Origin of the sequence: Bifidobacterium magnum (assembly GCF_000741255.1) — a bacterium.
Taxonomy (GTDB): Bacteria; Actinomycetota; Actinomycetes; order Actinomycetales; family Bifidobacteriaceae; genus Bifidobacterium; species Bifidobacterium magnum.
Genome location: NZ_JGZB01000003.1, coordinates 1 through 115343 on the forward strand (window position 1 = coordinate 1; position 115343 = coordinate 115343).

Genomic DNA, 115343 nt, shown 5'->3' on the forward strand with positions numbered 1-115343 from the left:
GACGCCACGCGCCGCCCTCGGCCCGACGGCCGCAGCTATGCCGAGACTGTGTGCGCGTTGCACGACGACGGCACGCTCGTCATGGCCGACTGTGGCAGCCTCGCCGACGCCGAGCAGGCCGTCGAGGCCGGCTCCGACCTCATCTCCACGACGCTGGCGGGCTACACGGGTGAGCGTGCGAAAACCGACGGACCCGATCTAGAGCTGCTGTACGCCATGCTTGAACGGTTTCCGGACGTGCCGGTGATTTGCGAGGGTCGCATTCACACGCCTACCCAGCTGCGCGAGGTGATGGATGCTGGCGCGTGGGCTGCTGTTGTGGGCACCGCCATCACGCACCCCACCTCGATCACCGGCTGGTTCACGGCCGCGTTGCCCGCCTGAGGAGGTCGCGATGCGCATCCTGCATGTTCCGCTGGAGTCACTGGACGGTACGGCCGCTGAGCTTGAGTGTCTACTGCTCGACAACACCCCCGAAATCGATGCCGACCGCGTGCGCCCGTGCGTCGTGGTGGTGCCGGGCGGCGGCTACCTAGAGAACTCAGCGCGCGAAGCTGAACCGATCGCCGTCCGCATGCTCTCATATGGATTCCAAGCATGCGTGCTGCATTACTCGACCGCGCCCTCATGCCACCCGGTTGCGCTGGCCGAGCTTGCGCAGGCGGTGGCGCTCGTCCGCGCGCGGGCCGGCGATTGGCACATCGACCCGCGCGCAGTGTTCGTGGCTGGTTTTTCTGCTGGCGGTCACCTAGCCGCGAACTTGGGCGCTGCATGGGACGGCCCGATGTTGGCGTCTTTCGGATTCGACGCCCAAACCATCCGCCCCGATGGCCTCATGCTGGGCTACCCGGTGATTAGTGCTGGATCCTTCGCACATACTCCGAGCTTCAAGCGGCTGCTCGGCGAGCGCGCGGATGACGACGCTGCACGTGCCGCTGTGTCCATCGAGCGGCTCGTAACGGATGCCTTCCCGCCCACGTTCCTGTTTCACACGATGACCGATGCGACGGTGCCCGTGGAGAACTCGATCCTGCTGCTGCAGGCACTGCGCTGCGCCGGCGTGCCGGTTGAAGCGCATTTCTTCCCTACTGGGCGGCACGGCGTGAGCTTGGGCACCGAGGAGTCGCGCTATGCGGACGGCACGGGCGTGGAACCCTGCGTACAGGTGTGGCCCAACCTGTTCCGCGACTGGGTGAGGCGCCGTCTCACCACGCCCTGTATCCCATAAACATAAGATGTCTGATAACATAAGGCGAAAGGCGATGAAGAAATAGTGACACCCGCGCGTGTCCCGAGCCTTCCACTGACCACTAGAAGGAGGATCCCATGCGATCCCGCACGTTCGACGATATCCAGACGCTCATCGCGTCGCTCGCGGCCGTGCAGCCGTCCAACGAGCCGAGCCTCGTCCTGAGCGGCGCCAACCGCTGCGACGCGGCCATGGACGCCATCAAGTCCTACATCATCCGCTCGGGGCTGGGTTCCGGCGACCCGTTGCCCAACGAGGCGACGCTGTGCGAGGAACTGGGGGTGTCGCGCTCCTCAGTGCGTGAGGCCGTGCGCAAACTCGAGGCCCTCGATATCGTGCGCGTGGAACATGGCAAGGGCATGTTTGTGGGCAACCTCTCGCTCGAGCCAATGGTCGAGACGCTGAGCTTCCGGGCTATGGTCGGCGGCGTATCCGACATGTCGGAGTTGCGCGACGTCATCCAAGTGCGCAAGATCTTGGACTTGGGCGTGGCCGAACAGGTCTTGGACACCATGGAAGGTACCGTCCAACCGCGCCTGCTTGACCTGTCCGACGAGATGGTCGCGTCTGCTCGTAACCACGAGACCTTCCTCAAAGCGGATATCGAGTTCCATTCGATCATGCACCGTGCCTCGCACAACATGGTCCTTTCCCAGCTTGCTGACAGCCTATGGCTGGTACACATGGCCATCCTGCCGCAAATCGGCCTTGAGGTCAGCGAGGACCTAGAGCGCAGCGCGATGTCCCACCGCTCCATGGTGGAGGCGGCCGTTGCTGGCGATCTCGAGGGCTACCGTGAGGCTGTCATCGACCACTACCGTCCCATCGAGGCGATCGTGGACCAGTACCTAGCCGCTAACCGCTAGACGAGCCTTCCTTCACCGTCACCGCCAATCCCTGCCGAAGTCACCAATCCCGGATTTTATAGTTCAACACAACAGGTCGCCTCTTTCTAGCCGCGTACTTATGCTGGCCGACCATGCGCGTAACGTACAGTAAGGAATATAGACGCACGCCGAAAGAGGGGAACGATGGTAGACATTCATGATGATCTGACCTATTCAGCTAAGCAGTCGCGGCTTATCTGGATCGACTGCGAAATGACGGGACTCGACATTTTCCACGACGAACTGTGCGAAGTGTCCGTGGTGCCGACCGATTTCGAACTCAACGTACTGGACGAAGGCATCGATTTCGTAATCAAGCCGAGCCAGGCCGCCGTCGACCACATGAACGATTTCGTACGCGCCATGCACACGCGCTCGGGACTGATCAACGAATGGGAAAACGGCCTGTCCGTGGAGGAAGCGGAACGCAAGGTTATCGAGTACGTCAAGCAGTTCACTCCCGAAGGCGTTAAGCCCTTGCTCGCCGGCAACTCCATCGGATCGGACAAGAAGTTCCTCGACCGCTTCATGCCGGGCCTCATGGAACACCTGCACTACCGCGTCATCGACGTGAGCACGCTCAAGGAACTCGCGCGCCGCTGGTACCCGGCCGTATATGAGAACCGTCCGGCCAAGAACGGCGGCCACCGCGCACTCGCCGACATTATCGAGTCGCTGGACGAGCTGCGCTACTACCGCGCCGCGTTCATGGCGCCGGAACCCGGACCGGACGCCGCCGAATCCGCGCGCCTCGCCGAACAAATCGAGCGCACGAGCATCATGAACCGCGACTAATACGCACCCGCAACAGACAACGAAGAGGAACCTATCTATGGCACAGGAATGGACGCAGATCACCGAACCGCAAGACATCCGTCTCGTGGTAGCCGATATGGACGGCACGCTGCTTGACGGCGAAAGCAAGCTTCCCGCAAGCTTCTGGGACATGCTCAAGAAACTTGACGAACGCGGCATCCCGTTCGTGCCGGCCTCCGGCAGGCAGTTCCAGACGCTGGAAGACATGTTCGGCGACCATAGCGAAACCATGAGCTTCATCGCGGAAAACGGCAATGTGGTCAGCTACAAGGGCGACATCATCGAGGTGCACGGCGTGGGCAAAGACATCACACGCACTACGATCGACGCCGTGGAACATGCCGTGGAACAAGGCAAGTACAATATCGGCCTCGTCATCTGCGGACTGCATAGCGCCTACATTCAGCGCATTGACCAGCCGTTCGTCGACGAATGCAAGAAGTACTACCACAGCTTGACCGAAGTGGAAGACCTGCACGACGTGCTCGCGCTCGAGGACGAGACGTTCCTCAAGCTCGCCATTTTCGACTTCAGCGACGCCGAAGCGATGGCGCGCGACCTGCTCGTCCCGATCGTCCATTCCCCGTACACCTACACCGTCTCGGGTGCGCACTGGGTGGACATCATGAATGAGAAAACCGACAAGGCCCAAGGCGTGGTCGCGCTGCAAAAGGCGTTGCACGTCACTCCAGAGCAGACAGCCGTGTTCGGCGACTACCTCAACGACGCCGGCATGCTCAAGGAAGCCAAGTTCTCGTTCGCCATGGCCAACGGCCACGACGGCGTGAAGGAAGCGGCCAACTACATTGCGCCGGCCAACACCGAAGAAGGCGTCATGAAGGTGATCGACGCGATCGTGGCATAATAGCCAGTCGACCGCCCGACGCCGCCACATAGCGCGCCGGGCATTCGCCGCAGCCGTGGCATACCGAGGATAAGGAGACCCATGCAGCAATCGGAGGCGCTCGCCATTGTCAACGCCGGAGCCAACGTGTTTTTGACGGGCGCCGCCGGCGCGGGCAAAACCTATGTGCTCAACCAATGCATAGAAGAGGCGCGCGCCGCCGGCAAGTCCGTGGCCGTCACGGCTTCCACGGGCATCGCGGCCACGCATGTGGACGGCCAGACGATCCACTCATGGAGCGGCGTGGGCGTGGCCAATGTGATCACCGACAAGCTGCTCAAGCAGATCCGTACGCGCCGGCGCAAGAAAATCCAGGCCGCCGACGTGCTCGTGATCGACGAAGTCTCCATGATCCACGCATGGCTGTTCGACATGGTAGACCAGGTATGCCGCGCCATCCGCAGGGACGAGCGCCCGTTCGGCGGATTGCAGGTGATCATATCGGGAGACTTCTTCCAGCTGCCGCCCGTAAGCACCTCGAACCGCAACCGTGACCTGTTGCCGCCTTCGCCCGAATTTGTGGCGTCGCGCGAGCTGTATGCGGAGGCGGGCAAGAATCCTGAAGGGTTCATTACCGAGTCGCTGGTCTGGGACGAGTTGGATCCCGTCATCTGCTACCTGACCGAACAGCACCGCCAGGACGACGGCAAGCTGCTTGGTGTGCTCGACCATATTCGCGGGGGAGCGGTAACCGACGACGACCGCAATATTCTCGTGACGCGCCTGGGACTCGAGCCCGAAGAAGGCAAGCAGTCCGTGCATTTATTCCCCGTCAACCGCGCCGCCGACAGCCTCAACGACAGCATGCTCGCCCAGCTTGAGGGCGAGGAGCATGTGTTCGAGGCTACGAGCGGCGGCCAGGCCAAACTTGTGCAGCGATTGCTGCGCAACATGCTCGCACCCGAAGAGCTCGTGCTCAAGGAAGGCGCCGTGGTCATGGCGTTGCGCAACGACAGCGAACACCAGTATGTCAACGGCTCGTTGGGCACCGTGGTGGGCTTTGCGAAGAAGTCCAAGGGCGGCTGGCCCATTGTGGAATTCGAGAACGGCAATACGGTGACGATGAAGCGCGCCGACTGGGACATGATGGACGGAGAGGAAGTGTTGGCTTACGTTTCGCAGGTTCCGTTGCGTTGCGCGTGGGCCATTACGATCCACAAATCGCAAGGCATGACGTTGGATTCGGCCGTCATGGACTTGCGCCGCACCTTCGGCCCGGGCATGGGATATGTAGCTTTGAGCCGTGTGGAGAGTCTTGACGGCCTGTATTTGCAGGGCGTCAACAACCGCATGTTCGCAGTCTCTCCCGACGCCATTGCGTTGGATGGACTGTTGCGTGCGAAATCCGAGGAGGCCGTGGAACGGTTGAAGACGGAAGGTGCGGAGTCCTTCGGTCCGGGAGGCGCCGGAAACGGTGCCAGCGACGTTTCACTGGAAGATGAGTTTTCCTTGGGCGCGCTGTTCTAAAGTGAACTGTTCTACTCTGAACTAAGTGACACGGAACGCGGCGACGCCGTGTATGGAACGTATTTGGAACTTGCATAGAAAGAGAATGACATGGCAAGCAAGAAGTCCCTTGTGGTTTCGACCATAGGCATTTTGGTACTGTTTATTGGATTTTTGTTGTATGGATCCGCCCAGAACGTGCACTGGGGTTCGCTCAAGCTTTCCGATGTGCTCACGATTATCGGCGGCCTGCTGTTCATTGTGCCGTTCTATGCGGTGTCCGTGGCGATGAAGAAGCGCAATCATGTGCCGAACAACTGGATTTGGGAAGGCCTGCCCGTGGTCGGCATGATCCTCGTGGTTGTAGGCATCCTGATCCCCAACAGCGTGGGTCTGTTCCCGCTGCTGAGCCTGCCGGACATCATGTATTTGATCGGCTGCATCCTTATGCTGCTGATTTTCGTGTACCCTCCGCAGACCGTCAACGAGGAGATCCTCGAGGAAGACGCCAAGGAGATGGCCGACAACGACAAGTGACGGATTCGGCATATGGAGACGGCCCGGACAGTGCGGCAATGCGCGCGTCCGGGCCGCCTTTATAAGTTGTCCCACAAGATGAATAATTTTGAGCGTATGAGTAAAGCACTTCGCATGTCTTCCATGTTTCTTCGTACGCTGCGTGAGGATCCGGCCGACGCAGACGTCGATTCCGACAAATTGCTTCAGCGCGCCGGATATTTGCGCAAAACCGCTCCGGGCATCTGGACGTGGCTGCCGCTGGGCCTGACCGTATTGAACAAGATCGAAGCCGTGATCCGTGAAGAGATCAACGGCATCGGCGCCCAGGAAGTCCACTTCTCCGGCCTGCAGCCGCGCGAGCCGTATGAGGCCACGCACCGCTGGGAAGAGTACGGCGAGGGAATGTTCAAGCTCAAGGACCGCCACCAGAACGACTTCCTGCTCGCTCCGACGCACGAAGAGATGTTCACGCTGCTGGTCAAGGACATGTACTCTTCGTACAAGGACCTGCCAGTAACGCTCTACCAGATCCAGACCAAGTACCGCGACGAGGCCCGTCCGCGCGCCGGCCTGATCCGCGGCCGCGAGTTCATCATGAAGGACGCCTACTCGTTCACGGTGGACGAAGAAGGCATGAAGCGCTGCTATATGGAAGAGCGCGCCGCCTACGAGCGCATCTTCAAGCGCCTGAACCTCGACTACATTCCGGTATTCGCCATGTCCGGCCCCATGGGCGGATCCGCTTCCGAAGAGTTCCTGGCACCGATGGCCATTGGTGAGGACACCTTCGCACTCGCGCCTTCCGGCAAAGCCTGGAACGTCGAGGCCCTGACCACGCCGAAGGCCGAGGAAATCGACTGCAGCACCACGCCGGCCGCCGAAAAGCGCGAAACGCCGGACGCCGAATCCATCGCCAACATGGTGGAGCGCGCCAACGGCATGTACCCGCGCGAGGACGGCCGCATGTGGGAAGCCGAGGACATCCTCAAGAACGTAGTGATCGCCATCAAGCACCCTGAAGACGACGACCATGACGAACCATGGCGCGAACTCATTGTGGTGGGCGTGCCCGGCGACCGTGAAGTGGACATGAAGCGCCTCGAAGCGCAGTTCGCCCCGGCCGAGCTCGACGAAGCCACCGAAGAGGAACTCGCCAGCCATCCCGAACTCGTGCGCGGCTACATCGGCCCGATGGCGCTCGGTCCGCAGGCCCGCGTGGAAAGCTCCACCATTGAAGAGCCGCTGCGTTACTTCGTGGACGCCCACATTCCGGTCGGCTCCGCATGGTTCACGGGCGCCGACGAAGCTGGCGTGGACTACTACAACCTCGTGTATGGCCGTGATTTCGAGGCCGACGCCGTGGTGGAAGCCGTGGCCGTGCGCGACGGCGACATGAGCCCCGACGGTTCCGGCCCGCTGAGCTTCGAGCGCGGCGTGGAAATCGGCCAGGTGTTCCAGCTTGGCTTGAAGTACTCCAAGGCCCTCGACCTCAAGGTTCTCAACCAGAACGGCAAGACCGTCCCCGTGTGGATGGGCTGCTACGGCATCGGCGTCAGCCGCGTGCTGGCGTGCATCGCCGAAACGCACCACGACGAGCGCGGCCTGGCTTGGCCGGCCCTGATCGCTCCGGCCAGCGTGCACGTGATCGCCACGGGCAAGAACGAGGAAGTCTTCGAGAAGGCCGAGAAGCTTGTCGCCGAACTTGAGGCGCGCGGCCTCGAGGTCATTTACGACGACCGCAAGAAGGTGTCCCCGGGCGTGAAGTTCAAGGACGCCGAGCTCATCGGCGTGCCGCTTGTGGCCGTGGTCGGCCGCGACACGATGAACGACGGCACGATCGAAGTGCGCGACCGCGACGGCTCCAACTCCGAGGCCGTGCCGGAGGAAGGCGCCGCACAGGTGATTGCCGACCGCTTCAACGCGATGCTGTGATCAGTGATGTGCGGTCTTGTGACCGCCTCACCGGCATATAACGCAAAAGGGCTCGCATCCGTATGGGTGCGAGCCCTTTGCTATAGGTGCCATGGCGATTGGCGCCGGAATTCAGACTCCCAGCGTTTCCGTGTCGAACAGGATCGTGACGGGGCCGTCATTGACGAGCGACACCTTCATGTTGGAGCCGAACCGGCCTTCCTTGACCGTGATGCCGTAGGTGCGCAGCCGTTCGTTGAACGCGAGCCACAGCGCCTTCGCATGGTCGGGGGCGCCCGCTTCCACGAAACTTGGGCGGTTGCCGCGCTTGACGTTGCCGTAGAGCGTGAACTGGGAGATTGACAGGATCGATCCGTCCACGTCGGCCAGCGAACGGTTCATTTTGCCCTGTTCGTCCTCGAATACGCGCAAGTTGGCGATTTTGTGGGCGAGCCAGTCGACCTGCTTGTCGGTGTCCGTGTCGGCCACGCCCACAAGCAGCATGTATCCCGTGCCGATGGACTGCGGGACGAAATCCGGTTCGTCGGGAATCGTGACGCCGGCCTTGCTGACCTTTTGCAGTACGATGCGCATCGTTACTCCTCGGTGACGGCGAACAGCGCGCGACGGTCGCCATGCTGGGCGTTGCCCAAGTACTGGCTGACGTAGCGCAGGCGTTCCCCGGTGGTGGCGGCCAGCGGGGAGGGGAGTTCGGTCGGGTCGAACCAGCCTACGCTCAGGCTTTCGTCGTCGCCGACAAACGGTTCGCCGTTGCCGCCGGGGGCGACCTGGCATAGGAACAGGTGGTCCATGTACATCGTCTGGTCACCGTTGGCATAGGTGAGCATCTGGTCGGAAGACTTGACGCACACGAGGTCGGTGGCGATGGCGTCCACACCCGTCTCTTCCTTGACTTCGCGAATGACGGTGTCCGCCGGCTCCTCGCCAGGCTCGTTAATGCCGTAGACCATGGCCCACTGGCCCGTGTCCGCGCGTCGGCCGAGCAGCAGCTTGCCTTCGTCATTGATCACGCATCCCGTCACGCCCATAAGCCACAGCGGGTCATGCCCGATTTTCTCGCGTAGGGCGAGGATGAACTCCGGTGTCGCCATGTCAGTTCTCCTTGGCGCCTTCGGCGGCCATGCGGGCCATCCAGTCTTCCACGTCGGCAACCTGCTTCGGAATGTCGATGGAGATCCATTCCGGGCCGTTTTCGGTCATGAGCGCGTCGTCTTCAATACGGATGCCGATGCCGCGGAACTCCGGCGGGACGAGCAGATCGTCCTCACGGAAGTACAGGCCCGGTTCGATCGTGAACGTCATGCCCGGGCGGATTTCCGCGCCCTGGTAGGACTCGTAGCGGGCCTGCGCGCAATCGTGCACGTCAAGGCCCAGATGGTGTGCGCAGCCGCAAGCGTGCCAACGGCGGTGCTGCTGGCCTTGCGGGGAGAGCGCCTCCTCCACGTCCACAGGCAGGATGCCCCATTCGTGCAGGCGTTCGGCCAGCACGCGCATGCACGCGTGGTGGATGTCCGCATAGGTGGCGCCCGGCTGGGCCGCTTTAAAACCGGCCTGCTGGGAGTCGAGCACGGTCTGGTAGATCATCTTCTGGAAGTCGGTGAACTTGCCGTTGACGGGGAACGTACGCGTGATATCCGCCGTGTACAGGGAATCCACTTCGATGCCCGCGTCAATAAGCAGCAGGTCGCCGGATTCCACGGTACCCGTGTTGCGCATCCAGTGCAGAATCGGCGCATGGGGGCCCGAAGCGATAATCGTGTCGTAACCGACGGCGTTGCCCTCTTCACGCGAAATGGCGTTGAACGCGCCTTCCAGCTTGCGCTCGGAACGCTCCTGACCGATCACGCTCGGAAGCTTGCGCAAAATGTTGTCGAAGCCCTTCTTCGTGGCGGCCACAGCCTTGCGCAGCTCGCCAACCTCGTAGGAGTCCTTGATCATGCGGGCCGTGGACGCGTATTCCTGCAGCTCATCGTCGGCCGCATGGTTGGCGTCCGCATCATCGAAGCCGTGGGATTCACGCACATCGTCCACGAGCTGCGTAAGCGCCTGGTCCGTGTCGCGCAGCACGCGCAGCTGCACGGCGCCTTCGCCCGCGTCCTTGCCCAGCACGTCGGCGAGCAGCGCCAGATCGGCCGTCTCAATGCCCGTCATGGCCTGCATTTCCTTAAGGCCGGCGCGCGGACCGACCCAGTATTCGCCGTAGTGGGCGTCCTTGAAGAAGTCCTGCGTGTAGTGGTTGGCGCGCGGAGCCACGAACAGCTGCGCCGTATGCGTGGCGCCGCTCTTGGCCTCGTCGCTTTGCGGATCCAACGGGTTGAGCACGAGCACGGAACCGGCCTCGAAGTCCTGGCCAAGGCCCGTGTAGTAGCTGAACGCGGAATCGGGACGGAACGGGTAGTCGCAATCGTTGTTGCGCACCTTCGGCTGACCGGCCGGAATTACAATGCGCTCACCCGGGAAACGCTTGCCGAGTGCCTCGAGACGCGCCGGCGTGAACTTGGAAGATTCCAACGCTTCGACTTCCGGCTCGTTGTCGTCCCAGCCCGTGCTCATGAACTGCACGAAGGCTTCGGAACGCGGGCTCAGCGTACGGTTGTTGCCGCGGTCGGCCATGGCCTGGTCAGCGCCGGGGGCATGCGCGGCCTCGTACTCTTCGTATTCCTTGTCTTCCTGCGTAACGACTTCGCTCATTACTCTCTGCTTTCGAAATTGGGGAACAGGTATGGCACCATCCTAATAACGGGCGCGGTCCGCGGCCCGATCCGCGCGCTCGACCGGCGATTCTTAGGGCGAGGCGGCACAGGCGGCCCACACCGCAACAGGCCCGAGGAATACGGCTCCGGCAGCGCCGGTAGGTAACTTAGGTAACAAAGGCCGACGGATTACAATAGGCAACGAACTGACAGCCGGCATTCGCGTACGGTAAGGAACTGCATTTTATGTCTTTAGAACAACCCAATCTTTCCACTCCCATGGCGCAAGTAGAACGCGCCATCATGGCGCGCCCCTCGGAACGCAACACTACAAATCTCGATCTGCGCAGGATGAAGCTTATCCTCGACCTGTTCGGACACCCGGAACACTCGTTCCGCGTGATCCATGTGACGGGCACAAACGGCAAAGGCTCCACGGCGCGCATGGCGGAAGCCATCTGCCGCGCCTACGGCATGCGCACGGGACTGTTCACGTCGCCGCACCTCGAACATATCAACGAGCGCATCGCCATTGACGGCCAGCAGATCAGCGACGACGATTTCGTGGACCTGTGGAACCAGGTCAAGGATCTTGTGGCCATTGTGGACAAGAAGATGGATGAGCTCAATGCGCCGCACATGAGCTTCTTCGAAGTGCTCACGGCCATGGCCATCTGGAAGTTCGCGGACGCTCCCGTGGACGTGGCAGTGGTGGAAGTCGGCATGGGCGGCCGCTGGGACGCGACGAACGTGCTTGACGCGGACGCCGCCGTCATCGGCCCTGTCGACATGGACCACATGCAGTGGCTCGGCAACACGGTCGAACAGATCGCCAACGAAAAGGTCGGCATTATCAAGCCGAACTGCACGGTAGTGGTCGAGCCCCAGCCGCATGAGGAAGCCGTCATGCCGATTATTGAAGAGGCCGCGGCCGAACAGCAGGCCACGCTGGTACGTGACGGCGAGGAAAGCGAAGTGGAAACGCGCATGCCGGCCGTCGGCGGCCAGATTTGCACGTTCCGCACACCCAACGGCACCTACGAGGACATCCCTGTCGCCAAATTCGGTGAACACCAGGCGCACAACGCGCTTGCGGCGCTGTGCGCGGCGGAAGTCGTGATCCCCGTCAACGGCGCGCTCGACGCGGATCTCGTGTCCGAAGCGTTGAGCGGCGTGAAGATTCCGGGACGTATCGAGCAGATCCGCACCTCGCCGACGATTATCATCGACGGCGGCCACAACGTGAACGCGGCGCAGTCGCTGCGCGCGGCCATTGAGGAAAACTACGATTTCACGCAGCTTGTAGGCGTGGTGGCCATGATGAAGGACAAGCAGGTGGAGGAGTATCTCGGCGTGCTTGAACCGATCCTTTCGCAGATCGTGGTGACGCAGAATTCGTGGATGGCCCGTTGCATGCCGGCCGAGCAGCTCGAACAGATCGCGCTCAAGGTGTTTGGCGAGGGCCGTGTCATTTGCGTGCCCGACCTGCCCGACGCGATTCAGACGGCCGTGGACATGGTGGACAGCGAAGACGAACTGGGCGTGGGCTACGGCCATGGCGTGCTCATTTGTGGCAGCTTCATTACGGCCGGCGACGCGCGCATCCTGCTCAAAGAGTCGGTGCACCCGGACCTAAAGCTTACAAAGGAACAGCGTATTCACCAGGCGGCCGTGGACCCGGCCACGCGCGCCGAAGTCAACGGCATCATGGACGAAGCGGAAATCGATTATGAAACGGACGCCGATCCGGACTTTTCCGAAGCCGACGTCTTTACCATGAAATTCGACGATGGCGACGCCGATGGCCCTGAAGAGCCCGGCGCCGCCACCGAAGATGAAGATTTGGACGGATTGGAGTAATCACTCCGCAGTGTTCTGCTGCTTCTTTTCCTTTTCGGAAACGGCGGAACCCCAGTTCTTGTTCGTATGGCCGTCATGCTCGTCCTGCTTGACGGCCTGCTTCTTATGCAGCTTGCCGCGCACGTCCTTCATGAGCACGAGCGTCTTGTACAGGACCTTCTTGATCGGGAAGTCGTAGGCGGCCGCGATCACCTTCGTGTCCTTGGCGAACTTCGTCTTGAAACCGTTCAGGGACTTGAGCGAGGGGGCGAAATCGTTGCCGATGCCCATCAGGTCGAGCTTCGTGCAACCGTCGTGGGCCAGCGCGCAAGCCGCCGTGTACAGCAGCTTGTCGGGCACCATCATGCGGCGCACTTCGGAAAGCATGGACGCGTAGTAGTACACGGCCGTGTTGCCGTTGCGCGTGAACATGGCCCACGAGACGACCTTGCCGTCCACACGGGCGGCGAATACGCGGCAATGGTCCGGTCCGAGCGCGTGAATCATGTCCGAATAGTCGCTCATCGGAGCAGGGTTGAAGCCGTCGCGCTGCGCGGTTTCCACCATAACCGCGTAATATTCGCTAAAGTCCTTGGACGCCTGCTCGGTTTCGTCGGCGATCTCGGCCGGAGACTCGCGCAGCGACTTGCGCACGTCGCGCCGTCCGCGTGACTTCATGCGCGAAAGAATGTCCTCGTCGCTGCCCGTCAGATCAAGCACCACGGTTTCGTTGTAAGGCACCGTGGACAGCACTCGGTACTGGTCGGCGTGGTCGTGGTACCACACGTCAATGCGCAGGAACGCCACATGCTTGTCATGGGAATGCACGAAATTGATGAGCGCCGTGAGCATTTCCTGTTCCTGCTCGTCGGTCGGCTGTTCCTTCCAGACCGGACCGTGCACGGAACGCAGGTAATGGTAGCCGTGCGTTTCCATGTCGATCAGCGACATCACGGCCACCACATTGTCATGGTCGCGCACCAGCAGCATGCCCCACGGCTTGCGTCCCGGAATGCCGGACTGGAAGTCCGCCCACACGCCCGTCTGCTCGATCGGCAGCTCAATGCCCTCGGCCTTGGCGTTCTCTTCCATTGTTGCGGGACTTACCCGCTCAATTACCATCATGTTGTCTCCCACATGTTCTCGTACTGACGTTCAGTGTAATCGCTTGCGCAGCTCGGATCGCATCACACTAGGCGAACAGGCGCTCGATAATACGGTCGTCACCCTCGTAGGGCACATGCTTGTTGTGCGCCTTGATCCAGCGTTCGTTGCCTTTGCCGATCACGAGGATCACCTGCATGCCGTCACGTTCGCGCGCCTCCCGTACTGCCGTTTCAATGGCTTGCGTGCGGTCAAGAATGATGCGCGCGTCGAGTTGCGGGTTCGTGACAAAGCCGAGCATGGCCCGGCAAATATCCTCCACCGATTCCGTATCCGTGTCCTCGTACGTCAAGATCAGGTGGTCGACACGGTTTTGCGCGGCCTCCACGATCTCTTTGCGCCGGTCGACGGCCTTGTTGCCGGCCGATCCCGTCACGAGCGTGATATTGGGGTGGCGCTCGCCGTACCGCTGGTCGATAAAGTCGATAAGCGCGCTTGTGGAAGCGAAATTGTGCGCATAATCCACGATCGCGAGCATGTCGCCGCTGCGGAACTCCTCCATGCGTCCGGCGATACGGACCGTGCTCATGGCGTCGAGAATCGGTTGCGTGACGGGTACGCCGACGGCCTGCGTCAGCGCGACAGCCGCCGCCGCGTTCGCATAATTGAAGTCGCCGTCCAGTGCCAGCGAGCAGGTGCCCAGCGTGACGCCATGCTGCATCAGCGTGAATTCGGTATGCGTATCATTGGCGCACACCGCCGTAATGTCGGCGCCGTCACCGTCCACGGCGAAAGTCGTGACGGGCACGTGGTTGAGCTGCGCGTCCTGTTCAATGAGATCGGCGTGCGCGCAATCCTTGCCAAGCACCAGCGTGTTCGTGTGCTGGACGATCTGGCGCTTGCAATAGAAATAGTCCTCAAAAGTGGGGTGCTCGATGGGGCTGATGTGGTCGGGAGAGATGTTGAGGAATCCGGCCGCGTCGAACTGCAATCCGTAGACGCGGTTGACCTTGTATGCCTGGCTCGACACTTCCATGATGAGATATTGCATGCCGTTGTCGGCCGCCTCACGCATCATGCGGAACGCGTCCAAGGATTCGGGAGTGGTCAGGTCGGACTCGTCATAGGTGACACCGTCTAGGCAGTTGTCCACGGAGGAGAACAGCGCCGCCTTGTTGCCACTGGCGGCATTGAGCATGGCATGGGCCAAATATGCCGTGGTCGTCTTGCCTTTCGTGCCCGTGATGCCGATTACCGTCAGCTCATCCTGCGGATACTCGTAATACGCCGCGGACAGCAGGCTCATGGCCTGCGACGCGTTCGTCACAATAAGGCCCGGAGCCGCCGTATACTGCGAGAAATCCTCGGTCGCCACATACGCCGCCAGTCCCAGCTCGTCGGCGTGCGCCAAATATTCGGGCTTGAACCGGCCCTTGCAAAACAGCAGCGAACCCTGCGTAATTTGCAGGGAATTGTACGTCATATCGGAAAACTCCTCGTCACAGTTGGCGATGGAAGCCGGATTCAACGTCCACGAGTCGCGCGTAATGATCTCGCGCAACAAATGGTGCTCATAGAGAATGGTGGCTGCTGTTTGCAAAGTAAGCGACATGAAAGCTCTCCTTGGCTCGGTAATCTGAAACGGCATTCTACAGTATGCGCATACCGCTGGTAGCTAGTTGCCGTACCGTTCACGCACGGAAAATGTAGAATGGGGAAACGTGACCGATATGCAAACTATGACTACCGACCGGCCTGTGGAATCGCCCGTCAACGAAACGATGGACGAAAAGCGCGCCCGTTTTGAGCAACTGGCGTTGCCAGCAGTAGACGCGCTGTATAGACAGGCCATGAAATTCACGAACAATCCGGAAGACGCCCAGGATTTGGTGCAGGACTTTGAACGCGGGTTCAAGGCGTTCGACTCGTTCCGCATCGGATCCAATTTCGAGGCATGGATGACGACCATCGAAAAGAACGCGTTCTTCAACCAGTACGCCAAAGCGAAACGCCGCCCGCAGCGGGCCAACGGGTCCACGGGGGAATACGACGACTGGGACATTTACGCCGCTTCCGGCCACACTCCCGACGGACTCAAATCCGCAGAACAGGAGTATCTCGAACAATTCGCGCCCGACGAGATCGTCAAGGCGCTCGCCAACTTGTCCGAGGAGCGCAGGCAAGTGTTCATCGACGCCGCCATCGACGGCAAACCCTACAAGCAGATCGCCGAGGAACAGGGCGTGCCGATCGGCACGGTGATGAGCCGGCTGAGCCGCGCACGTACACAATTGAAGAAGGAACTGCGCCAGTTCGCAGCGGAACGCGGCTATGGAAAGGCGGCCACGAAATGATCGACCCTACCAACAACGCCACGGAACAGCCTGACCGTTTCGACCCCAATACCAGCTGCGACGAAATGGAACGCATGATGATTGCGATGATGCGTTCCTACTTGCGCCCAGAATGCGCACCCGAATGCATGTATGAGCGCATCCGCAAAACGCTCGACCAGTGTTGCCACGGCGGACAGAACTGTACGGACACGTCCTCTTCGGACGAATCCCCGCAGAATAACGCCCAGCAGACGGCCGATGCACAGTCGGGGGAGTCCAATCCTTCCGCACGCGCGCAGGTGAGGGCTTACCAGGTGACCACGAACGCGACCTTGTCGGGCAACACGCTTGTCTCGAAAACCACTATCGTGACGCGCCGCACGCAGATCTGAGCTGCGCCGGCCCAACTGGAGCACCCGGCACGGCAATACCGGAACATATAAGAAAAACCCCACGAAAATTCGTGGGGTTTCTATGTATCAATCGGATGAATGAGATACTCGAATTCATCCAGTCGGATCAGGCGTTTGGACGCTTGCCGTGGTTGGCTGCCTTCTTACGACGATCCTTGCGCTTACGTCCGCGCATACCCATGATGGACTCCTTTGCTGTAACTATAGTTAGCGTAAGGGATTATTCCACGTGCACCAGACGAACGTGAGCGCAATGCGGCTCAAATCAACGCACCACGCCGATCATGAGCTCAGTCGTGCTGTGCTCGCCAGGCTCGATCACAATAAGGTCCTTGCCCGTCTTGAAGGTGTTGGCGTACGCGGTCTGCGGTTCCACAGCCACGCCTGCCGGATGAACCTCGGCGGGGAAGCCCGTGGCGTCGCACACCTGGAAGGACGTGATCGTCTCGTCGCCCGTGATGTGAATCATCATGCCGTCGGGACGCGTGAAGAACGCGTGCGCCAAACCGTTTTCATCATGGTGCACGTCGGTGAGCGCGTCGTCGTACGGCTGCTCGTCGAGCTTGCGGCCCTTGCGGAAGTCGAACTTGGTGCCTTCCACAGGTTCGGTGCCCACCGGGATGAGGTTTTCGTTCGGCACCACATGCGTGTCCGCGTCGATCAGCAGCGTGCACAGCGCGTTGTCCGCATCGATGGCGTCGCCATACGCGTTGCGGCCGTTGGCCAGCCACGGGTGGATGGCCAGAGCCCACGGGGCGGCCTTTGTGTCGTTGTTGAACGCGTCGATCGTGATGTGCACGCCTTCGTCGTCGAGGCGGTAGGTGGCCGTCGCGATCACGTCGAACGGGTAGCCCGCCATGTCCGGGACGCGCCAGCTCAAGGAGACGGAATCCTCGGTCAGGGACTCGAGCTTCCAGTAGGAGCGATAGCCGTAGCCGTGAATGGCGTTGTTGCGCTCATGCTCGTCGATCGGCAGCGTGTAGTCGTGGCCTTCGAACGTGTAGGTGCCGGCTTCGAGGCGGTTCGGGAACGGGATGAGGATCTCGCCGCCGCAGCACTTGACGAGGTCGTCGGCGCCGTAGCTGGCCAGAATGTCTTCGCCCTTGTAGGTCAGACGGCGCAAAATGGCGCCAAGTTCCGTGACGACGGCCGTGTAGTCGCCATGGGTGATGGTGTATTGCTCGCCGGTGCGCGGCGTATGTACTGCTGTCATATTCACTCCATCGTGTGTAGGTTCGGTTTCCCTATCAGTCTAGGTCCGCTTACTTCGCCGTAAGCGCAGGGCGTTGATAACGTTCACAGTATAGGCACGTTTGCATTCGCGCCACCATCGCGACTCGCGTGCATGTACTATGGGCGTCATGGCTCAACGTATTATTTTGGCGGATCCGCGCGGTTTTTGCGCAGGTGTAGACCGTGCCATCCAATCGGTACAAACCATTTTGCAGGCTTCCTCGCGCGATATTCCCGAAGGGCTCGCGCCCGTGTATGTGCGCCGCCAGATTGTGCACAACAAGCATGTGGTGGACGATTTGCACGCGCAAGGCGCCGAGTTTGTACAGGAACTGTCCGATGTTCCCGACGCGGCCGCCGAAGCCCATATTCCCGTGGTGTTCTCCGCACACGGCGTTTCCCCGGCCGTACAAAAGGAAGCGGACGAGCGTGGGCTGTGGATTGTGGACGCCACCTGCCCGCTCGTGGCCAAGGTGCACCGGGAAGTGGTGCGCTTCGTAAACAACGGATATGAAGTGGTGTATATCGGCCATCGCGGCCACGACGAGGCGGTAGGCGTGGTGGGTGAAGCGCCCGAACACGTCCATCTTATTGAAAGCGAAGCGGATGTGCCGTCACTGCATTTCGAAGAAGGCTCCAAGCTCGCATTATTGACGCAAACCACCTTGAGCGTGGACGAGACGGCGGGCACGATTCAGGCGCTTCAACAGGCGTTCCCGTGGATTGAAATGCCGCCAAAAGCGGATATCTGCTACGCCACGAGCAACCGTCAGGGAGCGGTGAAAGAGCTTGCGCGCCAGTGCGACTGCGTCATTATTATCGGCTCGGCCAATTCTTCGAATTCCGTGCGCCTGATGGAAGTGGCGCGCGAAGCGTTAGGAGACCGAGGCCGCGCCTACCGTATCGACGATGCGGGCGAATTGCAGGATGAATGGTTCGAAGGCGTGGAAACGGTAGGCATTTCGTCGGGAGCCTCCGTGCCCGACGAACTCGTGCAGCAGCTCGTTGAAGCGCTGCGCTCGCGCGGATACGGCGATGTGGAAACGCTGGATGGCGTGCGTGAAAACATGCATTTCGTGCTGCCGCCCCAGCTTAAGGAATTCCGCAAGGCGCGTGCTTAGGCGACAGCGGCCTTGCCGGCCAAGGTGCCGAGCATGACGCCGAGTACACACAGCACCACGCTGGCCACAATGTAGAGCAATGCGAACGGCCAGCGGTTCGATTCAAGCAGCGTGAAGGTTTCCAGGCTGAAAGTGGAGAAGGTGGTGAAGCCGCCGCAGAAGCCCGTTTTCAATACCAGGTTCAACCGCGGATCCATGCCGCGGTTGAGCGCGATGGCCGCCACGAAGCCGATAATGAACGAGCCGAGCACGTTGACGAACAGTGTGAGCAATGAGAAGTCGCCGATCTTGCCGAAATTCATGCCGCAAATCAGGTAACGCGCGATCGAACCGGCGCAACCGCCCAGTCCCACAAAAATGCAATTGATGAGTAAAGCCATGTCCACCAAATATATTCATTAGCTGAGAAAATGCGCAATTCGTTGCCTTAAGTCAAGCAAATCCATTAGAGTGGAACCGTTGGTTAACCACAGGTTTCCCCTCCTCGCGGCGCGCAAGCGCCTTGTGGCGGCGGAAATCTACCCTCAAGGGAGAACTACATGACAGTTAAGATTGGTATCAACGGCTTTGGCCGCATTGGTCGTCTGGCTTTCCGTCGTATCTTCGAGCTCCAGGCTCGTGGCGGCGAGGCTGCCGGCATCGAAGTCGCAGCTATCAATGATCTGACCACTCCGGCGACGCTGGCCTACCTGCTGAAGTACGACAGCACGCACGGCACCTTCCGTCACGACGATGGCACCCCGGTCGACGTCAAGTCCACCGAGAACTCCATCATCGTTGATGGCAAGGAATACAAGGTCTACGCCGAGATGGACGCCAACAACATCCCGTGGGTTGCGAACGACGGTGTTGAGTACGTGCTCGAGTGCACCGGCTTCTACACCTCCGCCGAGAAGTCCCAGGCTCACATCAACGCTGGCGCCAAGAAGGTCCTGATCTCCGCTCCTGCCAAGGACGAGACCACCCCGACCGTCGTGTTCGGCGTGAACCACGAGATCCTCAAGGCTTCCGACATCATCGTGTCCGCTGGCTCCTGCACCACCAACTCGATGGCTGCAATGGTCAAGCTGCTCGACGAGAAGTGGGGCATCAAGGCTGGCTTCATGACCACGATCCACGCTTACACGGGAACCCAGATGCTTCTGGACGGCCCGCGTGGCAACAAGACCGGCCGCAACCTGCGCGCAGCCGCCATCAACACGATCGCCCACTCCACCGGTGCCGCCAAGGCTATCGGCAAGGTTGTGCCGTCCGTGAATGGCAAGCTGCAGGGCCACGCCCAGCGCGTCCAGGTGCCGGACGGATCCGTCACCGAGCTGACGACCGTGCTGAACACCAAGACCACCGCTGATGAGATCAACGCAGCCTTCAAGGACGCATTCGAGAACTGCGACTTCTACGGCTACAACGACGAGGGCATCGTGTCCTCCGACATCATCGGCGACACCCACGGCGGCGTGTTCGACCCGACCCAGACCGACGTGAACGAAGTGGACGGCCTGACCATGGCTCGCACCGTCTCCTTCTACGACAACGAGTACGGCTTCACCTCCAACATGATCCGTACGCTGCTGTACTTCGCCGAGATCTCCGAGTGAGCTTTCGCCAAGTAATCAGCCGTTGAAACGGTTCTGAAAAAGGCCTTCCGGCTTATGCTGGGAGGCCTTTTGCTGTAAGTGGAGGCTTCGAAGTTACGCACGTCCCTAAGATGGGCCGTATGAGCAAGAAGAAGCATGCAAAAGGAACCGCATCCACTCCGGCGACTGTGGAACTCGACAAGGCCGGCATCACGTTCACGCTATATGAATACGAACATTCCAATGATTCCGAGGAAGGCTTTGGCTTGGAAGGCGCCCACAAACTCGGCATCGATCCGCACAAGGTCTACAAGACGCTGATGGCCGACACGGGCAGCGAGCGCGTCATTGGCGTGGTGCCCGTGGCAGGCCATATGGATTTGAAAAAATTGGCGGCCGCAGTGGGCGCCAAAAAGGCGCAAATGGCCGATCCGAAAGTGGCCATGCGTGAGAGCGGTTACGTGGTGGGCGGCATTTCGCCGCTTGGCCAGCGCACGAGGCACACCACCGTACTTGACGAATCGGTGCTGGAATTCGACGAGGTGCTCGTTTCGGGCGGCAAGCGCGGCATGAGCGTGGGAGTCAAGCCCGAGGACCTGATCGCCGTGCTGCACGCGAGCGTGGCGCCTATTGCCGCGGACTGACCAGCGCGCTGGACACGGCCGTGCTCAGCGGCCCCAAATCTCCGGAAAACTCGTGAAAAAGCGTGCGCGAGGGCGTGGGTGTGCCGGCGGGGAATGTGACGAGCAGCGTGCCGTGCTCCACACTGATCGAGGCCTCGGATCCGCTGATGAGCTCATTGCTTACGCCGTTGACATGCGTGTTGTCCATCGTCGCGTCGACAAGCTCGTATTTCAGACCATGTTCATTGACGCCGCGCGCCGTGTCATTATGGGCGAAGGCCGACACGTATTTGGGTCCGTCGGTGAAGGTTTGCGCGGCGAAATGCAGCGCGCCGTCACATACGGCCGTTACCGTCAGTCCGTCCCCGTATACGTAAGCGGCGCCGCCATGCTCGCACACCAGCGCCGTAAGCTGCAGCGTTGCTATCGTATGGTCGATGCGTCCGCCTAGCGCGCCATAAATATGGAACTCGCGCGCGCCGTGCGCCCAACCAAGTTTCAGCGCACTTAATAAATCGGGATCGTCCTTTTCAGGCGGCAGCACGATCGTACGGTCGCTATGGTGCGGATGACGCGCGGCGGAATCGAAATCCCCCACAATATAGTCGGGAGTGATTCCCGCTTCCGCGGCATGGTCGAGGCCGCCGTCCGCCGCAATAATGAGCGCGCGATCGTCTGGAAGAAGGGGAGCCGCGTAATACTCGCCGGCCGCAAAAATGACGCATCGATTGTTTTCCATGATTTCCAGCGTACCGGCGCGCGTTCCGTTATGCGTCTCGCTCACGGAATCCGGAAACCATGCGCGACACGCGGACGATGGACAGTCCCCGAATGTCAATGGCGCAAGTATAGTAGTGATTTGGCTTGAGAATATCAAGAAAGCGGGAAACCCACCTGGAAGCCTGTTATGGTTTCGGGTCCACAGCATTACGCTGCATCTCCGTACGATTATGGATGGCGGAGACCGGTGCGAGTCACCAGATGAATGTGTGCAATATGTGCGCGGATAGTCGCGTGCCGTTGTTGTGGATCGACTATGAGACTTTCGGTGCCTGCTGCAGAACCATTTTAGGATTGGAGTCATCATTAGCGACGAACCACGCATTAATGACGAGATTCGCGTCTCCCAAGTACGCCTTATTGGACCGAACGGTGAACAGGTGGGAGTCATTGCGACTTCCGTTGCATTGAACCTGGCTAAGGAAGCGAACCTTGATCTCGTCGAGGTAGCGCCTAATGCCAAGCCTCCGGTTGCCAAGCTTATTGACTATGGCAAGTTCAAGTACAACGAAAAGATCAAGCAGCGCGAAGCTCGCCGTAACCAGAACACGGCCGAGATCAAGGAGATCCGCTTCCGCCTGAAGATCGACGAACACGACTTCGAAGTGAAGAAGGGCCATGTGGTCCGCTTCCTCGAGGGTGGCGACAAGGTCAAGGTCACGATTATGCTTCGCGGCCGTGAACAGTCCCGTCCGATCGGCGGTGTCGAACTCCTGCAGCGTCTGGCTGACGAAGTTTCCGAGTACGGTTCCGTTGAGTTCGCTCCAAAGCAGGAGGGACGCAACATCATCATGACGTTGGCGCCAAAGGGCAAGAAGGTGCACACGCAGTCGGAACAGCGCCGTCGCGGCGCCGAGTCCCGCGCGGAACGCCAGGCCCGCCAGGCTGCCCGCTTGGCCGCCAAGCAGGAAGCGAAGGCTAAGGCCGCTGAAGAAGCCAAGTCCACGGTAGCCACCGCGTAACAGACTTCCGAAAAGAAGAATTAATAAGGAGGGCAGCAATGCCGAAGATGAAGACAAATTCCGCCGCCAAGAAGCGCGTTCGCGCCACCGGTACCGGCAAGTTGATGCACCAGGGCTGCGGCATGCGCCACAACCTTGAGCACAAGTCCGCTAAGAAGCGTCGTGCACTGAGCCGTGACGAAGTGCTCGCCACGTCGCAGGCCAAGAAGATGAGGGGTCTGCTGGGCCGCTGAGCTGCAGCAAGACAACTAGAGACTGTAATAGAAAGCTGAGGAATTACTATGGCACGTGTCAAGCGCGCAGTGAACGCCCACAAGAAGCGTCGCGTTGTTCTCGAAAGGGCTTCGGGTTACCGCGGCCAGCGTTCCCGCCTGTACCGCAAGGCTAAGGAACAGCTGCTCCACTCCTTTACTTACAACTTCCGCGACCGCAAGGCTCGCAAGGCTGACTTCCGCAAGCTGTGGATCCAGCGCATCAACGCCGCTGTGCGCGCTGAAGGCATGACCTACAACCGCTTCATGCAGGGCCTGCGTCTGGCCGGCATCGAACTGGATCGCCGCGCTCTGGCTGAGCTCGCCGTTTCCGACGCCGAGACCTTCAAGGCTCTCGTCGAGGCCGCCAAGGCCGCTCTGCCGGAAGACGTCAACGCTCCGGTGGCTGCCTGATTCATTCTGAATCGTAGTGTGTAAAAGGCTCCGCATTGATATGCGGGGCCTTTTTTGTATAGGTAAGCGGGTTTGCGCGCATTGCCGTGGAGGATATCTTCGATTCTTGGAATTGGGGATAACTTCTGCATTTTGAGACAGACACGCCGGGGTTTGTGTCTCAAAATGCAGAGGAGAAAGCCAAAATGACTGGTATGAATAGTGGTATGGACGAACTGGTAACGCAATTTTTGGAATATATCGGAGTGGAACGCGGCCTATCTCCGGCCACCGTAAGCGCCTACCAGTCCGACTTGGCGATGTACCGCGAGTGGTTGGAGCGGCACGGCGTGGAAGATGCGGCCGCTATCAGCCAGGATGATGTGGAACAGTTCGTGGCATGGATGCATGAAGACGGGCAAAGCGCCACAAGCATTTCGCGTCGTTTGGCCAGCGTGCACATGTTCCACCGGTTCCTGCTGAACAACGGTGACGTGGTTGCGGACGTGTCCGCGGCGGTAAAACCGCCAAAAAACGCGCAGACCCTGCCCGATGTACTCACCGTGGAACAGGTCTCGGCGCTGTTGGACGCGGCAACTCCCGTAGTGGACGATCCCGTACAGCTGCGCGACAAAGCATTGCTCGAATTCTTGTATGCCACGGGATGCCGCGTTTCTGAGGCGACGGGCGCGGACCTCAATGATGTGGACATGGAAAACCGGCTTGTCAAGCTTACGGGTAAAGGCAACAAGCAGCGTTTGGTGCCATTGGGCAGCTATGCGCTTAAAGCGCTGGAACAATATGTGGCGCAAGGCCGTGAGCGCCTGGAAGCCAAATCTACGGGAGCGCGTGAGCGTCGCGCCATTTTCCTCAACAAGCGCGGCAAACGCTTGAGCCGGCAGTCGGCGTGGGAAGTGATCGCGCAGGCGGGGGAGCGCGCGCATTTGCCCGTGGCGCTCCACCCGCATACGCTGCGCCATTCGTGCGCCACGCATTTGCTGGCCGGAGGCATGGATGTGCGCACGGTGCAGGAGATGCTGGGCCACGCCTCGGTGACCACCACGCAGCGCTATACGCATGTGACGCCCGATGCGCTGATCGAGACGTATATCATGTCGCATCCGCGCGCACGGGGATAACCTATAAAATCCGCAGCTTAAAAAGCCGCATAATATTGCGCTGTTGCGCATAATTTGTGTGATTGACGCGTTACACTAGGAGTTTGGCGAAATAACAGGGGCGTGGAACGTGGCGGTATGAACGTTCCCGTAATGAACTGATAGAGTGTGAAGTATGCCTACGGATTTGCTTGGACGTGAATATGCCACCTTCCCGGTGCCCAAACCATTGCAGCAGCATGGTCCGGCACGTGTTATTGCCATGTGCAACCAGAAGGGCGGGGTGGGCAAAACTACCAGTTCCATTAATATTGCCGGCGCGCTTATGCAATACGGCAGGCGCGTGCTTATTGTGGATTTCGACCCGCAGGGTGCTGCGACGGTCGGGTTGGGCATCAACGCGAACGCCGTGGAGAATACCGTATACACGGCGTTGTTCAATCCGCGTATTGATGTGCACGACGTGATCCAGCACACGAAATTTGACAATCTTGACGTGATGCCGGCCAATATCGACCTTTCCGCGGCCGAATTGCAACTCGTGACGGAAGTGGCCCGCGAGCAGGTGCTGGCCAGTGTGCTGCGTCCCATCCGCAACGAATATGACGTGATCATCATTGACTGCCAGCCGTCGTTGGGCCTGCTGACCGTCAACGCGCTTACGGCGGCCGACGGCGTGATCATTCCTGTGGCCGCAGAATTCTTCGCATTGCGTGGCGTGGCATTGCTCATGCAATCCATTGAGAAGGTGCAGGCGCGCATCAATCCGTCGCTGGAAGTCTATGGCGTGCTTGTCACCATGTTCACGCGCACGTTGCATTGCGATGAAGTGTTGCAGCGCATTTACGAAGCGTTCGGAGACAAGGTCTTCCATACGGTGATCGCGCGTTCGATCAAGCTTCCGGACGCGAATGTGGCGGCCGAGCCGATCACCACGTTCCTGCCGAACCACAAGACGGCCAAGGAGTACCGCGAGGTGGCGCGCGAGCTTGTCGCCCGCGGCATTGTGGCCTGAAATTCCTGTACAGTAGCCGCCGTGGTATGCGCCATGGCGGCGCAAGCATGCCCGCAACACCCCCTGTCGAACAATGTCAGTATCATGGCACTGTTTGTGCGTAAACGCACTGATCATACTTTTGTCACTTTTTCGTACGCAAAGTTTGTAGAACAAGAAAAACAGGAGAGGCTATTTCATGGCTGTTCGCGGCGATATTCGAAATGTTGCAATTGTGGCGCACGTCGACCACGGCAAGACCACTCTGGTCAACGCAATGCTTCAGCAGTCCAACGTGTTCAACGAGCGTGAGGAAGTTCCGGACCGCGTGATGGATTCCAACGATCTGGAACGCGAAAAGGGCATTACGATTCTCGCCAAGAACACCGCTGTGCAGTACACGGGTCCGCTGGCCGAGAAGTACGGCCATCCGGAAGGCATCACGATCAACGTGATCGATACCCCGGGCCACGCCGATTTCGGCGGCGAAGTGGAACGCGGCATTTCCATGGTCGACGGCGTTGTGCTGCTCGTGGACGCCTCCGAAGGCCCGCTGCCTCAGACGCGTTTCGTGCTGCGCAAGGCTCTCGAAGCCAAGCTGCCTGTCATCCTGTGCGTGAACAAGGTGGATCGTCCGGACGCCCGTATTGAAGAGGTTGTGGGCGAAGCTTCCGATCTGCTGCTGGGCTTGGCCCAGGACGTGATCGAGGAAGGTGTCGATCTCGACATCGATTCGCTGCTCGATCTGCCCGTGATCTACTGCGCCGCCAAGGCAGGTTACGCTTCCGACGACATGCCGGCCAACGGTGCTCTGCCGGACAACGACAACCTTGAGCCGCTGTTCGAATCCATCATCGCCAACATTCCGGCTCCGGAATACGAAGAAGGCGCTCCGCTGCAGGCTCACGTGGCCAACATCGACTCCTCCGACTTCCTCGGCCGTCTGGGCCTCGTGCGCATCTACAACGGCGTGCTCGAGAAGGGCAAGACTTACGGCCTGTCGCGTGTGGACGGCTCCATTGAAAACTTCCGCATCTCCGAGCTCATGCGTACGCAGGGCCTCGACCGCGTGCCTGTGGAATCCGCAGGCCCCGGCGACATTGTGGCAGTCGCGGGCGTCAACGACATCATGATCGGCGAAACGATTGTGGATCCTAACGATCCGCGCCCGCTGCCGCTGATCCACGTGGACGACCCGGCCATCTCCATGACCTTCGGCACCAACGATTCCCCGTTGGCCGGCACCGAAGGCAAGGACCACAAGCTGACCGCCCGCATGATCAAGGACCGTCTGGACCGCGAGCTCATCGGCAACGTGTCCATCAAGGTCATCCCGACCGACCGTCCGGATGCTTGGGAAGTCCAGGGCCGTGGCGAACTGGCGCTGGCCGTGCTCGCCGAAGAAATGCGCCGCGAAGGCTACGAACTTACCGTCGGCCGCCCGCAGGTAGTGACGAAGACCATCGACGGCCAGCTGTGCGAGCCGATGGAATCCACCACGATTGACGTGCCGGAAGAGTACATGGGTACCGTCACACAGCTCATGGCCGACCGCAAGGGCCGCATGGAATCGATGAGCAACCACGGTTCCGGCTGGATCCGCCTCGAGTTCACGGTTCCGAGCCGTGGCCTGATCGGCTTCCGTACCGCGCTGCTGTCCGCCACGCGCGGCACGGGTATCGCCGCTTCCATTTCCGCCGGTTACGCCCCGTGGGCTGGCCAGATCGTGACGCGCCAGAACGGCTCCATGGTCTCCGACCGCCAGGGCACCGCGACCCCGTACGCCATGCAGCGCCTGCAGGCCCGCGGCAGCTTCTTCGTTGATCCGCAGTCCCAGGTCTACGAGGGCCAAGTCGTCGGCATCAACAACAAGCCGGACGAGCTGGACGTGAACATCACGCTCGCCAAGCACATGACGAACATGCGTTCCGCCACGGCCGACGTGCTCGAGACGCTGACCCCGCCGATCAAGATGAGCCTCGAAGAGTCGCTCGACTTCGCGAACGAGGACGAGTGCGTCGAAGTGACGCCGGAAGCCATCCGCGTGCGCAAGATCATCCTCAACCGTGAGGATTGGTACAAGTGGCGCGCCAAGCAGCGCCGCGCCAACAACGCCGCCAACAACAAGTGAGCGAAAGACCGCACCCGATCGGTCGTCATTCATTAATTATTAATGAATGAATATGACTGACTGACGGTACCGCCGACAAACCCGGCAATATTGGACACTGTTCCCGTATTGCCGGGATTTTTATATTTCGGAACCATAATTTCGCTACGCACCATTTTCGTACCGTTTCGTACTACACTGAGGCGATATGAGTCAACGCGCGTATCAATCGACATCAGCACCGTCCACCGCCGACGTTCCGATTCCATGGAGCCATCGTCAAGGCGGCGTCGTCAAACTCGTGATCACGGTGCTCGCGGCGTTGGCAAGCACCTTTGTCGGCACGATCGCCCAACGCATGGGCGCGTCCGCCAATATTCCGTATGGGTTGGCACTGGCTTGGCTGCTCGTGGGCATGTCCGCATGGTGCGCGCGCAGCCGCATGGGAGGCGTGGGGTTGGCCATCCATCTGATCGTCTCCTCGATGTTCGCGTATTTCCTGGCCAATTTCTCTCCATTGGGAGATGTGCTGGTACCGCTGTTCGCCACGGGGGATTTGCCGTTCTTTAGCAAATACGCCAGCCTGTTCTGGCTGTTCGGCATGGTCGCCGTGCAAGTCGTGGTCATGATACTTCCCTCGCGGTGCTTCGAGATAACGCCGCGCGATGATTCGCGCACACGCGCATAGGGGAGGGACCATGACGACGCGGCTGTATTATTTGGGTCCACAAGGCACATTTACGCATCAGGCGGCCATAGCGGCGGCAAGCGAGCTGCGTCGACATATGCCAGAAGAATCGTTCGACCTCGTGGCCTGCGCGAATATTGGCGATGTATTCGCCGGGGCGCAGCGCGGCGAATTCGGCGTGGTGGCTTGGGAAAACAACGTGGAAGGCGTAGTGGTTCCCAACCTTGACGCGCTGCTCGACAGCGCGGACATGGCCGGCGTGGCCCGCGTGGACGTGCATGTGACGTTTGACGCGTTCGTCACTACGGATACGGCGCACCGGTACGGGGAGAGTGCCGAACGCATATTGCGCCATTGCTCAAGCGTTACCGCGCATCCGCACGGATTGGCGCAATGCCGTACATTCACCAAACGCTACGGGCTTGAACCCGTACCGGCCACCTCGAACGCGGCGGGATGCCAAAATCTCGCATCCGAAAGTGTCGCGCTCGCGCCGAGCCTGTGCGGCGACCTATATGGCCTGCACACCGTGGCCCGCGCCGTACAGGATTTCGACGGCGCCCGTACCAGTTTTCTCGTATTGACCAACCGTGCGCACGCCGTGCAATTCATGGACGAATACCGGACGCAGGACGCCGGCGGATACGAATCGATCATAGGATTTGTACCGCTGGCCACGGGACCTGGCGTATTGGCGGACCTTTTGAACAAGTTCCGCGACGCGGGACTCAACATGGTCAGCCTCATGTCCCGTCCCATCAAGGGCCATGACGGCACCTACAGCTTCATTGCCACCATCGACCAGGCGCCGTGGCAGGTGCAATGCCGCCATGTGCTTGAACGTGTGATGGGACACGGGGACTGGGTCAAGACTCTGGCGGTGTATCCACACCACACCCAGGTGTATCCGCCCGTCACCGACTGGATGTTGCCGCAAGGCGGCATATGTACGCAAATGGAACCGCAGGCTACGCGGCACAACATGCAAGGGGAACTATTATGGTAGCGCAGGACCACATCACTGTTGATGAATGGACGCAGGCGGAGCCTCAAGCCGCAGAAGGCACGGAAGCGCCCGGCCGCGTCGGCATCGTGGGCTTGGGGCTGATTGGCGGTTCCCTGGCGCGCAGGCTCGCCACCACGCATTGCGAGGTATTGGCATGGAACCATCGCGCCGAGCCCTACGCGGATGCACAACGCTACGGCATCCGGTGCATGGAATATTTGGAAGATCTCGTACTCGCCAAGCCCGACGTACTCGTCCTGTGCAATCCGCTGTCCGCCATGCCGGATATTTTGCATCGCATTGCGCCCGTTATCGATCCGGACGCCACCACGCTTACCGACGTGGGCTCCGTCAAAGGACTCGTGCGCGACCAGGTCAACGAGGCGGGACTTGACCATTGCTATGTGGGCGCGCACCCCATGGCCGGCAACGAACTGTCAGGCTGGCGCGCCGCCGACCCGCAGCTGTTCGACAAGGCGTTGTGGGCGGTGACGTTTGGCGACAACACCGCATACGGGCGCGTACTTCAAGTGGCGTCCATGATCACGCAATTGTGCATGAACCGGCTCATCATAGTGGACGACGCCACGCATGACCGCGCCGCCGCGCAAATCTCCCACATGCCGCACGCCATCGCCACCATGCTCGCCAACATGCTTATCGACAATCCCGACCGCAACATCGCCATGTCGCTGGCCGCGGGCTCCTGGCGCGACATGACGCGCGTAGCCCTGACCGATCCGCACCGCACGCAGGCGATGGTGGAAGAAAACAGCGGCGACGTGGAACAGCTGCTGCGCGAAGTCATCAGGCGCGTCACGCGGCTGGCCGACGCGCTGCGCGACAACGACCAGCAGACCGTAGACAACTTCTTCGCCCACGCCGACCCGTTCCGCTCGGCGCGCGCCAAGGCGCTCGCCGCCATCGAGGAACGCCATACGGAAACCATTTTCGGTTCCCTCGAAGTGCGCGCCGACCATTGGCGCGAGGACCTGCTCGCATCCGCGGCGCGCGGCGAACATATCATTCGTTTTACCGACCCGCACCGCGCCATTATGGAGCAGGGCATCGCGCTGTAATGCTTACTGTTCCGGCTGCACCCGGCGTTTCGGGCGCTCGGGAACAGGCTTGAGCCGCACAATCGTGCGTGCATCGATGGCCACATCCTCGGCGGGACGGCGTCCGTTGGCCGACGCGTCACGCGTCAGCGCGAGCGTAACGCCGTCCCATGAGCGCACATGTCCCACAAAGTCGCGGAATTGCGGACGCCCGCTGTATTCGTCAATACCGTCAGCCACGCGCACCACAAGGCGCGCACCTTCGGGGATATGCGAAGGCAGCGGAATCCGCGGCATTGGTTCTTGTTGTTGTTCTTCTTGCATGATTTACTCGCTTGCCACCGCGTCGAGCACGGGCTGCTTCAAGGCGTGATGGGCTGGCGAAATGCTTGCGACCAATCCCACCACAATGGACAGCACAAGGAACACGCCAAGTTCACCCCATGGAATGGCCAGCTGTGTGAGGCCGTTGTTGGCGTAGGTGGAGCGGATCACCATGCCCGCGCTTATGCCCACAATAATGCCCAGCAGCGTGCCGAATACGGAAATGATCGCGGCCTCGATGCCGAGCATGCCGCGCACTTGGCCGTTGGACGTGCCGATGGCGCGCAAGAGCCCGATTTCCTTCGTACGCTCCGCCACGCTCAACGCCAACGTATTTACAATGCCGAAGATGGCGATCACAATGGACAGCGCCAGCAGCGCGTAGAGGATGATCAAAATGGAATTGATCATCGTGGCCATCGTGGATTTGAATTCGTCGCGGTTCATGATGTTGACGACATAATAGGGTTTGACGGCGTCCTGCAACTTGCGTTGCACACTCGCCACATCGGCGCCCTTGTCGGCGATCATGTACAGGACCATCGTCATATGCGTTTGCGGCGTGCCCAGCTCATCGGCGACCTTGTTGTTGACGAACGCCATGGTGCGATATATGGAATTCGTGATAATCGCGCCAATTTTGAGCTTCTTGGTCACCGTGTCCGTACGCGTTTTGACGAGCGTCATCGGGTCGACATGCTTCGCGTCCTCGGCGATTTTCTGCGCTTCCTCGGCCTTGGCTTGCGCCTGCTGCAAGTCGCCTTGCGCGGCCAAGCGCTGCGCTTCCTGCTGTACCTGCATGATCTGGTCCTGCACATGCTGCTGGTATTGCGCCTGGGCTTGGCGCGTGGCCTGCTCGTCAACCGTGACCTGCTTGGCGCGTACCGTGACGGTTTGGCCGAGCTTCCAGTCCTGGTTTTTGGCGACTTGCGCGCCAATGACGAGATCGCCGTCACGCAACGCCGCCACAGGATCGCCCTGCTGTTCGTCGTCCCCAGTATCGGGACTGAAAATCTTGGTAAACAGCGACGGGTCGCTGGCCATGACAAGGCTTGGATCGCTGTCGTTGTAGGTCACGCCCATTACGGCGCTGACGGGAACGGCCGTATCGATGCCTTTGACGTCCTCCATGGCCTTGACCTGTTCATCGGTCAATTGGCCGTTTGCGGCGTTCATCGCCACAAAATCGCCCTTGAACCCCGTGTCCACCAACGAGTTGACGGACGCTTTGGCACTTGAAGCGACCACGGCGAGACACCCCACAATGGCGACACCTACGAACAAGGCCGTGGCCGTGTTCGCGGTACGGCGCTTGGCACGTGAAATATTGCGCGTGGCAAGGCGTCCCGTTACCGGGAATAAATGGGACGGAATCCAACCGAGCACGGCCTGGGCGGGGGAGACAAGGGCCGGCGCCATAACAATGACACCGAGCACCACAAGCGCGGCGCCCACGCCAAGCGGCCAGCCGACAGTCATATCGTTGACGGCCTTCCATGGGGTGGGGTCGTCCACATTGACCAAGCGCCAGGTGAACGCCCAGCAGCAGGCGCCGAGCACCGTCATCACCGCGCCGATAATGGCGCGGGCACGCACGGGCTTTTCGGGATTCACCGTGGCGTTCATCGCCTGGATCGGGGGAGCGAGCGCCGCCGTGCGGGCGGGCCATGCCGCGCCCACAATAGTGACGACCAGGCCAACAACCAATCCCACAATCATGTCCGTAAGGGACGGGTCCACGGCTCCTGTCAGCGGCATGCCGGCGGCATTGAGTCCGGCGACAATCAAACGCACCATGCCCCAGCCCAACGCGATGCCGAGTACGGATCCCACGAGGCCGAGCACCAGCGCCTGGATAATCACCGTCATGAAAATCTGTAGCGGTGAGGCGCCCACGGAACGCAGCAGCGCGTACCCGCGCATGGAATCATGCACGATCATCGAGAATGTGTTCGCAATAATGAACGAACCCACGAACAGCGCGATAATCGCGAAAATCAGGATCAAGGGTTGTACGAATCCCATTTGGTCCTGAACGGATTTGGTGGTTTCGTCGCGTACTGAATCGCCCGTAACGGCGTGCGCGTCGGCGGATTTGGGAAGATCCCGGTTGATGCGGTCGGCGAGCTGCTGCTGTTGCTGCTCGTCCAGCGGCGTCGTTTTCGAGCCGTAGACGCCGATTTGGGACACTTCGTTGCTTTTGCCCGTGGACTGTTCGCTTAACGATTTGGCGAGCGCCGGATCAATGGCGATGATCGTGGCGCCGGCCTGCGAGGATGCCGTGTTGAACGCGCCGACCACTTTGACTTTGTGCGGACCGTCGCCAAATACCACGGTGGTTTCGTCGCCGACCGTGAGCCCGGATTTGTCCAGCGCCTCGTTCGTAAGCGCGATCTGGTTGTCGGCTTCGGCCCAGTGTCCTTTGGTAAGCGTGGAGGAGCGCCATTCATTGCCTGGTCCCACGCCAATGCCGAGTGTGGGCGCGCCCATCGAGCTACGGGCGTTGCCGTTGGCGCCCACGAGCACGAGCCCGCTGACCATGTAGGAGGGCGAGGCCGCGGCCACGCCCGGAATTTTGCTCAGCGTCTGCGCAAGATTCGGATTGATGCTGTTGTATGTGGTGCTCGTATTCCCGGTAAGCGAGGAGGATGCGCCTGAATCACTTGAGGATGAGGAATCGGTGCCGATGCTCTTGTCGTTATGTTGTTCGGTGGCGCCGCGCACATAGACGTCGGCGTCGGCGTTGGTGGCCATCATCTGGCTCACCTGGTTGTTGAGCATGTCCCTGAAACAGAATGATCCCACCACGAACGAGACGCCGAGCATGATGGCGATGATCGACATGATGAACCGGCCCATATGGGCGCGCGCATCGCGCAGTCCTATGCGAATCACAGCGCCACCTCGCCGTTGGCGGTTGCGGTGTCGAACTGGTCGTCGTCGGGATTGGCGAACACTTCGAGAATGTCGTCGTAGGACGGATGGTCCATGTCCATCGTGATCGAGCCGTCGGCGAGCACAAGCACACGGTCCGCGAAACTGGCGGCGCGCGGATCGTGCGTCACCATGACGATCGACTGCCCGAACTCTTCCACGGACTGGCGCAGGAATCCGAGCACTTCGCGGCTGGAACGCGAGTCGAGGTTGCCTGTGGGTTCGTCGGCGAAAATGACGCTGGGACGTTCCATCATGGCGCGCGCGCACGCCACTCGCTGCTGCTGGCCGCCTGAGAGCTGGCTTGGGCGGTGACGCAAACGCTGTTCGAGTCCTACGACACGCACGACGGTATTGAACCAGTCCTTGTCGATGGGGCGGTGGGCGATCTGTAGCGGCAGCACAATATTTTCTTCGGCGTTGAGTGTGGGCACCAGATTGAACGACTGGAAAATGAAACCGATCTCCTTGCGCCGCAATTGCGTCAGTTGGCGCTGGTTCATGGAGCTCACCTCAAGACCTTCCACGAACACTTGGCCGCCGGTGGGCTGGTCGAGTCCCGCCATGCAGTGCATGAGCGTCGATTTTCCCGAGCCCGACGGTCCCATGATCGCGGTCATATGGCCACGCTGGAACTCGACATTGATATGGTCGAGCGCCACGACGCGGCTGTCGCCTTGCCCGTACGTTTTGCACAGGTCGACAGCGCGCGCCACGATCTGGTCGTCCGGAATGGTGCGCGTGGGCGATGCCGTTGACGCGGATATAGGTGTAGCCATATGCTCTTCTCTTTCTGCTGCCGGGTGTCTCTTATCAAGCATTGTAATGAATCTGGGCGGCGTATGGGCGGTATTATGCGCGCGGGAACGCCTGTTCGTAGCGCTGCCTGAGTTGTTCGATGGATACGTGCGTATAGCGTTGCGTGGTCGCGAGCGATTCGTGGCCCAGCATTTCCTGCACCTCGCGCAAGTCGGCGCCGCCGTTGAGCATATGCGTGGCCGCGCTGTGGCGCAAGGCATGCGGGCTGATGTCGGGAACTTGGGCGTCGCGCGCATGCTCGTGCACGGCGGAGCGTACGATGCGCTGGTCCACGCGGCCGCCGCGCGCGCCGAGAAACAGCGCATCCCCGCTTGATCCGTTGGCGAGTACGGGGCGTCCTTGTGTTCCCAACCATTGTTCCAGCGCATGTTGCGCGGGAATGCCGAACGGTACCACGCGCTGCTTGTTGCCTTTGCCGGTGACTTTGACGGTGCGGTTGGAAAAATTGAGGTCGCGCTGGTCGAGCGCCGTAAGTTCCGCCACGCGAATGCCTGTGGCGTACAGCAGCTCGATCATCGCGCAATCGCGTAATGCAATGGCTTCCTGACGCGCCTCCTTGCGATCGGCGGGCGCGGGCTGGTCCGTGCACTGCGCTTCCACGGTGCCCATCAGATCGAGCGCCTGATGTTCGTTGAGCACGGCGGGCAACGTCTGCGCCTGTTTGGGCGTGCCCAATCTGGCGGCCGGATTCGCGTCAATAATATGGTGCTGCTGGGCCCAGGAGAAGAAACGACGGATCGCCACGGTTTTGCGGGCCAGCGAGGAACGGACGACCTGTTGGGATTCGCGGGCCATCCAGGAGCGCAAATCGGTGATCGCAACGTCTTGCAAGCGTTGTATGGAACGTTCACGGGCCAAAAAATCGAGGCATTGGCGAATATCGGCGGCGTATGCGCGGCACGTGTGCTCGCTCAAGCCCCGGTTCGAGCGCATGAATCGGACATAGTCGTCAATCAGTTCATCGGTCCACATGCGGTTCCTTCCACGAATGCATCTTCTTACTGTAGCCGGTGGTCGGCGCGGGCACCATAGTCCACGTAGTGATCATAAAAAAGGGGCTATTTTTGTGATCCTCATCACATTACGACATTGCTGAAAGATAGATTTTGCAATAGGTCAAGCGTTTTATCTAATTAATCTGTCCGTATAGTGTCTGCATATTCAACATGAACTATGCAGTATAGGGATTCATGAAAACGTTGAAATTACGCCAATCTTAGAAATTTTTGTGCATAAAAAGTAAATAAATTATGAAAAAATATGGATATTTTGATTTATCTGTGGCTAAAGCAACCGAAGTAATGCACAATAATGCATATTCAATGAGGGGGACAGTCTCAAACAACCTGACTCTCTTATGCGAATAGTGAATCATCTTGATTTCACTAGCACAACATTGAAGGAGACTAACAATGAAGAAGAGAGCAATCGCTCTTGTCGCTGCGGCAGCGGCGCTGGGCATGATGCTCGGCGGCTGTGGCGCCAGTGGCGGCGACAACAACGCGGCCAGCGGCAACATCACCGCTTATGGCTCCGAACCGCAGAATCCGCTCATCCCGGGCAACATCAACGAAACGGGCGGCGGCAAGATCATCGACCTGCTGTTCTCGCGCCTTGTGTCGTTCGACGCTGAAGGCAACCCGGAGAACGAAGTGGCCGACTCGATCACGCCGAACGACGACGCTACCGAATACACGATCAAGCTCAAGGACGGCTGGAAGTTCACGGACGGCACCGACGTCACCGCCGAATCCTTCACGAAGGCTTGGAGCTACGTGGCGAACGTGAAGAACGCCCAGCTCAACTCCTCGTTCATGTCCGGCATCAAGGGCTATGACGAACTGCAGAGCGACAACGCCAAGGAAGGCGACCAGCTTTCCGGCCTGCAGGTGGTCAACGACCACGAATTCAAGGTCGCACTGAACGCCCCGGACTCCGTGTTCCCGATCGAAATCGGTTACTCGGCCTTCTCCCCGCTGCCGGAATCCTTCTACAAGGATCCGAAGGCCTTCGGCGAAGACCCGGTGGGCAACGGCCCGTACAAGTTCGACAAGTGGAGCCACGATTCCGAAATCTCCCTGACGAAGAACGCCGACTACAAGGGCAACAACGCCGCCAAGAACGACGGCATCACGTTCAAGATCTACACCGATCCGGACTCCGCCTACGCGGACGTGCAGGCCGGCAACCTCGACGTGATGGACACCGTGCCGAGTTCCGCCACGAAGACCTTCGAAAAGGACACTTCCATCAAGGCGTACAACAAGGCCGGTTCCTCCTTCCAGTCCTTCACGATCCCGTGCTCGCTTGAGCACTGGGTGTGCGGCACCGAGGAAGGTAACCTGCGTCGCCAGGCCCTGTCCAAGGCCATCGACCGCGAATCCATCGTGAGCAAGGTGCTCAACGGTGTCGGCACTGTCGCCACCGATTTCTCCGCTCCGGTGATCAACGGTTACAGCAAGGACCTCAAGGGCTCCGACGTGCTCAAGTACAACCCGGACGAAGCCAAGGACCTGTGGGCCAAGGCCGACGCCATCAGCAAGTACTCCGGCACGCTCACCTTCTCCTACAACGCCGATGGTGGCGCCAAGCCGGTGTACGACGCCATTGTCAACTCCGTGAACAACACGCTCAACATTGGCGCCAAGGCCAACCCGGTCGCGACCTTCGCACAGTTCCGTTCGGACATCACCGACGGCAAGATGACCGGCGCCTTCCGTACGGGCTGGCAGGCGGATTACCCGTCCATCCAGAACTATCTGTACCCGCTGTACGACTCGGCCGCAGCTGACGGCCACGGCTCCAACGACGGCAACTTCAAGAACGCCCAGTTCGACGAGCTGTGCGCCAAGGCCGCCGCCGCGACCAGCACCGAGGAAGCCAACGACCTGTACCACCAGGCCGAAGAGATCCTGTTCGTGCAGCTGCCGGCAATCCCGCTGTACTACAGCAACGCCGACGGCGTGTGCGCCAAGAACATCGACGGTTTCGCCATGAACTGGCAGAACGTCCCGATCTACACGCAGCTGACGCGTTCCTGATCGGTTCGTGACACGCCTTCGTTCGAGGGCGTGTCGTGACATGTTCTCAACTTGGCGAGGGGCGGAACGATACGTCGTTCCGCCTTTCGCATATCGAAATCCAAATGGCGAAGGGAATGGGCGGTAGTCATGCGTGATGGCGATGCCTAGCGGGGGATTTCATAAATAATTGTAAAATTTTTGTTAAAAACCGGAAAAAGATCGGTTCATAAAAAATCATCGGAAAACTGTTTGCATGGCAAATGCAGTAAAAAACTTGATTTGGAGCCTTGTACGGGGGCATGGTTTACTAGGTTTCCAAATCGTCCCGAATGCGCACCATACGTGAGGATGTTGCAATAATTAGGGAGAATACAGGAAATAGTATGGGGTTAATTCCACCCATGGAGTAGACTGGCGGGGAACTTTACTGATCCCTTTCAAGTATTTCGGTTCTTTTCAATGTAGAGTCGAAAAAAATACTGAAAGACGTGGTCTACAAAGGAAGAATAAGGAGCAACCAATGGGAAAATATCTTCTGCGACGCATTTTGCAGATGATCCCCGTGGTTCTTGGTACGACGCTGTTGGTATACGCGCTCGTATTCGCTTTGCCGGGTGATCCGGTCAAGGCGATGTTCGGCGATAAGCCCGTGAATGAGGCAGTGGCCGCCCAGATCCGCGCAGAATACAATCTGGACAAACCATTTATAATCCAGTATCTGCTGTTCTTGAAGAACGCATTGACACTCAACTTTGGTGAGACTTTCTCCGGTCAGCCGGTGATCAGCGAAATTGCCCGCGCATTCCCGGTGACTATCAAGCTGGCCCTGATGGCGTTCTGCTTCGAAGCTATTTTCGGTGTGGTCTTCGGTGCCATTTCCGGCCTGAAGAAGGGCAAGTGGTACGATTCGGTGATCCTGATCGTCTCGCTGCTGCTCATCTCGGTACCAACGTTCGTTACCGGTTTCGTGGGCCAGTATGTGCTGGGCGTTCAGCTGCGCATCTTCCCGGTGACCGCAGGCTCGAACCCCGGATTCTTTGACTTGTTGATGCCTGCGATGGTGCTGGGCTCGGTATCCATGGCGTATATCATCCGCCTGTCCCGTTCCGAAATTTCCACGAACATCCCGCAGGACTACGTGCGCACCGCCCGTGCAAAGGGTATGAGCAACACGTCGGTCACGTTCCGTCACATCCTGCGCAACTCCATGATTCCTGTGGTCACCTACCTGGGCCAGGATCTGGGCGCGCTTATGGGCGGCGCCATGGTGACCGAACAGATCTTCAACATCCACGGCGTCGGTTACCTGACGTACCAGAGCATCCTGAAGGGCGAAGCCAACATGGTCGTGTCGATCGTGACGCTGCTGACGCTCGTGTTCGTGGTGTGCAACCTTGTTGTCGATATGCTCTACGCGGCGCTCGATCCGCGTATTCGTTACGCGTGAGAGTGAGGAAGAATTTTGGCACAGAATATTGACTCTGTTAGGACTTTGCCGGGCCAGGAGCGTTACGTGGCGTCCATTGAGGAGACGCCGCTGCTGAAAGTCGATTCCGTCGACGAATCCGCTCCGGCCACGAGCATGTGGGCCGACGCGTGGCGTACGCTGCGCCGTAACCCCTTGTTCATCATTTCCGGCATCTTGATCGTCTTTATCGTGTTTGTGGCTCTGTTCCCGGGCGTGTTCACGCGCGAGAACCCGAACTACTGCACGCTGGAAAACTCGTTGGGCGCCGCTTCCTCCGGCCACCCGTTCGGTTTTGATCTCCAGGGCTGCGACGTGTATGCGCGCGTGGTCTACGGTACGCGCACCTCGCTGAGCGTGGGCATCCTTTCCACGTTGATCGTCGTGTTCTTCGGCTCGCTGGTCGGCGCCATCGCAGGTTTCTGCGGCGGCTGGGTCGACGCGGTGCTGAGCCGTATCGTGGATATCTTCATGGCCATCCCTATGCTGCTGGGCGCCATCGTGGTGCTGCAGATGTTCCGTACTTCGGAATCCATTTGGAAGGTCGTGCTCGTGCTGGCGCTGTTCGGCTGGGTCTCCGTGGCCCGTATCGCGCGAAGCGCCGTGCTGAGTACCAAGAACCTTGAGTTCAACACGGCTTCCACCGCATTGGGCTCCACCCCGATGCGCAACCTGTTCCGCCACATCATCCCGAACTCGCTGGCCCCGATCATCGTGATCGCGACCACGTCGCTCGGTTCCTACATCGTGTCCGAAGCTACGCTGAGCTTCCTTGGTATCGGCCTGCCGACCACCACGGTCAGCTGGGGCGGCGACATCTCCAACGCCCAGTCCCTGCTGCGCACCGATCCGATGGTGCTGTTCTACCCGTCGGTGGCCCTGGCCATTACGGTGCTCGCCTTCATCATGATGGGCGACGCCGTCAAGGATGCCCTCGACCCGAAGAGCCGTACGGCGTGAGTGAGGAGTGGCAATGACTGAATCGAACAATGTAAAGGCGTCGGAAGTGTCTAGCGCATCAACTTCTACCAATAGCCGTATCGCGACCGCGGACCAGCTGCACGAACAGCAGCTCGCCCAAGGCCCGCTGCTGGAGGTCAAGGACCTGCAGGTGGACTTTACGTCCGACACGGGCAAGGCCATCCACGCGGTGACCGACTCCTCCTTCAGCGTGTACCCGGGCCAGTGGGTCGCCATCGTGGGCGAATCCGGTTCCGGCAAGTCCACGTCCGCCATGGCGTGCCTCGGCCTGCTGCCGGGCACGGGCCATGTGGTGGGCGGCTCCATCAAGCTGGACGGCGAGGAAATCTCCGGATGGAAGCCGAAGGAGTTCGTCAAGATCCGCGGTTCCAAGATGGGCCTTGTGCCGCAGGACCCGATGAGCAACTTGAACCCGGTGTGGCGTATCGGCACCCAGGTCAAGGAATCGCTTGTCGCCAACAACATGGACGTTTCCCACGAGAAGCGATCCAAGCTCTCCAAGGCGCTGGCCGACACGAGCGTGCAGCTCAAAGATGAAGGCGATGAAACCTTCATCGGTTCCAAGGAACTGCCGCAGCTGCTCGAGGCCGCCGAAAAGGCGCTGGTGGAAACCGGTTGCGAAGGCGCCAAGCTGGAAAAGGCCATGGCCGACTTCCGTACGGACTGGGTTGCCGGTTCCGAGACGCGTTGGCGTGTGGCCGACGACCTGATGCGTTATGGCGTCAAGGACGACGACGCTTGGTATATCGCCAAGAAGTACGTCACGGGCTCCACCATGGAAGACCGTATCGCGGGCCTGCTGTCCGAAGCCGGCCTGCCGGACGCCGCCACGCGCGCCCGCCAGTTCCCGCACGAGTTCTCTGGCGGCATGCGCCAGCGCGCGCTGATCGCCATCGGTCTGGCATGCCGTCCTGAGCTGCTGATCGCCGACGAACCGACGTCCGCACTGGACGTGACCGTGCAGAAGAAGATCCTCGACCACCTGCGCATGCTCACCGATTCTTTGGGCACCGCCGTGCTGTTCATTACGCACGATTTGGGTCTGGCCGCCGAGCGCGCCCAGCACATCGTCGTGATGTACAAGGGCCGTGTCGTGGAATCCGGCCCGTCGCTGGAAGTGCTGCAGCATCCGCAGCACCCGTACACGAAGCGTCTCGTGGCCGCGGCCCCGTCGCTGGCGTCGCAGCGCATCGTGTCCGTCAAGGAACACGGCGGCGACGCTTCCGCGATCATGGAGCACAAGGTCGATACTGCCAAGCTCGAGGCCAACGACACGATCATCGACGTGGAGCACCTGACCAAGGAATTCAAGCTGCCGCGCCGCAAGGAACTGTTCAAGGCAGTGGACGACGTGAGCTTCAAGCTCAAGCGCGGCACCACGCTGGCGATTGTGGGCGAATCCGGTTCGGGCAAGTCCACCGTGGCCAACATGTGCCTGAAGCTGCTGGAGCCCACGAGCGGCAAGGTGCTTTATGACGGCCAGGACATCGCCAACTTCAAGGGCAAGTCCTTGCTTGACTTCCGCCGCCACGTGCAGCCCGTCTTCCAGAACCCGTACGGTTCGCTTGATCCGATGTACTCGATCTTCCGTTCCATCGAGGAGCCGTTGCATATTCACGGCATTGGCGACAAGAAGAGCCGCGCAGCTCGTGTGCGCGAGCTGCTCGACATGGTGGAACTTCCGGAATCCGTGATGGGCCGCTACCCGAACGAGCTTTCCGGCGGCCAGCGCCAGCGTATCGCCATCGCGCGCGCCATGGCGTTGAACCCTGACGTCATCGTGTGCGACGAGGCCGTGTCCGCACTGGACGTGCTCGTCCAGGACCAGGTGTTGCAGCTGCTGAACGACCTGCAGGCGGAACGTGGTCTGAGCTACCTGTTCATTACGCACGATTTGGCCGTAGTTCGCCAGATCGCGGACGATGTGGTGGTTATGCAGCACGGCAAGCTCGTGGAGCACGGCACCACGGACCAGGTGTTCAACAACCCGCAGAAGCAGTACACCCGCGACCTGCTTGACGCCATTCCTGGCGGCAAGCTGGAGCTCGGCGTGGATCTCGCCGACAAGAAGTGAGCGATCCGCTTACGTAGCGCCGTTTCATACGGACGCATTCTTATGGGAGGACGACAAGTCGTCCTCCTTTTTTATATTCTTATATTTTCATTTTTTATATTGCGGACGTCGTCGTCAGCGAATTTTCAGTACTTCTCTATGGAGCGTGCAGATTCTGTCAGAAAAATCACGGCCGATTGCGCGGTTGCGCTGGTAATGTCGGCAACATGACTATGAGTATCGCAACCGTCAATTTGAACGGAATTCGCGCTTCCCAGCGCAAGGGATTTGAACAGTGGCTCGACGAATACACGCCGGATATTGTGGCGTTGCAGGAAACGCGCGCCCCACAGGACGTACTGGACGACCTGTTCGCCACATACGCGAACGACTACGCGTCGGAAGGCAAAATCGCGTCGGCCGACGACCTGGCCCGCATGGACGAGGTATGCCGCATCAAGGGCCGCGCCGGAGTGGGACTGCTCACGGATTACCAAGTGACGGACAAGCGGTACGGACTGGCGACACTGCCGTCCGACGACGACGTGGACACGGGTCGATGGATCGAAATGGATGTCGTGACGCCCGACAACCACAATCTCACGGTCTGCTGCGTGTACAATCACGCGGGCGATGTGAAATCCCCTGAAAAAATGGCGCAGAAATACCGTTTCCTCGACGCGATGATGGTGAGGTTCGACCAACTGTCCAAGATCGCGGCCGAAGGAGGCAACCAGGCCGTGGTAATGGGCGACTTCAATATTGCGCACACCACGCTCGATTTGAAGGACTGGAAGCGCAACGAGACACACAACGGCTTCCTGCCTGAGGAACGCGCATACATCGACCGCATCATCAACGAATACCATTTCGTGGACGTCACGCGCCGCCTGGCCGGAGACGTGCAGGGACCGTACACGTGGTGGAGCCAGCGCGGACGCGCCTTCGACAACAACGCCGGCTGGCGCATCGACTACCAGTTCGCCACCACGGAATTGGCCGCCACGGCGCAAACGTTCTCCGTGGACAAGTCGGGCACCTATAACACGCGTTGGAGCGACCATGCGCCATTGACAATCACCTATGATTTTTGATCCACTCGCGCGCACGCCCGTTTCCTTGCGAAATCTTGACGAGGGGACGCCAGCGTACCGCGCCTGTTGGTGTTAGTCTGGTGAACGACGTGAATTGCGTACCGCGAATATGAAACGAGGAACTGATGGGACTGTTCGGTTTCGGTAAAAAGAAGAAGCAGCAGCAGGATGAGGCCGGCAACGTAGCCGAGGAAACCCTCGAAACTGCGCACGAAGACGCTCAAGAAACCGCCGATGAATCCGTAGAAAATGAAGCGCTGGCCAAGGCCGGCATGGAAACGATGGACAGTGACGAGCCGTCGGTCAGCATGGAATATGTGGGCCGCGGCGAAATGGTCGGTCCGTGGGATGTGGACGACGAAGCCGCCCCGGACTATGACGAGTACCTGTCGCTTGGCTCGTACTATCTGCCGTTCGTGCCGGGCATGTCGCTGCGCATCAAGGCCAACCGCGCCACGCGCGAAGTGCTGGGCAGCACGATGACGCTGGGGGCCAGCAGCGTGGAAGTGGAAGCGTTCGCCGCGCCCAAGACGTTGGGACTGTGGGACGATGTGCGCGCCGACTTACTGGAAGCCAACCCGCAGGCCAGCGAGCAGCAGGGCAAGTTCGGCACCGAAGTGCTGCTGCCTGTAACCGTCAAAAGCGGCAAAACCGTGATGACACGCATTGTGGGCGTGGACGGCCCGCGCTGGATGCTGCGCGGCATTTTCTCCGGCAACGCCGCCACCGACGAGGACAGCGAAGAAGCCAAGACGCTCAACGAGTTCTTCGCCAACATCGTGGTGGAGCGTGGTGACGCGCCGCTCGCTCCGCGCGACCTGATCCCGATGAGCGCGCCGATGACGCCCAACGAGCGTCGCGAAGCGGCCAAGAACGCCCAAGGCGCACAAGACGTCAACGGTTCCAACCCGTTGAACGATAATGATCCGCTTAAGGGACCGCTGAGCTCCGACCACGAGACGGAAGTGAAAACCACGCTGTCGCGCGGTCCGATGTTCTCCGAACTGCGCTAAGGGGCGCGCGTGGCTCAATCAACTTCCCGGACCGGCAAACGAACCGGTCTGGGCGCGTTGGCAAGCGCGGACAGCGACGACTTTTCCATTATCGACGCCATCGGCGGCCCGCGCGGCGTGGTCGAATCCATGCTGCCGGGCGTCGTATTCGTGGTGATGTTCATCATTACGAGCAACTTGCAGCTGACCGTGCTCGTTTCGGCGCTGTTGGCCGTATTGCAGGTCATCGTGCGCCTGATCCAACGCCAGTCGATTATGGGGGCGCTTTCAGGATTGCTCGCCGTGGCCATCTGCCTGATCTGGGCATGGAAAAGCAACGATGCGCGCAACTATTACATGCTCGGTTTCATTACGAACGGCGCCTATATCGTGGTGTTGCTCGTGTCACTGGCCGTGCATGTGCCGGGACTGGGATTCGTCATCGAATTCATCCGTACGCTTCCCACGGAACACTACCGCCAATGGCTCAACGGCTGGCGGTCGGACAAGCCGCTTATGAAGGCATACACCACAATTACCTGGCTATGGATCGCCCTGTTCGCGCTGCGCCTTGCCGTACAAGTGCCGCTTTATGCGACCGACCAGGTGGGATGGCTCGGTGTTTCGCGCCTGATTATGGGCATCCCGTTCTGGGCGCTCGCCATCTGGGTGTCATTCCTTATTGTGGCCAATCCCATGCATGAGCGTAAGATTCGAATGAAGCAACAGGAATCGCTGCGCGCCGAGTCGGAGCATTCCGGGCATTCGGACCATACGGAGCATGAGTAAACGGCGCCGCCCGCATACGGGCGAGGCCGCAAATATAGGGAGAACTAGGGCATGGACGCAACGGTACGCGTGGAACGGTACGCAGACCAAGGCCGATGTGTAGGACATATTGACGGACGAGTGGTATTTATCCGCTTCGCATTGCCGGGAGAACTGGTGACGGTTTCGTTGGACGAACCGCACAATCGTGACGACCGTTTCTGGACGGGCGAAGTGACCGAAGTACTGGAAGCAAGTCCCGAACGCGTCACGCCGCCATGGCCATTGGCCGGCCCTCTCGCCATGGGCGGCGGTGTCGGAGGCGCCGACCTTATCCATGTGTCGCTTCCGGGCCAGCTCGCTTGGAAGGCGAGCATGGTGGCCGAACAGATGCATAGGCTGGGACACGTGGACGTGGAAGTGCCCGTGGAACGTATGCCGGGCGACGAGGCGCTGGGCGGATTGCACTGGCGTACGCGTATTGAAATGATGGCCGGCGAGGACGGCCTACCGTCCATGCACCGCCGTGGCACGCATGTGCGCGTGCCGCTGACCACGATGCCGTTGGCCACGAACGCGCTGTTGGCCGTGGCCGAGCATACGAAGGTGTGGGAAGGCGGATTCAAGCCGGGGGACCAGATCCGTTGCGCCGTTCCCGAACCGCGTTCCGTGGACGTGTCCACACCACAAACAAGCTCTGAAGAAGCATGGCAAGCCGTAGACGGCAATTACGCGGTACTCGTCAACGGCAAGCTGCACGCCGGCCGCAACAAGCTCACCGAACGCATGAGCGTAGACAACAAGGAATTCACGTATACAGTGGATGCCCGCGGCTTCTGGCAAATGCACCGCATGGCGCCCATGGCGCTGCCGCAGCATGTGATGGGACTCGTCCACGAAGTGCTGCAGGGCAAGCCGCAGGCGACCGTATGGGATTTGTACTCGGGCTCGGGCCTGTTCACGTTGCCGCTGGCCACACTTGCGGCGCCGTCCACGCGCGTACTGAGCGTGGAAGGATCCAAACTGGCCGTTTCCAGCGCCCACACGAACATTCGTGAAGCGGGACTGCGCGACGTCATTGACGCACGTTGCGGAGACGTGGCCAAGACGTTGTCGCGTGACGTGCCGCGCGCACTGGGCCGCCCCGACGTGGTGGTGCTCGATCCGCCGCGTGCAGGCGCCAAGGCCAAGGTGTGCCAGCAGATCGCCCAGTCCGGCGCTCCCGCCGTCATCTATATCGCCTGCGACGCCACAAGCCTAGCGCGCGACACGGCCACGCTTACCAAGCTCGGCCATTCGCTCGCCGACATTCGCGCATTCGACATTTACCCGATGACGCACCATGTGGAAACGGTGGCGCTGTTCCGCAAGTAAGCGACGGCGAAAAGATCGTGCACACCGTGGCAAGCGGACGTACAATACGGACATTTGATGAGGGGAGTAGATATGGCCAACCATGAAATCCGTTGTCCGCACTGCGACACGGTGTTCACGATCGACGAAGCCGGATACGAACAGATCGCGCAGCAGGTACGCGGCAAGGAATTTGACCGCGAACTCAAGTCGCGCGAACAGATCCTCAAGGATAACAACCGCAAGGAAATGGAGCTCGCGCAAGCCAAGGCGGACAGCGAATTGCGGCAAATGGAGTCCAATAAGGACGCCCAAATCGCCGAGCTCAAGGCGCAGTTCGAATCCCAATTGCAGCAGGCCAATGCGCAAAAGGATGCCGAAATCGCTCGCCTTACCATGCAACTCGAGACTGCCGACCAGAAGCGCGACCTGGACGTGATCAAGGCCGTCACCGACATTGAACGCGAACGTGACGAACTGAAAAACTCGCTCGACAAGGCGCAGCTGGAAACCGATCTGGAACGCAAGTCGATGAAGGAACGCTACGAACTGCAATTGCGCGACCGTGACGAGACGATCGAACGACTCAAAGACCTCAAAACGCGCCTGTCGACCAAAATGGTGGGCGAGACGCTTGAACAGCATTGCCAGACCCAATTCAACTCGATGCGCATGGGCATGTTCCCGAACGCCTATTTCGAGAAAGACAATGACGCGCGCACGGGCAGCAAAGGCGACTTCATTTTCCGCGACTATGACAAGCCCGCGAACGAAGAGGACCGCACGGAAATCATTTCGATCATGTTCGAAATGAAAAACCAGAACGAAACCACGGCCACCAAGCACAAGAACGAGGACTTCTTCAAGGAACTCGACAAGGACCGCAAAGAGAAGGGCTGCGAATACGCGGTGCTCGTCTCGATGCTCGAAGAAGACAGTGAACTGTACAACTGCGGTATTGTGGACGTTTCCTATCGGTATCCGAAGATGTATGTGATCCGTCCGCAGTTCTTCATCCAAATGATCACACTGCTGCGCAACGCCGCAGTCAACTCGCTACAATACAAGCTCGAGTTGGAACAGATGCGTACGCAGAACATCGACATCACGAATTTTGAAGACAAGCTCAACGAATTCAAGGAAGGGTTCGAACGCAATTACGATCTCGCGTCACGCAAATTCCAAACGGTGATCGACGAAATCGACAAGTCGATCGACCATTTGCAGAAAACAAAACAGGCACTGCTTGGTTCCCAAAACAACCTGCGGCTTGCGAACAACAAAGTGCAGGACGTGACCGTGCGCCGGCTCACCTACAAGAATCCGACGATGCAGGAGAAATTCCGTGAAGCGCGCGAGGCGAAGGCGCAGCTTGAAGCGGATGGTACGCGCGAGCAGGCGACCGGCGAAGCGTCCGCGGAACAGTAAGCCGCGCGCGATGAACAACGGTATGGACGGCAGCATGAAGGGCGGGGGCGCGAACCGTCGCGTGCGGAACAAGATACAGCGGTGCGTGCGGGCGCTCGCCGCCATGCTGTTGGCCGCCGCATATGCAATAGGCGCCGCTGCATGCGCCCCTCATGACGCCGCGGTAGGGGACACGCAGAAAACGGCCGCGGCGATCGCCCATGATTATGTGCAAGGCGACCGCATTACCGTGGGTATTGTGGGATCTTCCCAGGAATCGGCTCCAACCCTGGCCATGCTCAAAGCGCTGGACTCCCATAACATGGTGGGACTATATATGGGAGGCTCCGATTCGGACGACTCCCGAACAGGTGCCGTGGCGGATCTCGTGCATCGGCGCGCACATCTGGTACTGATCGACGGATTTACCAAACAGCAGGCCGCGAGCGCCGCATGGACGGCGGCATTGCAGAACGCGCGCGACGCCGGCGTGGCCGTGGCGTTCATCAATGCCGAAGCGCTGCCCGCCGATCCCGTGCTGTATGCAGCATCCATTACGGTTCCCGGCCACAACATGGACAGCGCGTCTTTCGCGAGCGCGGTGGACGCCATTGTGCGCGATGAACCGCACGCCAAGCACATCACCGTTGCGTCTCATACTTGATCTCAAGCTTATTGAACAATTTTCATATGTGCGCGTCCCGTAGGTTAGGGTGGAAACCATGAATGCTGCCGTAACGCTTCCTGACGTTTCCGAATCCGGGCTCACCGCAGAGCAGGTGCAAGAGCGCGTACACCAGGGACAGACCAACGAGGTGAATGACAAGCCGTCGCGCTCATTGGCGTCCATTATCCGCTCCAACGTCTTCACGCTGTTCAACGGCATCATTATCACGGCCATGATTTTCGTACTGCTGGCCGGTTCGTGGAAAGACGCCGTATTCGGCTTCGTGATCATTATCAACACGGGTATCGGCATCGCCACGGAGTTGAAAGCGAAGCACGCGCTCGACAAACTTTCCATTTTGGTAGCGTCCGACTATGTGGTGCGCCGCGGCGGCAAGAATGTGGATGTGCCCGGCGAACGGATTGTGCTCGGTGACACGTTGTGGCTGGGGTCAGGCGAACAGGTGCCCGCGGACGGCGTTATTGTACAGACTTGGGGGCTCGAGCTTGACGAGTCGATGATTACGGGCGAATCGCGTACCGTGCGCAAAAAGGCCGGTGACACGGTATTTTCAGGTTCCACCGTTACGGCCGGCGTGGCGCTCGTTACGGTAAGCGCGGTGGGGGATCACAGTTATGCGGCCACGTTGACGGCGCAGGCGAAAGTCTATAAAAAGACGGTGTCCGACTTGAACCACGGCATCAACACGATCCTTAAATTCATGACCGTGCTCGTGGTGCCGCTGTGCATTCTGCTGATCTGTACGCAAATGGGTACGGTGGGTGGCTGGTCCGAGGCGATCGCTACCGGTTCGTGGCGCCATGCCGTGGTCTCGTCGGTCGCGGGCGTGGTGGGCATGATTCCCGAAGGTCTCGTGCTGCTCACCTCGCTGAATTTTGCGCTGGCCGCCATCCGTTTGGCGCGCCACAACACGCTTGTGCAGAATCTTGATTCCGTGGAGACGCTGGCGCGCGTGGACGCGTTGAATCTTGACAAGACGGGAACGATTACCGACGGCGGCATCCAGCTGGACCGTGTGGCGCCCGTCGAAGGCGCCCGCGCGAGCGACAGCGATATTCGCCAAGCGCTATTCGACCTGGCCAACGAACAGCAGCCCAACGCCACGGGCCGCGCCGTTCTGGAAGCGTTGGGCGCCGACCATGTGAGCGTGGGCGACGTGCGTACGCGCGTTCCGTTCTCGAGCTCGCGCAAATGGAGCGCCGTGGCATACGACGATTCACGCTGGTATCTGGGTGCTCCCGAAGTGCTGTTGGCCGCGCTTGACGGCGATTACCATGATGTGGCGGCGCAAGTGGAACAGTATGCGGCGCAAGGCAACCGCGTGCTGCTGATGGTGTGCGACGCGCATGCGGCGCCCCAAGATTTCGCCACGAATCCGGGCCTGGACGCGCAAGCGCTGCCCATGGCCGTGGTGTTGTGCAGCGAGCGCATCCGCTCCGACGCCGAATCCACATTGGCATGGTTCCGCGAGCAGGGCGTGCGCTGCCGCGTGATTTCCGGCGACAATCCGGCCACGGTACGCGCCATCGCTTCCAAGGTGCGTTTGACAGGGGATCGGGAGCCGCGCGCCATGGACGCGCGCGAACTGCCGTCCGACATTAACCAGCTCGCGCAAGTGCTTGAGGACGTGGATGTGCTCGGCCGCGTGCTGCCTGAACAGAAAAAGGCCATTGTGCAGGCCTTGCACGCCAAGCATCATGTGGTGGCCATGACGGGCGACGGCGTCAATGACGCGCTTGCCTTGAAAGAGGCGGACCTGGGCATCGCCATGGGCAACGCCGCTCCCGCCACGAAGGCCGTGGCCGAAGTGGTGCTCGTGGATTCCAAATTCTCGCATCTGCCCACCGTGGTGGCCCGCGGACGCCAGGTGATGGCGAACATGGAACGTGTGGCCAGCCTGTTCCTCGTCAAAACCGTATATTCGGCGCTTATTTCCTTCGGCGTGGTGCTGACAGCCATCCCGTACCCGTATTTGCCGCGCCATATTACCTATATCGGCGCGCTGACAATTGGCGCTCCCGCGTTCATTCTGGCGCTCGCGCCCAATACGCGCCGCTATATTCCGGGATTCTTGACGCGCGTGTTCCAGTTCGCGCTGCCGTGCGGCGCGGGTATCGCGCTTGCCGTGCTCATGACCGCATGGTTCATTCCCGCACAAATGCATTGGCATGTGGATTCGTCGGCCGCCGACCTTACGCAGCTGCGGTCCATTTGCGCCATGATGCTGTTCATTTTGAGCATTGTGGTGCTGGCCCGTGTGGCGCGTCCGCTCAATTCGTGGCGCGGCCTGCTCGTGCTCGCGTTCGCCGCCGTCGGCGTGACCGGCGCGTGCATCCCGTTTGTCGCGCATTTCTTCGCGCTCGTCATTCCCACGGGCTCGCTGATGTGGACGGCGCTTATCGCGCTTGGCTATGGCGTGGTGATTTTCACGCTGTGCCTGCTCGTGGTACCGCGCCTGTTCCCCTACGGCATGCGTCTCGTCTCACGATGGCGGTCCGTAAAGAAACGGTAACAAAGAACTTTATACAGTAGCCCCGCACTGGTGCGCTCGTGGAAGGAGCTTTCTGTGTATGATGTGCTTTCCGTTGCAGGAAACGACTACGCGTATGTCAATATCGCAAATCTTGAAGGCATAGACCATCTGCCGTTTTCCTTGCGTATTCTTGTGGAAAATCTGGTCCGCAACATGGACGGCCGCAATATTACGCAAGAGCAGGTGCGTGACTTGCTGAACTGGGATCCGGCGGCCGATCCCAACCATGAGATCCAGTTCACGCCCTCGCGCGTGGTCATGCAGGATTTCACGGGCGTGCCCTGCATCGTCGATTTGGCGACGATGCGCGACGCGGTACGCAATTTGGGAGGAGATCCGGCCGTTATCAATCCGCAAGTCCAGTCGGACATGATTATCGACCATTCCGTACAGATTGATTCGTACGCCGTTCCGGACGCCGTGGAACGCAATATGGAACGCGAATACGAGCGCAACGCGGAACGCTACCAGTTCTTGCGCTGGGGCCAGCAGGCGTTCGAAAACTTCCGTGTGGTGCCGCCCGGAACCGGCATCATCCATCAGGTCAACATTGAATACTTGGCGCAAGTCGTCATGAGCAAGGCTCTGGACGACGGCCGCACGCTCGCATACTTGGACTCGTGCGTGGGCACGGATTCGCACACCACCACAGTCAACGGCCTCGGTGTGCTCGGATGGGGCGTGGGCGGCATCGAGGCGGAAGCCGCCATGCTCGGCCAGCCGATTTCCATGCTTGTGCCGCGCGTGGTGGGATTCAAGCTCACGGGCTCCATCCAGGAAGGCGTGACGGCCACCGATGTGGTGCTCACTATTACTGACATGCTGCGCCGCCACGGCGTGGTAGGAAAGTTCGTGGAATTCTTCGGCGAAGGCATCGCGCAAATCCCGCTGGCCAACCGCGCCACGATCGGCAACATGAGCCCCGAATTCGGTTCCACCTGCGGACTGTTCCCGATCGACGAGATTACGCTCGACTATCTGCGCCTGACAGGACGCAGCGACGAGCATGTGGCGCTCGTGGAAGCCTACGCCAAGGCGAACAAGCTGTGGCATGATCCGGCCGATCCCGATTACTGCGAACCGCAATACTCCGAATATCTCGAACTCGACCTGTCCACCGTCGTGCCGTCCATCGCCGGCCCCAAGAGGCCGCAGGACCGCATTGAACTGGCCGCGTCCAAGCGCACATTCGAACAGACGCTGCCCGAATACTTGGGCGACGACACCACGCTCGACCCCGTAGCCGTATCCACCGATTTCCGCGGCGACTTCGAAATCACGAACGGTGCGGTGGCCATCGCGTCGATCACGTCATGCACGAACACGTCGAACCCGTCGGTCATGATGGCGGCCGGACTTATCGCGCGCAACGCGGTACGCAAGGGACTCGCGCCCAAACAGTGGGTCAAGACGTCGCTGGCGCCGGGCTCCCAGGTCGTGGCCGACTATTTGCGCCGTTCGGGCCTGCAGGAGGATCTCGACGCGCTCGGATTCAACGTGGTGGGATTCGGATGCGCCACCTGCATCGGCAACTCCGGACCGCTGCTGCCGGAAATCTCGCGTGCCATCAACGCCAACGATCTGGCCGTAACGGCCGTACTGTCCGGAAACCGCAATTTTGAAGGACGCATCAGTCCCGACGTCAAAATGAACTATTTGGCGTCGCCGCCGCTCGTGGTCGCCTATGCGCTCGCCGGCACGATGGATTTCGATTTCGCCACCCAGCCCCTGGGCAAGGACCGTGACGGCAACGACGTGTTCCTTGCGAACATTTGGCCGACCAATGAGCAGGTCGCGAACATGGTGGACGAATTCGTGGACCGTGACATGTATGTGGACGATTACGCCTCCGTGTTCCAGGGCGACGCGCATTGGAACGGATTGGATGTGCCGCAGGGCGAACTGTTCGACTGGGACGAGAATTCCACGTATGTGCGCCGCCAGATCTTCTTCGACGGCATGACGCACGAACCGCAGCCCGTCCAGGACATTGAAGGCGCGCGCGTGCTGGCGTTGCTTGGGGACTCGGTGACTACCGACCATATTTCCCCGGCCGGCGCGTTCAAGGCGACCAGCCCCGCGGGCAAGTACCTGACCGATCGCGGCGTGGCCGTCAAGGATTTCAACTCCTACGGTTCGCGCCGAGGCAACCATGAAGTGATGATGCGCGGCACGTTCGGCAACATCCGCCTGCGCAACATGCTGTTCGACTCGGTGGGCGAGGACATGATCCACGGCGGATTCACCTATGATTTCCTGCGCATGGAGCCGAGCACGATTTTTGAGGCCTCCCAAAACTATCAGGCGCACGACGTGCCGCTTGTGGTGTTGGCCGGCAAGGAATACGGCACGGGATCCTCGCGCGACTGGGCCGCCAAAGGCACCATGATGCTGGGCGTACAGGCCGTGATCGCCGAAAGTTTTGAACGCATCCACCGCTCCAACTTGATCGGCATGGGCGTGCTGCCGTTGCAATTCCCCGAGGGGGAAAGCGCCGAGTCGCTTGGCCTGCACGGCACGGAACTGTATTCGATCACGGGTATCACGGCGTTGAACGATGGTGAAACGCCAGCCACCGTACATGTGTCCGCAACCCACCAGGACGGCTCGCGCACGGAATTCGAAGCCGTGGTGCGCATCGATACGCCGGGCGAAGCGGAATACTACCGCAACGGCGGCATCCTGCAATACGTGCTGCGCAATCTGATGCGCAGGCGCTGACCACCTCTGCCAGTGGAATAGGAAAAGGCCTCCTTGCGGAGGCCTTTTCCTATAGATGCGTATGTCCTGGCAAGCGGCGACTAGTCGCGGCTCAGTCCGAACAGCTGAAGAATGTACAGGAACATGTTCACGAAGTCCAGGTACAGGTTCAGCGCGCACAGGATGGAAATCTTCTTGATCATTTCCGGACCCTGCGAAGCGTACTGGGCGAAGATGGCGCGCGTGAACTGCGCGTCATAGATCGTCATGCCCGCGAACAGGATCAGACCGAGCGCCGAGATGACCATAAGTGCCGTCTGGCCCGGGAAGAAGAGCATGATGATGACTTCAGCGATGATCAGCACCACCAGCGCGATAAGCAGGATCGGGCCGGCCTTGAGCATATTGCCCTTCGTGGTCAGGCCGAACATGGTCAGCGCGAAGAAGAATCCCGCGCACAAGGCCAGCGAAATGCCGATCGTCGTCAAATCGAAGGCGCCGAAAATGGTGCTGAGCGTTACGCCCATCAGCGCCGCGTAAATGTAGAACATGGCGCGGGCCGTTCCCGTGGACATCTTCATGACGCGGGCGCCCAACGCAATGGCGAGCACAATCTGGATGATGGCCAGAATCCACATGCCCATGCCGCCCGTAGCCACAAGAAAACGCATGTACAGGCCGCTCATCTGCGTGACAATGGCCACTACGGCCGTAAGCAGCAGACCGATCGTCATCTCGCCATAGGCGCGCGTCATGGAAACGTGCTGGGCGCGTTCATAGCTGTAGGTGGCCTGCGTATTGATGGCGGCGCCGTTGGGACCCATATGGTACTGCGGGTTGTACGGGCTGCCATACGGCTGCTGGTTGTGGTTTTGATAATATCCTTGCGGTTGCTGGCCGTTGCCGGCATTCCCGTTATTGGGGCCTCCCCAAGGTTGCTGACCAAACGACATGGTGTATTCCTTCATACAATCGGCCGGATTTCGGCCTCACTAATACGATTCAACAATCTCTCATGTGGCACTATTCCAAATAAGGCTGGGAATTGGCTTAAGAAGTCCAGATAATGCGTACGGTCCAGCATATGGAAGAGATGCGCCCAAAATTCGTTGTGGGGTATTGATTCCCTTGACAGGCCCAAGATACGCTCAATGCGGACCGTCGGAGTGTGAAGGGTTCTGGCGGTATCGATTTATTCCACCCCGCAAAGGAGCAAGGTAGATGGAACCAATCAAAGCAATCCAGTTTGGCTGCGGCAAGATGGCCAAATACACGATTCGCTACATGCACAGCAAGGGCATTCAGATTGTGGGAGCCATTGATGTGGATCCAGCCATCGTGGGCATGGACGTGGGCGAGTATGCGGGCATTGGTCCGTTGAACGTGCCCATTAGCGCCAACGTGGACGCGGTGCTTGACGAGTGCGACGCCGACATCGCCGTAGTCACGCTGTTTAGCTTCATGGACGACATCGAAGCCATGTGCGAAGCATGCCTAAGCCGCGGCATCAACGTGATCACCACGTGCGAAGAGGCGATTTACCCGTGGACCACGAATCCCGCGGTCACCAACCGTCTCGACCGCATCGCCAAGGAACACGGCGCCACCATGGTCGGCTCGGGAATGCAGGACATTTTCTGGATCAACATGGTCGCGCAGGTGGCCGGCGGCGCCGCGAACATCAACAAGATCACGGGCGCCGTAAGCTACAACGTGGAAGACTACGGACTGGCGCTCGCCAAGGCGCACGGTGTGGGATTGTCCCCGGAGGAATTCGAGGAACAGCTCGCCCATCCGGAGACGGTAGTGCCGAGCTACGTGTGGAATTCCAATGAATCGTTGGCGCAGAAGCTGGGATTGACGATCATGTCCCAGTCCCAGCAATCCGTGCCGTATTTCCTGGACACCGACGTGTACAGCGAAACGATGGGCGCCACGATTCCCGCGGGAACATGCGTGGGCATGTCGGCCGTGGTCACCACAAGGACGCATCAGGGCGTGACGCTCGAAACGGCTTGCATCGGCAAGGTGTACGGACCTGATGACGGCGACATGTGCGACTGGAAGATCGAAGGCGAACCGGACATCGAATTCCACGTGGTCAAGCCGGCCACGGTGGAACTGACTTGCGGCACGATCGTCAACCGCATTCCGGACGTGATCAACGCCCCGGCCGGATACGTGACCGTCGACCAGCTCGGCGAGTGCACCTACGAGGCGTACCCGGCTTCCATGTATGTGGAGTGACGTCTAGCGAACCTGTTCGCGGTATTTCTTCCAAATGGCGCCGAGCGACTCTCCGTCGCTCGTGCGCTTCCATACATTCAGGCCGCCGCTGGCGCCCGTACCGTTGGTTACGGCGCGCGCGGCCGCGGTCGGCGTGGCGACTTCGCGTCCGTCGGGAAGCCGCAATCCTTGCGCCGTCACCGTAATCTCCCAACGCTCGCGCTTGCGCGGGCGTTCCCATACCAGCGTTTCGCCCACGGCCAGCAGCCCGGCGTTCACCACTTCCCGCACGCTCACATGACGCGAATTCGGTCGCGCCTTGTGCGACGTGGACCGGCGCAGCGTCTCGTCGGATACCAGCGTCAGATCCACATGGTGCTCGTCATAGCGCAAGTTCCAAGCCTGGGCGATCAACGTGACGGTTTCCTGCTGTCGGCGTTCCAACGCTTCAGGCGTCAATTGCGCCAAATCTTCAAGCTGCGCGGTCAGCGGGAAGCGCCGCGAAGTGGGATCGGCCAATATTCTGGCGCGCCTCGCCTGGAAATCTTCAAGCGGCTCCACCGTTTTGGCGCCCGCTTGCGTCAGCGTGAGATTGCCGATGCGTTCGCTCCAAAAATCGCAGATGTCCGCGGGCCATGAGGCGAAGGTGGAATGTTTGGAAATATGTTCGGGCAGAATATGTACGGTATTCAGGCTGCGCGGACGCGTAATGGGGCGCCCCGTGAGCTGTTCATTGGCGCGGATAAGCAGCACGCGTTTCATATCGTCGTTCATCGTCAATTCGCCGCGCAGGCGCATCATGGCCACACGCTGGTCGTGCGCGGAAACCAAGAATCCCGTAACACGTTGAACCGCCAGTCCGTTGCGCAAATCGCGCACGGCCTTGCTCATGGCCGTACGCCGCTCCAAGGTACTTACCGAATTGAGCGCAAATACGCCCGTCACACGGTCAAGCGCCGTCAAGATTTCCTCAAGGCGCGGAATATCGTGCACGAGGGGAGCGGTATTGCCGTTCCCCAACAAACTCACATCCGGATCCTTGATATTGGATACGGAATGCACGATCGCCCACATCGCCACGGGGCGCCAGTCATGCACGGGATAGTCGTGGAACTTGGCCAGACCATGCTGGATAGAATCAGGGAATACGGAACGCGACGCATGGTCGATGACGTTCCAAGCTGACGCATACGGGCGCAATATGCGGTCGATGAATTCAGTACCGCGGTCGCCTTGGAAATACGGGGCGAGCACGGACTGGGAAAAGTCGTTGAGCAGCTGCTCGCACACCGGTTTGCCCGTAATGACCAGGTACAGGTCGGTAAAGAAATGCTCGATTTTCGTGGCGTCGTCGCCGAAGGGTTCCATGATGGCGTCCCAGAATTGCGCGTACGCGTCGCGCAACGACGAGGGGATGTGGGCTACGGTTTTCGCCTTGAACACGTCCGAGGCCGTAAGCGGCAGGCCACGCATGTTCATGACGTCGAAAATGCGGTACGCGCCGGCAATATCGTCCGTGATGACAATCACGAGCATGATGTGGTTGACAAGGAATTTCAAGAACTCGTGGCGCTCGTCATTGTTCATCTGTCCCAGCTGATCGTAAGCGTAGCGCGTGTTGCTCACGATATTTTTCTGGGCCTGCGTCTCGCACTCTTGCTCACGCAAGTCGAATAACGATTCCAAATTGCCGCTTTGTACATGCTCGCGGAAAAATTGGGCGTCCTGATCGCGCAGTTTCAGGCGCGGTTCGGGTTCGATGCCGCGCAATTTGTCGCCGGGTTCCATAATGAGTTCGTGCAGTTTGTCGCCATATCCGTGGTCGTTTTCCAAATCGAGCAGTACAGCGAACAAAATGGTGAGCGACACGAGACGCTGCTGTCCGTCGATCACATCGTATTTGGATCCGCCATTGTGCACGAGAATAAGGGAGCCGAGAAAATACGGCTCGCCATTGCGGCACGCGTCGACAATATCGTCGATCAACTGGGCCATCTGTTCACGTTTCCACTGGTACGCCCGCTGGAACGGCGGGACCGTGAACCGGAAATCCGACGTGAACGTTTTCGACAACGCTTGTTCTTTCGCACTGATGGCCATACCAAATCCTTATATATTTATATTGTTCGCGGCGCGCGCCGCATCCCCCTCTATTCCCCGACAATAGCGCTTGGATCGCTCAACGGCTCACATGTTCGTGCGGAGCTTCCACCACTTGCGGAGCGCCGTTGATGTCACGGTGGATCGTCTGCATCTGCGTCTCCACATTTTGCAGGGAGCGCGCACAATCGAGCAGCGTCTGGGCATGCTCGGTGTATTTCGTGTCGGGAAGGTCGGCTTTGTAGCGCAACGCGTGCTCGAGGCTCGCCCAATAGTCCATGGCGATCGTGCGGAACTGTACTTCCACGGGCGTGTAGTGGGCGCCCGAAGACAGGAACACGGGCACGGCGTAAATGACATGCAACGAACGGTAGCCGTTCTGCTTGGGATTCTTGATATAGTCCTTGACCTGCAGCACTTGGATGTCCGATTGCGTGGACAGGTAGTTGGACACCGAATACACGTCGTCACGGTAGTTGCAGATCACGCGGATGCCCGCAATGTCGAACAGGTTGTCGCGGATCGAATTGATCGTCACGGGCAGTCCTCGGCGCTGCAGCTTTTCGAGAATGGAGTCCACGGACTTGAGCCTGCGCTCCATATGGTGAATCGGATTATGGGAAAAGCGCACTTGGAACTCGGAATCGAGAATCTCCAGTTTGGTGCTCAATTCATACATGGCACCCTCGTAGACCTGCATCTGGTTGATGAATTCCGACATTTGGCCCATGGGTGACGAAGGGTCGTCATCCTCCAGCTGTCCAGAGATTTTGCCAAGCCGAGCGCGCAGTTCGGCGCTGTTAATGCGGTTCTGTCGATCGAGTATCACTCTTTCATTGTACGCAAAGCGAGATGAAAAGGATCTGGACACTCGCTGCAAAGATGTCGAACATCTCAACGCGCCGCTACGATGGGCGCTATGGATGAAGAGATGATGACCAGGCAGGAGCGCGCCGTCGCTCCCGAACAGGGCGCTTCCGCCGATCGCGGCAAGGGCCTGTTCTACGTGCATACGCTGGGATGCCAGATGAATGTGCACGATTCCGAACGTATCGCCGGTGTACTGGAAGCCGACGGATATGTGCCCGCCACCGAAGAACAATTCCTTGACAAAGATGTTGACGTGATTGTCATGAATACGTGCGCAGTGCGCGAAAACGCCGCCGAACGCATGTACGGAACCATTGGCTTGTGGGCCAAGATGAAGCGCGAACGCCCGAACCTGCAAATCGCGATCGGCGGCTGCATGGCGCAGCTCGACCGCCAGAAAATCGTGAAGAAGACGCCATGGGTGGACGCCGTATTCGGTACGAAGAATATTGAGGATCTGCCCCAGCTGTTGGATCAGGCGCGCGTCACGGGCACGCCGCAAGTGGAAGTGCACAACGATTTCGGCATGTTCCCGTCCGACCTCCCGGTGGACCGCGGCGCCCGCGTCACGAGCTGGGTCGCCATTTCCATGGGCTGCAACAATACGTGCACGTTCTGCATCGTGCCGACCACGCGCGGCAAAGAGCATGATCGTCGTCCGGGCGACATTCTCGCGGAAATCCAGCGTTGTGTGGAGGGTGGAGCCAAGGAAGTGACATTGCTCGGCCAGAACGTGAACTCGTTCGGCTACGGCATGGGCGACCGTTACGCGTTCTCCAAGCTGCTGCGCGCCTGCGGCACGATTGAAGGGCTGGAACGTGTACGGTTCACGTCGCCCCACCCGGCCGCTTTCACGGACGACGTGATCGCAGCCATGGCGGAAACGCCCAATGTGATGCACCAGCTGCACTTCCCGCTGCAGTCCGGTTCCGACAGGATCCTGCGCGCCATGCGCCGCTCCTACCGTACGGAAAAGTTCATGACGATTCTCGGCAAGATCCGCGAAGCCATGCCCGACGCGCAGATCTCCACCGACATCATTGTCGGCTTCCCGGGGGAGACCGAAGAAGACTTCCAGCAGACGCTTGACATTGTGCGCAAGGCGCGCTTCTCGTCCGCATTCACGTTCATCTATTCGCCGCGTCCCGGAACGCCGGCCGCTGAAATGGAACAGGTGCCCCACGATGTGGCCCAGGACCGTCTCGAGCGTCTCGTCGCGCTGCAGGAACAGATCACGGCCGAGGAATTGCAACGCTTTGAAGGCCGCGATGTGGAGGTGCTGATCACGGGGAGCGCGGGTAAAAAGGACGCCGACACGCACCGTTACACGGGCCGCGAGCGCACGGGACAGCTCGTGCATATCGGCGTTCCCGAGGGATTCGAAGCGCCACAGATCGGTGACGTGGTCACGGCCACGGTCACGCACGCCGGACGCCACAACCTGATCGCCGACCCGAATCCGGCCGAGGGACAAACCTATGAGCTTCGACACTGAAGCCAGGCGCGTGGTCTCCATAGTGGGGCCCACCGCGTCGGGAAAAACAGGACTCGGTATCGCCATCGCGCGTGAGCTGGCCAAACGCGGCGAGCGCGCGGAAATCGTGAATGCCGACGCCTACCAGATGTACCGCGGCATGGATATCGGCACGGCCAAGGCCAACGCCGAGGAGCAGGCCGCGGTTCCTCACCATCTGCTCGACATTATCGAGCCGACCGACACGATGACTGTCGCGCGTTTCCAGACGTTGGCGCGCGACGCCATCGCGCGGTTGCAGGAGCAGGGCATTCGCCCCATTCTGGTGGGCGGATCCGGCCTGTATGCGCGCGCGGCGATTGACGACATTTCGTTCCCGGGAACCGATCCCGCGATTCGCGAACGGTTGGAACAGCGCGCCGAGCGGGAAGGCGGCGACGTGCTGTTCGCCGAACTGCAGGAACGCGACCCCGAGGCCGCATCCCACATGGACCGCCACAATGTGCGCAGAACCGTACGCGCGCTTGAAGTGATCGAGTTGACGGGCCAGCCGTTCTCGTCCACGTTACCGCGCTACCGGTATGTGATTCCGAGCGTGCAAATAGGCCTTGACCTGGCCAGGGAAGACCTCGACGAACGCGTGGCCGAGCGCGCACGGCAAATGTTTGACGACGGTTTTGTGGACGAGGTGCGTGCGGTGCGCCCGCAGTTGGGGTCCACGGCCGCGCGTGCGCTGGGCTATCAGCAGGTGATCGACTATTTGGACGGATTGACGAGCCTCGAGGAGGCGCAGGCGTTGGTCGCGCAGAAAACGCGCCGGCTCGCGCGCAAGCAGATGGGCTGGTTTGGCAGGGATCCGCGCATCCATTGGCTCTCGGCGCTTCATCCGCAGCTCGTGGACAATGCCATGGCCGTGATTGACCATGCCGACCGCGGCGATTATGACGCGATCGATGCGCACGCCGACGAGTATGTGCAGCACCATTTGGGGCAGGTGCACCAGTAAAACCGGGCTGGCTTCGCGCGGCGGATGCAAGAAAGATAAGAAAGATGCGGTACTTTCGTCTGACAAATCGGTAGAATTTAAAACGTTATGGCACGAACAACTTCATCGAAATCCCCTCGTTCCCGCAGCAGTTCCAGCAGTACGCGTTCAACTTCAAGCGGCACGCGTTCCGCGCGAAGCGCACGAAGCGGCAGTTCCTCGTCTTCGGGGGCCACGCGTTCGCAGCGCCAGTCGACGCCTGTGGAACCGTGGTGGAAGCACGCGCTGCTTGTTATTCCGCGCGCGTTCGGCAGCGCCGTGCGCCGCGTGAGCGTGGGGGAGTATGACGAAGCGTACGGGCGGGACGGCCTGTGCTTCGTGCTGCTGATTTTGGCCGTGTTCTTTATCGGCTCCGAATGGTTCCGTGTGACGGGCCCTCTGGGACTCGTATTGCACAATTTCGCATCCGGCGTGCTGGGCGTGATGAGCGTTGTGCTGCCCGTATTGCTGATTATTGTGGCGTTCCGTCTCATGCGCAATTCGGGACAGCATTCGGGCAATCCGCGCGTACTGCTGGGATGGGGCATGCTGCTGTGGTCCGTCTGTTCCATTATCGATGTGGTGATGGCCGCCGACACCAAGGCGTTTGACTGGCAGAATTTGCAGCGTGCCGGCGGCCTCGTGGGATTCATTGTCGGCTCGCCGTTGGCATGGGGACTTTCCCAGACGTTCGCCATTATCGTGTTCGTGATCGCCGCCCTGTTTTCGTTGTTGCTGCTTACGGGTACGCATGTGACGGAAGTTCCCGAAAAGGTCAAAAGCTGGTGCGTCCCGCGCGACGAGGACGTTTCCGAAGCGTCCGTTTCGGGCGGGGAAGTGCGGCTGGACGGCGACAAGCTCCAGTTTGCCGACGGCGCCCCGGCCCATGACGGATCCGACGAGTCGGGTGAACGTCCGGTTCGCGGTATTGGCGCATTCTTCAGCAGACTGTTCTCGCGTCGCCGTGAGGGTGCGCGCAGCGGCGGACTGGACCGGTATGCGGGGGACGAGGCGTTCGTGCGCGCCACGTCGCGCAACGGTCGCACGCCGGATCTCGATACCGACAACCGCAGCCAGTACAGCGACTCGTTCGACGCGTCGGCCACTACGGTCCTCAACCAGGGCCATGACGGCCATACGCGAGCCATGCCTTCAGGTTCCTGGTCCCAGACGCGCCCCGATCCCTGGTCGGCGTTGGGCCGTGACGACTCGAACGACGATGACGCCACCGTGCTTGTGAACACGGCGACGGGTGAAATTGTAAATCCGTTCACAGGCCAGCATATTGAACAGGGCGCTCCGCTCCAGTCGCGTGAGCAGCCCGTCCACACGCCGCCGGTTTCCACCGATTCCGCGAGCGCACTGCCCGCCGGCATGGTAAATGCCGGAAACTCGGCCGCCGCCGTACTGCAGAACATGAGCCAGCAGGCCGGTCATGCCGCTTCCTCGGCCGTCGCCGCAAACGCTTCGGCAAATGCTTCCCCCGCCGCTGCACCGTCCCAAGCCATTCAGCCGGCCGCTTCGGGCGCGCAACCGGCCGTTATCGACGAGTCCGCTCCGTACCAGCTTCCCGACCTGAACATGCTGGCGCATGGCAAGCCGCATGCGGCCCGCACCCCCGCCAACGACAAAGTGATCCGTGCGCTGACAAGCACGTTCGAACAATTCAATGTGGACGCGAAAGTCGTCGGCTTCCTGCGCGGACCGTCCGTCACACAGTACGAAATCGAACTCGGCGCCGGCGTCAAAGTCGAAAAGATCACGAATCTGCAAAAGAACATCGCTTACGAAGTGGCGAGTCCTGACGTGCGCATCCTCTCTCCGATCCCCGGAAAATCGGCGATCGGTATCGAAATTCAAAATGAGGACCGCGAAATGGTGCCGTTGGGCGACGTCTTGCGTTCCAAAGAGGCGCTGGAAGACGACAATCCCATGCTTACGGGCGTCGGCAAGGATGTGGAGGGCAACTTCATTACCGCCGACCTTACGAAGATGCCGCATTTGCTGGTAGCCGGCGCCACCGGTTCCGGTAAGTCGAGCTTTATCAATTCGATGTTGACGTCGATCATCATGCGCGCGTCTCCTGAACAGGTGCGCATGATCATGGTCGATCCGAAACGCGTGGAATTGAGCGCGTACGCGGGTATTCCGCATTTGTTGACGCCGATTATTACCGATCCCAAGAAGGCCGCGCAGGCGCTGGAATGGGTGGTCAAGGAAATGGAGGCCCGCTATTCGGACCTCGCGTTCTTCGGGTACCGCCACGTCAAGGATTTCAACGAGGCCGTGCGCGCGGGCAAAGTGCAGGTCCCTCCGGGATCCAAGCGGAAGGTCGCGCCGTATCCGTACCTGCTCGTTGTGGTCGACGAGATGGCCGATCTTATGATGGTCGCCAAAAATGATGTGGAAAATTCGATTATCCGCATCACGCAGCTGGCGCGAGCCGCGGGCATCCATCTGGTGCTCGCCACGCAGCGTCCGTCCGTGAAAGTGGTGACGGGCCTGATCAAGGCCAACATTCCGTCCAGACTCGCCTTCATGACGTCGTCGTCCACCGATTCGCGCGTTATTCTCGACTCGACGGGCGCGGAGACGCTGATCGGCCAAGGTGACGGATTGTTCCTGCCCATGGGATTGGCTCGTCCGATCCGTGTGCAGGGCGCATGGGTGAACGAATCGGAAATCCGCAAGGCCGTGGAGTTCGTGAGTGCGCAACGCAAGCCGCATTATCGTGAAGACATTGAACAGATGGCCAACGGCGCGGACAAGAAAGCGGATGCCGCGGAAGACATTGGCGGCGATATGGACGAGCTGCTGGAGGCGGCTAAGCTTGTTGTGGCCGGCCAGTTCGGTTCCACGTCCATGTTGCAGCGCAAGCTTCGCGTCGGATTTGCCAAGGCCGGACGCCTTATGGATCTGCTTGAATCGCGCGGTGTGGTGGGCCCGTCGGAAGGCTCCAAGGCGCGCGAAGTGCTGGTACGGCCCGAAGACCTCGACCAGGTGCTCGACTTCATCCAGGGTAAGACGAGCTCGCTGACGGGCGGGGCCGGCGCGGACGCTACGGAATCGGCGGATGTGACGGTTGCGCAAGGATAGTGCCAACAAGTGGCGTTTGACATGTGATGGCATTACTATGGCAACCAACACCAGCATGAATTTGCTTATTTGTGAAGTCGCGGATAGGCGGGTTTGTGAAGCAACAAATGAAAGTGACGCACAACAGTGAGCAATAACACAACAAAGCAGCGCTCGTCTTTGTGGGATGGATGGAATGCTCCGCCGAATCTCGTAACCTTCTCGCGCATTATTCTCGTGGTCGTCTTCCTGGGCCTGTACATCGCGGCGGGCCCGTGGGGATTCGGCAACCATGGCATGCGTCTGGCCGCGGCCATCATCTTCATCATTGCCGCGTCGACCGATAAGATCGACGGCTGGATGGCGCGCAAATACAATCAGGTGACCGAACTTGGCAAGCTGATGGATCCGATCGCCGACAAGCTGCTCACGCTGGGCACCTTGATTGTGGCGGCCTGCTTCAACGAGTTCGGCAATGTGATTCTGGGCTGGGTGGTCACAGGCCTGTTCATCCTTCGCGAGGTGGGCATCACCGTCATGCGTTTCTTCGTGATGGAACAGCCCAACGGCAAGGTTATCGCCGCATCCCAGGCGGGCAAGTACAAGACGCTCACGCAGTGCATCGGCCTGGGCATGCTGCTGGTGCCCGTGTGGTTCATTTCGGGCGCCAACGGTTCCGTATGGCTCAACGTGTATTTCGTGATCACCTACGCGCTGATCTACTTCTCGCTGATCCTGTGCCTGTACTCGGGCTGGCAGTATCTGGCGAACACGTTCGGCCATCGCGACAAGCAGTGATGCTGACCGCAATGGAATGAACTGACCAGTCGCGTACTGGATTATGTACGTACTGAATTATGGCGGACGCGCCGGTTGCATGAACAAGATGCGGCCGGCGCGTTTCGCATATGGCACGCTGGATTGGTTGGCATTGGGAAAGGACAAATTATGGATACGCAACATGACGTATGCGACGGTGGCAAGGATGTGCGCGACGACGAGCTCGAGCATATGGAACGGCTCGATGCGGAGATCTCGGAGTTGGCTGCGCAAATATTGCGCTGGTGCGGCGAACGCGGACTCAAAATCGCGTGCGCCGAGTCTCTCACGGGAGGGCTGCTCGCCAACGCGTTCGTGAGCGTGCCGGGAGCCTCGTCCGTATTCCTCGGATCGGCCGTCACCTACGACATTCGCGCCAAGGCGTCAGTCTTACATGTCGATTCGGAACTTTTACGACGCGAGGGCGCCGTGGACCCGGAAGTGGCACGGCAGATGGCTCGGCGTACAGCTCAACTTTTTTGCCAATCGCAAGACGAGGGCAAAGTAATCGGATTGTCCACCACAGGGGTCGCAGGACCCGATCCGGACGGCGAAAAACCCGTAGGTTTGGTCTATTCGGGCGTGTCGTTACCGGAATTTTTTAAAAATTATGAGAGTTCCTTGGAATATGTATTTAAGTTGGAATTACGCGGATCTCGGCAAATAATTAGACGGGAAACCGTCCGCTGTGTTTTGCAAAACCTGAGAGAACTCACAGGTTCTTCACAGGAATAATTTCTGTAGTAGTTCTGTAAGCAAAACGAGGTAGCCATTACGACTGGTTGAAATGAGGTAGCGAGATGGCAACAATGATGGTTGGCGCACAGGTAGCCGAGATGAAGAAGATGGAAGCCGCGACGACGGTGCGTGCGGGAAGCGCCCGCATGCGCGAACTGACGCCGTCGCAGCGCAGGGCCGTGATGTTCGCACAGCAGCAGGTGCTGCGCGCTCGCGCCGCCAAGAAGGCCAAGGACGAACGTCAGGCCGCCCTCGCCCGCATGTGGCAGGAAGAGGACGCTGAGATCACGCGTCCGCGTTCCGTGGTTCGCCATCACGAGATTCTCGGAGAGACCAAGGAAGTCTCCCTGCGTGAAGCCATCGGCCACGTACTGCGCGACCTGCGTACGCGTGACCACAAGACGCTGCGCGAAGTAAGCGAGAAGGCCGGCGTGTCTCTCGGTTACCTCTCCGAAGTGGAGCGCGGCCAGAAGGAAGCCAGCTCCGAGCTGCTCGCTTCCATCTCTGAGGCTTTGGGCCTGAGCGCCTCGCAGATGCTGCGCATGGTTGCCGATTACCTCGATTCCGTAGGGGCCTGAGTCGGAGATTGCCTGTAAACGTGCGCAGGCACAGCAATAGGGGATCTGTGTCTAGCGGCACGATGTGAATAAACCTCGTTGATAACCCGCCGGTTTTCCAACCGGCGGGTTTTTCTGTTGGTGCGCATGCGGTATGCTCGGAGCATGCGTGAACGTGAGTTTTGGGAATTGTTGGAAGAAGTGTTCGGCCGCGGATATGGCCGGTCGCTGGCGCGTGACCAGCGGTTGGTGAAGCTGGACAGCCGTACGGTTCTCGAGGCGTTGCACGATGGCGAAGAGCCGCGAACCGTATGGAATGTGTTGTGCGATCAAATGGAAATCCCTGATTCCCAACGGTGGGGAAAGGATCATGCGGCGCCGCCGCTGCCTGTCGATTTTTCGTAATGGCCGACACGCCTTGTTCTTATGGAGATTCGAACAAGTGTTCGCATTTTCTGATATACTTGACCTATTGAAGCAGTACCCGGCTGCCTCATGTGGATAACCGCGTGCGCTATGCACAACGCGGCGCATGAGCTTGGCAGCGTGGAGGAATTGCATTAGCGTACTTGCTTAGTGATGCCGTCACTAATAAATAAGGAGCAACTATGGCGCATAAGAATGAAGAAGCGGCCGAAAGGCCCGGTATCGATCCGCGTCGCGAAGCCGCTTTGGAAACTGCGTTGAAGCAAGTGGAGAAGAGCTTCGGCAAGGGCTCGGCCATGAGGCTTGGAGACAAGCCGGAACAGAACGTGGAAGTGATTCCCACGGGTTCCTTGGCCCTTGACATGGCATTGGGCATTGGTGGCCTGCCGCGCGGCCGTGTCGTGGAAATTTATGGCCCCGAATCCTCGGGCAAGACCACGCTGGCGTTGCATGTGGTGGCGAACGCGCAGAAGAAAGGTGGCGTGGCCGCATTCATCGATGCCGAACACGCATTGGATCCCGTCTATGCGCGCCATTTGGGCGTAGATACGGATTCCCTGATCGTTTCCCAGCCGGACAATGGCGAGCAGGCGTTGGAAATCGCCGACATGCTGATCCGCTCGGGAGCCCTTGACGTTATTGTTATCGATTCCGTGGCGGCGCTGGTGCCGAAGGCGGAAATCGAAGGCGACATGGGAGACAACCATGTGGGCTTGCAGGCCAGGCTTATGAGCCAGGCGCTGCGCAAGATGACGGGCGCATTGGCGCAGGCCAACACCACGGCGATTTTCATCAACCAGCTGCGCGAAAAGATCGGCGTGTTCTTCGGCAACCCTGAAACCACTACGGGTGGCAAGGCGTTGAAGTTCTACTCGTCCGTGCGCTTGGACATTCGCCGCACGCAGACGCTGAAGAATGGCGACGAGGCTGTGGGCAACCGCACGAAGGTCAAGATTGTCAAGAACAAGATGGCCCCACCGTTTAAGATTGCCGAATTCGACGTGCTGTATGGCGAAGGCATTTCGAAGGAAGGCTCCATTATCGACATGGCGCTTGAAGCCGGCGTGGTCAAGAAGTCCGGCTCGTGGTTCACCTATGAAGGCGACCAGCTCGGGCAAGGCCGCGAGAACGTGCGCAAGTTCCTCAAGGACAATCCGGAGCTCGCCGAGGAAATCGAACACAAGGTGCATGTGGTCTTCGGTCTGGCTCCCGCCGACGAATACGCGGTAGGGGAGGGCGAGAACGCCGACTCCGCGGATGCGGCTGGTGAGGACGCCCAGTGATCTCTGCGGAAGAGTTTTTGCGCAACCGCGCGAACATGCCGGGCGTCTCCTCTGATAAACGGGAGCGCCCGACACCCGGCCCGGGGCTTGGTCCGCGTCTGTTCCACCAAGCCGAGCCGGCCATGGCGCCGGAACCTTATGGAAGCGTGGAAGAATCGAATCAGGCTGCGGATCAACGCGCGGATTGCGATGATCCGTCGGATCCATTTGACCATGATGGTTCAGGCCGTGGTGCGCGTTCGCGCAGGGGAGCGTTCCGTGTGGCCCAGGCTGGGGATCCGTCCGACGCCGAAGCGTGCAAGGAGGCGGCGTTGCGCTTATTGGACGCTGCCGCACGCCCCACAGGCGCTTTGCGTATAAAACTGGCCGACCGTGGATACGACCCGCAAGTGATCGAAGCTACGATCGATCGCCTGGTGTATTTGCAGCTCGTGGACGATGAAGACTATGCGCGCCAAGCGGTGGACTATTGCGTGCGCCGCAATATGGGCGAATACGGTGTGATACGCGAGCTCGAACGCAAAGGCGTGGACCAATCCCTTGCGCGCCGTATAGCGCATGAGGCCGCGCAGCAGGGTGTGTTCGTGGACGCGCTGTGGCAGTTGGGCCGGGCCGTAGCCCGTAAAACGCAAGGTCTGGATCTTCAAGTGCGCCGTCGACGCTTCTGGTCCACAGCCGGAAGAAAGGGCCATAATCCGCAGTCAATTCGCGAAGTAAGCGAGGAATTGTTTACTGACAGCGATTGAGCCGCCCGCAGCGTAATCGGCCATAGCGTAAAAATTCGGCTCATTACTAAGTCTCAATGCGCGGAAAACGTGTGCTGAAAATATAAAAACACTTGCCACGGGACTCGGGGAATGTAAGGAAAAGAGAATGTTGAGATCCCTTATACCCCGGGTTCTGTCGCATTGTTGCCAATGCGGATGGCCATCCATCTCGACTCAACGTTGCCGCTGAGCTCTAGCAGCCTACCCGAAGGCATATGGGCGAGCAGCCCTGCCTTCTACTTGGCTTTGCTCCCGATGAGGCTTGCCATGCGAACGCCGTCACCAGCATTCCGGTGGTCTCTTACACCGCCGTTTCACCCTTACCCGCACACGAGGCGCAGGCGGTCTGTTCTCTGTTGCGCTATCTCTCAGGTCGCCCTGGGCGGACGTTATCCGCCATCGTGCTCTATGGAGCCCGGAAGTTCCTCATTTCCCTAGGGAAACGCGGCCATCAAGGGATCTCAACCGTTCCAGTTTAGCAGCCGTCCGGACAAGATATGGATAAAATGCAAAGAATTGTCCTTTATGCTCACGAAATAGGAATTTCGCTTGTAATAATTAGCACATCAGTACAATGAAGGTACCGCGCAGCGAATAGTTGCACGGTCAGTTACATAGCGGCTTCGCCGCTTGAGTATAGGGAGGTCCACATGGAAATCGTCATCACCGGACGTCATACGCAGATCAAGCAAAAGTTCCGTGACGTTGTTGAAAGCAAGATGAATCGTGTGACCGCTATTGCCCCGGATACGCAGCGTATTCAGATCGTTGTGTCCCATGAAGGCAACCCGCGCCTGGCGGATACCGCACAGCGCGTGGAAATCACTGTGATCGCGGGCAGCACCGTGATCCGCGCAGAAGCCTCGAGCGCGGATATGTACACGGCTCTGGATCTGGCACTGGACAAGCTGACCCTCCGCCTGCGTCGCGCTCGCGATCGTCGCAAGGATCACCGCAAGGGTTACACTCCGCTCCCCGTTGATGAGGGCCCAGTGACGCCGGCAGTCGACGTGGCGGAAGAAGTGGAAGATTCGACGATGGACAGCCCGCAGGCTGCTGTCGCTTCCGAACTCGCTCCGGGTGAGTCCGTTGAGGTTCAGGTAGGCGATACGCCGATCGTCATCCGTCGCAAGCTGCACATCGCCGAGCCGATGAGCATCGACGAGGCTCTGTATGAGATGGAGCTGATCGGACACGACTTCTTCCTGTTCGTCAACAAGGAAACGAACCGTCCGTCCGTGGTGTACCACCGTCATGGTTGGAGCTACGGCGTGTTCGAGATCGATACGCCAGAAAACGTGAAGGATCTGGAGAAGAAGGACTGAGTCGTCCTTCCCCCTATAGATACGCGTTTCTATAGATTAAGGGCCGGTGCGGTGTGCGCCGGCCCTTTTTTATGCACGATGTCGGGATTCGTGAAACTATATTGAAGAATCGTATAAAAATTGCGTAATTTGGTCGAAAAATAAAATGAAACCGTACCGAATTCGCTATGCTCGATACTAGATTTTCAGCCAAACGACACTAAGGAAGTGACCGTGGTAGATATTGTTGACAAGGCCCTGCGCATCGGCGAGGGACATCAGCTCAAGAAGCTCGAAAATGTGGCGCAGGCGGTAAATGCGCTGGAAGACAAGATCTCCGCCATGACTGACGAGGAACTCAAGGCGCAGACGCCGAAGTTCAAGCAGATGCTCGCCAACGGCGCCAAGCTCGACGACCTGATGCCGGAAGCCTTCGCAACCGTACGAGAAGTTTCCAAGCGTACGCTGGGACAGCGCCACTTCGATGTGCAGCTCATGGGCGGCGCGGCTCTGCACTGGGGCAACATCGCCGAAATGAAAACCGGTGAAGGCAAGACGCTGGTCGCCACCCTGCCGAGCTACCTCAACGCGCTGGAAGGCAAGGGCGTGCACGTGGTCACTGTCAACGACTACCTCGCCAGCTACCAGAGCGAGCTCATGGGCCGTATCTACCGTTTCCTGGGCATGAGCGTCGGATGCATCATCACCGAACAGAAGCCGGCCGAACGCCGCAAGCAGTACAACGCGGACATCACGTACGGCACGAACAACGAATTCGGCTTCGACTACCTGCGCGACAACATGGCGTGGGAAACCAACGAACTCGTGCAGCGCGGCCACCACTTCGCCATCGTCGATGAGGTCGATTCCATTCTTATTGATGAGGCCCGTACGCCGTTGATCATTTCCGGTCCGGCCGAAGGCGATGTGACGCGCTGGTACCGCCAGTTCGCCAAGCTCGTGGCCAAGCTGACGCGCGACGAGGATTACGATGTCGACGAGAAGAAGAAGGTCGTGGGCATCCTCGATCCGGGCATCACCAAGGTCGAAGACTACCTGGGCATCGGCAACCTCTACGAGCCGAGCAACACGGCCCTGATCGGCTACCTCAACAACGCCATCAAGGCCAAGGAACTGTTCCTGCGCGACCGCGACTACGTGGTCACGCACGGCGAAGTGCTCATCGTCGACGAGCACACGGGCCGCATTCTGCCGGGCCGCCGTTACAACGAAGGTCTGCACCAGGCCATCGAGGCCAAGGAAAACGTGGAAGTAAAGGCGGAAAACCAGACCTTCGCCACAATCACGCTGCAGAACTACTTCCGCATGTACGACAAGCTTGCGGGCATGACGGGTACGGCAGAAACGGAAGCCGCCGAATTCATGGGCACCTACAAGCTCGGCGTGCTGCCGATCCCGACGAACAAGCCGATGATCCGCAAGGACCAGAACGACTTGATCTACCGTACGAAGAAGGAAAAGCTCGCCGCCATCGTCAAGGACGTGGCCGACCGCCACAAGAAGGGACAGCCCGTGCTGCTCGGTACGGCGTCCGTCGAATCTTCGGAAGTCGTCTCGTCGCTGCTCAACGTGGTGAACATTCCCCACCAGGTGCTCAACGCGAAGCACCATGAGGAAGAAGCCGCCGTGGTCGCCGTAGCAGGCCGCAAGGGCGCCGTCACGGTCGCCACGAACATGGCCGGCCGTGGTACCGATATCATGCTGGGCGGCAACGTGGAATTCCTCGCCGACGCGCAGCTCAAGAAGGAAGGCTACTCGCCGGAAGACACTCCGGAAGAGTACGAGAAGCTGTGGCCGTCCACGCTCGAGAAGATCAAGGACCAGGTCAAGGACGAGCATGAGGAAGTCGTCAAGCTCGGCGGCCTGTACGTGCTGGGCACCGAACGCCACGAATCGCGCCGTATCGACAACCAGCTGCGCGGCCGTTCGGGACGTCAGGGCGATCCGGGCGAATCCCGCTTCTACCTGAGCCTCGAAGACGACCTCATGCGCCTGTTCAACACGCAGCTTGTGGCGCGCGTCATGGCCAAGGGCATGCCGGAAGGCGAGCCGATCGAGTCCAAGAGCGTGTCCAAGGGCGTGCGCACGGCGCAGAAGGCCGTGGAATCGCGCAACTTCGAAATCCGTAAGAACGTGCTTAAGTACGACGACGTGATGAACAAGCAGCGTACGGTGATCTACCAGGAACGCCAGGCCGTGTTGCAGGGCGAAGACATCCACGACGACATCGAGCGCTTCATCGACGACACGATCACGAGCTACATCCAGGGTGCCAGCAAGAACTCCGACAAGCCGCAGTACTGGGATTGGAACGGCCTGTACAAGGCCGTGCGCGAGCTGTACCCGATCGACTTGGACCTCGACACCATCAAGCTGTCCGCCAAGGACCTCAAGGGCGTCAAGGCTCAGGACGCCGTGCGCCGCACGCTCGTGGAGAACGCGCAGGACAAGTACGCGGCCGCCATGGAGCTGCTTAGCGACGAGGACCTGCGCGCGTTGGAGCGCCGCGTGGTGCTCGCCGTGCTCGACCGCAAGTGGCGTGAGCACCTGTACGAGATGGACTACCTCAAGGACGGCATTGGCCTGCGCGGCATGGGCCAGCGCGACCCACTTGTGGAATACCAGCGCGAAGGCTACCAGATGTACAACTCCATGATCGAGGCGATCAAGGAAGAGTCCGTGCAGCTGCTGTTCCACATTGAGGTCAAGACCGTCTCCCACACGGACGTCGCACCGGCCGACCAGCCGAGTCCGATTGCCGCCGACTCCGCGACCGCAACTGCCGCCACCGCCGCAGCCGCCGCAGCCGCTACGGCAGAGGTTGCAGACGACGCGACCGCCGCCGCCGTGGACGCGGCGGAACGCGAACTAGGCGAGGACACGCGTGACGAGGATCCGCTGACTTCCAACGACACGCGCCTGCATGCGCCGGTACCTCCGGCCGAGCAGAACGAGGTCGCCGACGAAGTCGCCACCGAGGAGAACGAAGTGGCTGTCAAGCAGGCGGAAAAGAACTACGAGCACGTGCCGGAAAGCGGTCTGATGGGCCCCAAACCCCTGACGCACGCCGAAGGCAAGGTGCCGGCGTTCAAGCGTCCGAAGAACGACCAGCTCAAGACGCCGTGGGCCGACGGCCGTACGTTCCCGGGAACGGGACGCAACGCTCCGTGCCCGTGCGGTTCGGGACGCAAGTACAAGATGTGCCACGGACAGAACGAGAAGTGACCTCTCGTCCATAACCAATAAGTAATGGGACCGGTTCGCCTTTGAGCCGGTCCCATTTTTTTATTCATTATCCAATTGTTACAGTTTGCGGCGCAGCTGGTGCGGTCTGCTCGGCTTGCGCGGTCTATTTGATGCGCGGTCTATGCTGCGCGCAGCTGGCGCGGTTATGCACGATTAGCGCGATTTGCGCAACGTACGCAATCTATGCGATTTATACGCGGGCGCCATCGTCCTGTGGGCCCGACTTGGTATCATCATGCCCCTTATGCATCATGACAATACCGGCAGCTCCCAACAAGAAGCAACAGCCGAAGATGGCGGTGAGCAGCCCCGAAATGACGTGGACGAACACCGACAACATAATGCCGAATATCCCAGCCAAGAACAACAGCCAGAGCACCAGTCTCGTGGTGTTGGGCTTACCGAGTTCCGGATTCGGCGGCGTGAATTCGTCGCCCTGGTCCATGACATCGTCGGTATCGAGCCAGCTCGAAGTGGTATGGTCGCGCGGGCCCGCACTTCGTCCAACATCATGCATGCCGCCGCCAGGAACCGCATGGCGGTTGCCGGCCACGAACGCCCGACGTTTCAGGTCGTCCACGGAGACCAGCGGCTCCTTCTCCGACCGCTTGGCCTGCCGCTCGAATTTACGGGCCGCGCGCGAGTGCTCCACGTCTTGCAGATCCTGCGCGTGGCTTTGTACAAAAGCTTCCCAATCGCTGTCGCCAGTAGGGGACTTGACCGGGGAAGTATCCTCTAGGGGGATATTTCTCGAACGATCTTCAGGATCGTTGGTATTCTTAAGGTCAGTCATAGTCATACTGTACATGGGCAAACGTGGAACCGCGAGAGGGGCAACCAGAATATGTTGTATTGGTTTTTTGTAAAAGTGTTCGGTCCGGTTGCGGCGCATCGCATGCACCCCACTGCGGAAGGCCTGAACAACATTCCACGTAATGGAGGCGGCATCATCGCGGCCAACCATTTGGCCGTTATCGACGACGCGTTGCTGCCGCTGACATGCCCGCGCATGATCCATTTCATGGGCAAGGCCGAATACTTTGAAGGCAAGGGCGTCAAGGGCAAGATCAAGAAGTGGTTCTTCGAATCCGCCGGCGTGTTCCCCGTGGACCGTTCGGGCGGCTCCAAGTCCATGGGCGCGCTGGAACACGCGCGCGAGATTATTGAAGACGGTCATCTGTTCGGCATCCATGTGGAAGGTACGCGCAGCCCCGACGGGCGCCTCTACAAGGGTCATACGGGCGTCGCGCGCCTTGCGTTCGAAACGGGCTGCCCGATTATCCCGACGGCCATCATCGGTTCGCGCGAGCTGCAAAAGCCGGGTCAGATCATTCCGGGCAAGGGCCATACCAAGGTCATTTACGGCAAGCCGATCCAGGTTCAGCGTCAGGCTGCGGACACCGTTACGCACGAGCAGCTGCGCGAGTTGACGGACCGCATTGTGCAGAAGATCCAGCGCATGAGCGGTCAGGAATATGTCAACGAGTACGCGCAGGTCATCAAGCAGCAGATGAAGGACGAAGCCGAGCTTCAGTCCCAGATGGAAGGCCAGCTCGAGGAACGCGACAAGTAACTGTCAACAGCTGGTGACCGTCAAAAAATGGGCGGCACGTGGAGTGATCGGGAATGGCTAGGAATGGTCATCATGATCACCAGCGTGCCGCCCATTGGCGTATGGAAAGCGTATGCAAGGCATATACAACGGCAAAGGCGCCGTTACGCGATCGTCAGCGTGATTTCCGTAGGCTCTCCCTGCTCATTGTGCAAGCGAACCGATTCGCCGGCCTTGGGAGACTGGAATCGCACCGTATGCGTCCAGTCGCCCAGCGGCGCGTTCACTTTCACCTTAAGCCCCAGATCCTCAAGCGTTTTCTTGGCCTCGTCGGTGCTCTTGCCAACCACGTCGGGCAATGTCACCATCTGCGGGCCCTTGGATACCGCGACCGTCACCGAGTCGCCCCACTTGAGTTGCGTGTCGGCGGGAACCGAGGTGGAGATGACCACACCCGCCTTGATGTTGTCGCTGAACTCTTCCGTATAGGTGGCCTTGAGCTTGAGCGCGTCGAGCATGGCGCCCGCGTCGCTGCGCGTCTTGCCCACCACATTCGGCATATTGACGGGCATCGGTCCCTTCGACAGCACCACGGTCACCTGGTCGTTGTGGTTCACGGTGGCGCCCGGATCCGGCGTAATGCTGATGGCCGCGCCTTCCGGCACGTCCAGCGACCATTGGTCGTCATTCGTGTTGTGCACGATATTCGTAAATCCCGCGTTCTGCAGCGCGGCGATTGGATCCTTGCCACTGGCGCTGCTCGGATCGAGAATGTCGGCCGGGACCGTGGCCGGGCGAATGCCCTTGGAAATCGTCACGTCCACAATCTGCTTGTTGCGCTTGCTCACATGGGCGCCCACATCGGCCGGATCAGTGGCGATCACATCGCCCGTTTTCACGGTATCGCTATACGCCTCCTCCGTGGTGTAGCTGATGCCCGCGTTTTTGAGGGCCGTTTCATACGTGGTCCACTCCACGTTGGTAATCGGACATGTCACGTTCTCTTTGCAGTGCAGCTCCGGTACCTGCGGCATGCTCCAGTAGCTTCCCGGGCCAATGAAATACCATAACGCCGTTCCCGCGCTGCCGAGCACGGCTACGGCCAGCCCGATAATGATGGCGATCAGTCCGCGGCGCGACTTGAACGTGCGCGGCTGGTTGACGCCCGAATGCGCCGCGATAGTCGCCGCCTTGTTCGGATCTTGCAAGTCCGCGGCGATGGGGGAGGGCAAATCGACGGCCAAGCCGTTTTCCGCGGCTCCCGACGGCATCAGCGACGTGGCCGCCACCTGCTGGTGGCCGTTTTGCTCCATGGCGACAGTTTCCGGTTCGTCGGCCGGGTTCGGCGCCGTGCGCGGAGAACCGCTGTCCGGTTTCGCGCCCGTGCCGGCGCCATCCTCTGCGGAAGTACCTTGCAATTGCGGGGTGGCGGAAGCGTTGTTCTTCCACATTTCATGAACTTGCGCGCTCGTGGCGTCCGAGGTGGCGAAATGTGCGGACAGTCCCATGACGTCGGCGTCTTCCAGCGAATTGAGCCGGTCCGCGGACGGATCGTAACGATAGTCGAGCGCCTGCGCGCTAAGCGTGGGCATCAAGGCGCGCAACGTATTGAGCGCATGTTCGGCGGTTTCCGGACGGTCGTTGATACGACGGGCCGTGAGATAGGAAATGAAGTCCGCGACTTTCGGATCGATGCCGCGGCAGACGGTGGCGACGGACGGCACATTCTCGTTGACGTGCTTAAAAATGAGTGTGGCGGGATTGTCGGAATGGAACGGCACCTGTCCCGTCAGCATTTCCCAAGCCATAATGCCGACTGAATAGCAGTCGCCTTGCGCGGTAGCGAGATTCTGTTCAATCATTTCCGGAGCAAGATATGCGGCCGTGCCCAAGAGCATTCCCGTAGTGGACAGCGTGGCCTGGGAAACGGCCTTCGCGAGGCCGAAATCGGTGATTTGTACGCGGCCGCGCCGGTTGAGCAGAATATTCTCGGGCTTGATGTCACGGTGGACAACGCTCGCATTGTGTGCGGCGGCCAGTCCGTCCAACGTCTCCGCCACGACGCGCAACGTCTCGCGTACGCTGAACGTGCCCTGCTGCGCCATGCGCTGGCGCAGGTTCATGCCCTCCACATATTCCATGACCAGATAGTCGAGTCCCGCGTACTCGCCGCTGTCATACACTTGCACGATATGCGGGTTGGCGATGGCCGCGGCCGATTTCGCCTCCCTGCGGAACCGCTCCACGAACTGCGCGCGATGCGGTCCCTGCGCGAGCTGCACATGCATGATTTTGATGGCGACCATGCGGCCCAGCCGTTCATCGCGGGCCAAATATACGGTGGCCATGCCGCCGTCGGCAATTTTTTTGACGATGCGGTACCGTCCGTCGAACATGGACCCTTCTTGTATACGTGCGTCGTCACTCATATGGATTGGCCGTTCCTTTTGCCGTCGGTTAGTATGACCGTTTCAATGGTCCCATTGTAATATGGCTATTCGCTTACCAGAGAAGACGGAACAAAATGTGCACACATTGCGCGTAATGCCGCTTCATCGTAGGGCTGCAGTCCCAGCGTACCCAGAGCGGCACAACTTTCGTTCCACAATTGCCGGATGCGGTCGCGGCTCGCGTCGAGCGCACCTGTGCGCTGGTACAAGTCGATAATATGGTCGACATCCTCGTCGCTGCGTGTGGGCGCGCAGAAGATGGCGGTGATGTCGGTGCGCTGTTCCTCGTCGGCACGGTTGATCAAATCGGCCAGCAACACCGTGCGCTTGCCTTCCTTGATGTCGCCGCCAATCGGCTTGCCCGTGTTCTTTGAGGATCCCGTAACGTCGAGCAGATCGTCGGCCAGCTGGAACGCGACGCCCAACGGCTCCCCGATGGCCAGCGCATGGGCCTTGGCTTCGCGGGGAGCCATGCCCGCAGCGAGGAATGCCAAATGCAACGGGGCGATGGTGGTATAGCTTGCGGTTTTCCAACGGAACACGTCCAGCGAGGCTTTGGCGAGCGCGGCCGGATCGTTCAATGGAATCGTGGCGGTCGCCACATCAAGCACCTGGCCGATTTCCACATCATGCTGTGTGTCGACAAATACGTCCAGCAACTCTTGCGCGTGCGGCAGCGGGCGCGTGGCGTCGTGGGCGATGCGGATCGAGGCCGTGGCGAGCAGGTCGCCGAGCATGATGCCCAATCCGTTGCCGTCCACATCGCTATGCATAAGGCCCGCGAGCGCGCGATGGGCCGAAGGCTTGCCGCGACGCAAATCGGATTCGTCAATAATGTCGTCGTGCACGAGTGCGGCCGTCTGAAACACTTCAAGCGCGCACGCCAGAGTGACGACGGCCTCACGGTTGGCGGGGCGCATGTCGCCGGAGTGCAGGCTGCGCATCACGCAGTCGTAGGCCGCCAGCGTCAGTAGCGCGCGCAGGCGTTTGCCGCCCTCGCTGGATGCGGCCGCCTGGTCGATAATGCCTTGCATCACGGTGGTGAGGCTCGGACCGAGGTAATCCATGTTGGGAATGCCGCAGTACTCGCGTACGAGTCGGGCAATCTGGGACTCAATATGATGCAAATCTTGTTCGGCGCTCATACGAGGTATTCACCCACATCCATGCGACATTGGGGACGCCAGTATGGACGGCGCTCGCGGTTGTGCACATCGGCCGGCAATGGGCGGCCAGTTAACCACACGCGGCGCCGCGGCGTGCAATGGACGAAAAAAAGCCTCCACGATAGATATGTGCGCCATCTATGAGCTGACGCACAAGACATTCAGAGGAGGGGAGAATATGGAAGACACCACACCGACCACGCCGCAGGTGTCAGCGTACCGACGGGCAAGCTCCTATGAGGCGCTGTATGAACAGCTGTATATTTTGCGCAAGGACCAAGGTACGGCCGGGGCGCTTTCGATCATGATGACGCAGCCGCTGCATCACTGGATCGAATGGTTGGAAGGGTCTGCGCAGACGGCCGATCCGGCTATGGTCGCGGAACTGACCATAGGAATGACGCAAGTGCTTGCCGTACGCGACGTGCTGATCATGAGCATGATCGTGCCGCGTGGGCATTAGGACGAGGCGTTGCTCGCGCGATGTATGACGCATGCGCGCTCGCCCGAGAACACCAAGCGCATGACGCGTTTGCTCACGCAATCTTTTGATAGCACGTCAGGACCCGACCAGAAGCTGTTCTACCGTGCGCTCGCGTTCATCCGTACGATGATCCAGTCCGCGCCCGAGGAGTTCCGCGTGCAACCATACGCGCTGCTTGCCTATGCGCTGTGGTGGAGAGGGGAGGGCGAGGCCGTCACATACGCGCGCAAGGCGCTCGCGCTGGACGCGCGCTGTTCGTTGGCCGTGATCCTCATGCGTGCCATGACCTATGGCATAGGCCCGGCGAGCGTGGGCAAGCCGATTGTTATTTCGCCCGCATAGTGGCCCATGGTTATGAGATGGCAAAATCGAGAATTGAAGAATATAAACCATTCCCGGCGGCCCGTCAAGAGAAACTCCGGAAAAGGCCGGAATAATCGTCCGCGTTCCGTGGTTAACTCCAATAGTTGATGAACTTGCGCTTGCCATAATTGGGCCCAAGTTCGTCTCATTCGTAAAGTCTCAGGAGGGTGAGTTTGGCAACGAGGAACACGGCGGCAACCAAGAAGAAGGCCACGGCGGCGCGCGCTGAAGCTGACGCTCAGGACGAGCTGATGGCCGAAGAGGAAACCGCTACGGCAACCGCAAAGAAGGGCCGTGCCACCAAGTCCGCGGCCAAGAAGACCGCCACGAAGACGCGTCGCGGCAAGGCCAAGAAGACGCAGGACGCCATCCACGACGATGATGAGCAGGACATGCCGCAGGACGCGGAGGACCTTGAGGACGAAGACATCGATCTCGACGTGGATCTTGATGAGGAATCCGGGGACGAGGAAGACGATCTCGACGAGGATCACGAGTCGGAGCCGGAAGACGACGAGGACGAGGATGACGAAGACGACAAGACCGTCACGCCTCCGACCGCCAAGGGCGCGTTTGTCGTCACCGACACCGATGACGACGAGGTCGTGGTACACAAGCCCGTACGCCGCAACACGACCAATCCGAAGCGCCGCGTGGTGACCACGGGCGCCACCGCGGATCCCGTCAAGGATTACTTGAAGCAGATCGGCCGCGTGAACCTGTTGAACGCAGAACAGGAAGTCGACCTTTCCGAGCGTATTGAGGCCGGCCTGTATGCGCAGCACCTGCTTGACACACAAAGCGACAACATGGAGTTCCGCCGCAAGCGCGAGCTCAAGTGGGCCGCCAATGACGGCAAGAAAGCCAAGGACCACCTGCTGGAAGCCAACCTGCGACTCGTGGTGTCGCTGGCCAAGCGTTATACGGGCCGCGGCATGCTGTTCCTCGACCTGATCCAGGAAGGCAACCTCGGCCTGATCCGCGCCGTGGAGAAGTTCGACTGGAAGAAGGGCTTCAAGTTCTCCACCTATGCCACGTGGTGGATTCGCCAGGCCATTACGCGCGCCATGGCCGACCAGGCGCGTACCATCCGCGTGCCCGTGCACATGGTGGAAGTGATCAACAAGCTTTCGCGCGTCCAGCGCCAGATGCTGCAGGATCTTGGCCGCGAACCTACGCCGGACGAGCTGGCCCGCGAGCTCGACATGCCTGTCGAGAAGGTGCAGGAAGTGCAGAAGTATGGTCGTGAGCCAATCTCCCTGCATACGCCGCTGGGTGAGGACGGCGACTCCGAATTCGGCGACCTGATCGAGGATACCGACGCCATCGCACCTTCGGAAGCCGTGGCCTTCTCCCTGCTGCAGGAGCAGTTTAAGGAAGTGCTCGAGACGCTTTCGCCGCGTGAAGCCGGCGTGATCAAGATGCGCTATGGCCTGGAAGACGGCCAGCCGAAGACGCTTGACGACATCGGCCGCGTCTACGGTGTGACGCGTGAGCGTATTCGCCAGATCGAGTCGAAGACCATGTCCAAGTTGCGCCACCCGTCTCGTTCCCAGACGCTGCGCGACTTCCTGGACCAGTGAGACGAGCGTACATTAAGCGTGAACCAAAGAACGGCGAGTAACAATCGCCGTTTTTTGCGTACATACGGGGCGCCGCAACGGCGCCGTTGAAGAGGGAAGATGGCAACAACACAAAACACATACGGGGCGGAAAACCTTACCGTGCTCGAAGGCCTTGACGCCGTGCGCAAGCGCCCGGGCATGTATATCGGCACTACCGACACGCAAGGCCTTATGCACTGCCTGTGGGAAATCATCGACAATTCCGTCGACGAGGCGCTCGCGGGATTCTGCAAGCACATCACCGTCACCTTGCACCGTGACGGATCAGTGGAAGTGGCTGATGACGGCCGCGGCATTCCGGTGGACGTGGAACCGAAAACGAAGCTGACGGGCGTGGAAGTCGTGCTTACGAAACTGCACGCGGGCGCCAAGTTCGGCAACTCCTCCTATGACGCTTCGGGCGGCTTGCATGGCGTGGGCTCGTCCGTAGTCAACGCGCTGAGCTCGCGTCTGGACGTGGAAGTGGACCGTGACGGCAACACCTACCACATGTCGTTCCACCAAGGGCATCCGGGCGTATATACGGACGCCGATCCGGAGCATCCGTCCCCGTCCTCGCCGTTCAAGAAGACGCGCAAGAACCGTCCCACGGAACTGGAAATTATCGGTTCCGTCCCTAAGAAGCGTACGGGCACGCGCATCCGCTATTGGGCGGATCCCGAGATTTTCAACGCCACCGCGCAATTCGACTATGACCAGCTCATCGACCGCGTACGGCAGACGAGTTTCCTGGTACCGGGCCTGACGATTCGCGTCATTGACGAGAACGTGCCGGAGACGGGCGACGCCTCGATCGATACGTTCACGGAAACCGATGTTCCCGAGGCCCAGGCCGACCATGCCGAACAGGTTGAAACGCAAGACGAGCAGGCTGAAAAGCAGTGGAACGCCGAAGACCCGGCGCCGCTGCGCGACGCTGAAGACGAGCGCGTGCTTGAGGATGCCGAGCAGCCCGACGCTTCGCTTGTGGACGCGCCGTCCCACCGCCGCGTGGAAGAGTTCTGCCATACGGGCGGTGTGGAGGATTTCGTGGACTTCCTGTCCCACGGCAACGAAATCTCCCATATCTGGCGCATCAGCGGCCAAGGCCACTACCACGAAGAAACGCAGGCCGTGGACGACAACGGCGACCTGCACGCCGAAAACATCGAGCGTACCTGCGACGTGGACATCGCCATGCGGTGGACCGACGGCTATGACACCACGCTGCGCAGCTTCGTCAACGTGGTGGAGACGCCGGGCGGCGGCATGCACGTGGACGGTTTCCTCAACGCGATCACCAAGCAGATCCGCAAGGCCGTGGAAGACAATGCCCGTAAGCTCAAGGTGAGCTTGAAAGACTCGAAGAACCGCGTGGACCGCGACGACATTCTCGCCGGCCTTGTGGCCGTCGTGACCGTGCGCATCGCTGAACCGCAGTTCCAGGGACAGACGAAGGACGTGCTCGGCACGGCTCCCGTCAAGTCCGTCGTCTCGCGATTGACGGACAAGCAGTTCAGTGAAATGATCACGGGTTCCAAGCGCGGCTTCAAAGACCAGTCGATGCGTGTGCTCGAAAAGATTGTGGGCGAAATGCATGCCCGCATCCAGGCGCGCAAGACCAAGGAAGTCACGCGCCGCAAGAACGCGCTCGAATCCGCGTCGATGCCGCCCAAGCTGTCCGACTGCCAGCCGGGCAACGACGATGTGGCCGAACTGTTCATTGTGGAGGGCGATTCCGCACTCGGCACTGCAAAAGCGGCCCGCAATTCGAGTTTCCAGGCGCTGCTGCCGATTCGTGGCAAGATTTTGAACGTGCAAAAGGCGTCGCTCGCGCAGATGCTGTCCAACAAGGAATGCGCGGCCATCATCCAAGTGGTAGGCGCGGGATCGGCCGCTTCCTTCGACATTAGCCAGGCGCGCTACAACAAGATCATCATGATGACGGACGCCGATGTGGACGGCGCACACATTCGTACGCTGCTGCTCACACTGTTCTACCGGTACATGCGTCCGCTAATTGAAGAAGGTCACGTATATGCCGCAGTGCCTCCATTGCACCGCATCGCGCTCACGGGACCGCGCAAGGGCGAATACATTTACACCTATTCCGACGACGAGCTCGCGGGCAAACTCGCCCAACTCGACGAGCAAGGAATCGGATACGACGCGGACATCCAGCGCTACAAGGGCCTTGGCGAGATGGACGCCGACCAGCTGGCCGACACCACGATGGACCCGCGTACGCGCATGCTGCGCCGCATCCGCATGATCGAGGCGCAGGAAGCGAACGAAATCTTCAGCCTGCTCATGGGCGACGAAGTGCCGCCGCGCCGTCAGTTCATTGTCGACAACGCGAACGATTTCGACCGATCCAAGATCGACACCTGATCAACGGTTGCGTTTGGCCAGCGCACGCCCATAAATGCGTTCCACCTGATCCGCGACGGCATGCACATCATAGCGTTCGAGCAGCTTCTCCTGGCGTTCGCGCAATTGATGCGCCCACTGCGGATCGCGCAATGCGTGGGCGATGCGCTCGGCCAAGTCGCGCGCATGGTCCGCGCCCACCGAAAACAGCGCATCCTCGTCCCCGAGCAACGTGGAGCGGTATCCAGGATTGTCGCCGGCCAGCGTGACGCCCGCGCCCGCGGCGATGGCCTCCAACAGCACAATGCCGAAAGATTCGCCGCCCGTGGATGGAAATACGGTCACATCGGCGCTCGCCAACAGGGCGGGCTTGTCCGATTCTTCCACAAAGCCGAGGAATCGTGTGGGGATGGAAAGTCCGGTTGCACGCACTTGGCAATCTTCCAATAGCGGGCCCTTGCCCGCAAAGGTCACATGCGTGTCCGCCGGCCACAGGTCGTGGCGCTGCGCATATTCAATGGCGTCCAGCAGCAGGGACGCACCTTTGCGCTCTACAAACCGACCCAAAAATACAATGTGGTGCCCTTCATGCGCAGCCGGCGCATTCGCGGCCAGCTCGCGCATGGCGTGCACATCAACGGGATTGGCGATGATCGAACCGTAAGTGCGTGCAGTTTGCGCGGCGTATTGCGCGGCCACGGAAGAGACGGCGACCACTTCGTCAATGCGTCGATGCGAATGTGCGTTGATCGCCCCCAACACTTGTCCTCCCACCGCGGCCAGCACGTTTTTGGGCGCGATATGGTAGGTGGCCACCACCGCCGTGGACGGATCCGCGGCTTCGATGACGCGCGCCGCCATGAACGGCGAATAGGGAGCTTGCACATGCAACACGTCGAAATGTGTGTCATGGAGCACGTCGGCGATATGGCGCTTGTCCGCAGGAAGCGGGATGCGCATGCGGTTGCCGTTGAACGGGACCATGACGTTGCGGGCCATCACATGCGTGTTCGCCATGGGGCTGTGTTCCGTTTGTCCTACCAGATAGTGCACGGTGTGTCCTCGTCGCGCCAGTTCGCGGCCAAGTGTCACGATATGCTGTTGCACCCCGTCCAGCACATCGAGCGTGTCGTCGAATACAAATCCAACCGTAAGTGTCATGGTTGCTACGCTACCGGGCGGCACAGGCAACCGAACGCTGTTTTTCTCTCCGGCGATTCGTGCGCCGCATACTTGGCGACCACTATATAGCATTCCTATGCTGAATTGATGATGATCATATTATGATTGACATATATACGTAATTTTTGGTTCGAGGAGGAATCAAAAATGTCCCGGGAACCACATGGAGACCATTGCGGGACGGGGCGGTTTCGCCATAGGGCCCGTATGCTCTACACGATATTGATAATGCTGCTTATGACTGCGGTAGCGTTTCCCACGGCTCCCGTCGCCCGGGGAGTCGAGGTTGATTCGTCCGATGCGGTCCTGCTGCGACAGACACAGGTCGGGAGTAGTGCGGTCGACGCAGAGTTGGAAGATATAGCCGGCACGGAACTTGATAGTACGGTCCCCTGCAACGGACGCGGGGCGAGGATGACGTAGGCGGTACGCAACCAGAGGACGCAACCGGCACGGAACTGGATAGCGCGCAGGAACAATCGGAAGGGGAGGGTGAGCCGTCGCCGGGAGAAAAAGAAGCCGGCTCCGTCATGGAAAGTGCGCAAGACGCGGGTGCGGACTCTTCGAATGCTGGCACTGAAGAAGCTGAAGACGTCCAAAAGTCGAAGAAGTTGGAGAGGCCGAGGAAGAGGGGGAACATCAATCCGACAACAACGCTGAGGACGCCCAGCATGAACCCGTGGCGTCCAACAGTGAGGTGGGAACCGTAAGTGCTGCTTCGGTCGGATTTGATGTCAATGATGACCGCATTTTTGAGATTCCCGGTGTGGCTGTAAAGGAACAGGGCAACAGATCCTATCATTTGTTCCAATATTTGGTTGACAAACAATATCCGTTCGCCATCACGAATGGCGACCGTTCGCAGATTATGGTGTACTCGCCCGACCGGCAGATCTCCACCCTCAAGGACGCGTTTGATTGGAAGGTCAAAGCGGTCAGCACTACTACCGATGGTTTGAACTCCAACGGCATCAGGCTCTACTCAAAATCGGCCAAGAATGAATCTGGCGGCATCCAAGGGTCGGTACCCAAAGATGCTCCCACAAACCTTATCCATCAAGGAGGAAACTCGGGCGACAATCCTCTATTGTGGCGAACCCAGGGATGCACGGCCAAGAGGTGCAGCGGGGAGATCGATGGCGATAATCGTCCTGCAGGCAGCCTTGTCATGAACGATGACAAGGATGCCGACGGGTATATTCGAATGTGGCGCAACAACGGATTCATCGCTTTGCTGACCGCAGAGGACGGCACCCCGTATTTTGGTCTGGTGAGTCAAGACAGCGTGTATGAAAACCCCGAAGTGGAAAAAGCACTCATCTGCATATCTACTACTTTGACGACTCCGACGCCGCGACAAAACCCGTCAAAGCGGCGATAACCCCACCCAGGAAAACGTCAGGCGCGAAGACAAGATCAACGACACCACGCTTGTGCTCGGCCTTACCGACGGCACTTACTATGTGGAGGAAATCGCGTCTCCCGAAGGCTACGGGCGGCTTGCCCATCCCATTGGCATCACGATTTCCGGAGGCGCCATGGCATTGCTTGGCGAAGACGCGGCCAACAAGGCTTGTGATCCTGTGACAGCCAACTGCAACGAGCCATGGGCATATACGCTGCTCGATGCACACAAGGACAAGGTGAAAGGTACCAAATACTACACGTTGCAGGTGGCCAATGAAGCGATGTTCGTGTTGCCCGCGACAGGAGCGGGGTCACGGACTCCATGGCTGGTGTTGGCGGCCGTAGGCATGCTGACATTGGCGCTTGTCATGGCGATTGCGGTGGGTCGCGATGGCGGGCGTAACGCGTCTGCCCGCACGCGGAACTATCGCGCGTGTCCCATGTGAAATTATGTAGCATATTGTGCAATTGCACAGCAATATGAGAAGAGAGCGAACGCATGGCTGCACTGCTGCTCGCCGTCATCTATTTGTCGTTCATTTCCTTGGGTTTGCCCGACTCGCTGCTGGGCGCGGCGTGGCCGACGATGATCACCACGCTCAATGCGCCGCTTTCCTGGGCGGGCGGCATTTCCATGACGATTAGCGCGGGCACGATCATTTCCGCGCTTGTCAGCGACCGCATGACGTTGCGGTTTGGCGCGGGCAAAGTCACGGCCTGTTTCGTGGGCGTCACGGCGCTTGCGTTAATCGGTTTCTCGTTCGCCCCGAACTACTGGGTGCTGATCCTGCTCGCCATTCCTTACGGGCTGGGCGCCGGATGCGTGGACGCGGCCATCAACAACTATGTGGCCGTGCACTATTCGAGTCGCCATATGAGCTGGTTGCACGGTATGTGGGGTTTGGGAGCGCTGATCGGCCCGTACATTATGAGTTACGCCATCGGCCGCCAGCAGGGGTGGCAGTGGGGCTACCGCTATATCGGCTTCCTGCAGATCGCACTGACCGTGATCATTGCATTGAGCATCCCGTTGTGGGTCTCGCGCAAGGCCGCCGCCAGCAAGGCGGAGGAGGATGCGCCCGTTTCCGTGGACGACGGCGGCGTGATCGAGCCCGTGGAGGAGAAGCGCAAACCGTTGGGGCTGCTCGGCGTTTTGCGCCTTGCGGGAGCCAAGCAGATTCTCGTGATGTTCCTGTGCTATTGCGCCGTGGAACAGACGTGCATTTTGTGGGTGAGTAGCTATATGGTGCATGCGAACCATATAGACGCGGTGCAGGCCACGCAGTTTGCGGCGCTGTTCTTCATCGGCATTACTGCCGGACGGTTCTTAAGCGGCGTGCTCACCATGAAATTCTCCGATCCCATGATGATCCGCCTTGGCCAGCTTCTGTTAGGCATTGGCATTGTGCTGCTCTTTATTCCGACTTCCTCCGTATGGCCCACGCTGGTGGCGTTCGTAATTCTTGGTTTCGGGTGCGCGCCGATCTATCCGTGCGTCATCCATTCCACACCTGGGTATTTTGGGGCCGACAAATCGCAGGCCATTGTGGGCGTGCAAATGGCGTTCGCTTATATTGGCGCGATGCTCATGCCGGCGTTGTTCGGCCTGCTTGCGCAATATTGGTCGATTCGTCTGCTGCCGTGGTATGTGCTGTTCTTTACGACGCTTATGGTGGTGATGCATGAGAGTTTGCGCAAACGGCTCGGCAATCGCGTCCCCGCGTGATATGCGCAAGAGGATGTGTCAAGTGGCGTAATTTTTTGTTCGGGTCGGTGTGTGCGAGTAAGTGTGGTGGGAATTCCGCCGACGCCCCTCATGGCATGCGCGTCGCGGCCGGCATGCTCGGAAGGGACTGACGCATGGGCATCGTACTCGCACTGCTTTCCGCACTGTTCACGGGTTCGACGAGTGTTATTGCGACCAAACTCAAAGGTACGCCGACCCAGCAATCGTTGGGTGTGACGTTGGGCGCGTTCATTTTTGGCGTGCTCACGTGCGCATGTTTCGTATTGCCGCGTACCGGTGGTTCGTTCGCTTTCGATTCGCATATTTGGATTGTGGGATTGTGTTCGGGACTGTTCTGGTCCGTGGGACAGGTGGGCCAATATTCCGCGTTGCGTCCGTTGGGCGTGTCCGTGGCGTTGCCGATTTCGACGGCGGGACAAGTGGTGGGCAACGCGCTGCTTGGCGCGATTGTGCTCGGCGAATGGACGAGCGTGCGCGTGTGGATTATCGGTGTGGTCGCCATTATTTTGATTAGTGCGGGCGCGATCTGCACTTCCGTGCAGCCCAAACGCGCGACCACGCAAATGGTGGTTGAGGGCGCCGGCGACGGCGTGCAAGCGGGAGAAATGGTGAATTCCATGCAGTACCGGCGCATTTCCCATGACCAATTCCGGCGGGGCCTGATCTATATCGGCATTTCCACGCTCGGCTACATGCTGTTTTTCATTTTCCCGAACTTCATGCACAAGATCGGCTATATTTCGGACGCGCTGTTCAACGCGCCCTCCGGCAACGGCCTGTACTATATGACGGCCATCGTGCTGCCGCAGTCGATAGGCCAGGTGGCCGGCGTGCTTATTATCATGACGCTTTTGCGCAACGCCAAGAGTGGCAAATTCTTCGCTCCGGCGACATTCCGCAACATTATTACGGGCCTTATGTGGGCGGCCGGCAACGTGTGCGTGTTCATCGCCTGCGCATCTCCAAGCGCCGGGCAGGCTGTGGCCACAACCTTGTCGCAGTTGGGCGTGATCGTGGCGACTTTTGGCGGCATTGTGGTGTTGCATGAGCGGAAGACGGCGCGCCAGATGCGCTTTATTGTTCTCGGATGCGTGCTGCTGGCAGTAGGCGCGGTACTGATGGGGCTGTATACGACAAAGTAGCCGGGGAATGGCATGGATGGCGCGCGACGGTACTAGCCGATTCCACAGTCCCCATGTAAAATCGAACATATGATCGAATGCATGGAGGGTTTTGCGCCACAAACGCGTCAATGGTTCAAGCAGACCTTTGGCGAGCCGACGGATGCCCAACGGCAGGCGTGGCCAGCCATCCGTTCGGGCGTCAATACGCTTGTCATTGCGCCTACAGGATCAGGCAAGACGCTTGCGGCGTTTTTGGAAGCGCTCGATTCGATCATGCGCGAGCGGGCTGGGCATAACCGTAGCCGCCGCAACGGGGTGCGCGTACTCTATATTTCTCCGCTCAAAGCCTTGGGCGCGGATGTGGCCAAAAATCTCGACGTTCCGTTGCGCGGCATCAGCGAACAGTATGAGGCGCAAGGGCTTGCGGCTCCCGAAGTGCGTGTGGCCATGCGTAGCGGAGACACCGACGCCAAAACACGCGCCGCCATTGCACGCCACGCGCCCGATATCCTTGTTACCACACCCGAGTCGCTGTATCTGATGCTCACTTCGAAAGCGCGTGAAACATTGCGCCACGTCGAAACAGTGATCCTCGACGAAATCCACGCATTGGCCGGCACCAAACGAGGCTCGCATCTGGCGTTAAGCCTAGAACGGCTGGACGCGCTATGTGAAACGCCGGCGCAACGCATCGGATTGTCCGCCACCGTGCACCCTGTGGAAGAAGTTGCCGCATTTCTGGGCGGTTCGCGGCCCGTACACATCGTCAACGCGTCGGCGCCGCCGCACGTGGATTTGCGCGTGGTCGACGTTTCCGAACGTGTCTCCAAACCGGCGCGGATGCAGGAGCCAGTAGAGGACGCCTCCCAGTCGACACAAATCACATTCTCCATTTGGCCGCAAGTGCAACGTAGCGTACTGGACGCTATTCTCGAACACCGTACGACACTCGTATTTGTCAACTCGCGTGGTGTGGCGGAACGCTTGACCGCACAAGTCAACGACCTGTATGCCGAACGTGTCAAAGCGCTGGAAGGCGACGTTATCCAAACCGCATGGGGCCAACACGGGGACGGCCCACAGGAACCGCGCCACCGCAGGGGGTCGTACGGATCCACATCGATGCTCGTGTCCGCTCCCGATCCGGACGCCACAATCGCCATGGCGCACCACGGTTCCGTGTCAAAAGACCGGCGCAAACAGATCGAGGACGATTTGAAACGCGGCAAGCTGCGCTGCGTAATCGCGACGAGCAGCCTTGAGCTTGGCATCGATATGGGGTCGGTGGATCTTGTCATCCAGATCGCACCCCCATTGTCGATCAGTTCGGGATTGCAGCGCGTAGGCCGCGCCGACCATACGGTGGGCGGCATGTCTCACGCCCTGCTCTATCCGCTGACGCGCCAGGAGATCGTGGCCACGGGAACGGCCGTAGAACACATGCGCATGGGGGCGCTGGAACCGACCGCCATGGTGTGCAACGCGCTTGACGTGTTGGCCCAGCAGACGGTAGCGGCCGCAAGCATGGAACCCGTATCCGTGGACGCATGGTATGCGCTGATCCGCAAAGCGGCGCCGTATGCGGCATTGGGGCGCGAGGCGTTCGACTCCGTAATCAACCTGCTGACGGGCGCCTACAACAGCGAGGAATTTTCAGCATTCCGTCCGCCGCTCATGTTCGCCGAAGACAGCGGCATGATCAGCGCGCGCCCGGGAGCGCAACGCTTGGCCGTCACGAGCGGAGGCACCATACCGGACCGCGGCATGTATACGGTCGTCTTGCCTGAATCGCAAGCCGGCAGCGGACCCAAACGCGTCGGGGAACTCGACGAAGAAATGGTGTATGAAACGCGCGTCGGGGACATCATCACGCTCGGCACGAGCACATGGCAGGTCCAGAAGATCACGAACGACCGCGTCATGGTAGTCCCCGCCCCGGGGCGCAGCGCGCGCCTGCCGTTCTGGCACGGCGACCAGGCGGGCCGGTCCTACACGTTCGGGCTGGCCCAAGCCCAGTGGATGCACGACATGAACGCGGGCTTCGTGCCGGCCGTGGACAACGACATATGCAACCGTCCGACGTTCACCGAGCCTGTTCGCGACCGACTTGCGCAAGACGGGTTCGACGACAACGCCATTGCCGACTTGGCGATGTTTTTGGCCGACCAGCGTGCGTCCACCGGCGTTGTCCCAGACGCCACACGCATGGTGGTGGAGCACACGCGCAGCGAGGAAGGCGACTGGACCGTTCTCATCCACTCGCAACTCGGCCGGCGCGTCCACGAGCCGTGGGCGCTTGCGATCAATGCAAAACTGCAGCAGCGCTACGGATTTTCCGGACAGATTTTCGCGGCGGACGACGGCATTGTGATCCGGCTTCCGGACGGCGACGGCACAATCGATGTGGCGGGTGCAATGCGTTTCGACTGCGAGGACCTCACGCGCATCGTGACCGAGCAGGTGGGTGGCAGCGTGCTGTTCGCGAGTAGGTTCCGTGAAGTGGCGGCGCGTTCGCTATTCATGCCGCGCATGAATCCGGGCAAGCGCGTGCCGCTCTGGCAGCAGCGTTTGCGCGCCAGCCAGTTGCTGGCAGCGGCGCGTCCGATCAAGGACTTCCCGCTGATTTTGGAAACGACGCGCGAATGTTTGCAGGACGTATATGATCTGCCCGCGCTTAAGGAAGTGATGGGGCGCATTGGAGCCGGCCAAATCCTTATTGATGAAGTGACCACCGATTATCCCTCGCCAATGGCCGAACATCTGATGTTCGGTTTTGTGGGATCCGTGATGTATGAAGGGGACGCGCCGCTCGCGGAACGCAACACGCAGTTGCTTTCCATGGATCCGGCCATGTTGGAGCAGCTGCTTGGAGAAGCCGATTATGCGAGTGTGCTCGACGCCGAATCCATTGATGACACGGTGCACGCCTTGGCCGAACGGTCGTTCTGGAACGAGCTTGACGAGCAAGACGTGACGGGACGCGTCAACCGTTACGCGAAAACGCATGGGCCATTTACGGCGGCGCAAATGATTGCCGATCTTGGTGTGGACGCCGAAACGGGTGTGCGCGTATTGGATGCGCTTAAGGAACGCGGCGAAGTGTTGCAGGGGCGGTTTGACGCGCGCATGGCCGCCCATATTGAGCAATGGGTGCACGCCACCGTGCTGCGCATGATCCGTTCGCGTTCGTTGCGCCGCGCACGCGCGGCGATCCGGCCCGTTACGGGCGCCGACTACCAGCGTTTCCTGTTGGACTTGCAGGGCGTAGGCGCTGAGGGAGCTCAACGGTATGAGGGGCCCGACGGCGTGCTGCGCGTGCTGGAACAGTGCGAAGGCGTGGAATTGCCGTTAAGCGTGTGGGAATCATGCATATTGCCCGCTCGCGTGCGCGATTACTCGCATTCCATGCTTGACGCCATAGTGGCGCAAGGTGCGGTGACATGGGTGATGGGCGAGCGCGGCGTGCGCTGGTATCCAGCCGATTCCGTACAAATGGCGGGTAATGGAACACAAACCAAGCCGGATGATCCGCACGATCCGCTGTGCCGCGCCATACTTGCCGTGTTGGAACAGGGCGGCGCCTATGACGCTTCGCAGCTGACCACACTCGCCAACGAGCAATGGGCGCAGTACGGCGAACCATTGGTGGACGATCTTACGGGCGAACTCGTAACACCTACGTGGACGACCCAGCAATTTGAGCGGGCGTTATGGCAGTTGGTGGCTCAAGGCACGGTGACCAACAGCGCTTTGGAAGCCTTGCGGGCCCATGAAGCGGGCGAGTCGATGGGGACTTTGCACGCGCATGCCGTGCATGGCGTGGCGCGTTCCCTGCGATCTGTCCGCTCGATGCGCCATAGAATGCGGCCGCGCATGGCGCAGCCCAAAACTTTGGCCGGATTGTGGCGGTTGGTGACCGCAGATCAAGAACTGGTGTTCTCATTGACGCCCGAGCAGCATCTCATCGATCTTGTGGAAATATTGCTTGACCGTTATGGCCTGGTCGCGCCGCCATTGGTTGACATGGCGGGGATTGCCGGAGGATTTTCCGCGTTGTATCCGGTGCTGACACGCATGGAGGAGCATGGAAGTCTGGTACGCGGCATGTTCGTGGAAGGATTCGGCGCGGCACAGTTCGCGGCGCGCGAGACGGTGGACGCGTTGCGCATGGCGGGTTCCACTACCGCGGTCCGCGCCGTAACGCTGGGCGCCACCGATCCGGCCATGCTGTATGGGGCCGCCATCGCATGGCCGGCGCTGCCAGAGGACGCGGGCAAGCCTGTACGCAAAGAAGGAACATTGACGGTATTGCGTGACGGCAGGCCGATCCTGTGCACGGCCGGACGTTCCAAGCGGCTTATAGCGTTCGAATCGGCCGGCACGTTGCTTGAAGACGCTTGCGAAGCCCTGGCCCGTCACCTTCTGCGCGAACACGGTCCCTCAGTGTCGTTCGACACCTGCAATGGTGAGCCGATCCGCGTGGGACAACCGGTATTCCATGCCTTGCGCGCCGCGGGATTCACGTTTACGCCCCAAGGCATGACCTTATACCGGTAACCAATGGCGGATGTCAGTCGACCATGGCGATAGGGGCGTCGAGCGGCGTGCCCGAACCGTCACGGCGCATATCCACGGCCGGTAGCGGCACAGCGTGGCCCGACTGCGTAACGGCATGCAGCGGATACAAGCCCACATGGGCGCGGATCAGCGTGTTCTGGCCCTTCAAGAAGCGTTGCGAGCGCACGCCGCCTGTCGCGCGTCCCTTGGTGGGGTAGAGCGCATACGGCGTGATCTTGGCCGAACCGTTGTCCGTGCCATCCAGTGCGTTCGCATCGCCAGCGACTGTCAGTACAACGGCGCCACTGGCTGTGCTCGTTACGGTTTCGTTGCCGTCTTCGTCGGTTTCCGTCTGCGCCTCATGCCATGCGATGTCGTCTTGCTGGACGATGGCGCACGTGAGCACACGGGCTCCCTCGGCCAAGCGCATGCCGGCCATGCCGCCCGAATTGCGGCCCTGCGGGCGCACGTTGCGCGCGTCGAACGTGAGCAACGAGGCGTCGGAAGCAACCATCACAAAGCGGTCGGCGTCGGCGGCGTCGGCGGCCATAATGACTTCGTCGCCGTCCTTGAGCGCCATAACCATCCACGAGTCCATCGTGGTGGGCGCTTCGCGGTTCCAGCGCTTGACCACGCCGTTGCGCGTGCCGATCGCCATGGGGGAGAGCGGTTCGTCCCCTTCTTCCACGGGAGTCATGGCTACGGCGGCCACCACATGTTCGCCTTCGATGGGATCCGTACTCTGCGTGGCCGTGATCAGCTCGTCCGCAGGCACGCCGCCTGCGAGAGAAATGGCGCCGTCGGCCAGTTTGAGCGCGGGCAGTTCCACCGTATGCGCCAATACCATGCGGCCCTGCGAAGTGACGAGCGCATAGTCGGCGCGTGTGGTGGTGCGGATCAACGACGTGATCACGCTGTCGGACAGCTCCCCGTCGCCGGGCCAGTAGTCGCCCTTGCGGTACGCGTCATACGCCTGTGCGGGCAGACGTCCGATCAGTCCCGTGGCGCTCATGGCCACCACGCACGGTTCGTCGTCGATCTGCAGCGCCTGCGTCACATCGCCGTCGGCGCTTTTGCGTGCGGCGGCCACATCCGCGGCCGTGCTCGAAAGCATCGTCGCGTTGCGGGCCGCGGCCAGCGCTGTGGACGGCATCGTGTCGCCCTGGATTTGCACGGGGCGCAGCGTGCCCGATTCGTCGGCGGCGAGGATCACGGTGCGGCGCGGCGTGCCATAGGCGGCCACAGCCTCGTCCATCTCGTTGATCACCACTTCGTCAAGCGTATCCTGGGATGAAAGAATGCGTTCAAGCTCTTCAAGCTTGGCGTGCAAGTCGTCGCGCTCGGCTTCCAGTTCGATGCGGCTCATCTTCGTCAGGCGCCGCAGGCGCAAATCGAGAATGTACTGCGACTGGATGTCGTCGAGTCCGAACGTGTCCATAAGGCCGGCCTTGGCAGCCTCGGCGTTTTCGGAGGAGCGGATCACGGCGATGACCTGGTCGATGTCGACCATGGCCAGCAGCATGCCTTCCACCAGATGCAGGCGGTCGAGCGCCTTGCGCTTGCGGAATTCGCTACGGCGGCGAATCACGGTACGGCGGTGTCCGATCCATACGTCGAGCATTTCACGCAGGCCCATCGTGTGGGGGCGTCCGTCGACCAACGCCACATTGTTGATCGTGAAATTCTCCTGCAACGGCGTGTGCTTGAGCAGTTGCACGAGTACGGCGTTCGGATCGTATCCCGTTTTGACTTCGATGACGATGCGCGTGCCGTTATGGCGGTCCGTCAGGTCGATGGCGCTCGTAATGCCTTCAAGCTTATGGTTCTTGACTCCGTCCGAAATGCGTTCCAGCACGCGTTCCGGTCCTACCATGTACGGCAGTTCGGTGACGACAATCGCCTTCTTGCGGGCCGTCACGTTCTCGATATGCGTGCGGGCGCGCGTGGTGACGGCGCCGCGGCCATGATCGTACGCGTCACGGATGCCGTCGGTACCGATAATCGTGCCGCCGCCCGGCCAGTCCGGTCCCGGCACGTACTTCATAAGATCGTCCAATGTCGCGTCGGGATGGCGCATCACATATTTTGCGGCCGCCACAACTTCGCCCACATTGTGCGTGGCCATGTTTGTGGCCATGCCCACGGCGATGCCTGCGGCACCGTTGACCAGCAGGTTCGGCAACGCGGCCGGCAGCACCGTCGGCTCCTGCAACTTGTTGTCGTAATTCGGCGTGAAATCGACAGTATCCTCGTCAATGTCGGCGTTCATGCCGAGGGCCGCCGCGTCCAGGCGCGCCTCCGTATAACGCGAAGCTGCGGGACCGTCGTCCAGCGAACCGAAATTGCCGTGGCCGTCCACCAGCGGCAGACGCATGGCGAAAGGCTGGGCCAAACGCACCATGGCCTCATAAATGGCCGAATCGCCATGCGGATGCAGCTTGCCCATCACTTCGCCCACCACACGGGCCGACTTCATGTACGCGCGTGTGGGCAACAGGTTCATTTGGCCCATCTGGTACACAATGCGCCGCTGCACGGGCTTCATGCCATCGCGCGCATCGGGCAAAGCGCGCGCATAGATAACGGAATATGCATACTCGAGGAACGATTTGCTCATTTCCTCATTCAGTGGCGTTTCCACAATATGTTCGTGAACTGTGCGGGGATCAAAGTCCGATTTTGTCTTTGTCTTTGTACGACGCGATGCCATGCACCCACTCCTCAAGCGATAACCAACCTTTCCATAATAGCAACGCCCGCAATGTATCGCGCGTGTTTGTGTTCACGCCTGAGTGGTTGAATGGGACGCATGATTGAACTGCCGAGCATGCATGAGCTTCTGTCCTTCGTACCCACCGCGACATATGGGGATAGCGCCGCGCCGACCGTGTTGCCGGGCCAAGCCGTGCCCGAAGGACTGCCATGCGCCACCACGCAGGCGCGAGGAGGAGCCTTGCACCTGTCCAGCGTGCTGCCGGCCGTAAGCTCCGCATTGGGAACACCCGTAGCCACGGCCATACACCAGAAGCCCCAAGCATTGCAGGAAGCGCTCGGCATTCCCGACGCGCGCAGCGCCGTGGTGGTGCTTGTGGACGGCCTGGGCTACTGGAACCTGCAGGAATTCACGGGACATGCGCCCTACCTGCGCTCGCTCTTGAAAAACAGCGTCAACCAGCGCCCTATCAGCACATGCTCACCCAGTACCACGGTGGCCGCGATGGGAACCTTCGGCACAGGAACCTGCCCGGGACTGACGGGCATGACGGGATACACGCAATACAATCCCGAACAGGACTCCATAGCCCAGCTCATCCAGTTCAAAAACGCGCTCGATCCGCTGGACCTGCAGCGCCAGCCCACCATTTTCGAACAGCTCGCTGAGCAAGACGTGCGCGCCACAAGCGTGGGGCTCTACAAATTCGCGCATTCGCCCATGACCAAGGCTGCATTGCGCGGCAGCAACTATATCAGCGACGAACGGCCCAACCAGCGCGTGAAAAAAGCGGCACTCGCCGCCAAGGAACCCGGATTGACCTACCTGTACTTGCGCGATGTGGACAAGAACGGCCACGCGTCGGGATGGGGCAGTGAACCGTGGGTGGAAGCGCTCGAAAAGGCCGACGCCCAGCTGGGACTGTTGCGTCGCAGCGTTCCCCAAGGCACATTGATCGTCATCGTCGCCGACCATGGCATGGTGGCCGCGGAAGGCGGCATGCGTATCGATATCGCCAAGGAGCCGCAATTGGCGCAAGGCGTGCGACTGGTGGGCGGCGAACCGCGATGCGTCTCGCTGTACGCGCAGCCGGGTGAAGATGCGCAAGACATTGCACAGCGCTGGCGTGACCGGCTGGGGGACAAGGCGTGGATCCGTACGTGCCAGGAACTTGTGGATTCGGGATTTTACGGACCCGTCGATCCGCGCATCATGCCCGTCATTGGGGATGTCGTGGCGTGTGCCGCGGGCAATGTCACCTTGGTGGACAGCCGAACGCAAACGGAGATGGCCATGTCGCTGCCCGGCGTGCACGGTTCCCAGACAATGTTGGAAATGGACATCCCCTGTCTGATCGACGTAGCGTGAATTTACTTGCCGAACAGGATTTCGTCCCAGCTCGGCATGGGGTTGCGGTTCGAGCGGCGTGACGTCTTCGAAGCGGAATCCGTGTGAGTGGCGTGCACCATGGGAGTCTCTTCGGTTGCGGTGAGGTCCGCGGTGGGGCTGGCCATCGGCTGTACAGGCTGGGAAGACTGCGTCGACTGCACGCGTTTGGGCTGATAGGGCTCGACGGTTTGGCTCAGCGCCGGCTTGTCCGCAAGCGGCGACGGTTCTGCCGCGGCCGGCTCTTCTTCCGGCGGCTGCGTTTGCGCTTCCTGCTCCGGTTCCGGGTTGACCGTGGTTTCCGGCGCGGCGACGGGCTCACTTGGTTCGGCGGATGCTGCCGGCTGGGACACTTCGTCAGCTTCGGCCGTCTCTTCCGGCACAGACTCGGATACGGCGACTTCCATCGACGTCATCGCGACATGTTCTTGGGAGACCGTGGTCGTCACGGTACCGGGCTCGCCATACGGTGCGGCTGACGGATGAGTGTACTGCTGCTGGGGCGGCAACGGGGAAGTAGCGGGAGCCGCGACCATTTCGGCCATTGATTCAGGCAACGACAGGTAGCTGGAGGCCTGGTCGGCGCCGTTGTCGGGAGTCTCGCACAACAGGCGGCATGCGGGATCGTTTTCGCACACTACGGCGTTGTCGTTCATATTCCATGCCCAGCATGCGATCACTACGCGATTCTGGTAGCGGAACGTGGCCGTAATGCGCCAAGGCTCGTGGCCGCGGCGCGTCGCGCTCCACTGGACGCTGTCGGGACGCACCTGCAATGCGGTAAGGGAACGCTCCATCAATTCGGAAAGCGTATGCGCTCCGCTCTCCTTGGGCGCCTTGACACGCAGGAACTGTTGCACGGCGAAGTTCTTTTCCGTCTGGACGGACGCGGAAAAACGGTGGACCTGTTCCACACTCACACCGAAACGTTTGGCGACGCGCTCAGGGTCGGCGCCCGCGCGGATCAGCGACTGGATCTGCGGAATGGGCAGCGACGGCTGATGGATGGGGGCGTGGCCGTTGTCCGTCTGGTTCGACAAAATGCGATTCGCAGTAGCCACGGCCTTGTTCAGCGTCTCATCCACTTCCACGAGGAATTCGCGGCCTCCCGCGGTAAACACCAGCTGGCCGGACGGCGTGACACCGTTAAACTGAGCTACTGATTCAGGTTCTCCACTCATGCATGCTCCGTTTTTCTTGGTAAGTATAGAGCCATATTACACGCGCACTGACGTGTCGAACTTTACGTATGTTATAAATCGTGTATCCTATGCGGGGTAAACGTCTCCATATAGGGGCGTTTTGTGGTATTACAGTGCACATACTTTATTAACGAAAGGGATTACCATGGCACAGGATTATGATTCCCCTCGCAATACCAACGATGAGGATGAGGAGTCGCTGCAGGCCTTGAGCAAGAGCTCCCACAGCACCGCCACGGACATGGACGATGACGAGAACGCCATCGCCGAGGATTACGAGCTGCCGGGCGCCGACCTGAGCAATGAAGACGCGTCGGTGACCGTAGTGCCCATGCAGGGTGACGAGTTCATTTGCGCCGAATGCTTCCTGGTCAAGCACCGCAGCCAGCTCGCCTACATGAACGAGGATGGCCAGCCGGTGTGTCAGGAGTGTGCTGCTTAATGGCGTTTGACGAGGCGTATTGCGAACCGGAGCAAATTGAAGTACTTGTCCAATCCGTGGACGGTTCGTCTCAACAGACGTTGCAGTATATGCATGCGGGAGACGCGGGCGCCGATCTGGTCACCACATGCGACGTGACATTGCGTCCGTTCGAACGCGCGCTGGTTCCCACGGGAGTGGCGATCGCGTTGCCGGCGGGATATGTGGGGTTTGTCCATCCGCGCTCGGGGTTGGCCGTCAAGCGCGGGGTGACTGTGCTCAATGCGCCGGGCACGATTGACGCGGGATACAGGGGAGAAATCAAAGTCCCGCTTATCAATCTGGATCCGGAACACACTGTCGTGTTCCATGCGGGCGAGCGTATTGCGCAGCTTGTGATCCAGCGGTATGTCGAGGCGGTGTTCATACCGGCCGACACGCTTCCCGGATCCGACCGGTCCACGAGGGGATTCGGCTCAACGGGAGTGAAGTAGGCGAGGGGCTTACAATACGGGTAACGCGGATCCGCGGCAGGAAGGTTGAGGAATGAGTGAAGGCGAAGAGGTGAAGCAGGGCGCCAACATGCTCGGCTGCGAGATCAGTACGGACGTGTTCGATCCGTTGCTTCCCATTCTCAACATGTGCCGCGCGCACCATCCGGACATGGATATGGAGATCCTGCACCGGGCCTATGACCGCGCGGTGCGCCAGCACGCTTCCCAGCGCCGCAAGTCCGGCGAGCCGTACATTATCCATCCGTTGGCCGTGGCGCAGATCCTCGCCGACCTGGGCATGGGACCCATTGTGGTGGCGGCGGGTCTGCTCCACGACACCGTGGAGGACACCGACTATACGCTTGAGGAATGCAGGGCCGAGTTTGGCGACACGGTCACGGGCCTCGTGGACGGCGTGACGAAGCTGTCCAAGATGGAATATGGCGATGCGGCTCCCGCTGAAACGATCCGCAAAATGGTGGTGGCGATGAGCCGCGACGTGCGTGTGCTTGTCGTCAAGCTGGCCGACCGTCTGCACAACGCGCGCACATGGCGCTATGTCAAACCCGCGAGCGCCCAGCGCAAGGCGCGCGAAACGCTGGACGTGTACGCGCCGCTGGCCAACCGCCTGGGCATGAACGCCATCAAAACCGAGCTCGAAGAGTTGAGCTTCAAGGTTCTGCATCCCAAGATCTACAACGAGATTGTGGTGTTGGTGTCGCGCAAGGCCGGCAAGCGCAAGGTCTATTTGCGCCAGATCCTCAACGAGATCGGCGAGGATCTGCGCGACCAGCAGATCGAGGCCACCGTCACGGGACGTCCGAAAGACTATTTCTCGATCTACCAGAAGATGATCGTGCGCGGGCACGATTTTTCCGATATCTACGATCTGGTGGGCGTGCGCATCATTGTGGATTCGATTCAGGACTGTTACGCGGCGCTTGGCGTGGTACATGCGCGGTGGAGTCCCGTGCCGGGCAGGTTCAAGGACTATATCGCCATGCCCAAGCTCAACATGTACCAGAGCTTGCACACCACGGTGGTGGGCCCGGGCGGCAAGCTCGTGGAAATCCAGATCCGCACGTGGGACATGCACCGTCGTGCGGAGTTCGGCATTGCCGCGCATTGGAAGTACAAGGCCAACGGCCAGGCCGGCCGTCAGCTGAGCGCGCCCGACAAGGACGATCGCAAGCGTGGCGACAAAGAGGCGCCTAGCATTACCGATACGCTCAAGTGGATCCAGCAGCTCGCCGACTGGACAAGCGAGACGCCGGATTCCAATGAGTTTCTGGGTTCCCTCAAGGAGGATCTGGGTTCGGCTGAAGTCTACGTGTTTACGCCCAAGGGCCAGATCGTCTCGCTGCCGGCGGACGCCACGCCCGTGGACTTCGCCTATTCCGTCCATACGGAAGTGGGCCACCGCACCATGGGCGCGCGCGTCAACGGCCGCTTGGTGCCGCTCGACACGAAGCTGGAAAACGGCGACACCGTGGAAATCCTCACAAGCAAGTCCGAGTCCGCCGGCCCGTCGCGCGACTGGATGAGCTTTGTCAAAAGCCAAAAAGCGCGCAATAAGATCCGCCAATGGTTCAGCAAGGAACGCCGTTCCGAGGCCATTGACGAAGGCCGTGACGAACTGACGCGCGCCATGCGCAAGCGCAACTTGCCTGTGGCCACGCTGCTTACGTCCGAGAGCATGGCCGGTGTGGCCGACGACATCGGCTATCCGAACGTGGATACGTTGCTCGCCGCCATTGGCGAGGGCCAGGTTTCCACGCAAAACGTCATCACGCATTTGATTGACGACGCGGGCACCGAGGAAGTCGTGTCCGAAGCGGAACAGGAGATGCTGCCTTTGCGCGTCAACCAGCGCAGCAGCTCTTCCGATTCGGGCGTGGCCGTGCAAGGCATGTCGGACGTGTGGATCAAGATCGCGCACTGCTGCATGCCCGTTCCCGGCGATTCCATTCTGGGCTTCGTGACGAAGACGGAGGGCGTGTCCGTCCACCGCATCGACTGCGTGAACATGATCAATCTCAAGCGCGAGCAGCCCGAGCGCGTGGTCCCCGTGGAGTGGACGGGCGCCAAGGGCATGTTCATGGTCAAGATCCAGGTGGAGGCGCTGGACCGCCCGCATCTGCTTAGCGACGTGACAAAGGTGCTTTCCGACCATGGCGTCAACATTCTGTCAGGATCCATTTCCACGGGCTCCGACCGCGTGGCCACGAGCCGCTTCAGCTTCGAGATGGCCGATCCGCAGCATTTGAATTCGCTGCTTACGGCCGTGCGCCGCATCGACGGCGTATTCGACGTGTACCGCTTGACGGGCGCCAAGGGCGAGGACGAGCCGCGCATGCGTTCGATTCGCAAGCAACACCATAAGAAGTGACAGCTATGGCGAACCGCGCGTAATGTGGTAGGCAAGACCCGGCTTGGGACAAAGAATGAAGGGGAGCACATGGCACAAGACATTCGCGCGGCATTTTTCGACATCGACGGCACGCTGACAAGTTTCACCACGCATACGGTGCCCCAATCCACGATTGACGCGTTGCACGAGCTCAAGCGCCGCGGCGTGAAATTGTTCATTTGCACGGGACGCGCGCCATCGTTCATATCCGTGGTGCTCGACACCTTGCCTATAGAGTTCGACGGCATTGTGGGCGTCAACGGCCAGTACATCACGAACGCCGACGGTGAAGTGGTGGCGACGCAGCCGCTCGACGAGCAGGATTTGCAAGCCATAGTGCGTTGGCTCGACGAGCATCCCGACGTGGTGGCCAGCTTCTGCGAAGAAGATTTCGTGTATTTCAACCATTCAAGCGAACAGCTTGAAGCCTCGTTCGCCTCCCTGGGCAAAACCGCTCCCGAGCGTTTCTTCGGGGATCCGCATACGCGTTCGCGTGAGCACACGGTCTATCAGATCAGCCCGTATATCACCGAAGAACAGGAGCGGGACCTGTTGGCCCAATGCGCCCATGTGGAAGCCGTGCGCTGGGCGCCGGGCTTCGCCGACCTTATCTACGCCAATGGTGGCAAAGGCTACGGCCTGCGCCGCATGATGAGCGAGCACGGTTGGGACGCCTCCCAAGCCATCGCGTTCGGCGACGGCGGCAACGACATCGCCATGCTCGAGGCGGCAGGCATTGGCGTGGCCGTGGGCAACGCCGTACAGGACGTGCAAAGCCATGCCAATTTCGTCACGCGCAGTGTGGACGACCACGGCATCGCATACGCGTTGGAACATTTCGGCTTGATCGGCGCGCAGGCAAAATAAGCCGAAGGTGCAGCAGAGCGGCGCTACGTGCGCCATATGTTACGCTGGAGTTCCATGAGCACAATTATTATGCACACCTCTGAAGGTGACATCACCATCAACCTGTTCGACGACAAGGCTCCGAACACGGTGGAGAACTTCCTCGGCCTCGCCTCCGGCAAGAAGGAATGGACGGACCCGTTCACGGGCCAGAAGTCCCATGAAGCGTTCTACAACGGCCTGACGTTCCACCGCATCATCAAGGACTTCATGATCCAGGGCGGCTGCCCGATGGGCAACGGCATGGGCGGCCCGGGCTACGATTTTGACGACGAAATCGACCCGTCGCTGACCTTCGACCGTCCGTACCTGCTGGCCATGGCCAACGCGGGCCTGCGCCCGGGCATGGACGGCAAGATGCACGGCACGAACGGCTCCCAGTTCTTCATCACCACCGTTCCCACGCCGTGGCTCAACGGCCACCACACGATCTTCGGCGAAGTCGCCGATGAAGCTTCCAAGAAGGTTGTGGACAAGCTTGAGGCCGTGCCGACCGACGCCGGTGACCGTCCGCTGGAACCGGTGATGATCGAAGCCGTCGAAATCGTGGACTGATCCGTCCATATTTCGTCACATACGTCAAACAAGCGGGACCGCAGTACGCTGCGGCCCCGTTTTTTCATGCACGACACCACGAGTTCACATAGTGGTTGCCTGGCGCCGGTATGTTGGTATGCGGCATACGCTACTTTTCAACAGCACGCTTACATGTAGAGGGAAACCGCATGCGCTCATTCAGTTCGACACCCGTTCCTGATATTCCGGGATACGATCCCGACCATCCCGTGCGCGTGAACCATACGCCGCGCAATATTGTCATCGCCGTGCTCGTCGTGGCGTTTGTCCTGGCGGCCACGCTGCTGGGCTACCATGCGATGACGAAAACGGACGAGGCTCCCAAAGGTTCGGAAAACAATCCCGTAGTCATCGGCGTGGTGGGCGCCACCAATCCCGAATGGGTCGAATTCACCAAGCAGGCCAAGGCACAGGGCGTGTACGTGCAAATCAAGGATTTCCAGGATTACACGTCGGAAAATCCCGCGCTTTCCACGGGCAGTCTCGATATGAACGAGTTCCAGCACCTGCTGTATCTGGCCAACTACAACGTGAGCAACCGCGACAATCTGCAGCCGCTTGGCGGCACGGCCATCTATCCGCTGGGACTGTATTCGGCCCGCAACGACCAGGGCAAGCCGATCTACGAGAGCCTGTCGCAAATTCCGGCCGGATCGACCGTGGCGATTCCCAATGACGAAACGAACCAGGCGCGCGCGATCGGCGTGCTGCGCGCGGCGGGGCTCGTGACGCTTAAGGGCGATTGGACGGCCTTCACGATTCCGCAAGACATCGACACGGCCAATTCGAAAGTGAAAGTGGTGCCGATGAAAGCCGAACAGATCGCCAACACGCTGACCTCCGATCCGACTGTCGCGGCGGGTGTGATTAACAACGATTACGTGGCGGACGCCGGCATCGACCCGACCACCGCGATCTACCACGACGATGCGGACAGCGAGGAGTCGCACCCGTATATCAATATTTTCGCGGTCCGTGCGGCCGATATTGACAATGAAACGTACCGCAAGTGCGTGGAGATTTTCCAGACGAAACCCGTGCTCGACAAATTGCAGGAAAATTCGCAAGGCACCGCGGTATTCGCGGACAAATTCAGCACGAAACAGTTGCAACAATATCTGCAGGACATTGAACGGCAGATTCGTAGCGAGGAATGACAGTGACACAGAGCAACGATCCCATTATTTCCTTCGACCACGTGGTCAAAAGCTATCCGTCGGCCACGGCTCCGGGCGGCACGTTCCTCGCCGTCAACGACGTGAGCCTCGACATTCATGAAGGCGACATTTTCGGCATCATCGGCTATTCGGGAGCCGGAAAGTCGACGCTGGTGCGCATGATCAACGCGCTTGAGCGGCCCACCACGGGTTCCGTCACGGTGATGGGCACCGATTTGGCCGAGCTTTCGGGCAAGCAGCTGCGTGCGCTGCGCCAGAAAATCGGCATGATTTTCCAACAGTTCAACCTGTTCTCCACGAAAACGGTGGCCGAGAACGTGGCCTATCCGCTCCAGCTCGACCATTGGCGCAAGGACTACCAGATCCGGCGTGTGCACGACTTGCTCGAATTCGTGGGCCTGCTGGACCATGCCGACAAGTATCCGTCGCAACTGTCGGGCGGCCAGAAACAGCGCGTGGGCATCGCACGCGCCCTGGCCACGAATCCGAAAATACTGCTCGCGGACGAGGCCACAAGCGCGCTGGATCCGCAAACCACCATGGAAGTGCTGGAATTGCTGCAGCGCGTCAACCAGAAGTTCGGCGTGACCGTGGTGCTTATCACGCACCAGATGAGTGTGGTGCAGCAGATCGCGAACTGTGTGGCCGTGATGAGTTCGGGCAGCGTGGTGGAAACGGGCGACGTGTATGACGTGTTCGCCGCGCCGCGCGATCCCGTGACCAAGCGTTTCATAGCGACGGCCATGAACGGACTACCCGACGAGGCGCGTGTGGCGCAGATGCGCGAGCAGTGGCCCGGACGTCTGGTGACGGTGGTGGTGCGCCAGCACGACATTACCGACAGCGCCGGCCAGACCGTGATCAGCGCTTCGGGACAGAATATTTCCCAGCTCATCGCGCGCTACGGCGTACACAGCGAGCTACTGTACGGCGGCATCGACACGGTGCGCGGCATCGCCATCGGCGCCATCACGTACGAATTTACGGGCGAGCGCGCGCATATTGACGAATTCCTGGCCGAGCTCGCCAAAAATAGCGATGTGGTCGATTTCGGTTCCAAAGACGATCCCGTCGAGTATGCAACGGCCGTCAGCCGCGCACGTATCGCCACGCCGCTCCACGGGCGCGGCGACGAGAACGCTCCAGCCCGCGATATGCGTGGCGGCGACAATGTTCGCGGCGAGATGGCGCTCGAACAAGTCGACGACGTGGTGGACATGGTGGAAGACGAATCTACGAACGGGGGAGAGCAGCGGTGATGATGGTGACATTGGCGAGCCGTAGCGATTGGTCGGTTTTGCGTCCGCTCTTGTTCCAGTCGGTGGCGCAAACGTTGCAGATGGTGTTCATCACGCTGATTATCGGCGGCGTGCTGGGTCTCGTGCTGGGTGTGGTGCTGTATGGGACGCGCCCGGGCAACCTGTTCGAGAACCGTGTGGTGTACCGCGTGCTCGATTTCCTCGTGAACGTGATCCGTCCGATTCCGTTCATCATTTTTCTTGCGGCCATGCAGCCCGTGACCGTGTCCGTAATCGGCACGTCGATCGGCACGGCGGCCGCGATTTTCCCGATGTGCGTGATGTGCACGTTTGCGACCTCCCGTTTGGTGGAACAGAATCTCGTGCCCGTGGACCACGGCATGATCGAGGCGGCGCGCGCGATGGGCGCCTCCACGTTCACGATCATCCGTACCGTGCTTATTCCGGAAGCGTTGGCGCCGCTTATTCTGGCGTACGCGTTCCTGTTCGTGGGCGTGCTCGACATGTCCGCGATGGCGGGCTATATCGGTGGCGGCGGCCTGGGTAATTTTGCGATCGCTTATGGTTACCAGAAGTTCGACCAGGCGGTCACGTGGACGGCCGTGGTGATCATGATCGTGCTCGTGCAGGTGGTGCAGGGCGTGGCCAACGCGATCGCCAAGAGACTATTGCGCCGCTAAAACGGTTTCCGGCGGCGGGACGCGTTAGACTGGAGTGCCATGAGCACTCTTCGTTTTGCACTTGCACAAATTGACACTTGCGTGGGCGACTTGGACACCAACGCCGCCAAAGTGTTGGAATACTCCCGTCGCGCCAGCGAACACCACGCCGACGTGGTGGTGTTCCCGGAAATGACGCTTACGGGATACCCGATCGAGGATCTGGCGCTGCGCGCCACCTTCCGCAAAGCCGCATGGGACAAGGCCCAGGAACTCGCACTCAAGCTCGCGGGCGATGGCCTGGGCGGCCTGTATGTGGCCGTGGGCACGATCGGTACGGACCATGACAACGGCAAGCCGCGCAACCGCATGATCATGCTGCACGACGGCGTGGTCTGGGGTGGATACGACAAGCACTTCCTGCCCAACTACGGCGTATTCGACGAGTTCCGCATTTTCTCCGCGGGCGAGCGCTCCAAGGTGTTCGAGATCAACGGCGTGCGCGTGGGCGTGGCCATTTGCGAGGACATCTGGCAAGACGGCGGTCCCGTCGCCAAGCTCGTGAAAGAAAACATCGACGTGCTGATGACGATGAATGGCTCCCCATACGAAGAAGGCAAAACGCATGTGCGCTTCGACCTGGCGTGCAAACGCGCCGACGAGCTGCAGGCGCCACTGCTGTATGTGAACCAGGTGGGCGGCCAGGACGATCTCGTGTTCGACGGCGGCAGCTTCGCCGTGGACTATGACGGCACGCTGATCGAACGCAGCCCCATGTTCATGGAAAACCTGAGCTACGTGGACATCGACACGGACAAGACGCACCAGGACGTGTCCACCGTGGCGCCCGTGCCGAACAGCGACGAGGAAGTCTACACGGCCTGCGTGCTGGGCTTGAAGGACTATATGGCCAAGAACCACTTCACGGGCGTATGCCTGGGCCTTTCGGGCGGCATCGACTCGGCCCTGGTGGCCGCCATGGCCGCCGACGCGTGCGGAGGCGAACACGTGCAAGGCATTTCCATGCCAAGCATGTACTCCTCGGACGGTTCCAAAGACGACGCGGCCGATTTGGCGCACAACATTGGCGCCGGTTATGACGTGCAGCCGATCGAACCGTTGTTCAAGGCGTTCCAGCAGCAGCTCGACCTGCAGTCCGTGGCCGCCGAAAACCTGCAGGCCCGCATCCGCGGCGTCATCGTGATGGCGTACTCCAACTCCCGCGGGCTGCTGGCGCTCGCCACGGGCAACAAGTCCGAGCTTGCCTGCGGCTATTCGACGATTTACGGCGACGCCGTGGGCGGATACGCGCCGATCAAGGACATTTTCAAGACCAAGGTGTGGCAGCTGTCGCGTTGGCGCAACGAGGCCGCACGCCAGGGCATGGGCATCGGAGGCCTGCATATTGTGGGCAATGAGGACGGATGGGCCGGCAAGCAGGTCGAGGGCGACATCATCCCCGTCAACTCGATTGTCAAGCCGCCAAGCGCCGAACTGCGCCCGGGCCAGAAGGACTCGGACTCGCTGCCCGAATACGAGCTGCTCGACAAGGTGCTCGAAGCGTATATCGAGCACGCCCATGGACGTGCCGATCTGTTGGCCGACGGTTTTGACGAGCAGACCGTGGATACCGTGATGCGTCTGGTGGACCGCGCCGAATGGAAGCGCCGCCAGTATCCGCTCGGACCGAAGGTGAGCGCGCTCGCGTTCGGCCGTGACAGGCGACTGCCCGTCACGAACGCATTCCGCGAATAGCGTGGAGGCGCGGGGCCCGTGCGGACCCTGCGCTTACAATCGGTGCAGACACGTTGAACGCCCGGCGTATGCGCCGGGCACGAGGAAAGGAACGTCCATGAGCCAAGACAATGAAGAGTGGTACTACAACACGGCTACGGGCAAGGTGGAGCTTGGCCCCAAGTCGCCCATGGCGAACCGCCTCGGCCCGTACAAGACCAAGGAAGAAGCGGAAAACGCGTTGAAGATCGCCGAAGAGCGCAACAAGGCCTGGGAAGACCAGGACCATGAGTGGAACTCGTGGAACGGGGCTTCCTCGGCCAAGTGAGGACGTTATGAGCTGAGCGCTTCCCTGTCTTCCGGGGGACTTCCCTCAAACCCCACATATATGTTGGCGCGCCATCGTACGTCGGATCCTTCGGGATGCCACACGGTGGCGCGTTTTGTTTGTTGTTGTTCTTCTTCTTTGCCGTGGCTCACGGCGGATAGCCGGATGAAATTGTTGCGCTCAATCAGCGCGGCGCCCGTGGCGCGGTCGAGCCGCAGCGGTTCGCAGTCGTCGGCGAGCAGGAACGTGTTGCCATGCACCCACGCGTCGGGATTCTTGGGAATGTCGATTGCTCCCATGTGGTCGTTGACGGCCGTATTGCCCACGAATTCGGAACGTACGGCCATCGCTTCGCAAAACATCACGGTGCCGCCCGAATTGCCGGACGAATAATTGTGGCGGTAAATGGTGCCGTCCCCGAAGTCGGCGTCCCACGCTTGCCCGTCGCCGTTGCCATGGTCCGCATTCAATGTGTCGTACGCCTCGTTGTATTCGAATACCGCGTCCTTGCAGCGCCACGGCCAGATGGCGGCGGCCACGCGGTCGTTAGCCGTGGCCGTATAGATGTCGGAGCGGATGAAGCGTGCGGCCCGGCGCGATATGTTGTGGTCCACGAGCGGGCGCAGCGCGTACATGACGGTGATGGCGTCGCCTCCAGCGTCCTCCACAATGTTGTGGTCGATGCGCACGTTGGTGGCGCCATATGTTTCAAGCGTTTCGTCGGCAATGGTGCCGTCGCCATAGTCGAAGGTGTTGGTCCACGCGCCCCGTTCGTCGCGCGCGCCGTGGTCGATCATGTTGAGCCAGGCGGTATATCCCACGGCGATGCCCCAACGCGTGGTCCTCTCCACACGGCAGCCCGTGATGCGAATGTCGTCGAATCGGGAGATCGCGGGATTTGCGTCCGGTCCGGCCGTAATTTCGGGCATGTGCGCAAGAACTTGAATGCCGCCGTTGGCCATGTGCTTGATATAAATATTGCCGTCCACGTCGTGAACATGGAGCCGCTCGAGCAAAACATGGCGGATGGTTCCCGCATTTTCGGCGATTACGGCTACGCCTGTGCGGTCCATGACTTCCAAGTCGTTGAACCGCAGTCCGTCGGTGTCATCGACGCGCCTGTTGGAAATCTCTAGGTCGCGCACCTCCACGTACGCCATGTCCCGCAACAATACGGCTGTGGATACCGGTCCGCGGTTGCGGTGCGGGGAGCCGCCGATGGGCGCACGGTAATCCTGCTGCCATACGCCGCTCCCATTGGCTGCGATATGGGGAGCGGGCGCGTCCGCATCGCCGTACGCGCCAATGGTTATGGGACTGTCTGGCGCGCCCGAACCGCGCGGATGGAGATATTGGTCCGTAAACGTGTCTCCACGCCGCAGCAGGACGCGGTCGCCGGGGCCAAGCGACAAGGCGTTGACCATGCCCAGCGAAGCGAAGGCCGACTGTTCGCTCAATCCGTCATGGGCATCGTTGCCAAGGGATGAGGAAACGTAATACGTACGCATGGGAACCTCCATTGGTAAGCGTGCGCATTTAATTGTAATTGGTATTTACAAAATAGGAAAATTATCAATAATCGATCGGCTAATATTGCTAAAAATCGTTGATATTACGCGCGACACTCTTTATTGTAAACTATGTTGACAATATATTTCACAATTTCTACACTTAAGGGAGTTACCACAACGGGGTGGCAGCTCATTGAATGAGGAGAAAAGCACATGGTTTCCTATACGAAGCGACTGTTCGCTGGTGTGGCTGCCATAGCAGCCTTGGGCATGGGACTGGTGGGCTGCGGCTCGTCGTCCGGCGATTCCTCGGCGTCGTCGAATGCGGACGCAAGCAAGGACTCGGGCGAAGTCGTCAAAATCACTTACATGCACCGTCTTCCGGACAACGAAGGCATGACCACGGTGGACTCGATTGTCGACCAGTGGAACAAGGACCATCCGAATATCCAGGTCACGGCGACCAAGTTCAACGGCAACGCGTCGGACATGATCAAGAAGCTGGAAACGGACGTCAAGTCGGGCAACGCGCCGGATCTGGCGCAAGTCGGCTACGCCGAACTGCCCGAGGTCTACACCAAAGGCATGCTCGAGGACGTGACGCAGTACGCGGAACAGTACAAGGACCACTTCGCGGAAGGCCCCTACAACCTCATGCAGGTGGGCGGCAAATATTACGGGCTGCCGCAGGACACGGGACCGCTGGTCTATTTCTACAACAAGAAGGCTTTTGACGAGCTCGGCCTTGCAGTGCCGGGCACGCAGGAGGAACTGATCGCGGCCGCCAAGAAGGCCGCCGCTGCAGGCAAATACATCATGTCGTTCCAGGCGGACGAAGCAGGCAACATGCTTACGGGTCTGGCCGGCGCTTCGAGCAACTGGTACACCGTTAAGGACGACGCCTGGGTAGTGGACACCGACACCGACGGATCCAAGGCCGTAGCCAAGGTTTACCAGGAACTGCTTGACTCGAAGGCCGTTGCCACCAATCCGCGCTGGGACCCGTCCTTCGACGCGTCGTTGCAGAAGGAAGAACTTGTCGGCACTATCGGAGCGGCATGGGAAGCCCCGCTGCTCATGCAGTCCATCGGCGACTCGGGCAAGGGCAACTGGGCCGTGGCGCAAGTTGGCGACTGGTTCGACAATGATGGCAAAACCGGTCCCGACGGCGGTTCCGGCGTAGCGGTGCTCAAGGGCTGCGAACATGGCAAGGAAGCCATGGAATTCCTCGACTGGTTCAACACCCAGACCGACGCCCTCATCAGCCAAGGTCTCGTGGTGGCCACAAGCGACACCGACGTGAAAACGCCGGATTCCTGGAAGGAATACTACGGCGGCCAGGACATCATGGCCGAATTCGTGAAGGCCAATGACAACATGGGCGACTTCACCTACATTCCGGGATTCTCCGCCGTAGCCACCGCCATGACCGAAGCGGCCTCCAAGGCGGCCTCCGGCAAGGGCACCGTGGCGGACATCTTCGCTGCCGCGCAAACCACCTCCATCGACACGCTCAAGGACTACGGTCTGTCCATCGCGCAATAACCGCCAGCGCCATTAACCAATCAGGCCGGAGCGGCAACCACAGCCCTCCGGCCTTTTCATAGCAATTGCAGGAAAGGGCTGTATTCCCATGACCACACCAACACGGGCCGCGATGAAAGGGCGTGGCGTCGCCAAACGGTCCGAAGCCGTCAAACGCGAAGAACGTACCGGATGGACGTTCATGGTCCCGTTCTGTCTTCTCTTTCTTATCGTTTTCGTCGTTCCCATCATCTGGGCCATCTACCAGAGCTTCTTCCAGCAAGTGGCCACGGGCGGCGGCGCCTATGGCGGCGGCACGCTGGAAAACAAATTCGTGGGACTCGCGAACTTCCAATACGTCATCACGTCGAAAGCGTTCTGGTCGGGCATCGGGCGCGTTTTCATCTACACGGTCATCCAAGTGCCGCTTATGATCATCCTGGCGCTCGCTCTGGCCATGCTCATGGATTCGTTCATCGTCAAGCACGTGTCGGGATTCCGGCTGCTGTATTTCTTGCCCTACGCCATTCCGGGAGTCGTCGCCTCGATCATCTGGGTGTTTCTGTACAACCAGCAGATTTCCCCGATTGTGAAGTTCTGCGAACTGTTCGGGCTGCATCCCGATTTCTTCGCCAACAACGTCGTGATCGGATCCATGGCCAACATCACCACTTGGACGTTCACGGGCTACAACATGCTCATTTTCCTCGCGGCATTGCAGGCCATCCCTCACGACCTGTATGAGGCGGCGCGCATCGACGGCGCCAACGGATGGCAGATCGCCATGAAAATCAAGCTTCCGAACGTGCGCGGGGCGGCGCTGCTGGCCATGCTGCTTTCGATTGTCGGCACAATCCAGCTGTTCAACGAACCGCAGGTCATGCAGACGGCCGATCCGGGCATCTCCGATTCGTTCACGCCAATGATGATGGCGCTCAACACGTCACGTGGATCGCTTACGCCCAAGGGGGACGGACCGGCCTCGGCCATAGCCATTGTCATGGCGTTGATCGCGGGCGTGCTCGCGGCCACCTACGCGCTTGTGGAAAGGAAGGTGAACGAGTCATGAGCCAGGCCAACACCATGTCTCGCCAAGACCGTCGCGCGCTGCGCAAAGCCGAAAAATTGCGCGACAAGGCGGCCAATGAGCTGCCACCGTCGTTGCGCCCCAACAAATTCGTGAAGGCCTTGACGATCCTCGTGCTTGTCATCGCCCTGATCTATTTCACGTTCCCGATCTACTGGGCCATCATCGCCTCCACCAAATCGCCATCGCAGCTGACCAACAGCAACGGCATATGGTTCGCCGTGGGACTTGACGAATTGCCCGACGCCATCGCGAAAAACTATGCGGGTCTGTTGGGCTGGACCAAGGGCAAATTCTGGCGCTGGGTGCTCAATTCGCTCATCTATTCGGGAGTTTCCGCTGTAATCGGCACCGTGGTGGCCGTCATGGCCGGATATGCCACGGCCAAGTTCCGCTTCCGTGGCAAAGGCGTGATCATCGGCGTGATTATGGCGTCCATGCTCATGCCGGCGGCATTGCTGACCATTCCGCAGTATTCGATTTTCAATGCGATCGGACTCGACAACACGATGCTGTCCGTCATCATCCCGTGCTGCGTTTCCCCGTTCGGCTTTTTCCTCGGCCGCGTATACGCGCAAAGTTCCGTTCCCGACGAGCTGCTCGAGGCGGCGCGCATCGACGGGGCGGGGGAGGCCCGCATCTTCTTTACGATTGTGTTGCGCATCCTTGCGCCCGCCATGGTCACGATTTTCCTGTTCATGTTCGTGGCCACCTGGAACAACTTCCTGCTGCCGCTCATGATGCTGTCGAGCACCGACCTGCAGCCTGTGACACTGGGCCTGTATGGCATGGTGTCGCTGGCCACGTTCACCGACCGTGGCGCCCTGATGATGGGCGCGCTGCTTGGCGTGCTGCCCGTAATCATCCTGTTCCTGTTCCTGCAACGCTACTGGAAGGCCGGCCTGGCTGCGGGCGCCGTCAAGGGCTAGTCATTCGCGCGTTTCCCGCCGATCATCCATCCAATAATTCGACCGCACCCATCTACCTAAAGGACATTCCCATCATGACTACTTCCGGACGTTTCACCTTGCCGAGCGAGGAGAATTTCGCCGCCGAAACCAAGCGTCTCGCCGACCTGTGGGGCGCCGACGCCATCCGCAATTCCGACGGCACGCATCTTGACGACGAGGTCAAGGCGTTGGGCAAAACAATTTATAGCGCCTATTTCCCGAGCCGCGCCCATAACGAGTGGATCAGCATGCACATGGACGAGACGCCGCAAGTGTATTTGCTTACGCAACGCGTGCTCGCCGAAAGCACGAATGCCGGCATAAAACTTATGGCCACATTCTACGAAGAGCAGCTGCAGCCCAATTGGGACGCCGATCCAAAGAAATACTGGGAGGTTGTGGACCGGACCACGGGCGATGTGGTGGATCCGGGCCAATGGGAGTACGACCGCGAAGCCGGTACCGTGACCATCCATGACACGCGGCCCATGCACGAATACACGGTTTCCTTCCTGGCCTACATCATTTGGGATCCCGTGGAAATGTACAACCACCTGACCAACGACTGGGGCGACAAGGAACACGAGATTCCGTTCGACATTTACCATGAGCGCACGCGCAAATTCGTGATGGGCACCTTCGCCCAATGGCTCCACGACAATCCGGAAACGGACGTGGTGCGGTTCACCACCTTCTTCTACCAATTCACGCTCATCTTCGACCAGCAGCATCGCGAGAAAATCGTCGACTGGTTCGGATCCGGCTGCGCCGTCAGCCCGCAGGCGCTGGACGATTTTGAACGCGAATACGGCTACCGTCTGCGCCCCGAGGACTTCGTGGACGAAGGCTGCTACAACTCGGCCTGGCGTATTCCACGTCAACCGCAGCGCGACTGGATCGATTTCCTGTCCACTTTCGTGCGCGCCAACGTGAAAACCATGGTGTCCATGGCGCATGAAGCCGGCAAGGAAGCCATGATGTTCCTCGGCGACCAGTGGATCGGCACCGAACCGTACAAGGACGGATTTGAAGACTTGGGACTCGACGCCGTGGTCGGTTCCATCGGAGACGGCACCACGACGCGCATGATCAGCGACATTACGGGCGTGCGCTACACCGAAGGACGCTTCCTGCCGTACTTCTTCCCCGACACCTTCCATGAGGGCAACGACCCGAGCATTGAGGCGTGGGACAACTGGCGCAAGGCGCGCCGCGCCATTTTGCGCAGCCCCGTAGCGCGCATGGGATATGGCGGATATCTCTCGTTGGCGGCCAAATTCCCCAAATTCGTGGACGCCGTTACCCGGATCGCTGACCAGTTCCGCGAACTGCACGAAAAAACGGACGGCCAAGGCGCCGAAGGCGAACTCAACGTGGCGATCCTCAACTGTTGGGGCCGCATGCGCTCCTGGATGGCCTACACCGTGGCGCACGCGCTGCCCAACAAGCAGACTTATTCGTATTACGGCATTCTCGAGGCACTTTCGGGCATGCGCGTCAACGTACGGTTCATCAGTTTCGACGACGTGCTCACACATGGTGTGGATGAAGGCCTTGACGTCATCATCACGGGAGGCCCCGTGAATACGGCGTATTCGGGAGGCGACATTTGGAACGATGCGCGTCTCGTCTCCACCTTGCGCGCCTGGGTGCGCGCGGGCGGCGCGCTTGTGGGCGTGGGCGAGCCCGCCTCAGTGGCCGGCCGCGGCGACCGGTTCTTCCAGATCGCCGACATTCTCGGCGTCGACGAGGAGCGGTTCCAGACGCTGTCCGTCGACAAATACTTCCCGTCCGTCACAAAAGACCATTTCATCACGGCTGACGTGCGCGAAGGCGAGACCATCGATTTTGGCGAGGCCGTCGCGAACACGTATCCGATCAAC

At 60.0% G+C, this 115343-nt stretch carries 94 protein-coding genes, 1 other RNA gene and 2 pseudogenes (1 of these 97 running past the window's edge); 73 read left to right on the forward strand and 24 right to left on the reverse strand.

What is annotated here, in order from left to right; translation table 11 throughout:
* From BMAGN_RS02010 to BMAGN_RS02045, 8 genes are all read left to right on the forward strand, one after another.
* Positions 1 to 384 (forward strand): N-acetylmannosamine-6-phosphate 2-epimerase (locus BMAGN_RS02010; protein ID WP_034250268.1); only part of this gene is annotated, 384 nt, incomplete at its 5' end.
* Between the two features lie 109 nt (positions 385 to 493).
* Entirely contained in the window at positions 494 to 1228 is a 735-nt protein-coding gene (locus tag BMAGN_RS02015; RefSeq protein ID WP_238548743.1) for an alpha/beta hydrolase, read from the forward strand.
* 98 nt (positions 1229 to 1326) lie between these two features.
* Positions 1327 to 2115, forward strand: coding sequence for a FadR/GntR family transcriptional regulator (locus BMAGN_RS02020; RefSeq protein WP_022859044.1), 789 nt, complete (start codon positions 1327 to 1329; stop codon positions 2113 to 2115).
* 165 nt (positions 2116 to 2280) lie between these two features.
* Positions 2281 to 2931: an oligoribonuclease gene (gene orn, locus BMAGN_RS02025; protein WP_022859045.1), complete on the forward strand. Its 651-nt coding sequence runs from the start codon at positions 2281 to 2283 to the stop codon at positions 2929 to 2931.
* 37 nt (positions 2932 to 2968) lie between these two features.
* Positions 2969 to 3817 carry a Cof-type HAD-IIB family hydrolase gene (locus BMAGN_RS02030; RefSeq protein WP_022859046.1) on the forward strand — a complete coding sequence of 283 codons (849 nt, stop codon included), beginning with the start codon at positions 2969 to 2971 and terminating at the stop codon, positions 3815 to 3817.
* An 81-nt stretch (positions 3818 to 3898) separates the two neighbouring features.
* On the forward strand, positions 3899 to 5323 hold the full coding sequence (locus BMAGN_RS02035) for a PIF1 family DEAD/DEAH box helicase (RefSeq protein ID WP_022859047.1): 1425 nt from the start codon (positions 3899 to 3901) through the stop codon (positions 5321 to 5323).
* A gap of 90 nt (positions 5324 to 5413) precedes the next feature.
* The gene (locus BMAGN_RS02040; RefSeq protein ID WP_022859048.1) at positions 5414 to 5839 is read left to right on the forward strand and encodes a hypothetical protein; all 426 of its coding nucleotides are present in this window, start codon (positions 5414 to 5416) and stop codon (positions 5837 to 5839) included.
* A 96-nt stretch (positions 5840 to 5935) separates the two neighbouring features.
* Positions 5936 to 7753 carry a proline--tRNA ligase gene (locus BMAGN_RS02045; protein ID WP_081640837.1) on the forward strand — a complete coding sequence of 606 codons (1818 nt, stop codon included), beginning with the start codon at positions 5936 to 5938 and terminating at the stop codon, positions 7751 to 7753.
* A gap of 111 nt (positions 7754 to 7864) precedes the next feature.
* Here the strand turns inward: BMAGN_RS02045 and dtd are convergent, their stop codons facing one another.
* From dtd to BMAGN_RS02060, 3 genes are read right to left on the reverse strand one after another with little or no spacing between them, the layout of a single operon-like run.
* Complete coding sequence (gene dtd / locus BMAGN_RS02050) at positions 7865 to 8326, reverse strand: D-aminoacyl-tRNA deacylase (protein WP_022859050.1); 462 nt, start codon at positions 8324 to 8326, stop codon at positions 7865 to 7867.
* A gap of 2 nt (positions 8327 to 8328) precedes the next feature.
* Positions 8329 to 8844, reverse strand: a complete 516-nt coding sequence (locus tag BMAGN_RS02055; protein ID WP_022859051.1) for an NUDIX hydrolase — start codon at positions 8842 to 8844, stop codon at positions 8329 to 8331.
* A gap of 1 nt (position 8845) precedes the next feature.
* Positions 8846 to 10444 carry an aminopeptidase P family protein gene (locus BMAGN_RS02060; protein ID WP_022859052.1) on the reverse strand — a complete coding sequence of 533 codons (1599 nt, stop codon included), beginning with the start codon at positions 10442 to 10444 and terminating at the stop codon, positions 8846 to 8848.
* A 281-nt stretch (positions 10445 to 10725) separates the two neighbouring features.
* Between BMAGN_RS02060 and BMAGN_RS02065 the strand changes: the two genes are divergently transcribed.
* Positions 10726 to 12306: a bifunctional folylpolyglutamate synthase/dihydrofolate synthase gene (locus BMAGN_RS02065; protein ID WP_026501825.1), complete on the forward strand. Its 1581-nt coding sequence runs from the start codon at positions 10726 to 10728 to the stop codon at positions 12304 to 12306.
* Here BMAGN_RS02065 and BMAGN_RS02070 read toward each other — a convergent pair whose 3' ends face one another.
* Together BMAGN_RS02070 and BMAGN_RS02075 are read right to left on the reverse strand one after the other, a co-directional pair.
* Positions 12307 to 13410, reverse strand: a complete 1104-nt coding sequence (locus BMAGN_RS02070) for a lipid II:glycine glycyltransferase FemX (RefSeq protein WP_022859054.1) — start codon at positions 13408 to 13410, stop codon at positions 12307 to 12309.
* 67 nt (positions 13411 to 13477) lie between these two features.
* Positions 13478 to 15001 (reverse strand): UDP-N-acetylmuramoyl-L-alanyl-D-glutamate--2,6-diaminopimelate ligase, encoded by a 1524-nt coding sequence (locus BMAGN_RS02075; protein ID WP_022859055.1) that lies wholly within the window; start codon positions 14999 to 15001, stop codon positions 13478 to 13480.
* 127 nt (positions 15002 to 15128) lie between these two features.
* Here BMAGN_RS02075 and BMAGN_RS02080 point away from each other — a divergent pair, with 127 nt between their 5' ends.
* On the forward strand, positions 15129 to 15743 hold the full coding sequence (locus BMAGN_RS02080) for a sigma-70 family RNA polymerase sigma factor (protein WP_034250317.1): 615 nt from the start codon (positions 15129 to 15131) through the stop codon (positions 15741 to 15743).
* Positions 15740 to 16117: a hypothetical protein gene (locus tag BMAGN_RS02085; RefSeq protein WP_022859057.1), complete on the forward strand. Its 378-nt coding sequence runs from the start codon at positions 15740 to 15742 to the stop codon at positions 16115 to 16117. The genes BMAGN_RS02080 and BMAGN_RS02085 overlap by 4 nt, the downstream gene beginning before the upstream one ends.
* 127 nt (positions 16118 to 16244) lie before the next feature.
* Here BMAGN_RS02085 and BMAGN_RS08720 read toward each other — a convergent pair whose 3' ends face one another.
* Together BMAGN_RS08720 and BMAGN_RS02090 are read right to left on the reverse strand one after the other, a co-directional pair.
* Positions 16245 to 16319 carry a 50S ribosomal protein bL37 gene (locus BMAGN_RS08720; protein WP_003817083.1) on the reverse strand — a complete coding sequence of 25 codons (75 nt, stop codon included), beginning with the start codon at positions 16317 to 16319 and terminating at the stop codon, positions 16245 to 16247.
* 84 nt (positions 16320 to 16403) lie between these two features.
* Positions 16404 to 17351 (reverse strand): aldose 1-epimerase family protein, encoded by a 948-nt coding sequence (locus tag BMAGN_RS02090; RefSeq protein ID WP_022859058.1) that lies wholly within the window; start codon positions 17349 to 17351, stop codon positions 16404 to 16406.
* A gap of 148 nt (positions 17352 to 17499) precedes the next feature.
* On the opposite strand from BMAGN_RS02090, the gene BMAGN_RS02095 reads away from it, so the two are divergent.
* Complete coding sequence (locus BMAGN_RS02095; RefSeq protein ID WP_026501826.1) at positions 17500 to 18492, forward strand: 4-hydroxy-3-methylbut-2-enyl diphosphate reductase; 993 nt, start codon at positions 17500 to 17502, stop codon at positions 18490 to 18492.
* Here the strand turns inward: BMAGN_RS02095 and crcB are convergent.
* Positions 18489 to 18872 carry a fluoride efflux transporter CrcB gene (gene crcB, locus BMAGN_RS02100; RefSeq protein ID WP_051126600.1) on the reverse strand — a complete coding sequence of 128 codons (384 nt, stop codon included), beginning with the start codon at positions 18870 to 18872 and terminating at the stop codon, positions 18489 to 18491. The two genes, BMAGN_RS02095 and crcB, sit on opposite strands and share 4 nt — an antisense overlap.
* Positions 18873 to 19031: 159 nt before the next feature.
* On the opposite strand from crcB, the gene gap reads away from it, so the two are divergent.
* Both gap and ybaK read left to right on the forward strand, forming a co-directional pair.
* The gene (gap, locus tag BMAGN_RS02105; protein WP_022859061.1) at positions 19032 to 20090 is read left to right on the forward strand and encodes a type I glyceraldehyde-3-phosphate dehydrogenase; all 1059 of its coding nucleotides are present in this window, start codon (positions 19032 to 19034) and stop codon (positions 20088 to 20090) included.
* Between the two features lie 119 nt (positions 20091 to 20209).
* A complete protein-coding gene (gene ybaK / locus BMAGN_RS02110) occupies positions 20210 to 20713 on the forward strand; it encodes a Cys-tRNA(Pro) deacylase (protein ID WP_026501828.1) in 504 nt (167 codons plus the stop codon).
* On the opposite strand, the gene BMAGN_RS02115 is transcribed toward ybaK, so the two are convergent.
* Positions 20697 to 21431 (reverse strand): thiamine diphosphokinase, encoded by a 735-nt coding sequence (locus BMAGN_RS02115; RefSeq protein ID WP_033510575.1) that lies wholly within the window; start codon positions 21429 to 21431, stop codon positions 20697 to 20699. The genes ybaK and BMAGN_RS02115 overlap by 17 nt on opposite strands.
* A 316-nt stretch (positions 21432 to 21747) precedes the next feature.
* On the opposite strand from BMAGN_RS02115, the gene infC reads away from it, so the two are divergent.
* The 9 genes from infC (at position 21748) to BMAGN_RS02160 (ending at position 30073) form a co-directional block, all read left to right on the forward strand.
* Positions 21748 to 22434, forward strand: coding sequence for a translation initiation factor IF-3 (gene infC, locus BMAGN_RS02120; RefSeq protein ID WP_033510553.1), 687 nt, complete (start codon positions 21748 to 21750; stop codon positions 22432 to 22434).
* Between the two features lie 38 nt (positions 22435 to 22472).
* Positions 22473 to 22667 (forward strand): 50S ribosomal protein L35, encoded by a 195-nt coding sequence (gene rpmI / locus BMAGN_RS02125; protein ID WP_022859065.1) that lies wholly within the window; start codon positions 22473 to 22475, stop codon positions 22665 to 22667.
* Positions 22668 to 22715: 48 nt separating this feature from the next.
* Entirely contained in the window at positions 22716 to 23099 is a 384-nt protein-coding gene (gene rplT / locus BMAGN_RS02130; RefSeq protein ID WP_022859066.1) for a 50S ribosomal protein L20, read from the forward strand.
* A gap of 194 nt (positions 23100 to 23293) precedes the next feature.
* Positions 23294 to 24217, forward strand: a complete 924-nt coding sequence (gene xerD, locus BMAGN_RS02135) for a site-specific tyrosine recombinase XerD (protein WP_152593241.1) — start codon at positions 23294 to 23296, stop codon at positions 24215 to 24217.
* 154 nt (positions 24218 to 24371) lie between these two features.
* Positions 24372 to 25211 (forward strand): ParA family protein, encoded by an 840-nt coding sequence (locus tag BMAGN_RS02140; protein ID WP_022859068.1) that lies wholly within the window; start codon positions 24372 to 24374, stop codon positions 25209 to 25211.
* Positions 25212 to 25389: 178 nt separating this feature from the next.
* Positions 25390 to 27321, forward strand: a complete 1932-nt coding sequence (typA, locus tag BMAGN_RS02145; protein WP_022859069.1) for a translational GTPase TypA — start codon at positions 25390 to 25392, stop codon at positions 27319 to 27321.
* A gap of 187 nt (positions 27322 to 27508) precedes the next feature.
* A complete protein-coding gene (locus tag BMAGN_RS02150) occupies positions 27509 to 27988 on the forward strand; it encodes a hypothetical protein (protein ID WP_022859070.1) in 480 nt (159 codons plus the stop codon).
* Between the two features lie 10 nt (positions 27989 to 27998).
* Entirely contained in the window at positions 27999 to 28994 is a 996-nt protein-coding gene (locus tag BMAGN_RS02155; protein ID WP_022859071.1) for a prephenate dehydratase, read from the forward strand.
* A complete protein-coding gene (locus BMAGN_RS02160) occupies positions 28988 to 30073 on the forward strand; it encodes a prephenate dehydrogenase (protein ID WP_022859072.1) in 1086 nt (361 codons plus the stop codon). Before BMAGN_RS02155 ends, BMAGN_RS02160 begins: the two co-directional genes overlap by 7 nt.
* A 3-nt stretch (positions 30074 to 30076) precedes the next feature.
* Here the strand turns inward: BMAGN_RS02160 and BMAGN_RS02165 are convergent, their stop codons facing one another.
* The 4 genes from BMAGN_RS02165 to BMAGN_RS02180 all read right to left on the reverse strand — a co-directional run bounded on the left by BMAGN_RS02165 (position 30077) and on the right by BMAGN_RS02180 (position 35101).
* Positions 30077 to 30376 (reverse strand): DUF6725 family protein, encoded by a 300-nt coding sequence (locus BMAGN_RS02165; protein WP_022859073.1) that lies wholly within the window; start codon positions 30374 to 30376, stop codon positions 30077 to 30079.
* Between the two features lie 3 nt (positions 30377 to 30379).
* Entirely contained in the window at positions 30380 to 33271 is a 2892-nt protein-coding gene (locus BMAGN_RS02170; protein ID WP_034250274.1) for an ABC transporter permease, read from the reverse strand.
* Positions 33268 to 34089: an ABC transporter ATP-binding protein gene (locus BMAGN_RS02175; protein WP_022859075.1), complete on the reverse strand. Its 822-nt coding sequence runs from the start codon at positions 34087 to 34089 to the stop codon at positions 33268 to 33270. The genes BMAGN_RS02170 and BMAGN_RS02175 overlap by 4 nt, the downstream gene beginning before the upstream one ends.
* A 73-nt stretch (positions 34090 to 34162) precedes the next feature.
* A complete protein-coding gene (locus BMAGN_RS02180; protein ID WP_022859076.1) occupies positions 34163 to 35101 on the reverse strand; it encodes a tyrosine recombinase XerC in 939 nt (312 codons plus the stop codon).
* 440 nt (positions 35102 to 35541) lie between these two features.
* Between BMAGN_RS02180 and BMAGN_RS02185 the strand changes: the two genes are divergently transcribed.
* The 12 genes from BMAGN_RS02185 (at position 35542) to acnA (ending at position 53207) form a co-directional block, all read left to right on the forward strand.
* On the forward strand, positions 35542 to 37170 hold the full coding sequence (locus BMAGN_RS02185) for a peptide ABC transporter substrate-binding protein (protein ID WP_022859077.1): 1629 nt from the start codon (positions 35542 to 35544) through the stop codon (positions 37168 to 37170).
* A 502-nt stretch (positions 37171 to 37672) separates the two neighbouring features.
* Positions 37673 to 38599, forward strand: a complete 927-nt coding sequence (locus BMAGN_RS02190; protein ID WP_022859078.1) for an ABC transporter permease — start codon at positions 37673 to 37675, stop codon at positions 38597 to 38599.
* A 15-nt stretch (positions 38600 to 38614) separates the two neighbouring features.
* On the forward strand, positions 38615 to 39577 hold the full coding sequence (locus BMAGN_RS02195; RefSeq protein ID WP_022859079.1) for an ABC transporter permease: 963 nt from the start codon (positions 38615 to 38617) through the stop codon (positions 39575 to 39577).
* A 13-nt stretch (positions 39578 to 39590) separates the two neighbouring features.
* Complete coding sequence (locus BMAGN_RS02200) at positions 39591 to 41672, forward strand: dipeptide ABC transporter ATP-binding protein (protein ID WP_022859080.1); 2082 nt, start codon at positions 39591 to 39593, stop codon at positions 41670 to 41672.
* A gap of 206 nt (positions 41673 to 41878) precedes the next feature.
* A complete protein-coding gene (locus BMAGN_RS02205) occupies positions 41879 to 42745 on the forward strand; it encodes an exodeoxyribonuclease III (RefSeq protein ID WP_026501835.1) in 867 nt (288 codons plus the stop codon).
* A gap of 125 nt (positions 42746 to 42870) precedes the next feature.
* The gene (locus tag BMAGN_RS02210) at positions 42871 to 43758 is read left to right on the forward strand and encodes a DUF3710 domain-containing protein (protein WP_022859082.1); all 888 of its coding nucleotides are present in this window, start codon (positions 42871 to 42873) and stop codon (positions 43756 to 43758) included.
* A gap of 48 nt (positions 43759 to 43806) precedes the next feature.
* Positions 43807 to 44526: a DUF3159 domain-containing protein gene (locus BMAGN_RS02215; RefSeq protein WP_081640838.1), complete on the forward strand. Its 720-nt coding sequence runs from the start codon at positions 43807 to 43809 to the stop codon at positions 44524 to 44526.
* 51 nt (positions 44527 to 44577) lie between these two features.
* Entirely contained in the window at positions 44578 to 45879 is a 1302-nt protein-coding gene (locus tag BMAGN_RS02220) for a class I SAM-dependent RNA methyltransferase (RefSeq protein ID WP_022859084.1), read from the forward strand.
* A gap of 72 nt (positions 45880 to 45951) precedes the next feature.
* Positions 45952 to 47286: a DUF2130 domain-containing protein gene (locus BMAGN_RS02225; RefSeq protein ID WP_022859085.1), complete on the forward strand. Its 1335-nt coding sequence runs from the start codon at positions 45952 to 45954 to the stop codon at positions 47284 to 47286.
* 10 nt (positions 47287 to 47296) lie between these two features.
* Positions 47297 to 47929: a hypothetical protein gene (locus BMAGN_RS02230; protein WP_152593238.1), complete on the forward strand. Its 633-nt coding sequence runs from the start codon at positions 47297 to 47299 to the stop codon at positions 47927 to 47929.
* Positions 47930 to 47987: 58 nt separating this feature from the next.
* Complete coding sequence (locus tag BMAGN_RS02235; RefSeq protein WP_026501836.1) at positions 47988 to 50465, forward strand: HAD-IC family P-type ATPase; 2478 nt, start codon at positions 47988 to 47990, stop codon at positions 50463 to 50465.
* A gap of 54 nt (positions 50466 to 50519) precedes the next feature.
* Entirely contained in the window at positions 50520 to 53207 is a 2688-nt protein-coding gene (acnA, locus tag BMAGN_RS02240; RefSeq protein ID WP_022859088.1) for an aconitate hydratase AcnA, read from the forward strand.
* An 80-nt stretch (positions 53208 to 53287) separates the two neighbouring features.
* Here acnA and BMAGN_RS02245 read toward each other — a convergent pair whose 3' ends face one another.
* Complete coding sequence (locus tag BMAGN_RS02245; protein ID WP_022859089.1) at positions 53288 to 54139, reverse strand: Bax inhibitor-1/YccA family protein; 852 nt, start codon at positions 54137 to 54139, stop codon at positions 53288 to 53290.
* A gap of 268 nt (positions 54140 to 54407) precedes the next feature.
* On the opposite strand from BMAGN_RS02245, the gene BMAGN_RS02250 reads away from it, so the two are divergent.
* Complete coding sequence (locus BMAGN_RS02250; RefSeq protein ID WP_022859090.1) at positions 54408 to 55433, forward strand: NAD(P)H-dependent amine dehydrogenase family protein; 1026 nt, start codon at positions 54408 to 54410, stop codon at positions 55431 to 55433.
* Positions 55434 to 55436: 3 nt separating this feature from the next.
* On the opposite strand, the gene BMAGN_RS02255 is transcribed toward BMAGN_RS02250, so the two are convergent.
* Positions 55437 to 57512, reverse strand: a complete 2076-nt coding sequence (locus BMAGN_RS02255; RefSeq protein ID WP_022859091.1) for a GmrSD restriction endonuclease domain-containing protein — start codon at positions 57510 to 57512, stop codon at positions 55437 to 55439.
* A 79-nt stretch (positions 57513 to 57591) separates the two neighbouring features.
* Positions 57592 to 58341: a GTP pyrophosphokinase gene (locus BMAGN_RS02260; protein ID WP_022859092.1), complete on the reverse strand. Its 750-nt coding sequence runs from the start codon at positions 58339 to 58341 to the stop codon at positions 57592 to 57594.
* A 90-nt stretch (positions 58342 to 58431) separates the two neighbouring features.
* On the opposite strand from BMAGN_RS02260, the gene miaB reads away from it, so the two are divergent.
* The 9 genes from miaB to BMAGN_RS02305 all read left to right on the forward strand — a co-directional run bounded on the left by miaB (position 58432) and on the right by BMAGN_RS02305 (position 68524).
* Positions 58432 to 59877: a tRNA (N6-isopentenyl adenosine(37)-C2)-methylthiotransferase MiaB gene (gene miaB, locus BMAGN_RS02265; protein WP_026501837.1), complete on the forward strand. Its 1446-nt coding sequence runs from the start codon at positions 58432 to 58434 to the stop codon at positions 59875 to 59877.
* Complete coding sequence (gene miaA / locus BMAGN_RS02270; RefSeq protein WP_022859094.1) at positions 59861 to 60862, forward strand: tRNA (adenosine(37)-N6)-dimethylallyltransferase MiaA; 1002 nt, start codon at positions 59861 to 59863, stop codon at positions 60860 to 60862. The genes miaB and miaA overlap by 17 nt, the downstream gene beginning before the upstream one ends.
* A 240-nt stretch (positions 60863 to 61102) precedes the next feature.
* Positions 61103 to 63976 (forward strand): FtsK/SpoIIIE family DNA translocase, encoded by a 2874-nt coding sequence (locus BMAGN_RS02275; protein ID WP_022859095.1) that lies wholly within the window; start codon positions 61103 to 61105, stop codon positions 63974 to 63976.
* A 159-nt stretch (positions 63977 to 64135) separates the two neighbouring features.
* Entirely contained in the window at positions 64136 to 64753 is a 618-nt protein-coding gene (pgsA, locus tag BMAGN_RS02280; protein ID WP_022859096.1) for a CDP-diacylglycerol--glycerol-3-phosphate 3-phosphatidyltransferase, read from the forward strand.
* Positions 64754 to 64966: 213 nt separating this feature from the next.
* On the forward strand, positions 64967 to 65509 hold the full coding sequence (locus BMAGN_RS02285; protein ID WP_022859098.1) for a CinA family protein: 543 nt from the start codon (positions 64967 to 64969) through the stop codon (positions 65507 to 65509).
* A gap of 74 nt (positions 65510 to 65583) precedes the next feature.
* Complete coding sequence (locus BMAGN_RS02290) at positions 65584 to 66090, forward strand: helix-turn-helix domain-containing protein (protein WP_022859099.1); 507 nt, start codon at positions 65584 to 65586, stop codon at positions 66088 to 66090.
* 144 nt (positions 66091 to 66234) lie between these two features.
* Entirely contained in the window at positions 66235 to 66474 is a 240-nt protein-coding gene (locus tag BMAGN_RS02295) for a DUF3046 domain-containing protein (protein WP_022859100.1), read from the forward strand.
* A gap of 203 nt (positions 66475 to 66677) precedes the next feature.
* Positions 66678 to 67778: a recombinase RecA gene (gene recA, locus BMAGN_RS02300; RefSeq protein ID WP_022859101.1), complete on the forward strand. Its 1101-nt coding sequence runs from the start codon at positions 66678 to 66680 to the stop codon at positions 67776 to 67778.
* Entirely contained in the window at positions 67775 to 68524 is a 750-nt protein-coding gene (locus BMAGN_RS02305; protein WP_238548745.1) for a regulatory protein RecX, read from the forward strand. The genes recA and BMAGN_RS02305 overlap by 4 nt, the downstream gene beginning before the upstream one ends.
* 127 nt (positions 68525 to 68651) lie before the next feature.
* Here BMAGN_RS02305 and rnpB read toward each other — a convergent pair.
* Positions 68652 to 69009: RNase P RNA component class A (gene rnpB / locus BMAGN_RS07840), an RNA gene on the reverse strand.
* 186 nt (positions 69010 to 69195) lie between these two features.
* On the opposite strand from rnpB, the gene hpf reads away from it, so the two are divergent.
* The 3 genes and pseudogenes from hpf to BMAGN_RS08800 form a co-directional block, all read left to right on the forward strand.
* The gene (gene hpf, locus BMAGN_RS02310) at positions 69196 to 69870 is read left to right on the forward strand and encodes a ribosome hibernation-promoting factor, HPF/YfiA family (RefSeq protein WP_022859103.1); all 675 of its coding nucleotides are present in this window, start codon (positions 69196 to 69198) and stop codon (positions 69868 to 69870) included.
* 213 nt (positions 69871 to 70083) lie between these two features.
* Positions 70084 to 72580, forward strand: a pseudogene (secA, locus tag BMAGN_RS02315) (preprotein translocase subunit SecA); the annotation flags it as partial.
* A gap of 335 nt (positions 72581 to 72915) precedes the next feature.
* Positions 72916 to 73095 (forward strand): annotated as a pseudogene (locus tag BMAGN_RS08800) (SEC-C metal-binding domain-containing protein); the annotation flags it as partial.
* 211 nt (positions 73096 to 73306) lie between these two features.
* Here the strand turns inward: BMAGN_RS08800 and BMAGN_RS02320 are convergent.
* A complete protein-coding gene (locus BMAGN_RS02320) occupies positions 73307 to 73909 on the reverse strand; it encodes a hypothetical protein (protein WP_026501842.1) in 603 nt (200 codons plus the stop codon).
* Between the two features lie 51 nt (positions 73910 to 73960).
* On the opposite strand from BMAGN_RS02320, the gene BMAGN_RS02325 reads away from it, so the two are divergent.
* Positions 73961 to 74689 carry a lysophospholipid acyltransferase family protein gene (locus tag BMAGN_RS02325; protein WP_022859106.1) on the forward strand — a complete coding sequence of 243 codons (729 nt, stop codon included), beginning with the start codon at positions 73961 to 73963 and terminating at the stop codon, positions 74687 to 74689.
* 143 nt (positions 74690 to 74832) lie between these two features.
* Here BMAGN_RS02325 and BMAGN_RS02330 read toward each other — a convergent pair whose 3' ends face one another.
* Together BMAGN_RS02330 and BMAGN_RS02335 are read right to left on the reverse strand one after the other, a co-directional pair.
* On the reverse strand, positions 74833 to 77097 hold the full coding sequence (locus BMAGN_RS02330; protein ID WP_022859107.1) for a Stk1 family PASTA domain-containing Ser/Thr kinase: 2265 nt from the start codon (positions 77095 to 77097) through the stop codon (positions 74833 to 74835).
* A gap of 65 nt (positions 77098 to 77162) precedes the next feature.
* Complete coding sequence (locus BMAGN_RS02335; RefSeq protein WP_034250278.1) at positions 77163 to 78263, reverse strand: polyprenyl synthetase family protein; 1101 nt, start codon at positions 78261 to 78263, stop codon at positions 77163 to 77165.
* 199 nt (positions 78264 to 78462) lie between these two features.
* On the opposite strand from BMAGN_RS02335, the gene BMAGN_RS02340 reads away from it, so the two are divergent.
* The 4 genes from BMAGN_RS02340 to BMAGN_RS02355 all read left to right on the forward strand — a co-directional run bounded on the left by BMAGN_RS02340 (position 78463) and on the right by BMAGN_RS02355 (position 83126).
* Entirely contained in the window at positions 78463 to 78747 is a 285-nt protein-coding gene (locus BMAGN_RS02340) for a hypothetical protein (RefSeq protein WP_022859109.1), read from the forward strand.
* A 9-nt stretch (positions 78748 to 78756) separates the two neighbouring features.
* On the forward strand, positions 78757 to 79110 hold the full coding sequence (locus tag BMAGN_RS02345; RefSeq protein ID WP_160257202.1) for a DUF4192 family protein: 354 nt from the start codon (positions 78757 to 78759) through the stop codon (positions 79108 to 79110).
* Positions 79111 to 79304: 194 nt separating this feature from the next.
* Positions 79305 to 80714, forward strand: coding sequence for an RNA polymerase sigma factor (locus BMAGN_RS02350; RefSeq protein ID WP_022859111.1), 1410 nt, complete (start codon positions 79305 to 79307; stop codon positions 80712 to 80714).
* A 99-nt stretch (positions 80715 to 80813) separates the two neighbouring features.
* Positions 80814 to 83126 (forward strand): DNA gyrase/topoisomerase IV subunit B, encoded by a 2313-nt coding sequence (locus BMAGN_RS02355; protein ID WP_022859112.1) that lies wholly within the window; start codon positions 80814 to 80816, stop codon positions 83124 to 83126.
* On the opposite strand, the gene BMAGN_RS02360 is transcribed toward BMAGN_RS02355, so the two are convergent.
* The gene (locus BMAGN_RS02360) at positions 83127 to 84266 is read right to left on the reverse strand and encodes a glycosyltransferase family 4 protein (protein ID WP_022859113.1); all 1140 of its coding nucleotides are present in this window, start codon (positions 84264 to 84266) and stop codon (positions 83127 to 83129) included.
* A gap of 700 nt (positions 84267 to 84966) precedes the next feature.
* Here BMAGN_RS02360 and BMAGN_RS02370 point away from each other — a divergent pair.
* The 5 genes from BMAGN_RS02370 to BMAGN_RS02390 all read left to right on the forward strand — a co-directional run bounded on the left by BMAGN_RS02370 (position 84967) and on the right by BMAGN_RS02390 (position 93122).
* Positions 84967 to 85668 (forward strand): hypothetical protein, encoded by a 702-nt coding sequence (locus BMAGN_RS02370; protein WP_022859115.1) that lies wholly within the window; start codon positions 84967 to 84969, stop codon positions 85666 to 85668.
* Positions 85669 to 85720: 52 nt separating this feature from the next.
* Positions 85721 to 86140 (forward strand): prealbumin-like fold domain-containing protein, encoded by a 420-nt coding sequence (locus tag BMAGN_RS02375; RefSeq protein WP_022859116.1) that lies wholly within the window; start codon positions 85721 to 85723, stop codon positions 86138 to 86140.
* A 53-nt stretch (positions 86141 to 86193) separates the two neighbouring features.
* Positions 86194 to 87420 carry an MFS transporter gene (locus tag BMAGN_RS02380; protein ID WP_022859117.1) on the forward strand — a complete coding sequence of 409 codons (1227 nt, stop codon included), beginning with the start codon at positions 86194 to 86196 and terminating at the stop codon, positions 87418 to 87420.
* A 134-nt stretch (positions 87421 to 87554) separates the two neighbouring features.
* Complete coding sequence (locus BMAGN_RS02385) at positions 87555 to 88583, forward strand: GRP family sugar transporter (RefSeq protein ID WP_022859118.1); 1029 nt, start codon at positions 87555 to 87557, stop codon at positions 88581 to 88583.
* A 69-nt stretch (positions 88584 to 88652) separates the two neighbouring features.
* Positions 88653 to 93122, forward strand: coding sequence for a DEAD/DEAH box helicase (locus BMAGN_RS02390; RefSeq protein WP_022859119.1), 4470 nt, complete (start codon positions 88653 to 88655; stop codon positions 93120 to 93122).
* Between the two features lie 13 nt (positions 93123 to 93135).
* Here BMAGN_RS02390 and BMAGN_RS02395 read toward each other — a convergent pair whose 3' ends face one another.
* Positions 93136 to 95832, reverse strand: a complete 2697-nt coding sequence (locus tag BMAGN_RS02395; protein ID WP_022859120.1) for a DNA gyrase/topoisomerase IV subunit A — start codon at positions 95830 to 95832, stop codon at positions 93136 to 93138.
* A 90-nt stretch (positions 95833 to 95922) separates the two neighbouring features.
* Between BMAGN_RS02395 and BMAGN_RS02400 the strand changes: the two genes are divergently transcribed.
* Complete coding sequence (locus tag BMAGN_RS02400; RefSeq protein WP_026501846.1) at positions 95923 to 97203, forward strand: alkaline phosphatase family protein; 1281 nt, start codon at positions 95923 to 95925, stop codon at positions 97201 to 97203.
* 2 nt (positions 97204 to 97205) lie between these two features.
* On the opposite strand, the gene sepH is transcribed toward BMAGN_RS02400, so the two are convergent.
* Complete coding sequence (sepH, locus tag BMAGN_RS07825; protein ID WP_022859122.1) at positions 97206 to 98402, reverse strand: septation protein SepH; 1197 nt, start codon at positions 98400 to 98402, stop codon at positions 97206 to 97208.
* Between the two features lie 166 nt (positions 98403 to 98568).
* Here sepH and BMAGN_RS02410 point away from each other — a divergent pair, with 166 nt between their 5' ends.
* The 10 genes from BMAGN_RS02410 (at position 98569) to BMAGN_RS02455 (ending at position 108388) form a co-directional block, all read left to right on the forward strand.
* The gene (locus tag BMAGN_RS02410) at positions 98569 to 98865 is read left to right on the forward strand and encodes a DUF4193 domain-containing protein (RefSeq protein WP_022859123.1); all 297 of its coding nucleotides are present in this window, start codon (positions 98569 to 98571) and stop codon (positions 98863 to 98865) included.
* Positions 98865 to 99338 carry a dUTP diphosphatase gene (gene dut / locus BMAGN_RS02415; RefSeq protein ID WP_022859124.1) on the forward strand — a complete coding sequence of 158 codons (474 nt, stop codon included), beginning with the start codon at positions 98865 to 98867 and terminating at the stop codon, positions 99336 to 99338. Before BMAGN_RS02410 ends, dut begins: the two co-directional genes overlap by 1 nt.
* A gap of 52 nt (positions 99339 to 99390) precedes the next feature.
* Complete coding sequence (locus BMAGN_RS02420) at positions 99391 to 101727, forward strand: RelA/SpoT family protein (RefSeq protein WP_022859125.1); 2337 nt, start codon at positions 99391 to 99393, stop codon at positions 101725 to 101727.
* A 69-nt stretch (positions 101728 to 101796) separates the two neighbouring features.
* The gene (locus tag BMAGN_RS02425; RefSeq protein WP_022859126.1) at positions 101797 to 102615 is read left to right on the forward strand and encodes a Cof-type HAD-IIB family hydrolase; all 819 of its coding nucleotides are present in this window, start codon (positions 101797 to 101799) and stop codon (positions 102613 to 102615) included.
* 54 nt (positions 102616 to 102669) lie between these two features.
* Entirely contained in the window at positions 102670 to 103209 is a 540-nt protein-coding gene (locus tag BMAGN_RS02430) for a peptidylprolyl isomerase (protein WP_022859127.1), read from the forward strand.
* Between the two features lie 170 nt (positions 103210 to 103379).
* On the forward strand, positions 103380 to 104387 hold the full coding sequence (locus BMAGN_RS02435; protein WP_022859128.1) for a MetQ/NlpA family ABC transporter substrate-binding protein: 1008 nt from the start codon (positions 103380 to 103382) through the stop codon (positions 104385 to 104387).
* A gap of 2 nt (positions 104388 to 104389) precedes the next feature.
* Positions 104390 to 105667: a methionine ABC transporter ATP-binding protein gene (locus BMAGN_RS02440; RefSeq protein WP_081640815.1), complete on the forward strand. Its 1278-nt coding sequence runs from the start codon at positions 104390 to 104392 to the stop codon at positions 105665 to 105667.
* Positions 105668 to 105669: 2 nt separating this feature from the next.
* Positions 105670 to 106347, forward strand: a complete 678-nt coding sequence (locus tag BMAGN_RS02445; protein WP_026501847.1) for a methionine ABC transporter permease — start codon at positions 105670 to 105672, stop codon at positions 106345 to 106347.
* Between the two features lie 39 nt (positions 106348 to 106386).
* Entirely contained in the window at positions 106387 to 108081 is a 1695-nt protein-coding gene (locus BMAGN_RS02450; RefSeq protein ID WP_022859131.1) for an NAD+ synthase, read from the forward strand.
* A gap of 97 nt (positions 108082 to 108178) precedes the next feature.
* Positions 108179 to 108388: a hypothetical protein gene (locus BMAGN_RS02455; RefSeq protein ID WP_022859132.1), complete on the forward strand. Its 210-nt coding sequence runs from the start codon at positions 108179 to 108181 to the stop codon at positions 108386 to 108388.
* A gap of 5 nt (positions 108389 to 108393) precedes the next feature.
* On the opposite strand, the gene BMAGN_RS02460 is transcribed toward BMAGN_RS02455, so the two are convergent.
* Positions 108394 to 109896 carry a right-handed parallel beta-helix repeat-containing protein gene (locus tag BMAGN_RS02460; RefSeq protein ID WP_051126581.1) on the reverse strand — a complete coding sequence of 501 codons (1503 nt, stop codon included), beginning with the start codon at positions 109894 to 109896 and terminating at the stop codon, positions 108394 to 108396.
* Between the two features lie 216 nt (positions 109897 to 110112).
* Here BMAGN_RS02460 and BMAGN_RS02465 point away from each other — a divergent pair, with 216 nt between their 5' ends.
* From BMAGN_RS02465 to gnpA, 4 genes are all read left to right on the forward strand, one after another.
* Positions 110113 to 111444, forward strand: a complete 1332-nt coding sequence (locus tag BMAGN_RS02465) for an ABC transporter substrate-binding protein (RefSeq protein WP_022859134.1) — start codon at positions 110113 to 110115, stop codon at positions 111442 to 111444.
* 88 nt (positions 111445 to 111532) lie between these two features.
* Positions 111533 to 112492: a carbohydrate ABC transporter permease gene (locus BMAGN_RS02470; RefSeq protein ID WP_026501848.1), complete on the forward strand. Its 960-nt coding sequence runs from the start codon at positions 111533 to 111535 to the stop codon at positions 112490 to 112492.
* On the forward strand, positions 112489 to 113439 hold the full coding sequence (locus tag BMAGN_RS02475; protein WP_022859136.1) for a carbohydrate ABC transporter permease: 951 nt from the start codon (positions 112489 to 112491) through the stop codon (positions 113437 to 113439). Before BMAGN_RS02470 ends, BMAGN_RS02475 begins: the two co-directional genes overlap by 4 nt.
* Before the next feature lie 74 nt (positions 113440 to 113513).
* Positions 113514 to 115343: the 5' portion of a 1,3-beta-galactosyl-N-acetylhexosamine phosphorylase gene (gene gnpA, locus BMAGN_RS02480; protein WP_022859137.1), read on the forward strand. 339 nt of this gene lie beyond the right edge of the window; the window shows 1830 of its 2169 coding nt (coding positions 1-1830); its start codon is at positions 113514 to 113516; its stop codon lies off the right edge, out of view.

Excerpts from the sequence above, each read along its gene's own strand:
- BMAGN_RS02020 (WP_022859044.1), top strand. The coding sequence starts at position 1,327 with ATGCGATCCCGCACGTTCGACGATATCCAGACGCTCATCGCGTCGCTC.
- orn (WP_022859045.1), top strand. The coding sequence starts at position 2,281 with ATGGTAGACATTCATGATGATCTGACCTATTCAGCTAAGCAGTCGCGG.
- BMAGN_RS02030 (WP_022859046.1), top strand. The coding sequence starts at position 2,969 with ATGGCACAGGAATGGACGCAGATCACCGAACCGCAAGACATCCGTCTC.
- BMAGN_RS02035 (WP_022859047.1), top strand. The coding sequence starts at position 3,899 with ATGCAGCAATCGGAGGCGCTCGCCATTGTCAACGCCGGAGCCAACGTG.
- BMAGN_RS02040 (WP_022859048.1), top strand. The coding sequence starts at position 5,414 with ATGGCAAGCAAGAAGTCCCTTGTGGTTTCGACCATAGGCATTTTGGTA.
- BMAGN_RS02045 (WP_081640837.1), top strand. The coding sequence starts at position 5,936 with ATGAGTAAAGCACTTCGCATGTCTTCCATGTTTCTTCGTACGCTGCGT.
- dtd (WP_022859050.1), bottom strand. The coding sequence starts at position 8,326 with ATGCGCATCGTACTGCAAAAGGTCAGCAAGGCCGGCGTCACGATTCCC.
- BMAGN_RS02055 (WP_022859051.1), bottom strand. The coding sequence starts at position 8,844 with ATGGCGACACCGGAGTTCATCCTCGCCCTACGCGAGAAAATCGGGCAT.
- BMAGN_RS02060 (WP_022859052.1), bottom strand. The coding sequence starts at position 10,444 with ATGAGCGAAGTCGTTACGCAGGAAGACAAGGAATACGAAGAGTACGAG.
- BMAGN_RS02065 (WP_026501825.1), top strand. The coding sequence starts at position 10,726 with ATGGCGCAAGTAGAACGCGCCATCATGGCGCGCCCCTCGGAACGCAAC.
- BMAGN_RS02070 (WP_022859054.1), bottom strand. The coding sequence starts at position 13,410 with ATGATGGTAATTGAGCGGGTAAGTCCCGCAACAATGGAAGAGAACGCC.
- BMAGN_RS02075 (WP_022859055.1), bottom strand. The coding sequence starts at position 15,001 with ATGTCGCTTACTTTGCAAACAGCAGCCACCATTCTCTATGAGCACCAT.
- BMAGN_RS02080 (WP_034250317.1), top strand. The coding sequence starts at position 15,129 with ATGACTACCGACCGGCCTGTGGAATCGCCCGTCAACGAAACGATGGAC.
- BMAGN_RS02085 (WP_022859057.1), top strand. The coding sequence starts at position 15,740 with ATGATCGACCCTACCAACAACGCCACGGAACAGCCTGACCGTTTCGAC.
- BMAGN_RS02090 (WP_022859058.1), bottom strand. The coding sequence starts at position 17,351 with ATGACAGCAGTACATACGCCGCGCACCGGCGAGCAATACACCATCACC.
- BMAGN_RS02095 (WP_026501826.1), top strand. The coding sequence starts at position 17,500 with ATGGCTCAACGTATTATTTTGGCGGATCCGCGCGGTTTTTGCGCAGGT.
- crcB (WP_051126600.1), bottom strand. The coding sequence starts at position 18,872 with ATGGCTTTACTCATCAATTGCATTTTTGTGGGACTGGGCGGTTGCGCC.
- gap (WP_022859061.1), top strand. The coding sequence starts at position 19,032 with ATGACAGTTAAGATTGGTATCAACGGCTTTGGCCGCATTGGTCGTCTG.
- ybaK (WP_026501828.1), top strand. The coding sequence starts at position 20,210 with ATGAGCAAGAAGAAGCATGCAAAAGGAACCGCATCCACTCCGGCGACT.
- BMAGN_RS02115 (WP_033510575.1), bottom strand. The coding sequence starts at position 21,431 with ATGGAAAACAATCGATGCGTCATTTTTGCGGCCGGCGAGTATTACGCG.
- rpmI (WP_022859065.1), top strand. The coding sequence starts at position 22,473 with ATGCCGAAGATGAAGACAAATTCCGCCGCCAAGAAGCGCGTTCGCGCC.
- rplT (WP_022859066.1), top strand. The coding sequence starts at position 22,716 with ATGGCACGTGTCAAGCGCGCAGTGAACGCCCACAAGAAGCGTCGCGTT.
- xerD (WP_152593241.1), top strand. The coding sequence starts at position 23,294 with ATGAATAGTGGTATGGACGAACTGGTAACGCAATTTTTGGAATATATC.
- BMAGN_RS02140 (WP_022859068.1), top strand. The coding sequence starts at position 24,372 with ATGCCTACGGATTTGCTTGGACGTGAATATGCCACCTTCCCGGTGCCC.
- typA (WP_022859069.1), top strand. The coding sequence starts at position 25,390 with ATGGCTGTTCGCGGCGATATTCGAAATGTTGCAATTGTGGCGCACGTC.
- BMAGN_RS02150 (WP_022859070.1), top strand. The coding sequence starts at position 27,509 with ATGAGTCAACGCGCGTATCAATCGACATCAGCACCGTCCACCGCCGAC.
- BMAGN_RS02155 (WP_022859071.1), top strand. The coding sequence starts at position 27,999 with ATGACGACGCGGCTGTATTATTTGGGTCCACAAGGCACATTTACGCAT.
- BMAGN_RS02160 (WP_022859072.1), top strand. The coding sequence starts at position 28,988 with ATGGTAGCGCAGGACCACATCACTGTTGATGAATGGACGCAGGCGGAG.
- BMAGN_RS02165 (WP_022859073.1), bottom strand. The coding sequence starts at position 30,376 with ATGCAAGAAGAACAACAACAAGAACCAATGCCGCGGATTCCGCTGCCT.
- BMAGN_RS02175 (WP_022859075.1), bottom strand. The coding sequence starts at position 34,089 with ATGGCTACACCTATATCCGCGTCAACGGCATCGCCCACGCGCACCATT.
- BMAGN_RS02180 (WP_022859076.1), bottom strand. The coding sequence starts at position 35,101 with ATGTGGACCGATGAACTGATTGACGACTATGTCCGATTCATGCGCTCG.
- BMAGN_RS02185 (WP_022859077.1), top strand. The coding sequence starts at position 35,542 with ATGAAGAAGAGAGCAATCGCTCTTGTCGCTGCGGCAGCGGCGCTGGGC.
- BMAGN_RS02190 (WP_022859078.1), top strand. The coding sequence starts at position 37,673 with ATGGGAAAATATCTTCTGCGACGCATTTTGCAGATGATCCCCGTGGTT.
- BMAGN_RS02200 (WP_022859080.1), top strand. The coding sequence starts at position 39,591 with ATGACTGAATCGAACAATGTAAAGGCGTCGGAAGTGTCTAGCGCATCA.
- BMAGN_RS02205 (WP_026501835.1), top strand. The coding sequence starts at position 41,879 with ATGACTATGAGTATCGCAACCGTCAATTTGAACGGAATTCGCGCTTCC.
- BMAGN_RS02210 (WP_022859082.1), top strand. The coding sequence starts at position 42,871 with ATGGGACTGTTCGGTTTCGGTAAAAAGAAGAAGCAGCAGCAGGATGAG.
- BMAGN_RS02220 (WP_022859084.1), top strand. The coding sequence starts at position 44,578 with ATGGACGCAACGGTACGCGTGGAACGGTACGCAGACCAAGGCCGATGT.
- BMAGN_RS02225 (WP_022859085.1), top strand. The coding sequence starts at position 45,952 with ATGGCCAACCATGAAATCCGTTGTCCGCACTGCGACACGGTGTTCACG.
- BMAGN_RS02230 (WP_152593238.1), top strand. The coding sequence starts at position 47,297 with ATGAACAACGGTATGGACGGCAGCATGAAGGGCGGGGGCGCGAACCGT.
- BMAGN_RS02235 (WP_026501836.1), top strand. The coding sequence starts at position 47,988 with ATGAATGCTGCCGTAACGCTTCCTGACGTTTCCGAATCCGGGCTCACC.
- BMAGN_RS02245 (WP_022859089.1), bottom strand. The coding sequence starts at position 54,139 with ATGTCGTTTGGTCAGCAACCTTGGGGAGGCCCCAATAACGGGAATGCC.
- BMAGN_RS02250 (WP_022859090.1), top strand. The coding sequence starts at position 54,408 with ATGGAACCAATCAAAGCAATCCAGTTTGGCTGCGGCAAGATGGCCAAA.
- BMAGN_RS02255 (WP_022859091.1), bottom strand. The coding sequence starts at position 57,512 with ATGGCCATCAGTGCGAAAGAACAAGCGTTGTCGAAAACGTTCACGTCG.
- miaB (WP_026501837.1), top strand. The coding sequence starts at position 58,432 with ATGGATGAAGAGATGATGACCAGGCAGGAGCGCGCCGTCGCTCCCGAA.
- miaA (WP_022859094.1), top strand. The coding sequence starts at position 59,861 with ATGAGCTTCGACACTGAAGCCAGGCGCGTGGTCTCCATAGTGGGGCCC.
- BMAGN_RS02285 (WP_022859098.1), top strand. The coding sequence starts at position 64,967 with ATGGAACGGCTCGATGCGGAGATCTCGGAGTTGGCTGCGCAAATATTG.
- BMAGN_RS02290 (WP_022859099.1), top strand. The coding sequence starts at position 65,584 with ATGATGGTTGGCGCACAGGTAGCCGAGATGAAGAAGATGGAAGCCGCG.
- BMAGN_RS02295 (WP_022859100.1), top strand. The coding sequence starts at position 66,235 with ATGCGTGAACGTGAGTTTTGGGAATTGTTGGAAGAAGTGTTCGGCCGC.
- recA (WP_022859101.1), top strand. The coding sequence starts at position 66,678 with ATGGCGCATAAGAATGAAGAAGCGGCCGAAAGGCCCGGTATCGATCCG.
- hpf (WP_022859103.1), top strand. The coding sequence starts at position 69,196 with ATGGAAATCGTCATCACCGGACGTCATACGCAGATCAAGCAAAAGTTC.
- BMAGN_RS02320 (WP_026501842.1), bottom strand. The coding sequence starts at position 73,909 with ATGACTGACCTTAAGAATACCAACGATCCTGAAGATCGTTCGAGAAAT.
- BMAGN_RS02325 (WP_022859106.1), top strand. The coding sequence starts at position 73,961 with ATGTTGTATTGGTTTTTTGTAAAAGTGTTCGGTCCGGTTGCGGCGCAT.
- BMAGN_RS02330 (WP_022859107.1), bottom strand. The coding sequence starts at position 77,097 with ATGAGTGACGACGCACGTATACAAGAAGGGTCCATGTTCGACGGACGG.
- BMAGN_RS02335 (WP_034250278.1), bottom strand. The coding sequence starts at position 78,263 with ATGAGCGCCGAACAAGATTTGCATCATATTGAGTCCCAGATTGCCCGA.
- BMAGN_RS02340 (WP_022859109.1), top strand. The coding sequence starts at position 78,463 with ATGGAAGACACCACACCGACCACGCCGCAGGTGTCAGCGTACCGACGG.
- BMAGN_RS02355 (WP_022859112.1), top strand. The coding sequence starts at position 80,814 with ATGGCAACAACACAAAACACATACGGGGCGGAAAACCTTACCGTGCTC.
- BMAGN_RS02360 (WP_022859113.1), bottom strand. The coding sequence starts at position 84,266 with ATGACACTTACGGTTGGATTTGTATTCGACGACACGCTCGATGTGCTG.
- BMAGN_RS02380 (WP_022859117.1), top strand. The coding sequence starts at position 86,194 with ATGGCTGCACTGCTGCTCGCCGTCATCTATTTGTCGTTCATTTCCTTG.
- BMAGN_RS02385 (WP_022859118.1), top strand. The coding sequence starts at position 87,555 with ATGGGCATCGTACTCGCACTGCTTTCCGCACTGTTCACGGGTTCGACG.
- BMAGN_RS02390 (WP_022859119.1), top strand. The coding sequence starts at position 88,653 with ATGATCGAATGCATGGAGGGTTTTGCGCCACAAACGCGTCAATGGTTC.
- BMAGN_RS02395 (WP_022859120.1), bottom strand. The coding sequence starts at position 95,832 with ATGGCATCGCGTCGTACAAAGACAAAGACAAAATCGGACTTTGATCCC.
- BMAGN_RS02400 (WP_026501846.1), top strand. The coding sequence starts at position 95,923 with ATGGGACGCATGATTGAACTGCCGAGCATGCATGAGCTTCTGTCCTTC.
- sepH (WP_022859122.1), bottom strand. The coding sequence starts at position 98,402 with ATGAGTGGAGAACCTGAATCAGTAGCTCAGTTTAACGGTGTCACGCCG.
- BMAGN_RS02410 (WP_022859123.1), top strand. The coding sequence starts at position 98,569 with ATGGCACAGGATTATGATTCCCCTCGCAATACCAACGATGAGGATGAG.
- dut (WP_022859124.1), top strand. The coding sequence starts at position 98,865 with ATGGCGTTTGACGAGGCGTATTGCGAACCGGAGCAAATTGAAGTACTT.
- BMAGN_RS02420 (WP_022859125.1), top strand. The coding sequence starts at position 99,391 with ATGAGTGAAGGCGAAGAGGTGAAGCAGGGCGCCAACATGCTCGGCTGC.
- BMAGN_RS02425 (WP_022859126.1), top strand. The coding sequence starts at position 101,797 with ATGGCACAAGACATTCGCGCGGCATTTTTCGACATCGACGGCACGCTG.
- BMAGN_RS02430 (WP_022859127.1), top strand. The coding sequence starts at position 102,670 with ATGAGCACAATTATTATGCACACCTCTGAAGGTGACATCACCATCAAC.
- BMAGN_RS02435 (WP_022859128.1), top strand. The coding sequence starts at position 103,380 with ATGCGCTCATTCAGTTCGACACCCGTTCCTGATATTCCGGGATACGAT.
- BMAGN_RS02445 (WP_026501847.1), top strand. The coding sequence starts at position 105,670 with ATGGTGACATTGGCGAGCCGTAGCGATTGGTCGGTTTTGCGTCCGCTC.
- BMAGN_RS02450 (WP_022859131.1), top strand. The coding sequence starts at position 106,387 with ATGAGCACTCTTCGTTTTGCACTTGCACAAATTGACACTTGCGTGGGC.
- BMAGN_RS02455 (WP_022859132.1), top strand. The coding sequence starts at position 108,179 with ATGAGCCAAGACAATGAAGAGTGGTACTACAACACGGCTACGGGCAAG.
- BMAGN_RS02460 (WP_051126581.1), bottom strand. The coding sequence starts at position 109,896 with ATGCGTACGTATTACGTTTCCTCATCCCTTGGCAACGATGCCCATGAC.
- BMAGN_RS02465 (WP_022859134.1), top strand. The coding sequence starts at position 110,113 with ATGGTTTCCTATACGAAGCGACTGTTCGCTGGTGTGGCTGCCATAGCA.
- BMAGN_RS02470 (WP_026501848.1), top strand. The coding sequence starts at position 111,533 with ATGACCACACCAACACGGGCCGCGATGAAAGGGCGTGGCGTCGCCAAA.
- BMAGN_RS02475 (WP_022859136.1), top strand. The coding sequence starts at position 112,489 with ATGAGCCAGGCCAACACCATGTCTCGCCAAGACCGTCGCGCGCTGCGC.